This is a genomic window from Flavobacterium limnosediminis JC2902, from assembly GCF_000498535.1.
Classification (GTDB): Bacteria; Bacteroidota; Bacteroidia; order Flavobacteriales; family Flavobacteriaceae; genus Flavobacterium; species Flavobacterium limnosediminis.
The window spans coordinates 1-115,343 of sequence record NZ_AVGG01000011.1; the positions used below are offsets into that span (position 1 = coordinate 1).

Here is a 115,343-nt window from a genome sequence, read left to right on the forward strand (position 1 = left end):
TCTGTGTAATTTGTGGCTTAAGATTTTTAGAAACTGCAGCCGCCAAAGCAGTTCACCAAAAACCTAAATACAAAACAATCCCCTGAGTAAAGCGAAATACAGTAAAGTCTAGTTTTAACTATTTTTGAGACCAAAAAAAACCACAACATATTACAGCTATAGCTTTATTTCAATTACAGTTCAAAATCAGAAGACTTTGCCTTTATCTTCATTTGATAAAAAACACCGGATAACAACTACCCTCCCAGTCACGGCAATAAAAATTCATTTTCGTTAAAAAAATGTAGCTGACTCAAATTCCTTTTTTGTATTTTTGAGATATAACCCAGCCTTAAAAAGGAAGTATGAGGATCGTAAATGCCTTTATAATTGAACACGAACCGGAGACCTCACAAATTCTTACCCGATTTGGAGAAGACAACTCACTAATCATCAACACAATAGGCAATGCGAAAAATATTGATGATGGCTTGGAGCTTATAAAACGACACAAACCGGACTTGATTTTTATGAATGCGGTTCCGGAAAACCTCAACAACCTTAAAAAGTTAAACGACCTGGATTTTAACACTCCCAAGTTAATCCTGATGTCGGATGATATGCAAAAAGCATATGAGGCCTTTAAATGCAATGCCGTCGATTTCATTTTAAAACCGCTGGATTTCAGCAGCATTCTCATTTCCATTTATAAGGTGATTAAAACCATTGAAATGGAAATCAGTTTTCAGAATCAGAAATTACAACAGATCGATTCCATCAACTCACAACATAAAAACAACGAATACATAGCCGTTGCTTCTATTGACAAAATCGAATTGCTTAAAATTGATGACATCATTTTCTGCAAAGCGGAAGGAAAATATACTGAATTCACCTTAGGTAATGGTACCAAAATATTGTCCAGCCGGAATTTGGGAGAATACAGCAGTAACCTGAACGAAAATCATTTCTTCAGAATTCACCACTCTTATATTATCAACATCAAGCATGTGGTAAAAATCTCCAAAAAAGAAGGGTTTTACTGCGAATTCTCAAACGGTATGAGTCTCCCCATTGCAAAAAGAAGACAGGAAGAATTTATTAAATTTATCAAACTCTAATTTTTTCTTACAAAATATCCGGCATTACCCTATTTTTGCAGGAAAAACAAGTAAACATGTATGGCGACACGATTTAATAAAGTAATGGTTATTGACGACAACGAATTCGATTGTTACATAACAGCCCGTTTAGTCAGTAACACGAATTTAGCCTCAGAGGTACTGGAATTTAATTCGGGGGAAGTAGCCTTGCAATATTTAGTGGAAAACCAGAACGACCTCACGATGTTACCGGAGCTTATTTTTCTGGATATCTACATGCCGTTGATGGACGGTTTCGACTTCATAAACATGTTCCGACTGTTACCTGACGAAGTGACCAATCATTGCGAAATATGTATCGTATCCACAACAGTGGACGATTTTCATATCCATAAAGCCAAAATCGACGAAAGCATCCGCTTATTCACAAGCAAACCCATAACGGTGGAGTTCCTGGAAAGCCTCTCCACAAATTAACCCCCGAAGATTCTCCAAGTTATTCGGAAACAAGAGAAATCCCCCTGTCATTCTATACCTGTCGAAGACCTGATAACTTTGCTTAAATTGGCGAAGCAATCTCGCTGTTATCGCAACACAGTAGAACACGGGAACGTTGCTCGAATTGCCAAAGCAATCCCAATATTACTGTCCCCAACTATGCAGATATCTTAAAAATAATACACACTTTCCTTTCCACTTATCCCTTTTCCCTTTTCTATTTTCTATTTTCTATTTTCTATTTTCTATTTTCCCTAACAACTAACAACTAACAACTAACAACTAACAACTAACCACTAACGACTAATTACTAACCCCTAACAACTAATCCCTAAAAAAACGTACATTTGCACCATGTTATCCTTTTTAAAGTCAAAACCCGTATTAAAAGACCTCATCCCCGATGGTTATGTAGATATCCATTCACACCTGCTTTTCGGTATTGATGACGGCGCCAAAACTATTGAAGACTCCGATTTCCTGATGCAGTCCGTGCTGGATATGGGATTTTCAAAATGCATCACCACACCACACACCAATGTCCCCGTTTGGAACAACACTCGGGAGGACATCTTAAAAAAGCACATTGAAGTCAAGACGCTTTCACCATTGTTCACCGAAAAGCTATCTTTAGAAGTAGCTTCGGAATACATGATTAACGATACTTTCGCCAGACTGGTGGAGGAAAAACAGTTACTTATCTTAAAAGACAACTATGTTTTGGTGGAACTGTCCTACCTTAGCCCTCCATTCCAATTGTACGATACTTTGTTTAACTTACAGTTGGCCGGATACACTCCTGTTTTGGCGCATCCCGAAAGGTACGGCTACTACCACTCCAGCTTTTCAGAATACGAAAAACTGAAAAAAGCGGGGTGCCATTTTCAACTCAACTTGTTATCCGTAGTGGGGTATTACGGAAGTGAGGTTGCGGATGCCGCTGAAAAACTGCTTAAAAAAGGTCTGATTGACTTTACGGGATCCGACATACACCACAGAAACCACATTGAATCTTTTTCAGGAAAAATCAAACTGAAAGATTACCTTCCCCTAACGGAAGCAATGAAAAACAACAATCTTTTCAGATAATTCACAGCCGGATATGGAAATAAAAATTACAGTTTGAGTTAAGCTACATTTTTATAACCACTAACATTAATCAAGGGTCGAATCTGTAACTTTCTGATTCTCAACACAGGCCTGACATGAAGAATATCAGCACTTGATTCGCATTACTATTTATCTGTTAAATTCTTCTGTTGCTTTGTAATTAAGAGCACTGTGCCCTTTTTTGTAATACCGAATTTCGATGTATTCAAAGAGATCCGGTACCGTTTGTCCTTTGGCTATGAGTTTAAGTATCGGCCCCCTTGTTGCTCAATTGGGCATTTTTTTGTTATAAAACTGGGTCATATTTTTCTTTCGCGCTCCAGAAGTTAAAAATTAAAATTCCGTTCTTACCTTCTATTGTAAGGCAAAATAGCATTCCCTTACAGTTATACACCAAACAAGCTAACACATAAATGACTAATATTTAACAACCTTACAAAAAAATAACAAATCAAAAACACAATAATTTGCAAATAATTTCAATAAATAGGTAAATTTTTACATTTACGGAATTATAACAAAACACCCTCATAAATAGTAAAAATCCTTATTATCTTTGCTTTTTAAAAATAATTTTGACTTATGCAAAAAATATGGTTGTCATCACCTCATATGGGAGGCACTGAAATCGATTATATTCAGGAAGCTTTTAATTCCAACTGGGTTGCGCCATTAGGTCCGAATGTTAACGGATTTGAATCCGATTTAGAATCTTATCTGGGAGCACCACAGCAGGTAGCTGCTTTAAGTTCCGGCACCGCGGCTTTACATTTGGGATTAATCCTACTGGGTATACAACCGGGGGATTTCGTTATTTGTCAGTCGATGACATTTTCAGCCTCAGCCAACCCTATTGCATATTTAGGAGCTACACCCGTATTTATAGACAGTGAATCAACAACTTGGAATTTATGTCCGGTAGCACTGGAAGCTTCAATTGTGGATTTAACATCAAAAGGAACCAAACCAAAAGCCATTATCGCTGTGCATTTGTACGGTATGCCGTTTCAGGCAGACGAAATTTTAGCCATATCAGAAAAGTATAACATTCCCGTTTTAGAAGATAGTGCCGAAGCACTTGGAAGCATTTATAAAGGTAAAAAATGCGGCACTTTAGGTACCATAGGCATCCTGTCATTTAACGGAAATAAAATAATAACCACCTCAGGAGGAGGCGCTTTAACAACCTCCAACCCAGCTCTTAAAGAAAAAGCGGTATTTTTAGCCACTCAGGCAAGAGATGCGGCACCGCATTATCAACACAGCGAAATAGGATATAATTACAGGATGAGTAATATTTGTGCAGGTATTGGTCGTGGTCAGATGGAAGTCTTGGATGCACATATAGCATTAAGACGAAAGGCTCACCAGTTTTACATGGATTTCTTTAAGGATATGGCTGATGTTGAGATATTACATGAACCAACAGCTGATTTTTATTCCAATCATTGGCTTAGTGCCATAGTCTTGTCGTCCTACGAACAACGCGAGGCATTGCGAATAGCTTTCGAAACCGTTAACATTGAGACTCGTCCGTTGTGGAAGCCTATGCATTTACAACCTGTTTTTGAAAATTGTCCGTATTATGGGGAAAAAGTAGCTGAAGAATTATTTCAGAAAGGATTGTGCTTACCATCAGGTTCTAATTTATCAGATGAGGACTTTGAGCGAATAACTAACGTATTAGTAACTTTTTTTAAGAAATAAATTCGGTTTCAATTTAATTAACATTTGTCAATGCTAAAAATGAAGCGTCTCAGAAAATCTTCGGTTTCAAAATTTATAATACGAAACAAATGGATTCCTATCAGCTATTTGCCAAGATGGTTTGTTTTCTGTATTGATATTATATTGGTTGTACTGGCTAATTTAGTTTACTATTCAATTGTTTCCAATTTAAATGTCAGTTTTTATGAAACACTTTCACTTCCGGAACGTTTTGCTTTAAAAGTTGCCGCTTATGTTCTATTTTTTTTAGTTTTCAAAACGTATTCGGGCATTGTCAGACATTCAACCCTGCACGATGGTTTTAATTTATTCAAAGCCACCTTCTGTACTTTTATAACCCTCGCTGGTTTTAATTATTTTTACTATTTTTTCTTTGGCAAAAAGATATTTTTGATGCCCGGTTTGGCAATTAATTTTTTCATTACGCTTCTTTTTTTAATTGCATTCCGAATTATTGTAAAAGTTTTATATCAGGTATATCTGGAATTAGGAAATCAGAGAAATTTTGAAAAAGTGGTAGTTTACGGTACGGATTACAAGTCCGTTGCCTTAGCTAATGCTTTACTTATGGATCCGAAACAAAAATACAAACTGATTGCTTTTGTTGAACCTCGAAAAAGCAGTGTTTCATTAGATAAAAAAATTCTTAACATACCGGTAATAACTTATAATAAATCATTATTCAAATCAATCGAAAACTTAGGTGTTACCAATATCATTATTACCGAAAATAAGCTTTCAGGCAATTTACGGGATAAGGCAATTGATAAATGTCTGGAACACGGTATCAGATTGTTAACCATTCCTTCTGTAACGGACTGGACCGATTATAAAAACATCACCAAAAGCATCAAGACATTTGAAATTCAGGATTTATTGGAACGTAAACCTATAGAATTGGATTATACGAATATTTCCGAAAAAGTTTCCGAAAAAGTCATTTTGGTCAGTGGAGCTGCGGGATCTATCGGAAGCGAAATGGTACGTCAGTTAATTGCTTTCAAACCTGATACGGTATTGTTACTGGATCAGGCAGAAACACCGTTGCACGAATTATCTATAGACCTTCAAAAATCCATGTCTTGTGAAATAATTCCTTTAATTGCCGATATAAGGGACAAAAAACAGTTGGAACAGATATTTAAAAAATACAGACCGCAATTGGTTTTTCATGCCGCTGCTTATAAACACGTGCCTTTAATGGAAATTAATCCGAAACAGGCTGTTCTTACCAATATTTTAGGCACTAAGAATCTGGCTGATCTGGCTGTGCAGTATGACGTTTCCCGATTTGTTATGGTATCGACAGACAAAGCTGTAAATCCGACTAATATTATGGGAGCCAGTAAGCGTATTGCTGAAAAATACATCCAATCGTATTCGGTTCATTTGAAACAAAACAAAGTAAATCCGACTAAATTTATTACTACCCGATTTGGAAATGTATTGGGTTCAAACGGCTCTGTTGTTCCTCTGTTTACAAAACAAATTAAAGAAGGAGGTCCGGTTACCATTACGCATCCCGACATAATACGTTATTTTATGACTATTCCCGAGGCCTGTCAGCTCGTTTTGGAAGCCGGAGTTATGGGGAATGGTGGTGAAATTTTTATTTTTGATATGGGAAAACCCGTAAAAATTGTTGATTTGGCAAAAAAAATGATTCGATTGGCCGGTTTCACCCCTAACAAAGAAATCCCCATTGAATTCGTGGGATTGCGTCCGGGTGAAAAATTATATGAGGAATTACTTAGCGACACATCCACAACTCTTCCAACCCATCACGATAAAATAATGATAGCCAAAGATATAACAGAGGATTACATCGGTGTTCAAAAAGCTATCGAGGAACTCATATCCGTTTCCAAAGAAGATGATGTATTGGAAACAGTAACCTTAATGAAACAAATCGTGCCTGAATTTAAAAGTCAGAATTCACATTTTGAAAGCCTTGACTCTATTACTGGTTTACAGTAGTAATAATCGTATATTTGCAAAAATTTTTTTACATATGAAATCTGCCAAAAAGTATATTTTTTTTTCCGTAATAATCGGTTTACTTATTACTTCCTGCGCCTCCAAACAAAATATCCTGTACCTTCAGGATACCCCGTCATCGTCTGAAATAACCTCAAGTTACGACACAAAAATTAAATCCGACGATATTCTGTTAATTATTGTTTCATCAGAAAATGCAGAAGTTGCCGCTCCTTATAATTTAAAATTGGTTAGTATTCAAAACCACAAACAGGGTAACATTATAAACGAGCAGATGCAGAGTTACATTGTAGATAAAAAAGGAGAAATAGACTTTCCTCTTATCGGAAATATCAAACTGGGCGGACTCACGAAAACAGAAGCCGTTGCTACCATCAAGGATAAATTAAAGGAACACGTAAGCGATGCTGTTGTAAATTTGCGAATTCTGAATTATAAAATCACCGTTTTGGGTGAAGTGAATAAACCCGGAGCCGTTTCAATCCCCAGCGAACGAATTACGATTCTGGAAGCCCTTGGAATGGCAGGTGATCTTACAATTTATGGTAACAGAAAAAATGTTTTGCTGATCCGGGAAGTAAACGGTGTTAAAACCATGAATCGCATTGATCTGACCAAAACAGACTTTGTTTCCTCACCTTACTATTATTTAGACCAAAACGATGTAATTTATGTTGAACCCAATAAAACAAAAGTTAATTCTTCCGTAATAGGTCCGAACGTATCAGTGGGAATATCGGTAGTTTCATTAATCATTACTGTTATTGTTTTAGTAACACAATAACCAGTTGAGTGTAAATGATAAAAAAAATAAATTCTTAAAAAAGAGAAATAAAATAACTCCATAGAAGCATAGCAAAAAATTGTACAGTCAACGATTTACTGTAATAAGTGAAACGATTAAAAAGTATGCATGAAAACTATGTCACTATGTGGTTAAAAAAATAAAAATGAATACACCCAATGGGTTAACACAGTAGTATGCAAAACAACGAATACAATACGCCACAAAACAATCCTGAGTTTAATCTGCGCGAAGAGATCGGAAGTTATCTGATACATTGGAAATGGTTCCTGATTGTAACTTTAGTGTCATTAATCCTGGCCTATACCTATTTACGTTATGCGGTTTCACAGTACAAAGCATCAACAACCATCGTCGTAAAAGATGACAAAAAAGGAGGTTTGGCTTCTGAATTGGCTGCTTTTTCAGATTTAGGCATGCTGTCCGGCGTAAACAGTAATGTGGATAACGAAATCGAAGTTATCAAATCAAGAACACTTATTGCATCATCGATTAAGGCTTTAAAATTAGACATCACTTATTACAATATAGGCAGGATTAAAGAGGGTGAAATGTATAAAGACAAGCCTGTTACAATGTATTTCTCAAAAATTTCGGAAACTTTTTCAGAAAAAAAACACAGTTTCAGGGTAAAAATACGAACTGCTGAGAACTTCACTTTATACAATTCAACCGAAGACCTGCTGGGTGATTTTACGTATAACAAACCTATTAAAATAGAAGAAGGTACTGAAATAGTTATCCTTAAAGATAAAGAATGGAAGTCGGATAAAAAGTATGATATCGCAATCAGCTACAACCCGATTACAGATCTGACAGAAAATTACAAAAGTCGTCTTACTGTTGCGGCATTGAGCAAAAACTCAAGTGTTATCGAATTGTCTTTTGTTGACCCCATTGCCGAAAAAGCAGAGGATTTTTTAGACATGCTGGTTTCAAATTACAACAGTGATGCGATAGCCGATAAAAAATATATTTCAGAAAATACGGCTCGATTTATTGAAAACCGTATACAATTAATCAATAAGGAATTAAAAGAAGTTGAATCAGATGTTGAATCTTTTAAGAAGGCAAATAAAGTAACCGATTTGGTATCAGAATCCGGACTGTATCTGGAAAATGCGAGTCAGTTTGAAAAAGGCGAAATAGAAACAGAAACCCAACTGAAGGTGGTAGCCACCATGTTGCGTTATGTGAATACCGCTTCAAATACCGATTTGATTCCCGCAAATATTATTCCGACGGAGCAAGGTGCTGCTGCCTTAATCGGGGAATACAATCAATTGGTTCTGGAACGCAACCGGTTGTTAAAAAGTGCCGGGTCCAAAAACACATTGGTTTTAAATTTAGAAAAGAAAACAGACGCCCTAAGAGCGAATATAGTTTCTTCTTTGCGCAGTCTGCAGACTTCATTAGAAATTAAACGAAAAGATTTAGCATACCAAAACAGTGTTTTAGGAGGTAAAATAGCGCAAATTCCAACTCAGGAAAAATTATTCAGGGATATAAGCCGAAAACAAAGCATCAAAGAAGCCTTGTATTTGTATTTGCTTCAAAAACGTGAAGAAACAGCTATTTCCCTGGCAGTAACAGCTCCCAATGCAAAAATTATTGACCCGGCTATCGCTGCTAAAATCCCAGTATCTCCTAAACGGTCTGTAATTTATTTGGCTGCGCTGTTGTTAGGACTTCTCATTCCCTTTGCGGTAATTTATATACTGAAATTAGTGGATACAAAAGTAAAAACGCGATTGGATGTAGAACTGGCGACGTCGATGCCTTTTATAGGAGATGTTCCGAAAGCCGATAATTCCAATCAGATTATAAGTACTGACAGCAATTCAAGCACTGCAGAAGCGTTACGGATTATCAGAACCAATTTAGAGTTTCTTTTAAGTGATGTTCATGAAAGCGGTGCCAAAACCATATTCTTAACTTCCACTTTCCCTAAAGAAGGAAAAACGTTTGTTTCGGCAAATCTAGCTTCAACCATTGCGTTATCAGACAAAAAAGTATTGCTAATGGGGATGGATATCCGAAATCCGAGATTGAGCGATTATTTCAAGGTTACAAATAAGGGCGTAACCAGTTATTTGGCTTCAAAAGATTCGGATTCCTTGGAAGAGTATATTACCAAAGTGGAAGGATTTTCTAATTTTCATGTTATTCCGGGGGGAATTATCCCTCCCAACCCGGCAGAGTTGTTAATGAGTAAGAAAGTCGGATTGCTTTTTGAAAAAATTAAAAAGGAATACGATTATATTATTGTGGACACGGCACCGGCAAGTTTGGTTACAGACACCTTATTAATTTCAAAATATGCCGATGCATTTATATATGTGGTAAGAGCCAACGTCCTTGATAAAAGAATGCTTTCTCTTCCTGAAAAATTGTATCAGGAAAAAAAATTGCCTAATATGTCCATAGTGATAAACGATACCGATTCCAAAAAAGGGTATGGTTACGGCTATGGCTACGGTTACGGAGTTGAAGAAAAAACTATCCCTTTTTGGAAAAAATTCTTTAACCGATAAAACAGGATTGCGATGCCTTACAATAAAAAACACAGACCTCAAGTAAATCGATAAGTCTGTGTTTTTTTTTGCTGCTATACTCAGTTTCGGTTTTTGAAGTCGCTATTCCGTTTCAGTTTGCAGTATTTGTTTTCAGTCGCAGGAGAAACCTCTGTTAACACAACTCGGGAGGACACGAAAGTTCTATTCGAGTGTGAAGCAATCTCTTTCGCTTTCTCGCTAATAAACTACACCCTGATGTGTTCTTATCCCAAAAAGGAACTATTTAAAAGGATTATGCTCCTTTATGATTCTGGCCGGATTTCCTACTGCAGTAACATTATCCGGAAGATCTTTTAAAACGACCGCGCCGGCACCTACCATACACCATTTACCTACCTTTATCCCTTGAAGAACAACGGCACCTGCTCCAATTTGCGTTCCTTCTCCAACGAAAACATTGCCTGCAAGTGTGGCATTGGGAGAAAGATGAACATAGTCTTCCAAAATGCAATCGTGTTCCACTACAGCGCCTGAATTAACTATCACGTGTTTTCCGATTTCAGTATCGGAATTAACCACCGCATTGGGCATCACCACTGATCCCTCCCCAAGAGTAGCTGTAGAATCAATAACAGCCGTTGGATGTATTCCGATTTCATAAATAGCCGATAACCGCTCTGCGATTTTTTTCCGAATGGCATTATTGCCAACAGCTATTAAAAAAGGCAATGCAGTCACCTCCTGCAGTTGTCCCGTACTAAAAACAGGCATCCCCATAAAGGTTATTCCTTTAGGACTATCGTCTACAAAAGCGGTCAATTGCATTTTCATAGCCTCTACAATCGATTTTACAACCTTACCATGTCCACTGGCTCCAAAAATATACATCTTAATTTCCTTTAAAACGTTCCATAGTCACCTGTCCTTCTGCACTGATCCCTTCACTTATAAATACTTTCCTGACAGTCAGAAAAAGTATTTTCACATCCAGTAAAAAACTCAGATGATCCACATACCAAACATCATACTCAAATTTCTGATGCCAGCCGATGGCATTACGTCCATTCACCTGTGCCCATCCCGTAATTCCCGGGCGTGCTTCATGACGGCGCTTTTGAACGTCATTGTACAAAGGTAAATATTCCGGCAATAACGGTCGTGGTCCTATCAGGCTCATATCTCCTTTCAATACATTCAACAGTTGAGGAATCTCATCCAAAGACGTTTTTCTCACAAAACTGCCAATAGATGTCAGTCTTTCAGAATCGGGTAGTAAATTCCCCTGAGTATCTTTTTTATCATTCATGGTCTTGAATTTGATGATTTTGAACAGGCACTCATTTTTTCCGGGACGAACCTGAAAAAAGAAAGGTTTGCCTTGGTTGGCAATATACAGTCCAATTGTCACCAACAGAAAAACAGGTAATAAAATTATAAACCCTGTCAAAGCAGCTGAAAAATCGAATATTCGTTTAATATAATTTTTATACATTTTGTTCTAATCGTCTATATTCTTCCAACAAAGCTTCCCAAACCACTTTTTGCTTATATCGGGAAGTAATCATTGCTCGCGCGTTTAATTTTAGTTGTTGATACAGCGCCGTGTCCTTCATCATTTTTATCATCGCTACCTCAAGTGCCTTATCATCTTTAGCCGGAATAATCATTCCGTTTTGTCCTTCTGCAATTATTTCATTACAGCCGTTTATATCCGTTACTATTGACGGTAACTCCATGGCTCCGGACTGCATCACTACATTAGGGAAACCTTCGCGATAACTCGGAAACACCAAAGCATCACTTATTGCAAAATAAGATCTCACTTCCTTTTGAAAACCTACAGATTTTATTTTAGGATTTTGTTTTATAGCATCAAGTGTAGTGGGCTTTAACGGATCAAGTTCTGATTCTAAAGGCCCTACCAATAACAATTTTACGTTTTCAGACTCAGCGGATAGTCTTTCAAAAGCAGTTACCAATTCGTTGATTCCTTTATCGCCTGCTAAACGTCCGACGAAAATAAATACAAAAGCGCCTTCGTCAATTCCTAATTCCGTTTTCAGACGTTCCTGATCGGTTGTAGAAATCTGTTTTCTTGAAAAATATTGGGTATCAATGCCATTTACGTTGCCATTAGCTAGAACTTTCAAAGGTTTGGAAGTAATTTTATAATGAATCAAATCGTTTTTTACTCCCTGTCCTTCCGGATAAATGTTGGAGGCACAAAAACACAAAAGCCGATCCATTGTTATTAAAATCTTTTGCAAAAAACCTCTTTTACTCGGAAATATCAGTCCGGTAAAAGTATGTATTCTGACAGGTACTCCAGCCATTTTTCCAGCCATCATGGTAAGCAACCCTGCTTTTGGGGTTATCGAATGTACTATCCGCGGTTTTTCTTTTTTAAATAACCTGTAAAGTTGCCACAACGATATAATATCTTTAATTGGACTTATTGGACGCTCCATGGTAACCTCCGCCACTCTGACCTGCTCTCTTTGTGCCACATTGGCTAAATGAGCATCAGTTCCTGAAACGGCTACCACTTCAAAGGCTTGATTCAAATAGTGTAACTGCCCTTTAAGAAGATAATCTAAAGAAAGAGGAACTGTAGCGGTACGGATTACTTTAATTTTTTCAGACACTTTTATATAATGCTATATGTTTTTGAATCATTAACTGAATATCGTATTGCTGGGCCCTCAGTTGGCAGTTTGCCACCGTTTGATTATACAGTTCTTCATTCTCTAAAAGTTCCTGTATCCGGTTGGCCAAATCTTTTGGATTACTACATTCGAATAGTATTCCCGCGCCACTGACAATTTCAGAAAGTCCGGGAACGTCAGATGCTACAAATGCTCTGCCGGAAGCCATTCCTTCAATGCTGGACAAGGACAAACCTTCATAATTGGATGATAATAAAATTAAATCTGCTGTTTTCAATAGTCGGGGAATATCCATTCGTTGTCCGACAAAGAAAACTCTTTTTTCCAATGACATTTCTGCTACCAGATTTTCGCACTCTTGCCTGGTTTCCCCATCTCCTACTAATACCAAAACAACATCATCCGGTAATAAACCCATTGCTTTTATCAATGTTTTTTGATCCTTTTGAGGCCGGAAAGCGGAAACCTGAAGTAATAATTTATCGGAATTTTTAACAGACGGCTGTATATCTGATCTGGAAATAGGATTTGCCTTTGTTATCGTTTCCAGATTCACCCCATTATTAATAATTGTAAATTTATTTTCAAATGCCGGCAGATACTTTTTATAAATATCTGATATTTCATCAGATATACAAACCAATTTTTCGTAATGTGAGTAAATGAACCGTTCAATAAATTGAAAATAACTTTTTTGAATTCTTCTGTTGGTAGTATTGTGTTCGGTAAAAATTAACTTGCATTTACCCCCGATCAGGATATTTGCCAAAACGGTGAAATACTGCGCTGGGAACAGATGTACATGCGCAATATCATAATTTTTCAAATGCTTTCGAAGTTTAAGAATGTGAGATAACGAATAAATATCCTTGTAATTTTCAGACTCCTGTAATACAATTACATTACAAATGTCTAACTCTTTCAATGCGTTTACAAACTGATGGTTATTGTTCCAGAACAACAGAATATCCATCTCTATACCTGCCTTGCGATATAAAGGAATGGTATCCAGCAATAACTTTTCTGCTCCTCCCGTTCCCAGTGAGTTTATGATTTGCAATACTCTCATGGAATATTAAATATTTAACCGAATTGATATATTATCATCGTTATTTATCGACATTGACATAAAAATCGCACTAAATGCCCAAAACATTGTATTCAATGCAATATCACCCGAAAATTGTACAACTATAAAACTGTAAAGCCATAAATAACTAAACAAAAAATTCTTATTCTTTAAAAATTTGTCGAATAATAATACTACCATACCTAGAAAAGGGATTAATCCAATAATTCCGAATTCTGCTGCAATTTCCAAAAAAATATTATGAGCACTTTGATATTCACCAACTATATTTGCTGACCCGGCTATACCGATTCCACAAAAAGGATGATTCAAAAAATAATTCAAATTCTTAATATATATATCAACTCTAGGGTCACTTAGAACTCCTTCAAGTGTCAAATCGGCAATAAATTTTTCGATTACAAAAAAATAAAAAAAGATACCTAAAAATATGGCCATCAATAGATAAGCAGAATTTTTCCTGGAATAAAAAGCAAAAACCGAAAGAAGAATAGCCAGTATGGGTCCAATTTCATTCAAAATCAACATACAAAAAATCAAACTGATTGCTAATGTAATTTTAAGCATTTTATTCTTAAGATAAAAAAAAGACGCAAGAACCCCTAAACCCATTGCTCTCGAAATATAAATAACATCGGTATTTGCTTCGGTTATCATTGACCACTTAAGTTCTTCAATTCCTCCAAATTTTTTTAAATATCCAAACAACACTAATAGGTTAATCACTGCGAAAAAAATAATGGCCTTGGGCAAATATCTGTACAGTTCCGGTTTTATTGAACTGGAAAAAAATGACAATAATAAACCACTTCCAAAAAATAAAAAATATTTCCTTTCAGAAAATTCATCAAAAGAAGTAAATAAATAAGAAAAACTAGCTACTATGAACAACAACATAAATAATCTAGTATAATTATTGAATTTTAATTGTAACTTTTTTGAAAGTAACCCAACCAAAAACAAAATACTCAATATAGCTAAAACTGTATTGTATACACTATTTAGACTTAATTCATACAGGAAATTTAATCCTCCAATACCAGACATCCCTAAAACAAAAAAAAAGAGACTGTACAAATAGGTTAAATTAAAATTTGTTTTCATTTATCTAACTGTTATAAATCAAGTTTTTAATAGACTCAAATCTGGTATTCCAAGAAAATTTATCACCCCATTCCTTTAAATTCATTTTATATATTAATTCGGTGTTTTCTATAAAATCAATTTTTAAACATTTGGAAATTTTGTACGAATACTCAACGGGAACATATTCACTGATTACCTCCCCTATATTGTTAAACTTAATAAAATCACACATTTCATCCATATCTGAAGTCAATATAGGCAACCTTGCATTGATATAATCATAGGTCTTAAGGGCACTTATCGTCTGAGGCCTTCCCCTATTTTGTGAGAATGTGGAAATCCCTAAATGACATTTTTTTAAAATTATATTTAATTCACTTTGGGACATTGGAGGCAAAAATGAAACATTATTTTCAAGATGTAATTCTTCTGCCCTTTGCTTTAAAAATTCTTTCTGACTCCCGTCACCAATAATCAGCAATTTTACAGCGCTGTCAACATTTTTAACATAAAGATTATATCCTTCTAAAAACATATCTAAACCCTGATATTCAACAACATTACCAATAAAAACAATAGTTTTCTCTTCAAATTTATTACTATCATCATAGTTTTGAGGCAAAAAATCAAATCCAAGCGACACTTTATGAATTTTACTATGGGGAACATTGAAATTAACATGAATTAATTCTCCGTAACCCTTAGAAGCAACAAACTTACGAGACAATTTGTATATGTTCCTAAATAAAGGTTTGGATATCTTTTTGGAAATCGGCAAATCGTCTATGGTCACACCATTAATTTCTGTATATAATTTAATCCTAAATAAAAAACTGGCTATGTAAGGGCTAATAACTAATCCTGATTCTCTGAAATAAATTCTATTGACTCCATTGAAAAAGTAATTTTTACAAATGAGGTGAAAAAGAGCAAAGTTCCAATAAATCAAACGAAATAATTTATTCTTAGGAAAGTGTATTGTGGAGTACTTTTTGTTTTCACTTTGGGTAAAAGATATAACAAAAACATCAAAATGAGATTGCATGAAAGTAGTTAGCTTACGAAAATGATTGCTATCACCTTTTATTTCATTCATATCAACTAACCCAATGAATACTATTTTCTCTCTCATTTATTTTAATATTTTTTATAATGCTCTGTTTCAATACCATTAATTTTAATGATAAAGTAGCCTGATTAACTTATAAACTGTTATATATTTTCAAATGTCGCTCAATGACTTTTTCTTCAGAAAAATTATTTAATGCGATTTCTTTAATGCTTTTATTTACTTCTTCATTACTCAATACTTTTTTAACCTTCGACTTTATATCTCCAATAGAATTTGGATTTATATATTCTATTTCATCTTTAAAATACTGTTTAATTGTAAAGGTGTTACTTGTACATATTAAAGGAATATTGCACAAAGCGGCCTCTATTACCGTATTTGGAGATATTTCTTTAAAACTGGCAAGAATAAATAAACTCGAATTCTTATATGCTGAAATCAACTCTTCACTTGAATAGGTTATATCTTCTATAATCTGAACAAAATCATATTGTTCGATTTCCTTTACATATTCTTTATCAATTTTCTCACCGATCAAAATCAATTTAATACCCAAATCTTTAATCGCCTCCGCTATTGAAAGTTGATTTTTATTTTGCTCTATTCTGCCCACGCTCAAAATGTAAGGCTCATTAATATTGTATTTCTCTAAAAAAATAGTTGTTTTTTCTTTAATGAACAAATTCGTGTTGATAGCATTAGGTACAACAAAAATTTTCGCTTCGTCAACATTATATTTTTTAACTAAAAAACTCTTTTCTGAATCAGATAAAGCAATTAAAGCGTCTGAATTTTCAATTATTTTTCTTCTGAAATTACTTATAAAAAAAGGAATTTTACTGGTATACTTAGAAACCAGGTACTGCAAATAATTATTAGGAAGTTCATGAATAACATGAGTGACCGTTTTTAACCTATTTCTTTTTGCCTCCAAAAAAACGTCATAATTACCGTATTGCGGTTTAAAAGTAGTCAGAATATCGAACTTCTTTACTGAAATTGAGGGATTAAAAATTTCTATCTGGTAATTTTTTTCAAGCAATAACCGTTGATGTTCTAAAACTCTTTTTTGAATACCTCCTTTGTTTTGAAAAATATGAGGATATGGATTAATTAATATTTTCATTATAAATAAATACTTTTTTACTAAACACTTTCTTATACGAATCAAAGCTAACTTCCATATGGCTTTGACTTTTATAAACCCCTATCAATTGCTCAAATAATTGCTCATTGAAACTCGAATAAAAATAATTCAACTTCTTATTTAATGTGACTTTTTGTACATTATAATAAAAGATCTGATTTTTATTTTTCAATTTTTCAAATGATTTTGTAGTAAAATAATGATCCGGATGTTGATCATTTTTATCTATAAGAAAAAGATAGTCACAATTATCTATTTCTCTTTGAATTTTAGACATTGTCTCAACCGGTAACTCTGAACTCAAGTAAGAAGGTATCTTCAGATGCAGATATTTGTCAACTTTTAACTTTTCCATCGACTCAATAAATTCTGATTCCCGAATAATTCCTGTCTGATTGCTTGACTCAAAGTATTTTGAATCGATACTATTTTGTCCTAATGTTGTATTTATCCATGAAATATTTTTTGTTACAGTCTGAATTTCTTTTAAAACATGTGCTATACAAAAAACTTCGTCATCAGGATGAGCAGTAACGATTACTATATTTTTACCTTCAAAAATTTCTAACGGGCTTTTTTTTGAATAAAAGCTCATGAATAAATAGGAATACTTATAAAAAAGTATCAGTTTATTTTTTTTGACAAACGAAAAAAAGGTGATCACTATTTCTTTTATATATTTCATTTCCTTAAATAACACATTTTAGATTCCTAATAATAAAAACACTATACTTTTTCTTTACCAAACATTTTTTTATACTTAACTATTTCATCTTTTTCCAGGTACAAGAATACAAATAACGGTATACCATAAACTATTGCTTTAGCTAAATTTAACATTAGTGCAGACAGCTCTAATCTTGATATCAGGAAATCAAAGAAAACGGCAGACAAAGAACATAAAATAATATTCTTAGTGTTGATGAAACAATCGAAAAAAGAAACACCTAATATTTTCTTAGAAAAATAATAGATTATTGGATCCGTTAAATATAACAACAGGACCCTAACCACAACATATACGATTATCCCATATTTTATAGAAATAAATAGCACTGGTATTGAGACAAGACTAAGAACGGTTGTACTGATTGCCGTTATTTTGAAAAACCCTTTTGATCTTAACCCTTCATCAACCGCTCCCGAAAAATACTCAAATCCCATCAAAAGGAAAAGAATTCCAAATACATCAGATATGCCTACCCATTTAGAATTAAAGAAAATTTGCTCAATTAATTCACGAAAAACATAAACCCCGACTCCCATAAAAGAAGAAATAAAAAATATGATTTTCTGAGAAGATAATATTGTTTTCTTTAGTCTTGATTCATCTGTACTGATTTCCGAGTATACACTAAAAATAACAGGCATTATTGCCCCAAGAGAAAGTGAAATTGCCGTAGAAAACAAAGTTCTGCTAGTGCTGTAAATACCCAAATCTCCGGAAGTCATATATCTGGAAATTAAAAAAGTGTCTACTCCTAAGGGCAACCAAACAAAAATCTGATCCAGGGAATTCCATGAACTTTTAGACAATATTTGCTTTAACAAATCGAAGTCTATTTGAAATTTAGGTTTCCATTTACTATTAACCCATAAAGCTAATGTAGATAAAAAAGAGCCTAAAACCTGACCCCAAACTATTGCCCAATAACCTCCTCCTGCAAAAGCAATTGGTATAGATACTAATAATGGGGTTCCAACAGTAATTAGTCTTAAATAAAATAAAAACTTAAAATTCAGACTTTTCTTTTTATTCGAAATTTGAACTGTCGATAATGAATTGAATAATACCTGGGCCGCCATAACCTTTATCACCATGGAAGATTCAGTATTTCCAAAAAAAAGTGCAAGCTCGGTAGAGAAAACAATCATCAATAGGCAAAGCAATACTCCTAAAGCTGAATTTATTAAAAACCCGATATTATTAATTTTCAATAAATATTCATCATCTCCCTTTTCTTGAATTAAAACTTTACCTATTCCTAAATCCGAAATAATGTTAACAAAACCAAGAATAGTGGTGGCAACAGCCACAACTCCGAAATCTTTGGGAGAAAGAATTTTTGTCAGTACAAGAAATCCAATAGGACCTATTACTTTAGCGATAATTTCAGAAAATAAAGACCAAAGTGTTGCCTTAAAAATTTTATTTCTCATATCAGATTAAACATCAATAATTCATTTCAAAACAAGAAAAATCAACCAATATATATTTGATTACAATTTCCCATCTATACTGTTCTTCAAAACTCCCTTCACATCATACAAAACACAATTCCCTTTTTGTAAAGAAGCTAGATCCAAATCCAAAAACTCCCTATGAGCCACTCCCAAAACCACGGCATCAAATTTTTGATTTGGCAAAACAGTTGTTGTCTCTAAACCGTACTCATGCTCCACCTCTTCAGGATTTGCCCAAGGGTCATAAATGGTTATGGTAATTCCATAATCACCCAAAGCGGCAATCACATCCACTATTTTGGTATTGCGTACATCAGGACAATTTTCCTTGAAGGTGATTCCCAACATCAGCAATTCAGCGCCATTAACACTGACACCTTTTTTAATCATCAGTTTTACCACCTGTGAAGCGACGTATTCCCCCATACTGTCGTTCATGCGACGACCAGCCAGAATAATTTCAGGATGGTAGCCAAATTCTTCGGCTCTTTGGGCTAGATAGTAAGGGTCCACACCTATGCAGTGACCTCCCACCAATCCCGGTTTAAAAGGAAGGAAATTCCATTTTGTTCCGGCTGCTTCCAAAACAGCATGCGTATCGATATTCATCAGATTGAATATTTTAGCCAACTCATTTACAAAAGCAATATTAATATCACGCTGGGAATTCTCAATTACCTTAGCTGCTTCAGCCACCTTGATTGTCGGAGCTAAATGCGTCCCGGCCGTAATCACGCTTTTGTACAAATCGTTTACTTTTTCTCCAATTTCCGGAGTGGAACCAGCAGTCACCTTCAATATTTTCTCTACCGTATGTTCCTTATCTCCTGGATTGATACGCTCCGGCGAGTAACCTGCAAAAAAGTCCACATTAAACTTCAATCCGGAAACACGTTCCAAAACGGGCACACATTCTTCTTCAGTCACTCCCGGATATACCGTAGATTCATAAATCACGATATCGCCTTTTTTAAGCACTTTCCCTACAGTTTCACTCGATTTATACAAAGGAGTCAGGTCGGGACGGTTGTGCTTGTCCACAGGAGTCGGTACAGTCACTATATAATAATTGCAATCGGCTATATCTTCAATAGTAGAGGAGCATAAAAGACCTTTCTCTGTCGCTACCAAAACATCAGCTGCACCTTCTTCAGCATTTGAACCACCAAAGCCTGATACTAAAACCTTCTTTAATAATTCATCTGACACCTCTAGGGTACTGTCGGTACCCGCGTTCAGTTCCGCTATCCTCTTGTGGTTAATATCAAATCCTACAACCGGATATTTGGTTGCAAACAACCTTGCCAATGGCAAGCCTACATATCCTAATCCTATTACTGCTATTTTTTTCATTCCTTTTTTGCTTTAGTCCTAAGTTTTATACTTTAAGAAGATTGCTCAACTTTTCGTTTATTTGGTTATTCGACTTTACATCTCACTATTACCTTTTGCCATTTGGCTAATCACTACTTAAGATTCTCCAAATACCAATGCACCGCTTCTTTTAATCCTTCCCTTATAGTGTGACTGGGTTCATACCCCAATAATTTTCTAGCTTTATCCACCGATGCCAAAGAATGAGGGATATCTCCTTTACGGTTAGGACCATAAATTACCTCAACATTCGCAATAGCCGGATCTTTTTCTGCTAAAAATTCTTTTAAATGACCCACCAACTGATTAAGAGTAGTCCTATCACCCACAGCGGTATTATAGACGGTATTGATTGCTTTCGGATTATCAGTAGACATGGCCAATTCATTCATCTGAATTACATTGTCGATATAGGTGAAGTCACGTGAAAAATCACCGGTACCATTGATTATCGGACTCTCGTATTTCATGAATTGTTTTACAAACAACGGAATTACGGCTGCATAAGCTCCGTTTGGATCTTGTTTTCGACCGAAAACATTGAAATAACGCAGACCGATGGCTTCAATTCCGTATGTCTTGCTGAAAATATCGGCATACAATTCATTCACATATTTGGTAATCGCATAAGGTGAAAGCGGTTTCCCGATAACCTCTTCCACTTTCGGCAAGACCTCAGAATCGCCATAGGTTGAAGAACTGGCAGCGTATACAAAACGCTTTACTCCCGCATCTCTGGTCGCAACCAACATATTCAAAAAACCGGATACATTAACATCATTAGAGGTAATTGGGTCATTGATAGAACGGGGAACCGAACCCAAAGCCGCCTGATGCAGCACAACATCTTTACCTGCAGTTGCTTTATGGCAATCCTCCAGATTACGGATATCACCTTCTATCAAAGTAAAATTGGGATACTGAAAAAGGTGCTCAATGTTATGGCGGTGACCCGTAGCAAAATTATCAAGACAAGTCACATCATGCCCTTTGGACAAAAAATACTCACACAGATTTGACCCAATAAATCCAGCTCCTCCTGTGATTACTATTTTCTTCATTATTCTCTTATTTTATACTTGTTTATTTTAGATTACAAGAGTTTCCGTTCCGAATTTGTCCTTCCCACTGTTTATTATCATCTTTAGACTCCTGCTATTTTCAACTCACATACTCACCTTCGCATACACCGTCATTCCAGCCCCTTCAAACTTTCCCTTAACATAAAAAACCACCTTACGTCCTATTTCTTGTTCTATTTTGCCTGCCAGCTGATCGATATAATCCGTATTCAAAGCAGCTCCAACTATTACAACTTCAATGATTCCACTGTCCTTCCCCTTCGCGTAATCACCAATAACCATCACTTTTTGTACATCCCCCATACGATCCAATATCATTTCCACTATGGCATCCAGACCTAAGTGTTGGCGCACCATTTTTTGAAGAATATCAAACAGAGGATGTCGGGAATTGGCCTTGTAGGTAATTTTGTTCTGAATCGCCTCTTTTTCAAGGTAGCCGGCTTCGGTAAGATGATTCAGTTCCTTGCGGATGGCATTGGTCGATTCGTTAAACTCCTCTGCCAAACCTCTCAGATAACCTTCATTGGCAACGTTCATGAAGAACTTCACCAATAAACGAACACGGGTTTTTGAGGTAATCAAAGTATCTAACATAGTAGTAAAAAAACGAGCAACAAAAGTACTCGTTTATTCTTTAATTGCAAGAATCTTTTAAAAAAATCCCTCTAAAAAACAGTATTTCAGTTATTTTTATAACAATCCGATTAAAGTACGATCTCTACAAACCGGGTATACTTTCACTACCCATCCCTTTAAGATAATCCTCATAAATACTGACTATCAATGCATTAAAAAAAAACACTCCCATACTTCCCGTCAAACCTTTACCATAAAGGATTAACTTCTATTTCTTTCACAAATCCCTTGCACATTTTTATAGGGAAAAAACACATAAAAAAAACACTGAAGATTAAAAAAAAGTATAATTTTGCCGCCTTAATCATGGAAAAATGAAAAAAATATTATTTATTACAAGCCTATTTTTTGTCTTACAGGCAAATGCTCAGGAAAACGAACCGAAAAAAGACATTGATACAGTATCAGCTTTCAACCGATGGTCAGTAGATGCTATGTTTGGAAAAAACAGAGGATTACATCCGTTTGAATCCGGCTATTATTCAGAAGACCCCGGAAGCACCTTTGGCAGTCTTAAGATCAACAGTTTTGATTTAGGCATACGTTACATGTTTAATCCGAAGTTTGGTCTGAAATTGGATATGGGGTATAATGAATTTACCGAAAGCGACGAGAACAGTCTGCCTTTCGAAACCAATCAGTTTCACATAGGCCTTCAGGGGGTTGTTAATGCAGCCAGAATTCTGGATATCGACACAGAAAACAGATTTGGGTTACTGCTACACGGTGGAATGCAGATGGCCAGCTTTACTTCAAAAACAGCTGCAAATTACGATGTAAATGAATTAAAGTATGGATTCACTGCCGGTATAACACCGCAGTACAGAATCGCTCCTAAATTGGCTGTCTTAGCAGACGTTAGTATGGCGGCATATTTCAGTCAAGAATTAACATGGAACGGCACCTATGCCAACCCTTCAAATAATTCTTACGCCAAAATGGCTACCTTTTCTTTAGGTCTTTCGTATTCATTGGGTAGCGATAAAAGACATGGCGACTGGAAGCAAAAGCAGGATCCTAACGAATTAAAAGCTAAGGAATTACAAAGAAAAATTGATGATATCGAAGTAATGCTTCAGGACACTGACCGAGACGGAGTTGTTGATTATTTAGATGTAGAACCAAGAACCACTGGTGGTGTAACAGTAGACACCAAAGGAAGAGCCATTGATGTAAACAAAAACGGAATTCCTGACGAATTGGAATCAAACAGAAAAAAAGGAGGTAACAATACAGATGAATCTGAAGAAGAACACTTCGAAAATCTAATCAAAGCAGGCATAGTAAATGTGTTCTTCGACACCAACAAAGAAACACCAACTGCGGCTTCTGCAAATAACATTTATTACATTCTTAATTTCCTTAGAAATAATCCTGAAGCTAAAGTAAAAGTGAAAGGGTTTGCAGATGTAACCGGGGATGAGAACATGAATAAAGAATTGGCGCAAAAAAGGGCTCAGAATATTACCGACTTCTTTATATACTCCGGTATAGACGCAAAAAGAATCGAAGTTCTTGGTGTGGGAGTTGACACAACTATGGGAGGAGCCAAAAATAAAACAGGTCTTCAACTTTCAAGAAGAGTTTCTTTTGAGTTAATCAAATAAAAACACGTACACATAAAAAAGAAACCATCTCTCAAAATGAGGGTACTGAAAAAGTTTCTCTTTAAAAATTAAACATTAGTAAGCGGTTATGCAAAACAAGATTTTTGTGTAACCGCTTTTTTATTTCCAACTACTTCTGATTTCGGAATTTAGTAAATGGGCCAGAATTGATCACCTCATCTTCGGGTACCATATCCGGAAAACACTTAAAGGACATAACATATCGTGAACGTTCGACGACATCCACATCTGAAACAGTGCCGATTGTTTTAACAGCAAATATTGACGCATGCGAATGGAACGTACTGCCATACACCCATTGTTGGAACAATACTTATAACCAATTCGCTATAAATAAAGGTAAAATCTATCCATTCGTTGATTTTGCGATGAAGGATATCTTGGAGGACGAGATAATTAAATCGTACAATCCTCAATACTCGCTAAATTGGATCTTTTGTTATTGAATTAACCCCTAAATCTCTTTCTTTATAAGCCTTAAGACACAAAAAAAGGAGTAGAAACTATTAGTTCTCTACTCCTTTTTTACACTTTAAACGCAAAGGTCTTTTTCAATGGCCTCCTTTTCAGACAGCCTCTTTTACAATACTATAAGTAATATTAGAACTTAACGATAAATTCCAACGAATGCTGTAAATGATTATTCCCTAAAGTCTCTTCTTCAAAGGCAAATTTTCCTAAGGTCTGCAAACGCAATCCTAATGCAGGCTGAAACCAAAAATCAAAAGCCATACCCACATTACCAGACTGATTGTTTTGTCCGTCAACCCAAAACAAACCTGCACCGGCTACAGCGGTTGCATCAAACCATTCTGCATCAAAAAGGTGCTGATCAAAAGTATAACGGGCTGCGGCATCAAAAGCAACATAGGTTACATCGCGGGTAATAACAGTACCATTTTGCATGTTTTCTGCCTCGAATTCATTCAGTGATAGTCGGGCATCTGCGGAAAATCCATTAGAAAAGTCACGCTCAACACCAAAAGTCGACACACATGGCAAAATATTCCATTGGGAAGTATTTAAGTAACCATCTCCTCCGGTTGACGTGTTATCAATAAAGTTAACTCCGGCTCCGAATGTCCATTTTTTTTCTTCTTGTAATTTTTGTTCTTCTTGCGAAAAACCGATCGTGGCAGTTAAAACCAAAACTAAAGCAATAGCTTTTTTCATATTCATAAAATAAAAATTAAATAACAATATAATTAGATTACATAAAAAATTCAAACTCCTAATTCTCCTTTTCTCCATCCCGCTTTACACTATACCCACAAAAACGACAAGTGCTACGGGCATATCCATATACATCTCCTTTCATTACTGCCAAAAACCCGGTTACCGACTCAACTAAAACACCCCTTTCGTTATGCCTGCCAAGCCTCTAAAACACGTCCATAGTAACCCTGTCAAAAAAACGCTTCAAAACCAAACGATTTTTATCACACGAAGCGAGTGACAAGTGTGATTTTTCACAAACGAGCGGCAAAAATAATAAATTTATATTAAAAAAAGCAGATTTTTCAACCAAAAAAGTAAAAAAATACAAAACCAAACTTATTATGATAAATCCATTACCTGATTCCGTAAAAGCAAACATAAATCTCTAACCTGTTAGCAAGGAACGGCTCATTAAGAATTTCAAAAGCATAAGTAGAAGGAAGAAATACAATCAACAAAATCAAAAAGAAGCACTCGTTTATTTTCCTGTCAGAAACTGCCGGATTTCAGTTAAATCCATTTACACAACACCGTCCTGATAATAATAAGAATATCGCCCAAAAAAGAACGATTGTAATAATAGTGCAGGTTTAAAACCACCTTATCCGGAAAAATCACCTCATCGTTATACTGCAAAGGTTGCTCCTTCCTGTTTAAAAGCTGTTCTTCATCGCAATATTTTATGGAAGCCTCACTGGTAAGTCCGGGACGTAATTCAAGTATTTTTCGGTTTTCCCCCTCAAGAGTATCATAATACCCCGGCAAATCAGGTCGCGGCCCCACTATACTCATCTGCCCAATTAAAACATTGATCAATTGTGGAAGTTCATCAATTTTGGAATTCCGTAAAAAAGCACCGGTTTTAGATATCGAAGTCACCCCAACCTTGCTTTTACGAACTGTCCGAAGTTTGATGATGGTAAATAATTTTCCATACCGGCCGACCCTTTTTTGAAGAAAAAAACCGCTGGTTCCAGTATCCGCCACAGCCAAAATCCATCCCAAAAACAGAAGCCAACACAATAGCGGAAGGACAATCAGCGAAAACACGATATCGAAAAGGCGTTTTCCCATCCGATTACAACTTTCCGTCAGCCAATTCCTTTAAAACACCTTTCACATCATACAGCAAACTGTTTTCCTTTTGCAGCGAAGCGAAATCCAAATTCAGAAACTCTTTATGTGCCACACCTAAAATCACCGCATCAAATTTCCCGTCCGGAACCTCCGTAGTGGTTGCCAGTCCGTATTCGTGCATTACTTCCGCAGGATTCGCCCACGGATCATAAATGGTCAGGTCGGCCTCATAATCTTTTAAGGCAGAAACCACATCTACCGCCTTGGTGTTGCGCACATCCGGACAGTTTTCCTTAAACGTAATTCCCAACATAAGGATTTTAGAACCGTTTACCTTGATGTTTTTCTTGATCATCAGCTTTACCACCTGTGCTGCCACATAGTCCCCCATACTGTCATTCAAACGACGTCCGGCAAGAATGATTTCAGGATGATATCCGTGTTCCTGAGCTTTTTGCGCCAGATAATACGGATCCACACCGATGCAGTGCCCACCTACCAATCCGGGTTTGAAAGGCAGAAAATTCCATTTGGTTCCGGCTGCTTCCAATACGGCATGCGTGTCAATATCAAGGATATTAAATATTTTTGCCAGTTCGTTCACAAAAGCAATATTGATATCGCGTTGGGAATTCTCGATGACCTTAGCGGCTTCGGCTACCTTTATGGTGGGTGCCAGATGCGTTCCGGCGATGATAACGCTTTTGTATAACGCGTCCACTTTTTGTCCGATTTCAGGTGTGGAACCCGAAGTGACTTTTAATATTTTTTCTATGGTATGCTCCTTATCTCCAGGATTGATGCGCTCGGGTGAATACCCTGCAAAAAAATCGATGTTGAATTTCAGTCCGGAAATTTTCTCAAGAACCGGGATACATTCTTCTTCCGTAACACCAGGGTATACAGTCGATTCATAAATAACAACATCTCCCTTTTTCAATACTTTACCAACTGTTTCGCTGGCTTTGTACAACGGAGTCAGATCAGGTCGGTTGTTTTTGTCAACAGGTGTTGGAACCGTAACGATAAAATAATTGCAATCGCCGATATCTTCTAAGGTAGCCGAACAATAAAGTCCGTTGGCATCCGATGATTTTTCAACCAAAACAGCTTTCAGAACATCATTTGACACTTCCAAAGTAGCATCAATACCTTTATTAAGTTCTTCAATCCGGGTTTTATTCACATCAAAGCCTACTACGGGATATTTTGTAGCGAACAATCTTGCCAGAGGCAAACCAACATAGCCTAATCCTATGACGGCAATTTTTATACTCATGCTGTTTTTATATTGGTCTCAAAAATAATTTAAAACTACGAATTTAAGCACACTCTCACTTACTCAGGGTAATAGTTTGCATTTAAATTTTTCGTGAACCGTTTTTGACGGCCACAGCTTCAAAAAATTTACCCCGAGTTACATACACGAGCAGAGAAAACTGAAGAAGAAAATTTCCAAAGATTAATTCGTGCTAATCTGTGTAATTTGTGGCAAATAAATTAAGTTCTACACCCTAAATTTTCAGTCTGTTATACCGAAACAATTTGCTAGAAGACCACTGTGTTTATTAGTTTATGATCCGATGGACTGATAAACAAATCCGATTTTCTCAAGTTCCGTTTTATCTAATAAATTTCTACCATCAAATACGAAAGCCGGTTTTAACATACCGTCGTAAATTTGCTGCCAATTGTAATCCCTGAACTCATCCCATTCTGTCAATATTGCTATGGCATGAGCATCTTTACAAGCTGAATAAGGATTTTCGTCTGCAACAATTCCTTTTTTATTCTCGGTATCCGTACGGGTTTCAAGATAATTTAAGTCGGATAAAATCTGGTCCTCTTTCACTTTCGGATCAAAAACAGAAATATGGGCTTGTTCACTCAACAGGTCATCAGCAACATAAATCGCAGCTGATTCACGGGTATCGTTGGTATCCTTTTTAAAAGCCCAGCCCAAAAAGGCAATTTTCTTTCCGGAAACCGTATTGTATAACGTACTGATGATATTTTTGGCGAAACGACGTTTTTGGTGGTCGTTCATGATGATTACCTGCTCCCAATAATCCGCGACTTCGTTCAATCCGTAAGTTTTAGCGATATACACTAGATTCAGGATATCTTTCTGAAAGCACGACCCCCCGAAACCTACGGAGGACTTAAGGAATTTCGATCCGATTCGGCTGTCCATTCCTATGGCACGTGCCACTTCATTAACATCGGCTCCGGTTCTTTCACACAATTCACTCATCGCGTTAATGGAAGAAACACGTTGCGCCAAAAAGGCATTAGCCGTTAGTTTTGATAATTCAGATGACCATACGTTCGTAGTTAAAATACGTTCCTGAGGAACCCAGTTCGCATAAATGTCAACCAGGGACTGTATCGCTTTTTGCCCTTCAGGCGTAGTATCACCACCGATTAACACCCTGTCAGGTGCCAATAAATCGGCTACAGCAGTACCTTCAGCCAAAAACTCCGGATTGGAAAGTATCTGAAACTGAACCCCGTTTCCGGTATGATCCAGGATATCTTTAATAGCACTGGCGGTACGCACCGGCAGCGTCGATTTTTCAACCACTATTTTATCGGTCTTTGCCACACGGGCAATCTGACGGGCACATAATTCGATGTGTTTTAAATCGGCAGCCATACCCTTTCCGACACCATAAGTTTTGGTTGGAGTGTTTACCGAAATAAAAATCATGTCTGCCTCTTCAATGGCTTTATCCACTTCTGTGGAAAAAAACAGGTTTCTGCCACGAGCTTCCGCCACTATGGCACTTAACCCCGGTTCGTAAACAGGAATATTATCGGTATTAGCTTCGTTCCATGCGGCAATTCGCTTCTCATTCAGATCGACAACCGTTACTTTGATATGCGGACATTTCTGAGCGATAACAGCCATGGTTGGCCCTCCTACATATCCGGCTCCGATACAACAAATAGTCTTTATCATATTTTATTTAAGGTTTTCCCAATACCACTTCACAGCTTCTTTCAACCCTTGTGAAATAGAGTATTGCGGATTGTAATTTAATAGTTTTTGTGCCTTTTCGATACTGGCCAGGGAATGCGGAATATCCCCCATTCGGTTGGGCCCGTGAACAACGGTAACTCCGGCAATTTCCGGATCGAATTCCGAAAGAAACTCTTTCAGATAACCTATCAGGTCGTTCAGCGTGGTCCGGTCGCCGAAAGCAGTATTATACACGGTATTGATGGCCTCCGGATTATTCGTCAGCATAGCCAGCTCATTCATCTGAAGCACATTATCGATATAAGTAAAGTCCCTTGAATAATTCCCGTCTCCGTTAATTACAGGACTTTCATGCTGCATTAACTGCATCACAAATTTAGGAATTACCGCAGCATATGAGCCGTTGGGATTCTGCTTCCGTCCGAAAACGTTGAAATACCGCAAACCGACGGTTTCCACGCCATAGGTCTTACTGAAAATATCGGCATACAATTCGTTGACATACTTGGTAATGGCATAAGGCGATAACGGTCTCCCGATGACCTCCTCCTCTTTGGGAAGACTTTCCGAATCCCCGTAAGTCGAAGAACTCGCCGCATACACAAACCGTTTGATTCCGGCTTCCTTAGAAGCGTGCAGCATATTTAAAAATCCGGAAACGTTAACCTCATTGGTAGTAATCGGATCCTGAATCGATCGCGGCACCGACCCTAAAGCCGCCTGATGCAAAACATAATCAATACCGTCCATCGCCTTCATACAGGTAGTATAATCCCTGATATCCCCTTCAATCAACTGAAAACCGGAATTTGAAATCAGATGCTCAATATTATGCCTGAACCCCGTCGAAAAATTATCAAGACAAACCACCCTGTAGCCTTTCTCAAGAAAGTACTCACACAAATTAGACCCGATAAATCCGGCGCCCCCTGTTATAAGAATGGTTAAATTGGTATCAGACATTTTTCATAATCATAAGATGCAAAGGTACTCTTTTTAGGAAGTTTTTACGATAAAGTCATCGTCAAAACATCGCTCAACAGTAAAAATTACTTCCTAATCAAAACAGCTTTTACTTTCTCTATAAAAGTTTTTTGCTGCTCCACTTCCATATAACCATTTCCGTAAGCACCGTACCCGTATCCGTATCCTGAACTGTACCCATATCCGTATCCATACCCGTACTTAACCTTGCTCTCAAAGTCATTAAACAGTATACTGATATTATGCAGTTCACCTCTTTTATGTTTTTCGTTCACAATGGAAAGCATTGCTTTTTTTGTGAAGTTCTGACGTGTCACAAACAATGTGGCATCACAGTATTGTGCAAGTTCCAGCGCATCTGCAACCAAACCTACCGGCGGTGTATCCAGAATAATGTAATCATACATTGTCTTCAATTCTTCAATCAACTCCCGCATTGAATCACCAAGAATCAGTTCGGAAGGGTTTGGAGGGATTGGCCCTGAGGTAATCACATCGAGATACGGAATGTGTGTACTTTGAACAATCTCACTTATTGACTTCTGCCCAATGAGATAATTTACCACCCCTACATTATTTTCGATATTAAAATCACCAAATATTCTGGGTTTACGCAAATCCAAACCAACAATTACCGTTTTCTTTTCTCCTAATGCAAAAACCGTCCCCATATTTATGGAACAGAAGGTTTTCCCCTCACCACCGACCGAGGAAGTCAGCATCAGAGTCTTTGTTCCTTCAGCTTTTTGCTTCTTATACATGTATTGCAATGACGAACGTATGGCCCTGAAAGATTCTGCCAGAGGCGATTTCGGTTTATCAAAAACAGAAAGATTACTCTCTGTATTCTTCTTTCCGATTATACCTATAATTGGAATTTTAGTAAGTCGCTCGATTTCTTCGGTAGTATGAATCGTATTATCCAATAGGGTAATTGCAAAAACGATCAGCAACGGTACCAGAAAGCCCAAAAGCAACGCAAGAATATAATTAACACTCGTTTTAGGGCCTATCAGTCCACCTCCCGTGTCTTTTGCCGAATCAATAAATTCAATATCCGAAACGTTGGCTGCTTTTACAATATCCGCCTCACTTCTTTTCTGTAAAAAAGTGTTGTATATATTATCATTCAGATCGTATTTCCTTTTGATTTTAGATAACTCCTGCTGTTCTTGCGGCAATTTCATTATAACACCTTCCGCTTCACTGATATTTCTGTCGATCAGATCTAAATCATATTGCAACGCCCCTTTAGCAGATCTGATATTTTCCAATAAAACCTGCTTAATGGCTTCCATGTCCTTATCAAATTCCTTAAAGAGCTTTTCACTTTTAAGAGAATATGCCTTTTCGGAGCGCTCGGTGGAAAGCAATATCAGTTTTGAAACATTGCTGACAATATTCGGATCGTCAATTCCGGCCACAGTGGGAGCCGGCAATCTCGAATAATCCGTGCTGCTTCTAAGATAACTGTTTAATGAATTATAGTAGACTATCTTACGTTCAACAGCATCCCGCTCAATATCATAATTCGTAAGTCGTTCCGTTAGTTTTTCACCACCACCTTCAAGTTCAAACACGTTTTTATCCCGTCCGAAATCTTTCAGTTCTTTCTCGGTATTTTTCAATTGCCCTTCCATCGCAAGCAACGTACTGTCAATAAAAGAAATAGTATTTATGGCAAACCTGTTCTTACCGTCTAATTGCTTCTTTTTGAGAATTTCGACGGTTGCATTAAGATATTCCACAAGTCGCGCCTTATTTGTTCCCTGAAGCCCTAAACTGATAACCGATCCGGCTTTATCCCCAACATCCACATTAATTGACTTATACCTCGCAACGGTGCCGTCAAAATTATTAAATCGGATGTAATACTCATTCCCAACGTAATCCCCCGGATTTTCATTGATAAATAACTTAAAATTAAGGAAAGGCAAATCAACCATTTCCCCCACCTTGTATCTTTTAGAAATTTCGGTATCCTGAACCAATGCAGTAGAATTCGAATTTGTGGCATAAATAAAAGTACCCACCTGATTACCTTCGAAATTAACCGTCAGTTTATACTCATTCTGACTGAGGAATTTTATCTGAATGGGAATACCGGCCAATTGCGCTTTTCTTTCGTCAATTGCCACATAAAACGGAACACTCCCATAAGCGTCAATAAGGCTGTATTCTCCCTGAATAAGGTAATCCGTATAGTAATTTAGCTTTTCCACGACCGCTTCGTTATGCGATCTCGATTTCAGTGCCGTAATGATCGTCTGAACTTTATCCGAAACCCCGCCCCAGTTAAAGACTAAACTGGTGTTTGAGGTAAAAAAGGAATTATTTTCATCTTTAACGACAATGGAAGCTTCCATACCGTAAATTTTCTCTTTACGGATATTAACCTGGTAGGCAATTGTGAACGTTATGATTAGTGACACCACAAACCATTTCCAATAGCTTAAAACTTTTAACAGGAATCCTTTAAAATCAAAACTGCTTTGATTTTCTGTAAAAGAAAAATCTTTGATATCCAGCATAACAATTATAGACTTTTAAGTAACACAAGCGTTGTTGTAAATAAGGACAATGCCGTAATGATGGTCGCTACGGATTGCACTCCGGTAGTTCCGGTTCCCCATGACTTCTGTTTTAACGGCTTAACATAGATATAATCATTGGGCTGCAGGAAATAATAAGGAGACTGCATGGCCTTAGCATCCGTAAGATCGATGGAATGCGTTTCCGTACCGTGCGGATACTGACGAATAATCGAAACATCCTTCCTGTTTCCCGTCAGGGTAATATCCCCTGAATTTGCGATAGCCTCCATAATGGTAGCCTTGTCCTGATACAATGTGTTTGTTCCGGGACTTCCGATTTCTCCATTGATTGTATACCTCAGTCCGGCCAATTTAACCGTTACGAAAATATTGGCTTCTTCTTTGAAATATTCCTCTAACAGTTGTTTTTCAACTTTTAACCGTATTTCATCCAGGGTAAATCCTAACACATTCAGTTCTCCGAGGATCGGCATTCTGATATTTCCGTGATCATCAACCGTAAACCCTTCAAAATACATGGCTTGCTCCGACTGACTGGTCCCTTGAGTCCCAGACGGTGAAAAAATATCTACCAGCTTCTGATCCAAAGCCCGAATATTAACACTCAATATATCATTTACCTGAACCCGATACGGCTTATTAACAATAGGATGAACGCTTACCGACAAACTGTCCTGAGTTTTATTCTGAAGATATGTCAGATCTTTTGAAGAGATGCACGAAACCGAAGAAAATCCTATAAGTAACAGTAAAAGAAAAAATTCTTTTTTCATCATTTTTATTTTAAAAAAACAAATATAGTTTTTCAATCGATATATTTATACTTATTCAGTAATATTACACCAAAAAGTAACGGTTACATATTCTTTAACGAATTCTCAAACGGAATCCGGTGCATCAGACTCCGCCCCAGCGTCACTTCATCAGCATATTCCAGCTCATCTCCAATGGCAATTCCGCGGGCGATTGCAGACGTAATCACACCGTATTCTTTAATTTGTTTGTAGATGTAAAAATTGGTGGTATCCCCTTCCATTGTGGAACTCAGTGCAAAAATAATCTCCTTCACGGTTCCTGATTTCACCTTCTCCACTAAGGAGCTGATATTCAACTGACTTGGACCAACCCCGTCAATAGGAGAAATTTTCCCTCCCAAAACATGGTACAGTCCTTTAAACATTCCGGTATTTTCCAGAGCCATCACATCGCGAATGTCTTCCACCACACAGATCAGCGAGGCATCACGCGAAGGGTTCGCACAGATTTCACAAACTTCCACATCCGAAATATTATGGCATTTTTTACAGAACTTAATTTCACCCCGCATGCTAAGCAAGGCCGATGTAAGTTGCTCCGTTTGCTCTTTCGGTTGCTTTAATAAATGCAATACCAAACGTAATGCCGTACGTTTTCCGATTCCGGGCAACTGCGCCATTTCGTTGACTGCTCTTTCTAAAAGTTTTGATGAAAATTCCATGACGCAAAAGTAGTTAATTTGAAAATTATCCGATTTGAGAATTTGAAGATTATTTGTGTAAATTGGCACACTAAAATTTTAGCAATGACATCGGCAACCATACTCACCATTATTATCATTTACTTCGGACTTTTAATCCTGATTTCCAACATCGTAAGCAAAAAAGACCACAGTAACGATACTTTTTTCAAGGCGAATAAAAATTCGAAATGGTACCTGGTGGCTTTCGGAATGATCGGAACGGCGCTTTCCGGAGTTACATTTATCTCGGTTCCGGGTGAAGTGGGAAATCCGGATCTGCAATTTAAGTACTTCCAGTTTATTTTAGGAAACGCCATCGGATTCCTTATCATTGCCAAAGTGCTACTGCCGTTGTATTACCGGATGAACCTTACGTCAATTTACGGTTATATCGAACAACGACTGGGAACCGTCAGTTATAAAACCTCGGCAATTATTTTCCTGATCAGCAGAACCATCGGATCGGCCTTTCGTTTGTATTTGGTGGTAATTGTTCTTCAGCGTTATGTTTTTGACGATTTCAATGTGCCTTTTGCAGCAACCGTTCTTATTTCACTTGGACTGATTTTCGCCTATACCTATCGCGGCGGACTGAAAACCATCATCATAACCGATACACTACAGACTTTTTTCCTGGTTTCCTCCGTTTTCCTAACAATCATTTTTGTTTGCAGAAGTCTGGATTTCGGTGCACTTGAAGCATTTGAAGCCGTTAAAAACAGTAATTATTCCAAAATATTTTTCTACGAAGATTACCTGCAGGGCAACTATGTCATCAAACAAATTCTCGGCGGAATCTTTGTAACGATAGCAATGGTGGGACTGGATCAGGATCTGATGCAGAAAAACCTGAGTTGTAAAAATATCGGCGAAGCACAAAAAAACATGTTCACCTTTACCGGGATTTTTGTGCTGATTAACATTTTCTTCCTAAGCGTTGGAGCTTTACTTTATATGTATGCCGAGAAAAATGGCGTGGCTATCCCAATGGTTGACGGTATTGCCCGAACGGATTATCTTTTCCCTGAAATCGCGTTCAGACATTTGAGCATCATTCCGGCCGTAATCTTCCTGTTAGGATTGACCGCGGCCACATTCGCCACAACCGACAGTGCTTTAACAGCCTTAACAACATCTTTTTGCGTCGATTTTCTTGGAATGGACAAAGCCGAAAACGCCAATAATATGAAAACCGTAAAAACAAGACATTTGGTTCATCTTACGTTTTCATTTTTAATGTTTTTGGTGATCTTGGTTTTCAATTCACTGAACGACAAATCGGTGGTAACCATGATCTTTACGGTTGCGGGCTATACCTACGGACCACTTTTGGGATTATACGGATTCGGACTTTTTATAAAATCGAAAACGGTTACCGACAAACTCGTACCCCTTGTTTGCGTCGTATCACCACTGATTACTTATTTCATCAATTCGAATTCCAAAGAATGGTTTGGCGGTTATGTATTTTCCTTTGAACTCATCATTGTTAACGGAGTGATAACACTACTCGGGTTGTTGTTAATAAGCAAACCGGCAACAGGGCAAACTCATTTTTAATACTGATTGGTACTGAGTAAAACCAAAGTACAGGCTACATCAACCTTAATATTATTGGCTTTCAGCAGTTGGTAAAACTCGGGATTTTCAGTTCCCGGATTGAAGATTACGCGTTTTGGTTTTAATCCGACGATGTAATTGTAGTATTCCCGCTGGCGAACCGGATTTAAATACAACGTAACCGTGTCGATATTTTTAAGTGGAATATGTTTGGTCTGGATTTTCACACCGGCCACTTCGCCCACGGTATGACCGATCCCGACTACGGAATGCCCTTTTTCGACTAAACTGTTTACGGCCATAAACGCATAACGTTCCGGTCTTACTGATGCCCCAAGTACCAAAGTTTTTTTCGATTTCATCGTATTTCTTAATTTCTTTCAAAATTACGCTTTTTAAACGAAATGAACATGATGGGAATTAGATGACAACCCAATAATAATTGACAAATAAAATCAGACAAATAAAAAACAATAACTAACTACATATTAAATCAATTTTGTATTTTAGTTTTTGACAAAGGTTAATTAACCTTTCCTTAATTTTAATTTTACGCTCCCGGGCAACAATCACTTTAATTTTGCAACAAAACCAATGGAATTATTTGTTTACATTTTCGCCGCCGTATTTTCAGTATTAAACCCTTTGGGAGCCGTTCCTGTTTTTGTCGGATTAACACAACACGACAGTCATGCCGAACGTTCCAGAACCTCTCTTTGGACCGCCATTAACGTTTTCATCATATTAATCATCTCTTTTTTTATTGGCGAATATGTTTTAAAGTTCTTCGGAATCAGTATTGATGCCCTGCGTATTGCCGGTGGTATGGTGATTGTAAGTTCGGGTTTTGCTTTATTAAGTGGGAATTTCGGAAAAAAAAGAGGTCTGAATAAAAAAATCACCAGCGATGCCCAAAAAAGAAATGATATCGCTCTTACCCCTTTAGCCATCCCAATGCTTGCCGGACCTGGCTCGATCTCCTTATTGATTGCCTTTTATCAGGATTTCCCTGAAGTAGCCGACAAAGCCATTGTTTGTGGTGCCATTTTAGCCGTAGCCATTTCTATTTTTATCATTTTAAGAAGCGCACATTATCTGTCCCGAATTTTAGGAGCTTCGGGTATCGTAGCCATTTCCAGAATCATCGGATTTATTGTAATTGCCATTGGAGTTCAATACATTAGCGTTTCGGTAATGAACATTTTCAAATCGATTTAACAATTGTTGCACTTCCCTTTTTCGTAACTTTAAAGAAAAAAGGAAGCCATGAAAATCTTACTCACCGGTGCAAACGGCTATGTCGGACGAAGACTGCTGCCTGAGCTATTGGCACAGGGCCATGAGGTAACTTGTGCTGTCCGTGACAAAATGCGCTTGGGACTGGACTCTGAAACACTGTCCAAAATAAGTATTTGGGAAGTTGATTTTTTATCCGAACCTGACTTTACAACCCTTCCAAAAAATATCGATGTAGCCTATTACCTCATTCATTCCATGTCGTCATCAACCGAAAATTTCGACAAAATGGAAACAGTCGCCGCAGATCATTTCAACGCTTATATGAATGAAATCAAGGTAAAACAAGTGGTATACCTGAGTGGCATAGTAAACAATAAAGTACTTTCCAAACACCTGAGTTCGAGAAGAAATGTGGAGAAAATCTTATACGGCGGAAATTTCAACCTTACCGTTTTAAGAGCCGGGATTATTGTGGGGTCCGGAAGCGCCTCTTTTGAAATCATCAGGGATTTATGCGAAAAATTACCGGTGATGATTACACCAAAATGGGTACTAACCAGAACGCAGCCCATTGCCATTCGTGATGTTATCAAATATCTTATCGGCGTACAACTCCGCGAAGACTGTTATAATCAGTCGTTTGACATCGGCGGTCCGGAAGTACTTACCTATAAAGAAATGCTTCAGCTGTATGCTAAAACCCGCGGATTTAAAAACCGGATCATAACGGTACCGGTCATGACACCCAAACTTTCTTCCTACTGGCTGTATTTTGTCACATCGACATCCTACAAGCTTGCGATGAATCTGGTGGACAGCATGAAAATTGAAGTCATCAGCAAAGATAATCGTTTGGAACAAATGCTGAACATGAAACCAATCTCTTATACCGATGCCATAAAATTAGCCTTCAAAAAAATTGAGCAAAATCTGGTAATTTCAAGCTGGAAAGACAGTTTGGTGAGCGGAAGGTTCAAACATAATTTATCCGAATTCGTTCAGGTTCCCACTTTTGGCTGTTTAAGCGATCATCAGAAAATAAAAGTTGGCAATCCGGAAAATGCCTTAAAAAACATCTGGAGCATCGGAGGCAAAAAAGGCTGGTATTACGGCAGTTGGATGTGGCAGATCAGAGGTTTTCTTGACAAACTTTTTGGAGGTGTCGGTCTGCGCAGAGGCAGAACCAATCCAAATCAATTGAATAGTGGTGCTGCTTTGGATTTTTGGCGCGTGCTTTTGGCCGATAAAAACAAAAAACGATTGCTTCTTTTTGCCGAAATGCGACTGCCCGGAGAAGCCTGGCTCGAATTTAAAATAGACGACAACAACATTTTACACCAAACAGCCACCTTTCGACCAAAAGGACTTTGGGGAAGACTGTATTGGTATGCCATGCTCCCTTTCCATTATTTTATTTTTGGAGGGATGCTGAAAAACATTGCCGGAAACAAGGCATAAAAAAAGACCTTAAATTAAGGCCTTTCTTGAATGTATTCCAATCAAAATTAATCTTCGTCTTCCTCTTTCGGTAAAAACACTTCAGCCATCATGCAGCGTGCACTTCCACCACCACAAGCTTCGATAGTTTCCAAACCGGAACTTAAAATTTCACAGTGTTTTTCAAGGGCCGTGATTTGTGCCGTCGTTAAACTTTGGTGTGCCGAAGTACTCATAACCAAATAACGTTTATCATTGGCACCGCGAACCTGAAGCATGTTTCCTGCGAAATTACTCATCTGGTCTTCCGTTATCAGAATAATTTCTTTTCCGTCTGATTTTAAACAATCCAAAACCATTTTACGTTCCTTCTTATCATCGATGGAATCCGCACAGATAACAGCGAAAGTTTCACCCAGACACATCATCACATTAGTATGATAAATATGTTTTCGCTCTCCATTTACGGTTTGGAACGCTTCGAAAATAACGGGATTCATTTCAAAATCTTCGCAAAACTCAATCATCAGTTCCTCGTTTGATCTTGAGGAAAGCGCACAATAGGCTTTTATATTGGCACGATCCAACACCAAACTTCCTGTCCCTTCCAGAAAAAGTCCTTCTTCCTCGGCAGAACTGTAATCTACAATCTGCTCGATATGAAAGCCCTGTTCTTCCAGAAGATCCAGAATATCTTCTCTTCGTTCTAAACGACGGTTTTCTGCAAACATCGGATACAAAGCTACATCGCCGTTCTGATGAAACGAAATCCAGTTGTTTGGAAAAATACTGTCGGGCGTATCCGTGTTTACAGTATCTTCCACAACAATAACATTCACCCCTACACTGCGTAATTTGGAAACCAAAGCATCAAATTCTTCCTGTGCCTTTGCATTAGCGGCTGCCGGCAATAGCGCATTCGCTTCTTTCTGGTAGTAATTATTCTCCGTTGTTTGTTCGTTTCTGCGAAAAGCCACCGGGCGAATCATCAGAACAGTATTTGTTGTTTGTTGCATACTTTTATTTTTTGAGTGTTTCCGTGATGGATTCGACCAGATCCAAAGTTATTTCGGCCATGGTATTTTTCTTTTCATCCAGACAAGGGTTTACTTCGACAATTTCCATACAAACCGTTTTATCCATTTTGGCGAAGTGAGTCAGTATCTCTTTTGCTTCTTCCGGAGTTAAACCATCTTTAACAGGTGTTCCCGTTCCGTGCGATGTTAAATCCGGATCCATGGAATCCACATCAAAAGACACGTAAATACAATCGCAGTCTTTCAGTTGTTCATCAATGGCTTTTAGTATTTCCGACATACCTTTAGTACGTACATCAGCCACTTTATGATTACGAATATTCAATCGACTTAAAACTGTATCTTCTTGTTCTTCCGTATCACGCACTGCTATATAAACCAAATCCTCAGAACTGATTTTGGGTGAAATACCGCCAATATGTTTTAATTGGTTCCAGAATGAAAGTGTATCCTGCGGAACTTCATTAGTTTTACATTCCAGATTATCAATTCCTAAAGCCGTAGCCAAAGGCATTCCGTGCATGTTCCCGGAAGGTGTCGTAAAAGGAGTATGAATATCAGCATGCGCATCAATCCAAACCACCCCCAAACGCTTATTCGGGAAAGCCGATTTTATTCCTGCAATCGTACCACCGGCCGAACCGTGGTCTGCGGCCAAAATCAACGGGAATTTATTATTCATCAACAATGAGGAAACCTTGCTATCCAGCATTTCATAAACATTTACCAAACCATCAATCCGTTTGGCATATTGGTGCGGGCTAGCCTTATCAAGTAAATCATTTACACATTCCAGTTTCTCGGTTGGATGTTCGCCAAAAATAAAACTTCCTTTTTTCCGGGCTGCGGTCATGATGGCATTAGGACCTAAAGATGCTCCCCGGGTACCGGCCGTAATCTCGGATGTGTTTATTACAAAAACAATATTTTTATCCATAGTATACTTCGCTACTATTATTTTTCCTTTATCAATACCCTAAAACAACCAGTTCCAAACAAATACATTGTCTGGTCATCCCGTTGTTTTCGGGCTTCTGACAAAGATAGAAAAAGGGCTTCGATAAAAGAAAAACTTATCTAAAAATAACAATAGGTAATAGTTAACACACAGGCAATCTGATTATTAAAACATCAGACCAGTATCAATTTTAATAAACATAAGTTAATTCTCAGTCTTTTTTTTATTAAATTTGATAAAAACGAAAAATTATGGGATTATCAAATTTTTTCAGTTCGCTATTCGGAAAGACTAAAAAGACTACCGAAGAATTGGGCGAAAGCGCTAGCACAATGGCCAATACAGCAATCAACAAGACAGAATCCTTCACTAAAGAGGTCGTCGAAAAAGTAGCTGATGCTGCAGAACATGCATCACACAAGCTAGAAGAGTTGGACATTCCTGATCGAATGGAAAATTTCATTGATGCAGCAAAAGAAAAAGCCGCACAGGCTGCTGATTGGGCAGAAGATAAGGCTCATGATGCCAAGGACGTTTTATCGGGAGTGGTGGACAAAGTGGAAGATACTATTAGCGGAATAACCGGAACCTCTAAGGAGACAACCGAAACTTTCGAAAATAAAGTGGCAGACGCAACTGAAGCCGTATCGAGCACAGCAACAGGAATGGAAACCAAAGTTGAAAATATTGCTACAGAAACCAAAGAATCTGTTTCTGATACTGCAGAGAATATCGAAAACAACATTGAAGAAGCGGGTGAAAAAACCGCTGATGAAGAGGATAAGCCAGTTTAAATTTTATTTGAGTCAATAAAAAAGCCCCGATTACATTTATCGGGGCTTTTTTTTATAATGAAGTTTTATCTCTGATTCATTTCCGTAAACGGACGTAATGCATATCCGGTATACACCTGACGTGGACGACCGATCGGTTCTTTGTTCACGCGCATTTCTTTCCACTGTGCAATCCATCCCGGAAGACGGCCGATAGCAAACAACACGGTAAACATATCCGTAGGGATTCCTAACGCACGGTAAATGATTCCGGAATAGAAGTCTACGTTTGGATACAGGTTTCTTGATTTGAAATACTCGTCCTGTAACGCCGATTCCTCCAAACGTTTCGCAATGTTCAGGATCGGATCGTTTACACCTAATTCAGCCAATACTTCATCAGCCGCTTTTTTGATGATTTTTGCTCTCGGGTCGAAATTTTTATATACCCTGTGTCCGAAGCCCATCAAACGGAACGGATCGTTTTTATCTTTTGCTTTCGCTAAGAATTTATCAGCATCACCACCGTCTTTCTGGATTTCTTCCAACATTTCCAACACTGCCTGGTTAGCCCCACCGTGAAGTGGCCCCCAAAGTGCAGAAACTCCGGCAGAGATGGACGCAAATAATCCGGCATGAGACGAACCTACCATTCTTACCGTTGAAGTAGAACAGTTTTGCTCGTGATCCGCATGAAGAATAAACAATTTATCCAACGCATTTACAACTACAGGATTGATTTTGTAAGGTCCTGTTGGCAATTCAAACATTAAACGCATGAAGTTCTCAACATATCCTTTAGTATTATCGTAATAATTCAAAGGGAAACCAGAACTTTTTCTGTACGTCCAAGTCGCCAAAACAAGGAATTTACCCATTGTCTTACAAACGGCTTCATACATTTCCTTTTCGTTCTCAACATTAACCACTTTAGGATTGAATGCCGTTAACGCACTTGTCAGTGAAGACAACACGCCCATTGGGTGCGCCGTTTTAGGAAAACCATCAATGATGTTTTTCATTTCTTCATTCACCAACGTATACTTATGAATATCCGTTTCAAACTGCGCTAATTGTTGTTTGGTTGGCAATTCACCAAAAATCACAAGATAAGACACTTCAAGAAAATTAGCTTTATCCGCTAAATCTTCGATAGCATACCCTCTGTAGCGAAGAATACCTTCTTCTCCATCAAGGAATGTGATTTTACTTTGGCAGGAACCTGAATTTTTATACCCCGGATCTAGCGTAATCGCACCGGTTGCAGCACGTAATTTTTCTATATCGATAGCAACCTCGTTCTCACTTCCCACGATAATTGGAAACTCATATTTGTTGCCATCAATCTCTAATATTGCAGTTTTCGACATGTGTGTATTAGGAATTAAATGTAATTGTTTTTTGTTGTAGGCGAATTTAAGAAATTACATTCTAATTAAAAAGAAAATATCAACATGAAATCGCAAATTCTTATAAAAATTAAGCAATGGTTATAAGCGATTACGGATGATTTGGAAATATTGTTCCGAATTAATCATTAAACCAGGAATTTCACCGATTGTCTTACCAATTGTTTACAAACCTTATCAATCGAAAAGCAAAAAACATCTATTTCAAAAACAGACAACTTCAAAAACAAACACAACAAACACATCGCAGTGAAAATTAGAACAATAACAATAATTGTGGTAATTTTGCTATAGACTCTCGCCAATTTTGGAAGCATTTAAATTTTCACTCTTACCGACATACTCCTAAAAAGAAAAACGATCCGAAATGAATCCGCTGAAATCACATCTTTCCCTTTATTTCATTTTCGGATTTTTGTATTTCCTTTCAACAGTCATGGATTGGCTTCTTCTATCCTATATTGCCAAACCTTTATTTATCGGTGCCATTTTTTTTTACTATATCGAAGAAAGGAAAACACCCGTTAACTATTACAATTGCACGGTTTTGTTTTTTTTGTTTTTATCTGGAATAATCAATTTACTGGAAGGCTACGATTACTTTGTATACATCTTATTCTTTAACTTTTTAGCCTACTGCATACTTTTCTTTCAACTGATTAAGCACTTAGCTGAAAGGCGACATCATAAAATTGAAAAAGAACATTCCCTTCAGTTAATTTTAACGCTAATTTTTTTGAGCTGCCTTCTTTACATTTCCTCATTTATTGTTTTTGACCGCTCTTTCGAATTATACAAAGCAATTTTAGTGTACGGAGTTGTTGTAGCATCTTTTGCATTGTGTGCCACTTTTCTCTACCTGTCGGAATCGACTCAAAAAAACATGTTCCTGCTGTTTTATGCCATAGACATTATTATCTGCGAACTCTTTTATATTATTTATCATTATTATTACAGCTTTCCGCTGCTCCGGTTTTCGAGTGTTTTCTGCTACATCCTTTCGTTTTATTTTCTGGCAAACTACTTCTTAAAGGAAAACAATCTCCAAACCAAGGAATGACTGATATACCTTAAACCCTAAAAAAATGTCCTTTTTTTCACTCTATATTAGTCAATTATTCTGATACCTGAGATTTAACCGCAAGGAGCGCAAAGTTTTTTCACAAAGTACGCGACGCTCTCCAAATTCAACGACCATTCCAAATAAGATTTAAAGCCCCCCTTTTAGCCCTGATGGGAGCGGTATCCTTTTGTGAATCTCGTTAGAAAAAACGAGATCCACAAAAGATATAGCGGACAGCAGGAACATGGTTTACTGATAAGCCCATCCCGATAACTATCGGGACATTCGCTCCTAAAAACATCAAAACCCAACCTCTTTAAAACAAAAAAACCAGCAAGAAAACTTACTGGTTTTAATTATATACCACAATAAACAATTATCTGTTTACTTTGAAAGCTCTTTCTTTAGGGAAGTAAGCCACTTCTGCCAATTCCTCTTCGATACGCAATAATTGGTTGTATTTTGCCATACGATCGGAGCGGGAAGCCGAACCGGTTTTGATTTGTCCGCAGTTTAATGCCACCGCCAAATCCGCAATCGTATTGTCCTCAGTTTCTCCCGAACGGTGCGACATTACCGAAGTATAGCCCGCATTGTGCGCCATGTTTACCGCCGCAATCGTTTCGGTCAACGTACCGATCTGATTTACTTTGATTAGGATCGAATTTGCAATGTTTTGCTCGATTCCCTGAGAAAGACGTTGTACGTTGGTTACAAACAAATCGTCACCCACCAATTGTACTTTATCTCCGATTTTTTCTGTTAAGTATTTCCAGCCAGCCCAGTCATCCTCGTACATCCCGTCTTCGATGGAAATGATTGGGTATTTTGCTGCTAATTCAGCCAAATAATCCGCTTGCTCTTCTGACGTTCTGATTTTTCCTGTTTCACCTTCAAATTTCGTGTAATCGTATTTTCCGTTTACATAAAACTCGGAAGCTGCACAATCTAAAGCGATCATTACATCCCCTCCAAAAGTATAACCCGCGTTTTCAACTGCCAATTTGATAGAATCTAAAGCGTCTTCTGTTCCTCCTGCTAAATTTGGAGCAAAACCACCTTCGTCACCTACGGCTGTAGAAAGGTTTCTGTCGTGCAATACTTTTTTAAGGTTGTGGAAAATTTCCGTACCCATTTGCATGGCGTGTGTGAAATTCTGTGCTTTTACCGGCATGATCATGAATTCCTGGAATGCGATAGGCGCATCGGAATGGGAACCACCGTTGATGATATTCATCATCGGAACCGGAAGTGTATTGGCAGAAACTCCGCCCACGTAGCGATATAAAGGCATTCCCAATTCGTTAGCTGCAGCTTTTGCCACCGCTAATGAAACCCCAAGAATTGCATTTGCACCTAAGTTTGATTTGTTCGGCGTACCATCCAAATCGATCATCATTTTATCAATTGCATTTTGTTCAAAAACTGACATTCCTACCAATTCGGCAGCAATGGTCGTATTTACGTTTTGAACTGCTTTTAAAACCCCTTTACCCATGAACGCTTTTCCGCCATCGCGTAATTCCACTGCTTCATGTTCACCGGTTGATGCTCCTGACGGAACCGCAGCTCTTCCTAAAATGCCGTTTTCCGTAACTACATCTACTTCAACCGTTGGATTTCCTCTTGAATCTAATATTTGTCTTGCGTGAACTTTGATAATCATGCTCATATTTATAGTAATTAGTCGTTAGTCGTTAGTCGCTAGTCAATGTTGCTAGTCGACAGCTTTAATGATTAGGCTTTTGATTCCTTAATATTATCAACAAATTGGTCGAATAAATAACGGGCATCGTGTGGTCCTGGGCTTGCTTCCGGGTGATACTGTACGGAGAAAACCGCTTTGTTTTTCATGCGCATACCGGCAACAGTTCCGTCATTCAAATGCAAATGCGTGATTTCGAAATCAGGGTGTTTTTCCAGCTCTTCTCTGTTTACAGCGAAACCATGGTTTTGGGATGTTATTTCTCCGCGATTAGTGATTACATTCATTACCGGGTGATTGATTCCGCGGTGACCGTTGAACATTTTATAGGTAGAAATTCCGTTAGCCAAAGCTAATGTCTGATGCCCTAAACAGATTCCGAATACCGGTTTATCTTCCGCGATGATCTGACGCGCCACTTCCTGTACACCTTTTAAAGGCTCCGGATCGCCGGGACCGTTGGAAAGGAAATAACCGTCGGGATTAAACGCTTTTAAATCTTCGAAAGTTGCGTTGTACGGGAATACTTTTACGTAACAGTCCCTTTCGGCAAGACATCTTAAGATATTGGTTTTGATTCCCAAATCTAATGCCGCTACTTTATAGGTTGCGTTTTCATCGCCGAAGAAATAAGCTTCTTTGGTTGAAACGGTTGATGCCAGTTCCAACCCTTTCATATTTGGCACATCGGCCAATAGTTTTTTTAATTCTTCTACCGGAGTTCCGTCGGTACAGATAACAGCGTTTTGCGCACCGTTGTCACGGATGTAAGCCACCAAAGCTCTTGTATCTACATCGGAAATCGCCACTAAGTTTACTTTTTCGAAGTACTCTAATAAGCTACCTTCTGCATCGGGTCTGGAGTAGTTAAAACTGAAGTTTTTACAAACCAAACCTGCTATTTTGATGCTGTCGGAATCGGTTTCATCGGCGTGAACACCGTAGTTACCAATGTGTGCGTTGGTCGCCACCATGATCTGACCGAAGTAAGACGGGTCGGTGAAGATTTCCTGATATCCTGTCATTCCGGTATTGAAGCATACCTCTCCAAAAGTTTTTCCTTCAATCCCGATGGATTTACCGTAAAAAACAGTTCCGTCGTTCAATAAAAGAATAGCCTGATTTCGATTTGAATATTTCATTTCTGTTGTTGTGTTGTAAAAAGTTGTGCAAATTTAATTCAAATTCTTGCGTTAAAAAAATTTCGTTTAAAAGAAGCCGAAAGTTTTTCTCTAGCCCTGATGGGAGAGGAAATTCCCGGCGTTGTGAGATTGCCCCGCAAGCTCACAATGACGGGGATTGCAACGGACAGCAGGAATATGGTGAAAAGAATGCCTGAAGTGTTGCTCCCAAAAAATCAAAAAAAAAGGACAAACTCTAAAAAGTTTATCCTTAATTTTTATTGAAAAATCAATGTTTCATGATTATTCTGTAGCTTCAGTAGTTTCTGTAGCGTCTGCTGCAGGAGCTTCCGGAGTTGCTTCAGCTTTTTTAGCTTTACCACGACGGGTTGTAGCTTTTTTAACTTCTTTCTTACCTCCGTTGTACAATTCGTTGAAATCTACTAATTCGATCATTGCCATATCAGCGTTATCCCCTAAACGGTTTCCTAACTTGATGATACGAGTATATCCACCTGGACGGTCTCCTACTTTCGCAGCAACTTCTCTGAATAACTCAGTAACACCGTATTTGTTTCTCAAGTAAGAGAAAACGATACGACGGTTGTGAGTTGTATCTTCTTTTGATTTTGTAATTAGCGGCTCTACGAATTGCTTCAACGCTTTCGCTTTAGCAACTGTAGTATTAATACGCTTGTGCTCGATTAACGAACAAGCCATATTAGCAAGCATCGACTTTCTGTGACCAGTTTGTCTACTTAAATGATTTACTTTTTTTCCGTGTCTCATGACCTAGTTTTTTAACCTTCATCTTGCTTCAATCCTTTTGGGAGCGCAAAATATGAAGTAATTTATTCTTTATCTAATTTGTATTTAGCTAAATCCATTCCGAAATTCAAACCTTTAACAGCGACTAATTCGTCTAACTCTGTTAATGATTTTTTACCGAAGTTACGGAACTTCATTAAATCATTTTTGTTGAATGATACTAAATCGCCAAGTGTTTCAACTTCAGCCGCCTTCAAACAATTTAATGCTCTCACTGACAAATCCATATCAACAAGCTTAGTTTTAAGCAATTGTCTCATGTGTAATGACTCTTCGTCATAGGATTCTGTTTGAGCAATTTCATCAGCCTCAAGCGTGATTCTTTCATCAGAGAACAACATAAAGTGATGAATCAAAGTTTTAGCTGCTTCTGTTAATGCATCTTTAGGATGGATTGAACCGTCTGTGATGATTTCGAAAACTAACTTTTCGTAGTCAGTTTTTTGCTCAACACGGAAGTTTTCAATTGAATATTTCACATTCTTTACCGGTGTATAGATAGAGTCTGTAAAAATAGTTCCTATTGCTGCGTTTTGTTTTTTGTTTTCTTCTGCAGGAACATAACCACGACCTTTTTCGATCGTTAATTCCATGTTGATGGTAATTTTACCGTCAAGGTTACAGATTACTAAATCAGGGTTTAACACCTGGAACCCAGAGATGTATTTTTGAAAATCACCTGCAGTTAACTGGTCTTTACCTGAGAAAGAGATAGAAACAGATTCGTTATCGATATCCTCAATCTGACGTTTGAAACGTACTTGTTTAAGGTTAAGGATAATTTCCGTAACATCTTCAACCACTCCAGAAATCGTAGAGAACTCATGTTCCACACCTTCGATTCGAACTGAAGTAATTGCATACCCTTCCAAAGAAGAAAGCAAAACACGTCTTAATGCGTTACCAACAGTCAATCCATAACCCGGTTCTAAAGGTCTAAATTCAAATTTACCTTCAAAATCGGTTGAATCGATCATGATAACTTTATCGGGCTTCTGAAAATTAAATATTGCCATATTTATTTCGACTGATGTCTAATTATTATTTGTTGTACAACTCTACGATTAACTGCTCTTTAATGTTTTCCGGAATCTGAAGTCTTTGAGGTACAGAAACGAAAGTACCTTCTTTAGTATCATTATTCCAAGTAATCCATTCGTAAACAGCGCTAGAATTAGATAACGAACGTTCGATAGCCTCAAGAGATTTTGATTTTTCACGAACTGCTACTTTATCACCCGGTTTAAGGTGGTAAGAAGGGATGTTTACATTTTCTCCGTTTACAGTTACGTGTCTGTGAGCTACGATTTGACGAGCCGCGCGACGAGAAGGAGCGATACCCATTCTGTACACTACGTTGTCTAAACGTGCTTCACAAAGTTGTAAAAGGATTTCACCTGTTACACCTTTTGATGCTGCTGCTTTTTCGAATAAGTTTCTGAATTGTTTTTCTAAAATACCGTAAGTATATTTAGCTTTTTGCTTTTCCATTAACTGAACAGCGTATTCAGATTTTTTACCTCTCTTTTTTGCTAAACCATGTTGCCCAGGAGGGTAATTTCTTTTTTCGAAAGATTTGTCATCTCCGAAGATTGCTTCGCCAAATTTACGAGCAATTTTAGTTTGTGGACCAGTATATCTTGCCATTGCTAAAAATTAAAAAAGGTAGGGATTATGAATTCAGGTCGTATCCTCCGATAATCTTATTTCCTACCTTGGTTATACTATAAATTATTAAACTCTTCTTCTTTTTGGAGGACGACATCCGTTGTGTGGCATTGGAGTTACATCGATAATTTCGGTAACTTCAATTCCTCCGTTGTGAAGTGATCTGATGGCAGATTCTCTACCATTTCCTGGACCTTTAACGTAAACTTTTACTTTTTTAAGACCAGCTTCTAACGCTACTTTGCTACAATCTTCTGCGGCCATCTGAGCTGCATATGGAGTGTTCTTTTTAGAACCTCTGAAGCCCATTTTACCAGCTGAAGACCAAGAAATAACTTCACCTTTCTTGTTTGTTAAAGAAATGATGATGTTGTTAAAAGTCGCATTAATATGTGCTTCGCCCGTTGATTCAACGATAACTTTACGTTTTTTTGTACTTGCCTTAGCCATACTACTACTTATTATTTAGTTGCTTTTTTCTTGTTAGCAACAGTTTTTCTTTTACCTTTTCTTGTTCTAGAATTGTTCTTAGTTCTTTGTCCTCTTAACGGAAGACCAGATCTGTGACGAATTCCTCTGTAACATCCGATATCCATTAAACGTTTGATGTTTAATGAAATTTCAGAACGTAATTCACCTTCAATTTTGAAATAAGAAACTGCTTCACGAATTGCTCCGATCTCGTCATCATTCCAATCTTGAACTTTTTTATCTTCGCTAACGTTAGCTTTTGCTAAGATATCTTGCGCTCTGCTGCTACCAATTCCGAAGATATAGGTTAGAGCAATAACTCCTCTTTTGTTTTTAGGTATGTCTACCCCTGCTATTCTTGCCATAATTATCCTTGTCTTTGTTTAAATCTAGGATTCTTTTTGTTTATAACGTATAATCTTCCTTTTCTACGCACGATAATGCACTCGGCACTTCTTTTTTTAACTGATGCTCTTACTTTCATTTTAATAGCCTTTAGTATCTATAAGTAATTCTTGCTTTTGACAAATCGTAAGGGCTCATTTCCAATTTCACTTTATCACCAGGTAATAATTTGATGTAATGCATTCGCATCTTACCGGAAATATGAGCAATTACTATATGTCCATTTTCTAATTCTACACGGAACATCGCATTTGATAATGCTTCAATGATTGATCCGTCTTGTTCTATTGCTGATTGTTTTGCCATAAAAATTAAGCTACTGCTTTTCTGTTTTTACCGCTTTTCATCAATCCGTCATAATGCTTATTCAATAAATAAGAATTTATTTGCTGAATAGTATCAATTGCAACTCCCACCATAATTAATAATGATGTTCCGCCATAAAACATTGCCCATCCTTGTTGAACACCGATCAAACTTACTGCAATAGCTGGGAACACAGCAATCAAAGCAAGGAATAACGAGCCCGGAAAGGTTAGTAATGACATGATTTTATCAAGATAATCACCTGTTTCCACACCTGGTTTAACACCTGGAATAAAACCGCCACTACGCTTTAAATCGTCGGCCATTTTATTGGTAGGTACCGTAATCGCGGTGTAAAAGTAAGTAAAAATTATGATTAACAAAGCAAAAACTAAATTATACTGCCATCCAAAGATATTCTGGAAGCTGGTAGTAATAGTTTGAGCGGCATCTGATGTAGATAAACCAGCTACTGCAGCAGGAATAAACATGATTGCCTGCGCAAAGATAATCGGCATAACTCCGGAAGCATTCAGCTTTAACGGAATCCATTGTCTGTTACCTCCCATGGCATCCTGTTCGAAATCTCCGGTAGTTGTACGTCTGGCGTACTGAACCGGTATTCTTCTAACCGCCATGGTCAATAAAATACAAGCAATGATGATCAATAACCAAATGATTACCTCAAGAACAATTAACATTGGTCCTCCGTTATTCTCTGTTACACGGGATGAGAACTCCTGAATGAATGCCTGAGGCAAACGAGCCAAGATTCCAACCATAATCAATAACGAAATTCCGTTTCCGATACCTTTATCAGTGATTTTCTCTCCTAACCACATTGCAAATATAGTCCCTGTAGTCAAAATGATAACAGATGAGAATATGAATGAGAACGAGTTAAATCCTAACAAGAAAGCATCGCCCGGCAATTGCTTGTAAAGGTTATAGATATAACCCGGTCCTTGCAATAAAGTAATACCGATAGTTAACCATCTTGTGATTTGGTTAATTTTCTTTCTACCACTTTCTCCGTCTTTTTGAAGTTTTTGCAAGTAAGGTATAGCAATACCCATTAATTGCACTACGATAGACGCAGAAATATACGGCATGATACCCAATGCAAATACAGATGCCTGCGAAAACGCGCCACCTGTAAATACATTGATTAACCATCCTATACCTTGATCAGTTTGAGTCGATAAATTTTGCAATTTAGTAGCATCAATACCTGGCAAAGTTACCTGCGCACCGAAACGGTACACAACCAACATTCCTAAAGTAATTAAAATTTTGTTTTTTAATTCTTCAATTTTCCAAACATTGACAAACGATTCTATAAACTTCTTCATCTTGGTATATTAGTTTATAAAGTTACAGCTTCTCCACCTGCAGCTTCAATAGCCGCTTTAGCAGTCGCAGTAAATTTGTGAGCAGTTACTTTTAATTTTGTTTTAAGCTCTCCTCCTCCTAATATCTTTACAAGCTCATTTTTGGTTGCTAAACGGTTTTCAACAAATACTGAAAAATCTACAGTATCAGTTACAATTCCGTTATCAACAAGCAACTGCAATGCAGAAAGGTTTACACCTTGATACTCTACACGGTTGATGTTTTTGAAACCAAACTTAGGTACACGTCTTTGAAGTGGCATTTGTCCACCTTCAAAACCAATCTTTTTAGAATAACCAGAACGAGATTTTGCTCCTTTGTGACCACGTGCAGCAGTACCACCTTTTCCAGAACCTTCACCTCTACCTAATCTTTTATTTTGATTGTGAGTTGACCCTTCAGCCGGCTGTAAGTTACTTAAATTCATAACTATTAATGTTATTTAGTTTCTTCAACAGAAACCAAGTGTTTAACTTTATTTACCATTCCAAGGATAGCAGAATTTGCATCATGCTCTACAGTTTGTCCTAATCTTTTAAGACCCAAAGCCACCAATGTTCTCTTTTGTGTAAGAGGGCAGTTGATTTGACTTTTAACTTGTTTTACTATTATTTTTGCCATAATTTCCTTGAATTAACCTTTGAATACTTTTTCTAAAGAAATACCTCTTTGTTTTGACACAGTGTAAGCACTTCTCATTTGTAATAAAGCATCGAAAGTAGCTTTAACAACATTGTGAGGGTTGGATGAACCTTGAGATTTCGACAATACGTCGTGAATACCCACTGACTCCAATACGGAACGAACTGCACCACCGGCAATTACTCCAGTACCATGAGAAGCTGGCATCAATAATACTCTTGCTCCACCAAATTTACCTTTTTGTTCGTGAGGTACTGATTGACCGCTCAATGGGATTCTCACAAGATTTTTCTTAGCATCTTCCACTGCTTTCGCAATTGCTTCAGAAACGTCTTTAGATTTTCCTAAACCGTGACCAACTACACCGTTTTCATCACCTACCACTACAATTGCAGAAAAACCGAAAGCTCTACCACCTTTTGTAACTTTAGTAACACGATTAACACTAACCAAACGATCTTTTAATTCAAGACCACTAGGTTTTACCAGTTCTACGTTTTTATAACTATGATACATAATTCTTAGAATTTAAGTCCAGCTTCTCTAGCGCCTTCAGCTAATGATTTAACACGTCCGTGGTATAAGTTTCCACCTCTGTCAAAAGTGATGGTTTCGATACCGGCTTTCAAAGCTTTCTCTGCGATTAGTTTTCCAACTGATGCAGCCGTTTCTATTTTAGTTCCTTTAGTAATACCAGCTTCTCTTGAAGAGGCAGCAGCTAAAGTTACACCGTTTACGTCATCTATGATTTGTGCATAGATTTCTTTGTTACTTCTGAATACAGACAAACGAGGTTTTGCAGCAGTTCCGCTTACAATCTTTCTAATTCTGTACTGTATTCTCTGTCTTCTATCAGATTTTGTTAATGACATACTCTTAGTTTTTAAGCTGATTTACCTGCTTTTCTTCTTAATACTTCACCTACAAACTTAACTCCTTTTCCTTTGTACGGCTCAGGCTTACGGAAACCTCTGATTTTCGCAGCTACCTGACCTAAAAGTTGTTTGTCATGTGAAGCAAGTTTAATGATTGGGTTCTTACCTTTCTCAGAAACTGTTTCCACTTTTACTTCAGAAACCACCTCAAGAACAATATTGTGAGAGAACCCTAAAGCGATATCCAATTTTTGACCTTGGTTTGCCGCTCTATAACCTACTCCCACTAATTCTAATTCTTTAGTGAAACCTTCGGATACACCAACAATCATGTTGTTGATTAAAGATCTGTAAAGACCGTGTTTTGATCTGTGATCTTTGTGATCAGTTGATCTTTCTACGATTACTTGACCTTCTTCAAGTTTAACAGTTACATCTGAAAAATCTTGAGTTAGTTCTCCTAATTTACCTTTTACTGTAATTACAGCGTCTTTCACTTCTACAGTTACTCCTGCTGGAATTGCAATTGGATTTTTACCTATTCTTGACATTACTAAGTCTTTTTATTAGTATACGTAACAAATAACTTCACCACCAACATTCAATTGTTTCGCTTGCTTTCCGGTCATTAAACCTTTAGATGTAGAAACAATAGCAATACCCAAACCATTTAAGATTCTAGGTAAGTTAGCAGCACCAGCGTACTTACGCAAACCTGGTTTACTAATTCTTTGGATATCTTTAATTACCGACTCTTTAGTTTCTTTGTCGTACTTAAGAGCGATCTTGATAGTTCCCTGAACAGAACTGTCATCAAATTTGTAACTTAAGATATATCCTTGATCGAATAAAATCTTTGTGATTTCTTTTTTCAGATTAGAAGCAGGGATCTCAACCACTTTGTGGTTAGCACGCACTGCATTTCTGATTCTTGTCAAAAAATCTGCAATAGGATCTGTATACATATGTATAAAATTGCGATTGTGGTTTTCGATAGGCACCCGTCTATCGAACCTTCAATCAATTAAAATTATTTTTTAGTTTGCAAAAGTACTAACTTATTGCGAGACTACCAAGAAGCTTTTTTAACCCCTGGAATCAATCCATTATTAGCCATTTCACGGAAAGTTACACGTGAAATACCGAATTGACGCATATACCCTCTTGGTCTTCCAGTTAATTTACAACGGTTGTGTAAACGTACCGGAGAAGCATTTTTTGGTAACTTTTGTAGGCCTTCATAATCTCCAGCTTCTAATAAAGCCTTTCTTTTTTCAGCATACTTGTCAACCATCGCTTGTCTTTTTACCTCGCGGGCTTTCATTGATTCTTTAGCCATAACTTAATTCTTTTTAAAAGGTAAACCTAATTGTGCTAATAATGACTTCGCTTCTTTATCGGTGTCAGCAGAAGTTACAAAAGTAATATCGAAACCAGAAATTTTGTTTACTTTATCAATATCAATTTCAGGGAAAATGATTTGTTCAAGCACACCTAAGTTATAGTTTCCTCTTCCGTCAAAACCTGTAGCTTTGATACCACTGAAATCTCTTACACGTGGTAAGGCTGAAGTAATCAAACGGTCTAAGAATTCATACATTCTCTCGCCACGTAAAGTTACTTTCGCTCCGATCGGCATCCCTTTTCTCAATTTGAAAGACGCAACGTCTTTCTTAGAGATAGTAGCTACCGCTTTTTGACCTGTAATTTTTGTTAACTCTTCTACAGCGTGGTCTACTAATTTCTTATCAGAAACAGCTGCACCAACACCACGGCTAATAACGATTTTCTCAAGTTTAGGAACCTGCATCACGTTTTTGTAACCGTACTCTTCTGTAAGAGCAGCGATAACTCTGCTCTTATATTCTTCTTTTAGTCTAGGTATATAAGTCATGACTATAATACTTGATTAGATTTTTTAGAAACTCTCACTTTCTTATCTCCTTCAACTTTAACCCCAACTTTAGTCACCGACTTAGTTTTAGGATCAATCAAAGAAAGGTTAGAGATGTGGATAGGAGCTTCTTTTTTAACGATACCACCTTGAGGGTTTTTTGCACTTGGTTTTGTATGTTTCGAAACCATATTCACACCTTCAACTATCGCTTTATTTTTCTCGCGAAGAACACGTAAAATTTTACCTTCAGCACCTTTATGGTCACCTGCGATAACTTTTACCACGTCTCCAGATTTTACTTTTAGCTTTATCATTGTCTAAACGAATTAAAGCACTTCTGGTGCTAATGATACAATTTTCATGAATTGTTTTTCACGAAGTTCTCTTGCTACAGGACCAAAAACACGAGTTCCTCTCATTTCACCAGCAGCATTTAACAATACGCAAGCGTTATCGTCAAATCTGATGTATGAACCATCGGCTCTTCTCACTTCTTTTTTGGTACGTACAACAACTGCAGTAGAAACGGCACCTTTCTTAACGTTTCCGTTAGGTGTTGCGTCTTTAATAGATACTACAATTTTATCTCCAACAGAGGCATAACGACGTTTCGTTCCTCCTAAAACACGGATAGTTAAAACTTCTTTAGCTCCCGTGTTATCTGCTACTTTTAATCTCGATTCCTGTTGTACCATAATTACTTCGCTCTTTCAATGATTTCAACTAATCTCCAACATTTTGATTTTGATAAAGGTCGTGTTTCCATGATCTTTACTGTATCTCCAATATTGCAATCGTTTGTTTCGTCGTGCGCAACATATTTCTTTGTTTTTAACACGAACTTACCGTATAACGGGTGTTTTACTCTTCTAGTTTCAGAAACAACAATAGATTTCTCCATTTTGTTGCTAGTAACTACACCAATTCTTTCTTTTCTTAAATTTCTTTTTTCCATCTTTCAGAAGAATACAATTATAGTAACTCTCTTTTAGTTATCTCAGTCGCTACTCTGGCAATTGATCTTCTTACAGCTCTTAACTGTAATGGATTCTCAATTGGAGAAATTGCGTGAGCGTTTTTTAGGTCGGCATATGTCTTCTTTAACTGACTAAGTTGTCCTTGTAACTCAGCTGCAGATAGATCTTTAATTTCTGATTGTTTCATAATAAAATTGATTATGCTTCGAAATCTCTAGCAACGATAAACTTAGTTTTAACAGGCATCTTTTGTGCTGCAAGACGTAACGCCTCTTTTGCAACTGACAAAGGCACTCCACCTACTTCAAACATAATTCTACCTGGTTTAACAACTGCAGCCCAGTATTCTACTGCACCTTTACCTTTACCCATACGTACTTCAAGAGGTTTCTTGGTGATAGGTTTGTCCGGGAAAATTTTAATCCATAATTGTCCTTCTCTTTTCATGTAACGAGTTGCCGCGATACGTGCAGCTTCGATTTGACGAGAAGTAATAAAAGATGAATCTAAAGATTTGATACCAAACATTCCATTTGAAAGCTCATGTCCTCTTTGAGAAACGCCTTTCATTTTACCTTTCTGTACCTTACGGTATTTTGTTCTTTTAGGCTGTAACATTTTTCTTTAGTTTAAAATTTACTTTCTTTTACGAGCGTCTGGTTTTCCTCCTTTATTAAAAGGCTTTCTATCTCCTCTCGAAGAATCGCCACCTTTACCTCCAGCTTGTTTTTTGTCCATACCTACAAGTGGAGAAAGATCTCTTTTACCATAAACTTCGCCTTTCATGATCCACACTTTGATTCCCATTCTACCATAAGTAGTATGTGCTTCAGCAAGTGAGTAATCGATGTCAGCTCTGAAAGTTGATAGAGGAATACGTCCTTCTTTGAACATTTCCGAACGTGCCATTTCAGCACCGTTCAAACGACCCGAGATCATAACTTTGATACCTTCTGCATTCATACGCATAGCAGCAGCAATAGCCATTTTAATTGCACGTCTGTAAGAAATACGACTTTCAATCTGACGAGCGATACTTGTACCTACTAAGTAAGCATCAAGTTCAGGTCTTTTGATTTCAAAGATGTTAATTTGAACCTCTTTGTCAGTAATTTTCTTAAGTTCTTCTTTTAACTTGTCTACCTCTTGGCCACCTTTTCCGATAATGATACCAGGTCTAGCAGTAGTGATAGTAACGGTTACAAGTTTCAAAGTTCTCTCGATGATTACTTTAGATACACTAGCTTTTGATAAACGAGCATGAATGTACTTTCTGATTTTGTGGTCTTCGGCAAGTTTATCACCGTAGTCATTTCCACCATACCAGTTAGAATCCCATCCTCTGATGATACCAAGGCGATTTCCGATTGGATTTGTCTTTTGTCCCATCTTATTAATTGCTTTGTGTGTTATTATTATCTCCAATCACGATTGTTACGTGGTTAGAACGTTTTCTGATTCTGTGTGCACGACCTTGTGGAGCCGGACGAAGTCTTTTCAACATCATACCACCATCTACAGTAATCGTTTTTACGAATAAACCTGCTTCTTCCATATTAGAATCTGCGTTTTTAGCTTGCCAGTTAGCAATTGCTGATAACAACAATTTTTCTAATTTGCGAGAAGCTTCTTTAGAACTAAATCTTAAGATATTTAGTGCTTTTTCAACTTTCTGACCTCTAACCAAGTCTGCAACTAAGCGCATTTTTCTAGGTGAAGTAGGGCAGTTATTCAATTTTGCAAAAGCAATAGACTTATTAGCCTCTTTTCTTGCATCAGCTGTTTCTCTTTTACGAACTCCCATAGCTTCTTATTTTTTACCTTTATTTTTTGCACCGGCATGACCTCTAAAAGATCTTGTTGGTGAAAATTCTCCTAATTTATGACCTACCATGTTTTCTGTAACGTAAACAGGTACAAATTGACGACCGTTGTGAACTGCGATAGTTTGCCCAACAAAATCCGGAGTAATCATTGAAGCTCTAGACCAAGTCTTTACCACTCCTTTGTTACCTTTTTCGATATTTTCCTGAACTTTTTTCTCTAACTTAAAGTGAACAAAAGGTCCTTTTTTTAATGAACGTGCCATATCTACTTATTATTTCTTTCTACGTTCTACGATATACTTATTACTCGGGTTAACTTTAGAACGAGTTCTATAGCCTTTAGCAGGTAAACCTTTTCTTGAACGTGGGTGACCTCCAGAAGAACGTCCTTCACCACCACCCATTGGGTGATCCACAGGGTTCATCGCTACCGGTCTAGTTCTTGGTCTTCTGCCTAACCATCTAGATCTACCAGCTTTACCTGATACAACTAATTGGTGATCTGAGTTAGAAACTGCTCCAATTGTTGCTGAACAAGTCAACAAGATTAACCTTGTCTCACCTGAAGGCATTTTGATTGTAGCATACTTTCCGTCTCTTGCCATTAACTGAGCGAAAGTTCCAGCTGAACGAGCGATTACCGCACCTTGACCTGGTCTTAATTCGATACAAGAAATAACAGTACCTAGAGGAATTTTACTTAATGGTAAAGTATTACCGATTTCCGGTGCTGATTCAGGACCAGAAACTACAGTTTGTCCTACTTGTAAACCATTCTGAGCGATGATATACGTTTTAGCACCATCTGCATAGTACAATAACGAAATGAACGCTGAACGGTTTGGATCGTACTCGATAGTTTTAACTACAGCAGGAACTCCTACTTTAGTTCTTTTAAAATCAACTAAACGATACTTTTGTTTGTGACCACCACCCGTATAACGCATGGTCATCTTTCCTTGACTATTTCTACCTCCAGAGTTTTTTTTCGGTGCGATCAATGAACGCTCCGGCTTATCAGTTGTAATAGTGTCAAAGCTATTAACAACTCTAAAACGCTGACCTGGGGTAATAGGTTTTAATTTTCTAACTGACATGTTCTATTAGATATTATTATAAAAATCTATTGTTTCTCCTTCTTGTACTTGAACAATTGCTTTTTTGTAAGCACTGGTCTTTCCACTGATTAAACCACTCTTAGTGTATTTAACCGATCTATCAGCTCTGTAATTCATTGTATTAACAGTAACCACATTCACACCAAAAGCAGCCTCAACAGCATTTTTGATTTGAATTTTGTTTGCTTTTCTGTCAACTACAAAACCAAAGCGGTTGAAAGTTTCTCCCTCTTTGGTAATTTTTTCAGTAATGATAGGTTTAATTATGATACTCATAGCCTATTATTTGCTTAAATTTTCTTCAATTCCTTCTAAAGATCCCTCTAAAAGCACCAAATTATTAGCATTTAAAATAGCGTAAGTACTTAATTCAGAGGTAGTTACAACATTAGACGCTTTCAAATTTCGAGATGACAAATATACATTTTTATTTGAATCACCCAATACAAATAGAGATTTTTTGTTTTCTAACCCTAAAGCTTTCAATACGTTAATGAAATTTTTAGTGTTTGGAGTTTCAAATGTAAAGTCTTCAAGAACTACTAAATTGGACTCTTTTGCTTTAATTGAGAAAGCCGATTTTCTAGCCAATCTCTTTAAAGTTTTGTTCAATTTGAAAGAATAACTTCTTGGTCTTGGACCGAAAACTGTTCCCCCACCTTTAAACAAAGGATTCTTTGCACTACCCGCACGAGCAGTACCAGTTCCTTTTTGTTTTTTAATCTTACGTGTACTTCCCGCAACTTCAGCTCTTTCTTTAGCTTTGTGAGTACCTTGTCTTTGATTTGCTAAATATTGTTTAACATCAAGATAAACCGCATGATTATTTGGTTCAATTGCGAATACTGAATCAGAAAGTTGAACTTTTCTTCCAGTGTCTTTTCCGTTGATATCTAATACTTTTACTTCCATTACTTATGAATGATTACGTAAGAGTTTTTGCATCCAGGAATCGCTCCTTTTACAACAAGTAGATTCTTTTCAGCAACTACTTTTAAAACTCTAAGGTTTTGAACTGTTACATTATCTCCTCCCATTCTTCCAGCCATACGCATTCCTTTGAATACTCTAGACGGATAAGATGAAGCTCCAACAGAACCTGGCGCTCTTAAACGGTTGTGCTGACCATGAGTAGCTTGTCCAACACCACCAAAACCGTGACGTTTAACAACCCCTTGGAAACCTTTACCTTTAGACACACCTTGTACATCTACAAATTCTCCTTCAGCAAAAAGCTCTACAGTGACAACATCACCTAGCTTATGCTCCGTTACAAAATCCTGAAATTCAACGACTTTCTTTTTTGCAGAAGTACCTGCTTTTTTAAAGTGACCTAAGTCAGCTTTAGTAGCATGTTTTTCTGTTTTGTCATCGAAACCAAGTTGCAACGCTTCATACCCGTCAACCTCATTGGTTCTGACTTGGGTAACGACACAAGGACCAGCCTCAATTACAGTACAAGGAATATTTTTCCCGTTCTCATCGAAGATACTAGTCATGCCGATTTTTCTTCCAATTAACCCAGACATATAAAACTAATTATTAATTACTAATTAAAACTTTTTTTGTTTTTAGAGTGCGCAAAAGTAAGCATTAAGTTTTAATAAAAAAAACTTAATGCTTAAATACTTTTAAATGCGGTACTTATACTTTGATCTCTACTTCAACACCACTTGGCAACTCTAACTTCATTAGAGCGTCAATAGTTTTTGAAGAGGAAGAGTAGATATCTAATAATCTCTTGTATGAACTTACCTCAAATTGCTCTCTTGATTTTTTGTTTACGTGCGGAGAACGCAATACAGTGAAAATCTTTTTGTGAGTTGGTAATGGAATTGGTCCTGTTACTACTGCACCTGTACTTTTTACAGTTTTTACAATCTTCTCAGCTGATTTATCAACCAACATATGATCGTAAGATTTTAATTTTATTCTGATTTTTTGACTCATTTTCTTTAGAATTAAGCGTTTCCTTTTGCTTTTTTGATAACTGCTTCAGAGATATTAGAAGGTGTCTCAGCATAGTGTGAAAACTCCATTGTTGAAGTTGCTCTACCTGATGATAATGTTCTTAACGTAGTTACATAACCAAACATTTCAGATAAAGGCACATCAGCCTTGATTGTTTTAGCACCTGCTCTGTCACCCATATCATTAACCTGACCTCTACGACGGTTCAAATCACCTACGATATCACCCATGTTTTCTTCTGGAGTAATAACTTCGATTTTCATGATCGGCTCAAGAATAACAGCTCCTGCAGCTTTTCCAGACTCTTTGTAACCCATTTTTGCAGCCAACTCGAAAGAAAGCGCATCAGAATCCACAGGGTGGAAAGATCCATCCAACAAAGTAACTTTTAAACTATCAACAGCATATCCAGCCAAAGGTCCAGTTTTCATAGCTTCACGGAAACCTTTCTCAACTGCAGGGATATACTCTTTAGGAACGTTACCACCTTTAACCTCATTAACAAACTGTAATCCCATTGCTGGTTTACCGTCCACTAAATCAGCAGGCTCGATTCTAAATACGATATCACCGAATTTACCACGACCTCCAGATTGTTTTTTATAAGTCTCTCTGTGTTGTGCCGCTTTTGTGAAAGCTTCTTTGTACTCAACTTGAGGCTCACCTTGGTTCACTTCAACTTTGAATTCACGTTTCATACGATCTACTAAGATATCTAAGTGAAGCTCACCCATACCTGAGATAATCGTTTGACCTGAAGCCTCATCAGTTCTAACTGTAAACGTAGGATCTTCTTCAGCTAATTTCGCTAAAGCCATACCCATTTTATCTACGTCAGCTTTTGTTTTAGGCTCAATCGCGATACCAATTACCGGATCAGGGAATTTCATCGACTCAAGAATGATTGGGTGTTTTTCATCACACATTGTATCTCCAGTCTTGATATCCTTAAATCCCACAGCAGCTCCAATATCTCCAGCCTCAATATATTCGATTGGATTTTGTTTGTTAGCGTGCATTTGGTAAATACGAGAGATACGCTCTTTGTTTCCTGAACGTGTGTTCAAAACATAAGAACCTGCATCTAAACGACCTGAGTAGGCACGGAAGAATGCTAAACGACCAACATAAGGGTCAGTAGCAATCTTAAACGCTAAAGCCGCGAAAGGCTCTTTTACATCTGGTTTACGTAAGATTTTAGTTTGATCTTCCTCTAATAAATCAGCATCATCAGGGTGAATACCTTGAATACCTTCTTTATCCAAAGGAGATGGTAAATATTTACAAACTGCATCTAACATGAATTGAACTCCTTTGTTTTTGAAAGAAGAACCACAAATCATCGGAATGATTGCCATGTCGATTGTAGCAGCACGTAATGCATTGTTGATCTCTTCTTCAGTAATAGAGTTCTCATCCTCCATATACTTATCAAGAAGATTCTCATCATACTCAGCAACCGCTTCGATTAATGCAGAACGGAATTCTTTAACTTCCGCTACCATATCAGCAGGGATGTCAACAATATCAAAAGTAGCTCCTTGTGTTTCATCATGCCATACAATAGCTTGATTTTTCACTAAATCCACTACTCCTTTAAAATCATTTTCTTCACCGATTGGCAATGTGATCGCAACTGCATTAGACTTTAACATGTCTCTAACTTGCTGACATACGTTCAAGAAGTTAGAACCCTGACGGTCCATTTTGTTTACGAATCCCATACGCGGCACTCTATATTGATCTGCAAGTCTCCAGTTAGTTTCTGATTGAGGCTCAACACCATCAACAGCACTAAACAAGAAAACCAATCCATCCAATACACGTAACGAACGGTTTACCTCTACAGTAAAGTCAACGTGTCCCGGGGTATCAATAATATTAAAGTGGTACGGTTTTGATTCAGGTAATACTTTACCCTGCTCAGTTGGGAAATTCCACTCACAAGTTGTAGCAGCAGAAGTAATGGTAATACCTCTTTCCTGCTCTTGTGCCATCCAGTCCATTGTTGCAGCACCTTCGTGCACTTCACCAATTTTGTGTGATTTTCCAGTATAAAACAAGATACGCTCCGTTGTTGTTGTTTTACCAGCATCAATGTGAGCCGCAATCCCGATATTTCTTGTGTATTTTAAATCTCTAGCCATTTCTTATGAATTAAAATCTAAAGTGAGAGAATGCTTTATTAGCTTCTGCCATTTTGTGAGTATCCATTCTTTTCTTAACAGCAGCACCTTCTTCTTTAGCCGCAGCTAAGATTTCAGACGCTAATTTGCCTGCCATTGATTTTTCATTTCTTCTTCTTGCATAAAGAATCATCCATTTCATCGCCATAGAAATTTTTCTATCCGGACGAATTTGCATTGGAATTTGGAATGTAGCTCCACCCACACGACGTGAACGAACTTCTACGTGAGGCATAACATTTGTTAATGCATCTTTCCAGATTTCTAATGATGATTTTTCTGCATCTTGCTTCTTAGACTCTACGATGTCAATTGCATCATAAAACACCTTGAACGCTGTTGATTTCTTACCATCCCACATTAAGTTGTTCACAAAACGCGTTACCAATTGATCATTAAATCTTGGATCTGGTAAAAGAGGTCTTTTTTTGGCCTGTCTTTTTCTCATGTCTTTTTCTTAAAAGTTTTTAAATTACTTTTTAGCTTCTTTAGGGCGTTTAGCACCGTACTTAGATCTTCTTTGCGTTCTTCCTGCAACCCCTGACGTGTCAAGCGCTCCACGAACGATATGATATCTAACACCTGGTAAATCTTTTACCCTTCCGCCTCGCACTAATACTATCGAGTGCTCTTGTAGATTGTGTCCTTCACCTGGGATGTAAGCATTTACCTCGTTACCATTTGTCAAACGTACACGCGCAACTTTACGCATTGCCGAGTTTGGTTTTTTTGGTGTAGTAGTGTAAACACGCGTACAAACCCCTCTTCTTTGAGGACAAGAATCTAAAGCAACCGATTTACTCTTCTTAGTGATCTGAGTTCTTCCTGTTCTTACTAATTGTTGAATTGTTGGCATAATTAAATACTAAAAATTTCTTATTTTTAAATTTCCCGCTTTTTACGGGGTTGCAAATGTAGAAATTAATTTCGAGAAAACAAACCATAAAACATTAATTTTCAACTACATTAATCAACACATCGATCAAAGATACTTTTTTCTCTTTTTTACGTTATTTTTACCAAAACAAATCCGGCTCTTGAAAAACATTCTTCTACTCACCCTTTTCACCATCACCTGCTTTTCAGTAAAAGCACAAAATCTGCATCTGAAAATCGAAGGGATTTCAACCGAAGAAACCAAAATCATCGACAGTATCGGATACAAAAAACAACACGAAAATACCAAATCGATTCTTAACGAAACCGGAAACCTATCCGCTACCCTGTTCAAAAAAGGGTATCTGGAAAGCCAATTGCTGAATCAGAAAAAAACAAGCGACAGCTCGTTCGTGTTTTATTATTCCGTCGGAAAACAAACTTCACACATACATATATATATAGGTGTACTTTCCGAAGAAGAAAAAAATTTGCTGGAATTCGAATCCGATACCCTAAAGCTAACCACTTCGGAAGTGGAAAACTTCATGAACACCAATCTGGCCAAACTAGAACAAAGCGGCTACTCGTTGAGCGAACTGCGGTTGGTGAACCATAAAAAAATCGGCAATCACCTTTCAGCTACACTACAACTCAAAACGGAGAAGAAACGAAACCTGAACGACATCGTAATTATTGGCTACGACAAATTCCCGGAAGGCATCCGAAAAAATATCGCCAAACAATACCAAAAACAACCTTTCAATCAGGAAACTTTAAAAAAACTCGATAACGATTTCAAGTCGCTGCCCTTTGTCGCCCAAATCAAATATCCAGAAATTCTGTTCACCAAGGACAGCACAAAGGTATATGTGTATTTAGAAAAAACGCGTGCCAACCGATTTGACGGATTTATAGGCTTTGCCAACGAAGAAAACACAGGCATCCGTTTTAACGGCTATCTCGACCTGCTTTTGAACAACGCTTTAAATTCGGGAGAGAAGTTTAATCTATACTGGAAAGGCGACGGTAAAAAACAAACCACATTTAATATCGGCACCGAAGTCCCTTACATTTTTAAAAGTCCTCTTGGCATTAAAGCCAATCTTCGAATCTTTAAACAAGACAGTCTTTTCCAAAATACAACCACCGACATTGATTTAGGTTACTATTTCAATTACAATTCCAGAGTTTTTCTCGGATACCAATCGGCAGAATCGGTGGACATCCAAAAAACGACTTCCGGTACGATTAGCAGTTATTCCAACTCATTCTGGACCACTTCCTACCAGTTCACCAAACCCAATCCGGACGATTTTCTGTTCCGTGAAAAAATCAGCTTAAATGTGAAATTCGGAACCGGAAAGCGCACATCAAAAATAGAAACCAACAGCCAGCAATTCACCCAACTTGGCGCGCATTACAATTTCTATCTGAATAAAAAAAACATCATATTCGTCAAAAACCAAAGCTTCTACCTCCAGAGCGACAACTACATCAGCAACGAATTGTACCGTTTCGGGGGAATCAATTCCATACGGGGATTCAGCGAAAACAGTTTACAAGCGAATTTATTTACCGCCCTTATAACCGAATACCGCTACGTTTTAACACCCGGTATGTACGTACACAGCATCATTGATTACGGCTATTTTCAGGATAAAACCGCCGATACAAAAGAAAACCTGCTCGGTCTCGGATTTGGTTTCGGCCTAATAACCAAAAACGGATTATTCAATTTAATTTACGCCAACGGAAGCACTCGCGACCAAGCCATAAAACTTTCGAACTCCATCGTTCACATCAGTTTTAAAACGAATTTTTAAGAGAGACTTCTTAGACAACTTAGACCGTTTAGATTATTAGACTTCTTAGATAAATTATACCTTTTAGATTTTTACAGACGTCACAGATTATTAGATCTTTAAAAAAGACCCGATCTTTTAAAATCAAATTTTAAATAAACTGAAAAGTCTGAAAATCTAGGTAGTCCGGAAAATCTAATAATCTAAAAAGTCTAATTTGTCTAAAAATCTAAGTCGTCTAAAAATCTAATATACTATCTTTGCCTCATGGAAAAAGAACACCTAATATTCGGAATCAGAGCCATTATCGAGGCCATAAACGCAGGAAAAGAAGTTGACAAAGTTTTTATTCAGAAAGACGCACAAGGCGATCTGATGCAGGATTTGATGAAAACGATGAAAAAAAACAGCATCAATTTCTCTTATGTTCCCGTAGAAAAATTAAACCGATTAACCTCCAATAACCATCAGGGTGCCGTGGCTACCATTGCCCCTATTTCGTTTGTATCACTGGAAACTTTAGTGGAAGGCGTAATCGAAAGTGGTAAAAAACCCCTGTTCTTAATTTTAGACCAATTGTCGGATGCACGTAATTTCGGTGCCATCATCAGAACAGCAGAATGTACCGGTGTAGACGGAATCATTGTTCAGAAACAAGGTTCAGCTCCCGTAAACGGTGACACGGTAAAAACCTCTGCCGGCGCGGTATTCAACGTGCCCATCTGCAAAGTGGATCATATCAAAGATGCCATTTTCTATTTACAAGGTTCGGGAATCAAAACCGTAGCCGCAACCGAAAAAACAGAACAAAACATTTACGATATCGACTTTAGTGAACCCGTAGCGATTATCATGGGAAGCGAAGACCGCGGGGTGAATCCGTCCGTTTTAAAAATCGTGGATGAAAAAGCGAAGTTACCAATGTTCGGCACCATCGGCTCACTGAATGTGTCCGTGGCTTGTGGCGCATTTTTATACGAAACCATTCGTCAGAGAAGTTAATCTCACAGAAATAACAGAATTAGGAAAGTCCGAAGCGAATGTTTCGGGCTTTTTTTGTGGTCGCAATTCCCGCTCTCGCCTTTAGTTCCCACCTAGCGGTGGGAAGCTACCGGCTCCATCGGGGCTAGATGGGTTTCCATTTGTGTATCTGTAACGGCAACACCCTAAAAACAAAGTATCAAAACTTCTGATTTTCAAACACACAGTTCCAATTTATTCGCCCCCAAAATACACGACAAAGCATTTACTAACTCAATTAAAAAAGGATTCTATTTCGCGTGACAATTTATCCAGATTCACTTTCTCAAAAGCGTGCACCGTATTGGGCACAACCCAAAACTGATTATTTGCCTTTGAATTGTACAGCGCCCGCGTTTCGTCTAAACTCACCATAGCATCCTTATCACCAACCGAAAAAAGAACAGGTTGCTCTAAACTGCCTACTTCGGCAAGAGTAAGCGGAGGCTGTTGCCCCATAACAAGCATCATTTTAGCCGTTTCTTTTACCAATTTTGGCGCTTTATCCACTTGATGCAATACCTGCAGGTATTGGGTAAATTTAGGCACCTTCTGCTCCATAATTTCCCAATTTAACATCGCTGCTTCTTTTTTGCTGCTTTCCGGATTCCAGTCAAACTTAGTCGCCAACGTAAATACTTTGCTGACCATGTGCGGGTAATGTTTGGCCAGATACAAGGCAACATAGCCTCCCATACTGTAACCGAAAATCGCTACATTGCTAAGTCCATGCTGATTCAAAAAATCGAGGACCTGTTGGGAAAAAGAAGGAATACTCAACGTTTCACGATCAATCAGCGGAGAATTGCCATGACCAATAAAATCAAGAGTGTAAACTTGGTAACGGGCAGAAAGTTGTTTTTTTAAGGTTTCGAACTGGGCTTGCGAACCCAATGCTCCATGTAAAAGTAATAAAGGCTGCATAGGCATACTGATTAAAAAACCAAAGATACATTTTTGAAAGATTTTTTAGATACTTTGTTTTTACTATTGAAATTGTTCTTTATTGGCGACATCGCGCCCCGAAGACTCATCATTTGACTCATCCGATTCTTTCAAAAAATAAATAACCGGTAAATTCGATATAAAATAGGAATACTGCTCGGCAATCGGTTCCGGTTTGGGGGTTGGTACAAAATTGCCATTTTCGTCAAAATGTTTCATAAACGGGTCTAGAGACGGATCGAAATCCGGTTGTTCCCAATCGTATTTGATTGGCTTCTGATAATCCTGTGTCTTTATGAAATACGACAATAAAAAACCGGTGATGAATCCCGCCAAATGTCCTTCCCAGGAAATATTTTCTTCTGCACTCGGAAAAAGATACCACACCGTTCCTCCGTACAAAACCACTATCGTTAACGATAACGCTACCAAACGATAGTATCCGGACTGGATCCCTTTAAAGAACATGAAACTCACAAGTACATAAATCAGCCCACTCGCACCAATATGCATGCTTTCCCTACCGATCAGCCAGGTTCCGAATCCCGACATCAAGATCCCCAAAACCAAAACCTGTAAACTCTGTTCGCGGTAAAAATAACGCAATGCCATAACCAGCAAAAAAATCGGAATGGAATTATTGTAAATATGCTGCAAATCGCCATGTAAAAACGGACTGAAGACAATCCCTCTCATGCCCGAAAAGCTTCTCGGATAAATTCCGAAATCATACAGACTCATTTTGAAACGGATTTCGAACCAAAATACCACCCATATCGCCAAAAGGAACAATAGCGGCCAGGCAATCACGGAAGCGGAAAATTTAAAATCAGTTTCTTTCATATCTTGAATTTGCAGAAAGGTTATCAAAAACAAATCCAAAAGCAATTTAATGAAGTTTTGTCACTCCTGAACCATTACCACATCGACAAGATAAGAAAAAAGTACCATTTCCTCACCCGATTCCCATAGCCCAGATCGCAACGGCATCCTTTTTATCCGGCTTTTTCAGCCGGATAAAAAGATATAGTGGAGAGCTGGATTAGCTTCAAATAAAAAATATTAATTTTACGCCTATGGAAGCACCTTTAGCCGAACGCATTCGTCCGCAAAACTTATCGGAATACATCAGTCAGTCGCATTTAGTGGGAGAACAAGGTTCGTTAACCCATCAGATTGCACGCGGCATCATACCATCGCTGATTTTATGGGGCCCGCCGGGAACGGGAAAAACCACGCTGGCACAGATTATGGCACAAGAAAGTAAGCGTCCGTTTTACACCCTGAGCGCTATTAACTCGGGCGTGAAAGACATTCGTGATGTGATTGACAAAGCCAAGCAAAGCGGCGGATTGTTCACGGCTAAAAACCCGATTTTGTTCATCGACGAGATTCACCGTTTCAGTAAATCGCAGCAGGATTCGCTACTGGCAGCGGTGGAAAAAGGATGGGTAACTTTAATTGGCGCAACCACAGAAAACCCGAGTTTTGAAGTGATCCCCGCTTTATTGTCAAGATGTCAGGTCTACATCCTGAATGCGTTTTCGAAAGAGGATTTGGAAGCGTTATTACATCGGGCAATGGAAACCGACGAAATCCTGAAATCCAAAAATATTCAACTCAAGGAAACCGAAGCATTATTGCGACTTTCCGGTGGTGACGGACGAAAACTGCTCAATATTTTCGAACTAATCGTGAATGCTTCTGAATCGGAAACCATTGATATCACCAATGAGAAAGTGATGCAGCTGGTACAGAAAAACACGGTGTTGTATGACAAAACCGGGGAGCAGCATTATGATATTGTATCGGCGTTTATAAAATCCATCCGCGGGAGCGACCCGAATGGCGCGGTATATTGGCTGGCAAGAATGATTGAAGGCGGAGAAGACGTGAAATTCATTGCCCGAAGAATGCTCATCTTAGCTTCGGAAGATATTGGCAATGCTAACCCGACTGCCTTAATCATGGCCAATAATACCTTTCAGGCGGTAACCACTATCGGGTATCCTGAAAGCCGCATTATTTTGAGTCAGTGTGCCGTTTATCTGGCAACTTCCGCTAAAAGTAATGCAAGTTATATGGCCATAGGAAAAGCACAACAAATGGTAAAACAAACGGGGGATTTGCCGGTTCCGCTACATCTGCGTAATGCACCTACTAAACTAATGAAGGAATTGGGGTATGGCGACGAATATAAATACTCGCACGATTTCGCCAATAATTTTGCCGAACAGGAATTTTTACCCGAAGACCTTTCCAATACTACCTTTTACGAGCCTGGGAATAATGCCCGCGAACGAGAATTGCGTCAGTTTTTAAAGAATCGCTGGAACGATAAGTACGGTTATTAATGGAAAAGAATGAGTTATGAGTTATGAGTTATAAATTGTAACATTTAAAACTTAATCTCCAATTTCTCAGAAACCAGTTTTTCGTTTTGATAGTACTCAAAAATCCATTGGTTGTTCGCATGAAAAACAACGCCTTGCTGATTTTCTTTTTGTCCAATATAAAAATTAGTCGCAGAAGTTTTGAAAAGTTTCATAACCACTTTCGGAGAGGAATCCACTAGCTGAAATCCGTTTGAAATAGGCTGCGCAAAGAGTTGTGAAGTTGCGACTATCAGTTGTATATTCTCCTCTTTTGTTTTCGCGACCGCTGTAACGGCTGAATCTTTCGGCTTACTGTTTAAAATTTCCAGTGATTTCCCAACTGTACGAAACGCCTGAACATACGCTTTGGCATATTCCTTCTCGCGGCTTACCCCTTCCTCCGAAACATAAACCACCTGATTTTTACAATCTTTAAGTTCAATTTTTATCTTCGTTGAAAACAAGGTGTTATTTTCAACCATATCGGCAAAAAGTGCACGACAACGGTTCTCGGCTAAATCCTGCGGAAAAACGTCGCCATCATAATACACCTCATAACCCTGATTTTCAAAGACCGTTTTGGTCAGCGAATTCATATTATACATGTTGGCTTGCTTCAAAAAACCGAATTTTTTCGGAACAATGATGTATTTATAGTCATTTACGTTTTGGGAAAACATAAAAGACGTAAACAATAAGGTTAGCAGTAATACTGTCTTTTTCATTTTATAATAAGTTTTTCAATTCGGAAAGATGGTAAATCTGCGGAAAATCATGAGGTTCCTCTATTTTTGCTTCGTTAAAAAACAAAGCGTCAAGTCCGATACTTTTGGCACCTTCCATATCTGCTTCCAGACTGTCCCCTACCATCAGACTGTTAGCTTTTTCGGCTTTGGCCAACTCCAGTGCATATTCGAAAATCCTGGGATGCGGCTTTTTTACACCGGCCATTTCAGAATTGGTTACCGTATCAAAATAATGTTCAATATTCGCATTTCTGAGTTTTCCGTTTTGCACTTCCTGAAATCCGTTGGTTATGATATGCAGGTTGTATTTTGGTTTGAGATACTCTAAAACATCAATGGCACCGTCAAACAGATGATTAAACGTAGGCAGGTATTTAATATACTCTTCCGAAATCAAATGAATAACCTCATCTTTCACTTCAAAAGGCACCAAATCGAACACATCTTTAAGTCGTTTGTAACGAAGCGTCATGTGATCGATTTTATCCTCACGGTACAAAGCCCAATATTTCATGTTTACCGGAACATAATGCTTTAGAAATGCTTCCACATCAACCGCAACATTGTGCTCTGCGAAAATCTTCTTAAAAGTCAGTGCCGAATTGCGTTCAAAATCCCAAAGCGTATGATCTAAATCAAAAAAAATGTCTGTTTTATTGGTAAATCGCATAGTTTAATTTCAATAGCATTAGTAATTCATCGTCATGTTTCCTCTGCATCCTGCTGTTTGCTTTCTGCGACTGAAAACTTATTTTCCTTTCACAATCACTGCGTCTTCAATATGGTAAATCCAGTCATCCACATTTGAATCGTTGTATCGGAAAGTCCCTTCCAGTGTAACATATTGATCGGTTCTCAATTTCGGATTCCCGCCTCTGAATTTTATTCCCATGATGGTTTCCGGTCCCGATTTTCCGCAGAAAAAACAAGAGGCAAAAACGTTTTTGCTTAACGCGTAACTTTTGTTATCTATCGGAACAATGAAACCGCTCATCACGATTCGTTTCTTTTGTGTTTGTTTCAGTTTCGTATTGATTACCGGAAACTGCACTTCGCCGTAAACCTTGTCCTGTTTTTTCAGAAATTTGATTTCCCCCAACAATTTCCAGCTTAGGGTATCCGGGCCTGCAATTTTGTATTCTTCATTGAAACCCACTGTGAATCCGGCTTTCTGAACCACTTTTTCGTTGGAATTTTCTGTTTTTATCATTTTCTCTTTTGTAGAATAGAAACACTCCATGGCGAAAACCACAGCTACCAGTACGACAAGTATAATTTGTTTTTTACGCATTTGCCAAAACTTTTGAAATGTTCAACCTATAGGCTTTTACCGCCGGAATCACCGCAGCCAAAACGCCCACGAATATAGTTATAATAAATAAAACGCCTTCTTTTTCCCAAACAAACCCAAACGGATCGAATGCAATTTTAAATGCCTCGTCCGAAGATTGGGAAATGAACAACAGTGCTACCCTACCAAGAACCGTTCCGAAAATGAATCCGATTATGCATAAAACCAGGCTTTCGATAATCACCAACTTGAGCAATTGCAAACGGGAAGCACCGTTAACCCTTAATAGGGCAAATTCATATTTTCGTTCCTTCAATGTATTGAATAACGCGATAAAAATACTAATTCCGGAAATGAGCATGATGCCGTAAGCGAGATACGTCAATGCCTCCAGTCCGATTCCGAACAATGTGAACAGACGGTTGATTTCTATCGCCGGAGAAGCCGCCTGCATTTTGGTGTTCTGCGCAATCAGCCTTGGCCAAAGCACGATTCCCATCTTGTTGCGAAATTTCAGTAATACGGCCGTGATTTCTTTTCCTTCTTCAGAATTTACCGTATCGGCATGATGTTCTTCGTCTTCACCGTGAACGTGACCTTCTTCTCCGTGCACCGGAGCGTGTTCGTGCGTATCGTGCATTGCCCAGACACTCTGAATATTTGACAGAATTAGGTTATCGATCACTTTTCCGGTTTTCGAAGCGATGCCTACCACTTTATAAGCGGCTTCTTCATGTTTCTCTCCTTCTTTGGCATCCCCGTGTGATCCAAAAAAAGTAGCGCCCACTTTTATGTTCAGTTTCGTTGCGATTTCGCTTCCGACAACCACTTCGAAATTATTTTTAAAAACGGTTCCGCTTTCTATTTTGGCTCCGAATTTATCCAGATACTTTGGTGTGGTGCCCACAATTTTGAATCCGAGGTAATTGTCCCCGAAAGCCAACGGAATGGCCGTTTTTACAAACGGATGCTGCATCCAGGTTTTCGCTTCGGTATAATCTATATTTCCCGGTGGCGCATCGATCTGGTACACCGAAGATAAAATCAATTGCAACGGACTTCCCTGTGCACCCAACACCAAATCGATATCATCGGCATTACTGGAAAACTGCTCTTCAAATTGTTTCTGAAGTAAAATCAAAACCGTAATAATGGCTACACTGGCTGTCAACAAAATGATGCTCAAAATCGTACTCAAGGGTTTGAACCAGGTATTTTTCCACGCTAACTTTCCTATCATGACAGTGAGATTTGGTTGGAAAATCGTTGTTTTAAACGCGAATCGTGGGTTACGATTACCAAGGCCGTTTTAAATTCCTGCGCTAATTGCTCTAATAAATCGGCTACTTTGAAGGCGTTTTCGTCGTCCAGACTTGAAGTCGGCTCATCGGCCAACAGTAATTTCGGTTCGTTGATTAACGCTCGCGCAATCGAAACGCGTTGCTGTTGTCCAATACTGAGCTGAGAAGGCAATTTATGCAGGTGGTTTGCTAAATCCAAATGTTCCAAAAGCTGTTTGGCTTTTTCCGTCCTTTGTTTTCCGGTAGCCAGCCATGATGCCAAAGCCACGTTTTCCAAAACGGTAAACGCTTCAATAAAATAGGATTGCTGCAAAACGAGGCCGATATTTTTTCCACGGAAATGATCCAGCTTACGTTCTGAAAAAGAATTGACAACGGTCTTATCTATGGTGATTTCTCCCGATTCGGGGCGAAGCAGCCCTCCCAACAAATGAAGTAACGTGGTTTTTCCAACGCCCGAACTTCCGGTTACCAGTAAAGTTTCCCCCTCCTTGCAAACAATGTCCGGAAAAGCAAACTTCATGGATTTACCATATGAAAATGTGATTTGTTTTGTGCTTATCATTTCTGTTTTCGGTATCTGTACCCGATTATCGCGCAATTTATAAAATTGGAAGCGAAAAAATTCTTAAAAGAATGTTTAATCTACAAAATTCCCTCATCCGCAAAGCTCAAATAACTTTTCTCCGTCACAATGATATGATCCAACACCAGTATATCGAGATGCTTGCCGGCCTCTTTGAGTTTTCGGGTAATCTGTTTATCAGCCTCACTTGCCTGCAATGCGCCCGAAGGATGATTATGACTAAGAATAACCGAAGTCGCATTATGCTCTAAAGCGGTTTTGTAGATAATCCTAGTGTCAACAACCGTTCCCGTGATGCCGCCTTTGCTGATTTGTGTTTTGTAAATCACTTTATTGGAATTGTTCAGATACAACACCCAAAACTCTTCGTGTGGCAATTCACCGATAATCGGCTGCATGATTTCGAAAACCGCTTTGCTTGACGTGATTTTTTTCAGTTCCGGCGATTCTTCGGCTCTTCGTCTTCTGCCCAATTCCATGGCTGCTATGATGGTTACTCCTTTTGCTTCCCCGATTCCTTTGAAAGTCGTTAACTGCTTCAGTGATAATTTCCCGAGTACATTCAGATTGTTATCTGCTCCGGAAAGAATCCGTTTGGACAGTTCCACGGCGCTTTCGTTTCGGCTTCCTGATCCTATCAGAATGGCTATCAGTTCGGCATCACTTAGCACCGATTTGCCTTTCAGCATTAATTTTTCTCTTGGCTTATCGTCTTCCGCCCAGTATTTTATGGCGAATGTGGTTTGTTCCATGGCGTATACAATTAGTGAATTACATTTTGCGTTGTAAATAAAAAACGAAGCTAATGAAATCATTTTATATCTCACTAATTTCTTTATTATTTTTTAGCTTTTATCTTACAGAAAATGATTTTTATCAGAAACTGTCGGATGCTGCCATTTTGCTGACAAAGGACAAAGTCACCTACGACCCGAGTTACATCGCCATAAAATATCCGAATGGTGATGTTCCGAAAGACAAAGGCGTTTGCACCGATGTAATCATACGCGCCTACCGGAAACTGGGCATCGATTTGCAGAAGGAAGTACACGAAGACATGAAAGCCAACTTTTCATTGTATCCAAATTTAAAGAAATGGGGACTGAAAACGACCGACACCAACATCGATCACCGAAGGGTTCCGAATCTGGAAGTTTTCTTCAGTCGGAAAGGAAAAAAACTTAGAATATCCGACAATGCCAATGATTATAAAACCGGAGAATTGGTAACCTGGATGATTAACGACAAACTACCGCACATCGGCATCGTCACAAATAAAAAATCACCGGACGGAAAACGACCGATGATTGTTCATAATGTGGGCGCCGGACAGGTTTTGGAAGACTGTCTGTTCGACTATACTGTTGTGGGGCATTTTAGGTATGGAAATTAGACAATTTGATCAACACATTTTCAATTTTACAAATCTTCAAATTATTCAATCAAATTCTTCACTTCATCAAAATTCAGTCCGCCATAATTTCCGGAACTCATTAATAATAGAGCGGAATTCTCTAAATCAAGGTTGAACAGATAATTTTTGAAATCGGCCGGATTGGTGTAAATAACCAGGTCGTCACGTTTGAAAGACTGTGCGATTTGCTCGTATGTCACTTCTTCCAGTTGTTTGATTTTAACCGCATCGGGTGAATAGAAAACTACCGCTACATCCGCATGATTTAAAGCACCTTCGTATTCTTTTAAAAATTCGGCATTCAGACTGCTGTAAGTATGCAATTCCAGACAGGCAACCACTTTTCGGTTTGGATATTGTTCTTTTACCGCTTTTGTTGTTGCAGCTACTTTACTCGGGGAATGTGCAAAATCTTTGTAAGCCACTTTGGTTTTGCTTTCGGCGATTTTTTCCAGACGTTTGGAAGCACCTTTAAAACTGGCAATCGCTTCGTAGAATTCGGCTTCGTCCACTCCCATGTTTTGGCAGATCCATTTCGCACCGGCTAAATTATTCAGGTTGTGCGCCCCGAAAACTTCTATAGGCATTGGTCCTTCAGGAGTTTCCAACAAAGTCACGCCGTTTTCCACCGTATAAGCAGGCGTATGATAAGCAATTTTACGAATCGGATTGGTTGACGCTTCCGCCACACGTTTTACTTCCTGATCGTCTTCATTGTATACTAAAATTCCGCCGTTAGTAATTTTTTGGATGAAAATCTCAAACTGTTCCACGTAATTTTCATAGGTCGGAAACACGTTGATATGATCCCAGGCAATTCCGCTGATTAACGCAATATTTGGCTGGTATAAATGGAATTTCGGACGTCTGTCCATCGGAGAGGATAAATATTCATCACCTTCCAACACGATAAAATCGTTTTCTTCGGTTAAATGCACCATGGTATCAAAGCCTTCCAATTGGGCGCCGACCATGTAATCGACATTGATTCCGTGGTAATGCATTACATGCAGAATCATGGAGGTAATGGTCGTTTTTCCATGTGAACCACCTATTACAACTCTCGTTTTATTTTTCGACTGTTCGTATAAAAATTCGGGATAGGAATAAATTTTCAGTCCTAATTCCTGGGCTTTCAATAATTCCGGATTATCTGCTTTGGCGTGCATCCCTAAGATAATCGCTTCGATATCGGACGTTATTTTTTCGGGAAACCAGCCCATTTCTACGGGAAGTAAGCCTTTCTTTTCCAATCTTGATTTTGAAGGTTCGAAAATAGCGTCGTCGCTACCGGTTACTTTATATCCTTTACTGTGTAAGGCTAATGCTAAATTGTGCATGGCAGCGCCGCCAATGGCTATAAAATGTGTTCTCATATTTTTAGTCGAAAGTCGAAAGTCGAAAGTCGAAAGTCGGTTACAACTTAAAACATACGCCTCCAACCTATTTTTGATATTCTTTTTTTAAATTATTGGTTTTTTTGTCGAAAGTCAAAAGTCGGTTACAACTTTAATCATATAACCTTCAACCTAATTTTGATATTCTTCTTTTAAATTAATGGCTTTTTGCCTGTCTTTTAATCTGTTCAAATATAAATCATAAAGCTTTTCGAAAGTGGTTTTCGAATTACCGATTTCGTGTGCTTTCTTATAATTCACTTCGGCTTTCTTATAGCGTTTGAAATAGACATCGATATAGCCTTTTGCAAGATAACCGTCCACTTTGGAAAGCTGTTGCAATTCGTGGGCATATTTCTGTGCCTTGGCTTCACTTCCACCGATGATTCCGGGCAATTCGAGGTACAGTACTACCAAGGCCCAGCGGGTATCGATATGTTTTGCATCCAGTTTCGCTGCGGTTTCGAATGCTTTTTTCACATCGTCAATCATGCCGAGCGCCTGAAATTTATTAGCTTCTTTGGCTTTCATCCCCAAAGCGCCACCAAACTTGTAATGGTAATCGGCATTTTTCGGGAACTGATTTTTCAGTTTTTTATAATAACCGATAGCGACATCCCACTGCTTCTGATGCCCTGCAATGTCCCCGAGATACTCCGTTGTTTTCGGATCGGCTCCTTTTTGTTTTGCATGGTTTTCAAACAGCAGTTTTGCCAAAACGTACTTCTTTTGGTCGAAAAGCGTTTTGGCTTTATCGAAATCGGATTGCGACCAAAGCAATGTCGGAAAAAGTAAAAAAATGAAAAAATACTTCATGGTTCAAAAATAAACAAAATGCTTGCAAAAATAATCTAAATTTATGAATTACAATTTGAACTCTAATTCACCGTAATCGACAATGAAACAACGCTTACTTTTCATCTCACTCCTTTTTTTTATTCATCTGATTTCGTTTTCCCAGACCAAAATCTCCGGCATCGTAAGAGACAAAACCACGCAGCAACCATTGACAGGCGCTTCTGTTTTCGCTCCTAATACCACAAACGGAGGCGCCACAGATGATAAAGGGTATTTTTCTTTTACGCTGTTTGAGAACCAAAATGAGGTAATTATCAGCTATGTGGGTTATGAAAGTGTGCTTGTTCCGGCTAGTTCATTTACCGCAACCGACAAAGCAAATGTTGTTTACCTGTCTCCGGTTGTCAATAAACTTAAGGAAATGGTGATTAAGAAAATCACCGCCAAACAAAGGGAAAAATACATGGAAATTTTCAACCGGGAATTTATTGGGCTGGGAAAGATTGCGGAGAAAACAAAAATCCTGAATCCTGAAGTGCTTCAGTTTGACATGAACAAAGAAAACACCCTTCTTATAGTATCTGCGGACGCTCCCATTCAATTAATCAATGAAAAAACCGGATATACCATTTCCTATGAATTGGCGTATTTTGAGAGCAAGGTGCTTACCGAAGAACACAACCAGAAACTCACTACTTTTTTTGGATATCCCTTTTTTAAGGACATCGTTAAGGATAGAAAACTCGACGAGAAAGGAGTAGCAAAAACCCGTTTGAAATGTTATAAAGGATCTACCATGCATTTTATCCGGAGTCTCTACAACGGCACCATGGAAAATGAGGGATACAGTGTAACTAAATTTAAAAGGGAACTCAATCCGGACTACCCTTCACAGGACAGTATCAACAAAATGATCGATGATTTCAGACGAAATGGTAAGATCCCACGTATACCGGTAAAACACAAAATCGTGTATGACAAAGTAAACAGCAAAGTACATCAGTTGGTTTTTGAAAGAGAAGAAAAAAAATATTTTTATTTTTCGGATTATCTGTCAGTCACATTCCGAAGAGCAAAAGAGGAAAACAAATATACCGAATACTACCATCAGGCAGAAACCGACTTTCAGACCTCTCAGTTAAAACTAATGGAAGATACGCCAATTGAGATTTATGCGGACGGGACATACGCTGAAGTGGATAACCTGGGAAGTTTCGGCTATATGGGATGGAAGAAAATGGGTGAAATGCTTCCGTTTGACTATCAGCCGGAGAAGATTGTTGCGGAGTAAATTTGAGATTTGGGGATTTTATTATTTGCAATTTGAGACTTGGAATTTAATAATCAAACACAGATTTCGCAGATTCCCTGATTAAACCGGTGACTGTATTATTATCGCTGGTTTTTGTTCCGACAGATTACTCTTTAGCCCTGATGGTAGCGGCATCCTTTTGTGGAGCCTTGCGGAACAAAAGATAGAGCGGACAGCAGGAACAGGGATTGCAAAAAATACCCGAACCCTTCCGCTCCTGAACAAAATTAAAACCATAAAAAAAACCGGACCCATATTGAGTCCGGTTTTATTTTTAAACTAATCGGTTTTAGAAAACCTTATTGTCTGGAATTATTTCACAATTGTCATTTCGTCTACGATGTGTTTCGCATTTGAGAAGTTCTCAATTACCCACAATACGTAACGGATATCACAGTTGATGGTTCTTTGTAATTTGTTGTCGAAGATTACGTCACCTGCCATAGCTTCGATGTTACCGTCGAAAGCCAAACCGATTAATTCTCCTTTTCCGTTTAATACCGGTGAACCTGAGTTACCACCTGTAATATCGTTATCTGTTAAGAAGTTCACGTGTAATGAACCGTCTTTGTCTGCATAACGACCGAAATCTTTGTTTTTGTTCATTTCAAGAACACGCGTTGGTAAATCAAATTCCTGATCTCCTTTTTTGTATTTCTTAACCTGACCGTCTAATGTAGTGTAGTTGTTCACTTTAGCGTCATTACGCTTGTCAGCAGGTAACGAACGTACTTTTCCGTAAGTTAAACGCAATGTTGAGTTAGCATCCGGATATTTGATAGTTCCGATTTTAGACTCACGTAAACCTTCCACCAATTTACGGAAAGCGGCACCGAAATCGTTTTGTGCTTTTGCAATTTCGTCTGATTTAGCGTTGTAGTGCGTCATTAAATCATTAGACAATTTCACCAATGGATCGTTTGTAATCAAACCTTCGCTTGGAGCATCTAAAAACGCTTTGATTCTGTCTTTAGAAGATAAAATACTTAAATCGAAAGCAGCATTTACATATTTAGAGAAATCGTTGTTGTTTGCTTTTCCTAATTCAGCCACAGCCGGAGCAATTGCATATCCTGTTGATTTCGTAGCATACAATTTCAATTGCGCCGCCATGATATCTTTTTCAGCAGGGATGTAAGCTTCTTTGAACAATTCGTCAGCCATTTCAAGGATAGCCGGAGCCATTTGAGCGCGTTTCGCAGCATCGGCTTTAGCATAATTTTCCAACTGTTTCCCTAAACCTCTTGAAACTGTCGCATAAGCACTTGTTCTGAAAATCGTCATTAAGTAGTTGTCATGACGGGACTTTTCATTTGTCAGCTTGTAATAGTTGTTGATGGTAGCTACTACGTTTCCGTATTTTGCCTTGTTTTCAGCTTTGTTGGCCCATTTGTCGAATTTCGCTTCCTGAGCCGCTTTAGTTTTAGCTGTTCCGAATTTTGTTAACGCGTCAATCATTCCCTGACGGTTTTTCCAGTAGTTAGCTACACCAGCATATTTTGAAGCATATACCAGATTCAAAGCGTCGCTCTGATCCATATATTTTTTCATGTTATCCATACCGGTTTTAGAACCTTCAACCCATGCAGGGTAAGCGAATTTCACGTTCTGATCGATTCCTGAAGCCGGCATCCAACGGTTTGTTCTTCCAGGATATCCTAAAATCATTGCGAAATCGTTTTCTTTAACACCACCGATGTTTACCGGTAAATAGTGTTTAGGTTTTAACGGAACGTTGTTTGCAGAATACTCAGCAGGATTTCCGTTAGCGTCACCGTAAACACGGAACATAGAGAAATCGGCTGTGTGACGAGGCCACTCCCAGTTGTCTGTATCTCCACCGAATTTACCTAAACTTTCAGGAGGCGTACCTACTAAACGTACGTCTTTATAATCCTGGTAAACGAAGTAGTAATACTCATTACCCTGGAAGAACGGACGAACGGAAACAGTGTATTTTCCGCCTTCGTTATTTTCTTTTTCGATTTTAGCGATTTCCTGATTGATTGCTTTTTCACGCTCTGCTTCTGTCATTTTATCGTTTACAACCGATAAAATTCTTTTGCTACAATCATCCATACGAACGAAGAAACGCACGAATAGACTTGACGGTTTTATTTCTTCTGCTCTTGTTTGAGCCCAGAAACCGTTTTTCAGGTGGTTTTTCTCTGCAGTCGACAATTCAGCGATTGCATCGTATCCACAGTGGTGGTTGGTTAGTACCAAACCGTCTTTTGAAATCATTTCGGCAGTACAACCTCCGTTAAACTGAACAATGGCGTCCTTTAAACTGTGGTTGTTGATGCTGTAGATTTCTTCAGCAGTTAACTGCAATCCCATTTTTTGCATATCCCTGTGATTCAAACGCTCAATGAACATTAAAAACCACATTCCTTCATCAGCCTTTACACTTGCCGGAACAAGCATAATCGCAGCGATCAGAGATAAAAGTAATTTTTTCATAATAGATTAATATTTTTAGTGGTGCGAAGATACTTTTTTTTGGTAATTCGCTGAATATTATGGTTTGAAAATATTTTTCGTTAAGAAAATTTTAACAGTTTGTTGTACATATAAAAACAGAAAAGGCGCTCTTTCGAACGCCCCCTCACACAATAAAACCAAAAATTTAATTAACAATAATCTTTTTAGTAGCAACCGAATCATTTGATTTTAGGGTCACAAAATAAATTCCGGTTGCAGCTGAATTTAAATTAACAGCCTGTATTAAATTACTTTGATCAGCAAAATCACCTTCAAATACAGTTCTTCCTGCCTGATCAATTACCTGAACCGAATAATCGTTTACAACTTCCGAAAACTGAATGTTAAAAGTCCCCTTGTTTGGATTCGGATAAACGGCAAAGCTGTTTTTAAGTTCGAAATTTTCATCTGACAACAACGCTGATTGGTTGAATGCCGACTGAATAGTATTCAGATGTGCCTGCATACGAGCAGCCTGACCGGCAGTAAGCATGTACATACAAGCATCATTCGTATAATCCATATAGTTCATGGTTAATTCCCTTGGAGTTCCCGCACAGGTAGACATGTGACTAATGGCAGGGCAGCCACCATTTGCCGTATTATGCAGAGGAGTATCCGCAACACCATCACTCCCACAAGTTGCATCTCCCCAGATGTGCTCCAGATTCAGATAATGACCCAACTCATGCGTTAATGTTCTTCCTAAGTTATAAGGAGCTCCCGGCACATAATCTGTACAACCAGCACCCGAACCAAAAGCGGCACTGTTAATATAAACCGCAGCTCCATCCGCCGGAGAAGAAGCCAAATAAGCATATCCCAGAACACCGCCTGACAAATCCTCAACAACCAAATTCAAATAGCCAGCCCAATCAGGATCCCAATCACCATCAGGTCCGCCACCGAAAGCCTGTCCAAAAGTGATAGCTTTTGTACCATCAACCAAACCAGTACTTGCCGGATGATTGCCTTCAGCAATTTCAAAACTAACGTTTATACTTCCATAATTAACTCCGGGAAAATAGGAACTTCTTGTATTTGTCCATATCGATAAGTCAGCGTTTGTAGCATTAAAATCGGCGTTTAAAATATTCACCTGATTTTGAGCCAGATTTCTCAAACATTGTTTTTCGGCTTCAGACAAACCATTGGCAGCTGGGTAATGCACTGCCACAGGGATTCGCAATGTGGTACGCATCGCTGAACGGGCTGAATTCTGATCGGATAGTTTTTCTAATTCCGCTTCAAATTGTTTTTTATTCTTTTCATACACCTCTCTCATTTTTTCATTACGGGAGAGCTCCTGCATTTTCTCCGGCGAACCACAAGTTCTCTCCTGTGAAAACACAAATTGGGTCACCAATAAGGCAAAAAGTAATTTAATTTTCATAGTATGGGGTTTTAGTTAAGAGTGCGAATATACTTTTTTTTAACATAATATTAAAAAAATATAACAAATTTATATTCAATTGTTATCAAAGCGTAAACCAACCAATCCCTGTCAGATAAAATCAGATTCAATTCCAATAAAAAAGGTGTCCTTTCGAACACCTTTAGTTTTTTATTCTGCTTCCACATTGAGCATCTGCCACAGCTTATCTTTCAGTTCCGTAAGTCCTTGTTGCGCTACGGATGAAATGAACATATACGGAATTCCTTTAAAATCCTTGTCCAGTTGTTTTTTCATTTCAGATTTCAATTCGTCATCCAGCATGTCTGATTTTGAAATAACGACCAATCGATCTTTATCCAACATCTCCGGATTGTAACGACGAAGTTCATCCAACAGAATCTCGTATTCTTTTTTAATGTCCGGCGCATCGGCAGGCACCAAAAATAATAACGTTGAATTTCTTTCGATATGTCTTAAGAAATAATGCCCTAATCCTTTTCCTTCAGCAGCACCTTCAATAATTCCAGGAATATCGGCAATTACAAATGACTGAAAATCACGGTACGCCACAATTCCCAAATTCGGTTTTAAAGTGGTGAACGGATAATCGGCGATTTTTGGTTTTGCGGAAGTCAGCACCGATAGTAAGGTAGATTTACCCGCATTCGGGAATCCAACCAAACCTACGTCGGCCAACACTTTAAGTTCCAGCGTTACATCAATCTCTTCCGATGGCATACCCGGCTGGGAATATCGTGGCGTCTGATTGGTGGAACTTCTGAAATGCCAGTTTCCTAATCCCCCTTTTCCTCCTTTTGCAAGAATTCTTTTTTCGCCGTGTTGTGTTATTTCAAACAAAACCTCATCCGTTTCCTTATCGCGAACTACAGTTCCCAACGGCACTTCGATGAATTTGTCTTCACCGTCGGCACCGGTACTGCGCGCGCTACCACCGTCTCCGCCGTGACCGGCTTTTACGTGGCGTGCGAATTTGAGGTGGAATAATGTCCATAATCCTTTATTACCTACAAGATATACGTGTCCTCCTCGACCTCCGTCACCTCCATCTGGCCCGCCTTTTTCAATAAATTTCTCTCTGTGTAAATGCGTAGAACCTTTACCTCCTTTTCCGGAAGCAACATATATTTTTACGTAATCTACAAAATTCCCCTCTGTCATTATTTCAGTTTTCAGTGGTCAGTGGTCAGTGGTCAGGAAATACTATCCTGCTATTGACAACCTTCAACTATTTATTTTAATTTATATCTTTTAATTGTCGGACTAAAACTTTGTCAATTTTAACACCGTCCATATCGACAACTTCCAATTCCATTTTGTTCCAGATTAACACTTCGCCTACCTTTGGAATATATGACAACTCGGTCATTATCAATCCGCTTACCGTGGTTACGTCATAATCGTTGATCAGATCGTCCATGTCGAAATATGTTAAGAAATCGTGTAGCGAATAATGTCCGTCCACCAACCAGGTTCCGTCTTCACGGGCAATCAGCTGGAATTCTTCTTCGTAGAAATCGGCAGCATCACCAACCAAAGCCTCCAGAATATCGTTTAGGGTGATAATACCCTGACAGATACCGTATTCATCGGTTACCAATGCATAATGCACTTTGGTTTTTTTAAAATGCTCTAAAGCTCTGTATGCCGACGTATGTTCAATGAAATACACAGGCTCTCTGGTAATTGCTTTTAAATCGAAATCGCCTTTTTCGAAATTGGCGAACAGGTCTTTCAGCAAAACCACACCTACAACATCATCCAGATTTTCAACACAAACGGGATATACCGAATGTAATTCTTCCAACACTTTCTCTTTTAATTCCTGCATAGTTTCGTCAAGAGAAAGATACATCAATGACTTTCTGTGTGTCATTAGGGAATTCACTTTTCGGTCACCGATATGAAACACACGTTCCACGATATCCTGTTCAATCTCCTGAACTTCACCGCCTTCGGTTCCTTCTTTAATGATAGCCTTAATTTCTTCTTCGGTTACTTTTCCGTCGGCCGTAGGTTTAATTTTGAAAACATTCAGCACGAAATCCGTGGAAACAGTTAACAACCAGATAAAAGGCATGGTTGCAATGGAAACCGCTTTCATGGGAACCGCCACCGCTTTCGCAATCGATTCTGGGTAATTCAATCCGATTCTTTTTGGCAACAATTCACCAAGAACCAACGAGAAATACGTTAAAACCACAACCACAATCCCAACCGAAAGACTTTGTGAATAAGGTCGAAGCGTCTCAAAACCTTCTATAAAAAACTTAACATTATCGGTAATTTTCTCACCACTGTAAATACCGGTAAGAATTCCGATTAAGGTAATTCCGATTTGTACGGTGGACAAAAATTTATTTGGCGAATTGGCTAAATCCAAAGCCGCTTTCGCACTGGCATTCCCTTTTTTTGCTGCTGACTCCAAGCGGTTTTTACGGGCCGAAATCAAGGCGATTTCCGACATTGAAAAAACACCGTTAAGTAGTATTAAAAAGAAAATTATGAGTATTTCCATGTTTGCTTTTTACGTTACAACTTGTCTATTACAGCGCTCAATCGCTCTGTTATTTCTGCAATAGACCCAATACCGTTAACGGCATGAAACTTATTTTGCCCTTTATAATATTCCATTAAAGGGGCAGTTTTTTCATTATATTCCTCGTAACGGTTGCGGATTTTCTCAGCATCCTGATCGTCAACCCTTCCGGATGTTTTTCCTCTTTCTAAAATACGTTCGACCAAAATGTTATCATCCGCTTCAAGCGCAATGGTGGCCGTTACTTCCCAGTTTTTGGTTTTTAAAAACGCGTCCAATGCGTCGGCTTGCGGAATCGTTCTTGGAAAACCGTCGAAAAGAAACCCTTTGGAATCCATGTTTTTTTCCACTTCATCCTGTAACATTTTGATGGTTACACTATCCGGAACCAACTCTCCGTTATCGATATACCCTTTTGCTTCTTTCCCTAAAGCGGTATCATTTTTCATATTGAAACGAAAAATATCTCCTGTGGAAAGATGGGTTAAATTGTATTTTTCTTTTAAAAACTCTGCTTGTGTTCCTTTTCCTGCGCCCGGTTTCCCGAACAAAACAATGTTAATCATTTTAAAAAATTGTTGTTTGTAGTTATGTTGTTTTATTTTATACTCTTCGTTTCTGTTTTCTGCTTTCCGCCAACTATTTCAACTGATATACCAGCGGTAGATTTCGTCCTAAACCATCGTAATCCAATCCGAAACCAACGATGAATTTATTTTCAATTTCAATACCAATATAATCAATTTTGATGTCTTTTTTATATGCTTCCGGCTTAAAAAACAAAGTAGCGAACTTTAATTGTTTAAGATTCTTACCTGAAAATAAAGCATGTAATTCCTCTACGGTATTTCCGGTATCGACAATATCTTCGATAACCACCACCGTTCTGCCCGACAAATCCTGATTCAGCCCGATAAGTTGTTTCACTTCATGGGTAGTTTCTGTTCCTTCATAAGAGGCCATTTTAACAAAACTGACTTCGCATGGTCTTTTATAGTGCTTCATAAAATCTGAAACCACCATAAACGAACCGTTTAAAACACCTATAAATACAGGGATTTCATCTCCTAAGTCGGTTGCCACCTGCGATGCCATTCTTCCGATTGCCCAATCCAGCTCTTCAGCAGAAATAAAGGGAACGAATCGCTTATCGTGAAGTTGAATTTCCATTTTTATAATACAGAATAATTGGCAAAGATAATTATTTTTAGGTATGAGTTGTGAATTATAAGTTATGAATTATAAATTAATAGGTTATATATTACGAATTAACAAAGCACTGCACAATTCCCATTCAGATTAATTTTACTTACTTTAGCACGACAGTTAGTATTCTTTACAAAATGAAGGAGATTTTATTCAACCAATTAGAAAAAAGCAACGCCAGCACCAATTGCCGTAACGGTCTTCGGGATTTTATTTTTAACCATCCCGACGCTCTGAAAGACCTGATTGCATTTGGGACTGACCTGAACAACAAAAACCATCACAAAGCGGTTTGGATAATTGAAATGATTGCCGAATTAAAAACCGAAATGCTTGCTCCTCACATAGGCATTATTTGCGAAACCATTTCGAAGTACAAAAACGAATCGGCTATCAGGGGAATGTCACGAACAGCCTACTTTTTAGGAACCTCGGAAAAAATCGTCTTAACGGAATATCAGCAGGAAAAACTCATCGAAATCTGTCTGGACTGGCTTATCCGGGAAGAACGCGTGGCCTGCAAGGTGTATGCAATGCGGACTCTTGTCCATTTCGGCAAAAAAGAACCCTGGATTAATAACGAATTGAAAGAGATTCTCGGCCGGGATTATCAGAATCAATCATCAGGATATAAAGTGGCGGCAAGGGAAGTATTGGGAAAGATAAAATAGATTTTTACTACACCAATCATTACAATAAAAAAACCGCTCTTTACAGAACGGCTTCTCTTTATTATTTTGTATTCAAACTTATTGTTTTGTATAAACCGCCTGAATATCAGCAGCAACATACACCGGATTACCTTCAACCATCCCTACAGCTTCACCATCAGGAACAGTCATCGTGATTGTTGAACCCGAAACAGTATACATATCCACAACTTCTTCGCCTTCAAAAGTGTACGTCAGTGTTAATACATTTCCTGTAACACTCCACGAACCGGTAACATCCCCATCATCATAACATGCGATAGTTTCATTCTCTCCATCAAAACTGATATCGATTCCTTTGTCATCATAGGTAAAAGTATGATCTGCATTGAGCGTCATGAATGATTCGTTCATACAATCCATCTCACTCATCTGATTAACCGATGCCGTACCGTCCCCATTCAAATCCTGAGCTTCGGAAATAGTAAAGGCCGTCATTCTGTATGTCCCTACAGGGCTAGAAGAAGAATCACTATTGTTATTATCATCATTATTACACGAAACCAACAATCCTAACGCAGAAACCAATAATAAAATCTTGTTTTTCATAAATTTTTATAGTTTTAAATGTTAAAACACAAAACTAAAAATAATCGTCAGACAAAAAAATCGTATTCCAAAAAAACGTCTGATTGTATGAAAATTCAACAATTTTAAAAAACGAACATCAAATCACAACATTTTGTTATTATACTCATTCATAAACAACATAAGTTTCACGAACAGTAGTCACTAATCACGCTCTACCCAAACAATATCAAAGTCGCGCCAAAAAATATGCAAATTTTCATTTACTCAAATTGTTACCTATCTTTGCACACTCATGGCATTAAGCCGAACAGACGCAGTAAACAACAACACAATGAATTATTTCTCTTCCGATTTTAAAATAGGTATCCTCGGTGGCGGACAATTAGGAAAAATGCTTCTTGCCGAAACCCGAAAATTCGACATTCAAACCTACGTTTTAGACCCAAGCGACGAAGCGCCGTGCCAATTTGGTGCGACTAAGTTTTTCCGCGGAAGCCTGATGGATTATGACACCGTTTACAATTTCGGTAAAATGGTGGATGTATTAACTATCGAAATTGAAAACGTAAATCTTGATGCTTTGGATACTTTGGAAAAAGAAGGCATGAAAGTGTATCCTTCACCCAAAACCCTGCGGATGATTCAGAACAAAGGACGTCAAAAGGACTTTTATGCTGAAAATAATATTCCGACATCATTCCACATTCGTTTTGCTGACCTTACCGAATTGAAAAACGCACTGGAAAAAGAAGAAGTAACATTCCCGTTTGTATGGAAATGCGCGCAGTTTGGTTATGACGGAAACGGAGTGAAAATTGTTCGTTCAGCTCAGGATTTAACCGATTTACCGGAAGTGGAATGCATCGCAGAGCAAATGGTACCGTTTAAAAACGAATTGGCAGTAATCGTTTCCCGAAGTGTTTCCGGTGAAATCAAAACCTACCCGGTGGTGGAAATGGAATTTCATCCCGAAGCAAATCAGGTGGAATACGTAATCTGTCCGGCGCGAATTGATGAAAAAGTAGCCGATAAAGCCCGAAACGTGGCATTACAGGTTTCTGAAAAATTTAACCATGTCGGTTTATTGGCAGTTGAAATGTTCCAAACCAAAGACGATGAGATTCTGGTAAATGAAGTAGCTCCACGCCCGCACAATTCAGGACATTACAGCATTGAAGGCAGTTATACTTCGCAATTCGAGCAACATATCCGTTCTATTTTAAATTTGCCTTTAGGAAACACCGACAGTAAAGTGGCCGGAATCATGGTAAATTTAGTAGGCGCCGAAGGTTTTTCAGGACCTGTAGTTTATGAAAACATTGAAAAAATTATGGCAATCGACGGCGTGACACCACACATTTACGGAAAACGTGAAACCCGTCCGTTCAGAAAAATGGGACACGTAACCATCGTAAACGAGAACATGACCGAAGCCAGAAGAATTGCCGAAGAAGTGAAGAACAGTATCAGAGTGATCAGTGTTCAGTGATCAATATACAGACGGCAGATTGCAGATTGCAGAATTCAGGTAACAGAAAGCAGGTTGCAGAAACCAAATAACCAAATAAACGAATAACCAAACATACAACAATGAGCAAAGTAGCTATTATAATGGGCAGCATTTCCGATATGCCGGTAATGCAGGAAGCCATCGATATACTAAAAGGATTTGATATTGAAACTGAAGTCGACATTGTTTCGGCACACAGAACACCTGAAAAATTATTTGATTTCAGCAAAAATGCGCATACAAGAGGGATTTCAGTAATTATCGCAGGAGCAGGAGGTGCAGCGCATCTTCCGGGGATGGTTGCTTCCATGAGTCCGCTTCCCGTAATCGGTGTTCCGGTAAAATCAAGCAATTCGATTGATGGTTGGGACAGCGTTTTATCTATTTTACAAATGCCGGGCGGAGTTCCGGTAGCTACGGTTGCCTTAAACGGCGCAAAAAACGCAGGTATACTGGCCGCTCAAATTATCGGAAGTTCCGACAAATGTGTCTTAGACAAAATGATGGCTTACAAAGAAGGATTAAAACAGGCCGTATTGAACGCCTCGGAAAACCTTAACAAATAAAGGTGAAAAAAGCCCCTGTGGTTGGGACTTTTTTCGGGGTCCACAGACTAATGGGTTAAAATTAGCCAGTGTTTATTTTTCTTTTTTTTGGAACAAAAAAGGTTTAATAAATTCGAAATCAAATTCTTACTCGTCAAAAATATACTTTTTATCGATAAATTACAAATAAATGTCGCAGATATTAACAAATAAATTCCTTACCAAACACAATACCGCACCGTTTTCTGAAATCAAAACCGAAGATTACGTACCGGCAATCACTGAAGGCATTCAACTTACACGTACTGAAATAGACAGTATTGTAAGTAATCCTGAAAAGCCAACTTTTGAAAACACGATTGAAGCTTTGGAATTTTCGGGACAGATTTTGGATCGGATTACCAGCATTTTTTTCAATCTGAATTCGGCGGAAACCAGCGACGAGATGCAGAAAATCGCGCAGGAAGTTTCCCCGATGCTGACCGAATTGAGCAACGACATTACCCTGAACACTGCGTTATTTGAAAAAATAAAATCGGTTTACAATCAAAAGGACAACCTGAACCTGACTACGGAACAGGCCATGCTTTTGGATAAAAAATACAAAAACTTCTCGAGAAACGGAGCGCTTTTGGCAGATGAAAAGAAAGCGCGTCTGCGCGAAATCGACACTGAGCTTGCCAAATTAAAACTGACGTTCGGTGAAAACGTTTTGGCAGAAACCAATGCTTACGAATTACACGTTACCAACGAAGAAGATTTAAAAGGTTTACCGGAAGGCACTATTGAAGCTGCTCGTTCCCTGGCAAAAAGCAATGAAAAAGAAGGTTGGATTTTCACATTGGACATTCCGAGTTACCTTCCGTTTGTTACCTATGCCGAAAATCGTGAACTGCGAAAAGAACTTTCCATCGCTTACGGAAAAAAAGCGTTTCAGAATAATGAATTCGACAATCAGCAAAATGTTTTAAAAATCGCTAACCTGCGTCATGAACGTGCGAATTTGTTAGGATATGCAACCCATGCGAATTTCGTATTGGAAGAACGTATGGCACAAAATCCGGAGAAAGTAACCGCTTTTTTAAATGATTTGCTTACCAAAGCAAAACCCGCAGCCGAAAGGGAATTTCAGCAACTGACGAATTTCGCCAAAAAACTGGACAACATTGATCACTTGGAAAAATGGGACAGCTCGTATTATTCGGAGAAACTGAAACAAGAATTATTTAATCTGGACGACGAAAAACTGAAACCGTATTTCAAACTGGAAAACGTTCAGAACGGAGCCTTCGACATTGCCAACAAACTTTTCGGATTGACATTTACGGAAGTTTTCGATATCGACAAATACCACGAAGACGTACATACTTTTGAGGTTTCGGATGCCGAAGGAAATTTAGTGGCTATCTTCTACTCCGATTTCTTTCCGAGAAAAGGAAAACGAAACGGCGCCTGGATGACATCGTTCAAACCTCAATATATCAAGGAAGGCATCAACGAAAGACCGCATGTTTCCATCGTTTGCAACTTCACAAAACCTACCGAGACTAAACCTTCGTTACTGACTTTTAATGAGGTAACTACGCTTTTCCATGAATTCGGACATGCTTTACACGGCATGTTGGCCAATACGACTTATCCGAGTTTGTCGGGAACATCGGTGTATTGGGATTTTGTGGAATTACCGAGTCAGGTGATGGAAAACTGGTGCTACGAACCGGAAGCATTGGCTTTGTTCGCACATCATTATGAAACCGGTGAAGTTATCCCTCAGGAATTTGTAAATAAAATCAAGGAAAGCGCGAGTTTTCTGGAAGGGATTGCAACGCTTCGTCAATTGAGTTTCGGATTGTTGGACATGGCATTCCACGGAAAAAATCCTAGCGACATTAAAGATGTAAAAACCTTTGAAAAAGCTACCATGGAAGACACGGCTTTGTATCCGGATGTGGCTGAAAACTGCATGAGTGTTTCGTTCTCGCATATTTTTCAGGGCGGGTATTCATCTGGGTATTACAGTTACAAATGGGCTGAAGTTTTGGATGCCGATGCTTTTGCTTATTTTCAGGAAAAAGGAATCTTCAATAAGGAAGTTGCCGATAAATTCAAAGACAACGTACTCTCGCAAGGTGGCACCGATCATCCGATGACTTTGTATAAAAAATTCAGGGGACAGGAACCGAAACCGGAAGCGTTGCTGAAACGTGCAGGGTTGATTTAGAGAGCAGAAAATAGAATTTGAAACCGGAGTTTGTGCTTCGGTTTTTTTTTGCACTTAAATACCGAATGTCCAAACAAACATTGATGAACAAAAAAAGGATTATTACCATTTTTTTTAAGATGTTCCGTTTCACCTCCCCTCCTTTGATTTTTTCTTGTTCCATAGTCTGACAACTGTTGCTTACTTTTTTGTTAATCTATTTCGGGATTTTACGTATTTACAATTGTACAATAGTAAAGATTACTAAAAAACTTGATAGACCATCAAACAATCCTTAACTTTATAGTACTCTAACCTTTTATAATCCAGTTACTTAAAAACAAGAAGAGACAAAAAATCATTTAATATGAGAACCTCCCTCCTTACTCATTAACCTCCCCTTATCTGCTTTAAATTTTTTGAACATCATAGCTCCCAAGCTATTATATGTTAATAAAACACATATACTTTGGAATTTAAAATTCAAAATCATGAAAAAAATAATACCAGCTGTGTTTTACTTATTTTGTTTAGCAGCAATCGCACAAGTGCCGCCTGTTCAATGGCAGAAAACTTTTGGCGGAAGTTCGATAGACCATGCTTCATCTGTACAGCTAACCCAGGATGGAGGTTATATCATAGCCGGAGGTTGGTCTTTTGACTATTGTGGTCAGGGGAGCGGATCTTTCAATGGAGCAGCCCTTAAAATCGATGGTTTGGGTAATTTGAAATGGCATACTTGTCTTGAATTGCCAGGTATGGACTATTCGGTTTCAATTCAAGCAGTTCCCAGCGGAGGATTTATCATGTTATCAGTAACTGATTATAATGCATTTGATTTTATACTTGATCCGCATGTGATGAAAATCAGCGATTCGGGTGACATAGAGTGGAATGCTCTTTATACGGATTTTAACTCATTTGGTGTTATGAATGTAGATTTTTGGGATACTTGGCCGAAAGGATCCATACAAAACACTCCCGATGGAGGCTACATCGTGGCAGGAAGTAAGGATAGCGATTTTTTTAACTTTCCCTACATTCCAGATTGCGCAATAATGAAACTGAACAGTACTGGTGCCGTTCAGTGGGAGAATTACATTGGCAGTAGCAATGAAGAGTTTGCTTCCTCAATTCAAAATACTCCTGATGGCAATTACATATTTGCCGGGGGAACAAAGTCTTTTTCGGATAATCACGGGCTGATAGATTTTTATGTTGTTAAAATAAATAATGAAGGTACCGTAATTTGGCAAAAACGCTTGGGTGGCGCTGGTAACGAAATTGCAACTTCTGTTCAGGTTACTTCGGATGGTGGTTATATTGTCGCAGGTTACACCACATCAAACAATGGAAATGTATCGGGAAATCATGGTGGTTCTGATGTCTGGGTGGTCAAGTTGGATTCAAATGGTACTATCCTGTGGCAAAAATGTTTGGGAGGTACTGGTAACGAAAGAGCAAGTTCTATTCAGACCGCTTCAGATGGGGGTTATATCGTTGCGGGACATACCAATTCGAATGATGGAAATGTGTCCGGAAATCACGGAGATTTTGATGCATGGGTGGTCAAGCTCGATTCAAATGGCACTATTCGTTGGCAGAAATGCTTTGGTGGCAGCGCCGCAGATTATGCAAGTTCCATTCAGGTCACCACTGATGGCGGTTATATTTTTGCAGGTGAGACCTATTCTAATGATGGTGATGTCGCCTCTATTAATGGGGGTAGTGATATTTGGGTTGTGAAATTAGGGCCTGAAAATCTGAGTGCTGCAAGTTTTGACAGTTCAAACATCCGTTTACATCCCAACCCTGTAAATGATTTTCTACATTTTTCCGAAGAACTTCAAACAATTGCAATCTTTACTATAAACAGTCAAAAAATAATTCAGGCCACTAACGTGGAAAAAATTGATCTTAGTGCACTTCCTGCCGGAATGTATTTTATTAAAATTGAAAATAATGCCGGAAACATTTCTGTATCTAAAATTTTGAAGAATTAACTAAAACTAAATTCCACATTACAGTTCATATCAGCAAAAGAGCTGCTTAGGAATAAGAGTTTAGAATTTAGAAACCGGAGTTTAGGCTTCGGTTTTTTACTTTCATAACAGTCAGGGCGCTTTAATCGTCTCTCCTATTTCTATTGGTTTTTCAAAATGAGTTTACACAATCTAAGACTATAGGATGCGCCAAAGTTAAATGACGATCCATTAAAGTCAATTTACAAAACGCTAAAGTTCTTTGACAATGCTTTAAAGTTAATTCACGGTGCGCAAAAGTTAATTTATAATACACCAAAGTTATTTGACAATGCTTTAAAGTCAATTCACGATACGAAAAAGTTAATTTATAATACACCAAAGTTATTTGACAATGCTTTAAAGTCAATTCACGATACGAAAAAGTTAATTGCCGATGCATCAAAGTCAATTGCCGATGCCTTAAAGTTGATTGGTTACAAAAAAAGCCTGCATCATTTTATACTTGTTGCAGGCTTAGGAATAGTTTTTTAATTGTTGTCTCGGAATTTTAATCTTACCGCTGCCTTGTAGTAGGGTACAGCCGATTCTCCAAGGGATTTAAGGTAAGACTTAATATCTTTAGCCAATTGGATTACGTTAACATCACCATTATAGAGAATAATATTTCTTTGATTTCTTGCCGTAATCAGTGAATTTCCTGCCACGTTAACATCCTGACTCAACGTGGAAAGGTCCAGATGGTATTGGTTTAGGGTTGTGGTTTGAATTCTGCTTTCGTTTGGAGCGTATTCGGGGTGTGAACTGACAAGGCTTACCAGAATATTCAGGTTGGCGATGCGGCTGTCGTAGCTCATTTGGGATGTTGAAATTGTGGCTCCTTCAGTGATTTCCGGGTTGATGGTTTTGCCTTTTTTATCGCCTCGGATTTTTTTGGCGATGCTTTCCACATTTTCTTTATCGGCCTCTGACACGTTTAGGGATTTGAAGAAATTCATCACGCTTGATGTGGTCTTTCCCAAGGACGCAATGGCGGTTTCGCGACGGGAAACGGCATTTTTATAGATGGGTTTTGTGCTGTCCAGATTTTGAATTGCAGCGGTAAGGCTTGCTCTTATAGGTTGGAGATTGAGCAATTGGATACTTGGGTTTGATGGATTGTAGAGTGCACCCATTTCTTCGATAAGCTGACAGAGTGCGTTGTAATTTGCTACGTTTTTTACATGTCCTACTTCTGAGGTTGAAGCCATAAGTTATAGTATTTTTAGATTAGGCCCTAAAACTAATAATTTATTCGTAAGATAACGATTATGAATTATAAAATTTGTAATCTATAGCTGACATTTTTAGGTAAGTGATTCAGAAACATGAAGATATGGTTCGGATTGAGAAACTTCTCCAGACCTAATAGAAAAAGGCTGTCTTTTCAGACAGCCTCTTTCAAACTTAACCTAAAAACTACTACTTTTTGATAACTTTTATTGTTTTAATAGCATTGTCCGCAGAAACTTTCACAAAGTAAGCTCCTGCCGCAAATCCCGACATAGGGATTGTCACTGTCATTGCATTAGCCGTTTTTGACATCATTTTTTGTCCTGCAATATTAAACACCTCAATATTGGTAATAGATTGTGGGTTTTCAATTTGTAAAACATCACTAACCGGATTAGGATATACTTTCAGATTCGCCAAAGCAAAATCATTACCCCCCATTGTAATAGGGATACCAGCAAATTCGTCAGCCCCGATATCCGGCACACTTGCATTTCTGGTATTCCCGTCAAAATCTTCGTTAACCGAAGTAATGAACACTCCTCCGCTTTCAATTAGTGTTGGCACAGCGGTATCAATATGCAAATAAGTCGCATCAGAACCTGTCGTACTTATAAAATCAGGGTTCTCATTAACCGAAAGTGCGTCACGATTAACCAATCTTGTCCTAAAATCGTTCAATGTGATATCTGTATTCGTTCCATCTGTATAAACGGTAGTCCCGTAAAACAAATTATTATTGGACGATGCATCGTAAGAGGTTAATGTTGGTTTTCTCAACACAACCGACAATCCCGTACCATTAGCTGCCGAAGTATTCACTAAAATATTATTGCGCATTATTAAAGCCGGATTAGTATCAACACTAACTGCGCTGCTTCCAAAATTAGCACCTGTACTTAAAGCGTCTATTTTAATTGTATTATGATACAAATTAACAGTAGCAGCACCATTAACCGCATTTATACCCACTACTTGATTAGGCGTACCAGAAGCATTGTCTCCGGCAGAAGCGCTCAGACTCCCTACAATATTATTAAAAATATTATGAGTCGTTCCACCTGTTAAATTCATTCCGTAAACAACAGCCGCTGCTGAAGAAGAACTTAACCCGTATATTTTGTTTTTAGACGCGTCAATGGTCGTTCCCGCAGTTACGGCTATTCCATTGATGATATTACCTCCGGAAAGTGTGTGAATTGTATTTCTTAAGATACTATTCTGAGTTCCTCCCCCATTTAATTTAATACCATAAATCTTACCCGTCCCTGAAGCAGGCAGAGAAAGGTTATAAATGGTGTTACCCACGAAAATTTTGTTCCCCGTAGCCCCTGTTCCGTTGCTGATACCGAAAATATTTATTCCACTGGTAGTTGAAGCCGAAGTCAAACCTGTAATCGTATTAGTAAAGAACGATTCTGTTTGAGCTGTAGTGGCAGAATAAATTCCGGCAAAAGTATTTCCAGCGTTATCAGCAGCTGTAGAGTTTAAATTAGTGATGGAATTTGAATCAAACGTAACACTTGCAGGACTTGTATAACTAATTCCGTAAAAAGGTCCGGCTCCATTTCGGGTAAGATCTCTGACGGTATTATTACTACAATCCAATGATGTTGCAGCTCCGGCATATATACCAACAAAACCTCCCGTTGTTGTTGCAGTTAAATTCCTAACCGTATTACCATTAACATTAATAGAATTGGTACTTGCGGCTGTTGTGTTGTAAATACCATATAAACTTCCTGATGTAGAGGTAAATGATATATTGGTAATCGTATTGTTATTTATATTACATGCATCAGGGGCAGTACTTGAAGCGAAAAAATAAATTCCCGTAAAAGCTGCATTAACCGTTGATGTAACAGTAAACGTTCCAGAACCCGAATCATTTGCATATCCTATAGTATTTCCGGTAATCTGCATATTGTTGCTGTTGGTCGGATTTGCGAAATAAATACCATACATACTTCCTGCAGTAGTAAAATTACGGGTTACCGTCTGGTAAATTTTATTGTTAGTCAAGGTCCAATCGGTGTTTCCTGTAGTTATATAAACAGCTGCACATCCCGTCTGTAAAAAATAATCATACAAACTACATCCGGTGATTGTTATTCCACTATTATAAAGAGGCACACTTGAATTCGATCCGCTTGAGAAAATTAATTTAGAAGGAGGAGTAGTTCCTGCCGGGCCAATTTTACAGTTTGAAATCGTATTATTGTCATTTCCGGTTGTTGTTCCAGTCGAAAAGAGAACTACACCCCCGGGAGTCGACGAAGACACTGTAGCCGAACCCAACAAGGTACAATTCGTAATTGTATTGTTAGTTGCATCTGTCTGAAATTTAATGGTGGAAGTTCCTGACATATTGGAAGTGCTTGCATTTGAAATCGTCAGTCCGTTGCCACCTGAATTCAAACCATTTACAGTAACGTTATCAGCACCGTTGAATCGGATCAAATCGGCAGCTAAAGATCCTGAAACAGTCCATTCACCTCCACTCGGACTGATCATAACAGAATTCCAGTCTCCCGCACCCAGTATTGCCGTAGCAGTTTCTGTTGTATTAGCTGTTACAGTAATAGTAATATCTGCCCCGGCCTGTGAAGTCCCGATAGCAGTAAAAGCCGCGCCCAAGGTAGTATAACTTCCGTTGCCGTTTACTGCACCGGAAACCGTAACCTGACCCTGAACATTTAAAACACTGAAAAACAAAAAGAAAAGCAGAATTACCAGCTTTTGCAATTTAACCTGAAGTTCGACGTATTTAGCCGACTCCATAATGTATTTTTTCTTCATAAGAAACATTTTTTAATATCGGCGACGAAACTACTGAGAATTACCATTGTAAAAAATTTTATTTCCCTAAAAAACAATATTTCATCCCTTATATAACAATGTTTTAAAAAAACTATATTTTTCATTAAAGCAAAAAAGCAGGTCAATTAAAACAAACAAGAAAAAACCCGAATCACCACATCACAAAATTCCCCCCTACTAACAGGCAGGCATTTACACAAACTTGCACCTAAAAAATATTCATTAAAAAAAGAACCGCCTGAATCATCAGACGGTTCTTAAAATAATCATTGATTAACGTAAAAACATTACTTTTTAATCACTTTCACTATTTTAACAGCTTCATCGGTAGCAACTTTCACAAAGTAAGTTCCTGCCGCAAATCCAGACATTGGAATAGACATTGTCATAGCATTAACCGATTTTGACATCATCCTTTGTCCTGCAATATTATACATTTCAATATTGACAATAGATTGAGCATTTTCAATTTGTAAAACATCACTAACCGGATTAGGATATACTTTCAGATTTGACAAAGAGAAATCATTCACTCCCAACGTAACGGTAACAGTAACCGCTAAATAAGAAGCACTTCTACATCCACCAACTGTCTGCATTGCATAATAAACAGCTCCGCTTACCAATTGTGTCCCTGCAGGAATCGCATTGGTTCCTGCTAAGGCATCAGCCGCTGTCGGATACCAAACAATCGTACCAGTTCCCGCAGCTGTTAAATCTTCAATAGTAGCATCTGAAACAGTTGCCACTGGAATAACCTGAGTTGAAGAACCTGTTGGTGCACCTACCACATTTACAGTAACAGGAACCGCTAATCTCGGACTCTCACATCCTGAAATTGTCTGCGTAACATAATACGTATTTGTAGATAATGCATCTGTTGATAACATTGCCGAGCCGCCTGTTGATCCGGCATACCATTGCACTCCCGTACCTGCTGCCGTTAAATTCGCAACTGTAGCACCGTTACAGAATGTTTGCGCTGAAGCCGTTGGCTGAGCCGTAGCATTCACAGTTACCGAAACCGGTAATCTCGGACTCTCACATCCTGAAACCGTTTGAGTTACATAATAAGTATTCGTAGACAAAGCATCTGTCGACAACATTGCCGAGCCGCCTGTTGATCCGGCATACCATTGCACTCCCGTACCTGCTGCCGTTAAATTCGCAACTGTAGCACTGTTACAAAATGTTTGCGCTGAAGCCGTTGGCTCGGCCGCGGTAACTACAGTTACCGAAACCGCTAATCTCGGACTCTCACATCCTGAAACAGTTTGAGTAACATAATAGGTATTTGTAGACAAAACTTCCGTCAGCAACAAGGCCAATCCACCTGCTGATCCGGCATACCATTGCACTCCCGTACCTGTTGCCGTTAAATTTGCAACTGTAGCAGTACTACAAAAAGTATGTGAAGAAGCCACTGGCTGAGGAGTACCACCAACTGTTACAGTTATTGGAGCCGTGGTTACTGTACATCCTCCTGCTGAAGTTAAAGTAGCTGTATAGGTTGTAGTTGCTGTTGGCGATACAGAAAGATTGTTTCCTGTTCCCACTACTGCAGTTCCGTCTGACCATGAATAATCAGTTATAGCTGTTGGTATTCCTGAAACAATTTTCACATCATCAATCAACCAGCCATAATAATTATTACTGGCGTTTGTTGTGTATCGGAAACGAATTCTGAATTGCGGTGTTAAAGCCGCCGTTGGAATCATAAGGGTTTCATTCTGCCACAACGAATTGTTTGGCACTGATCCTATTGCAGTAATCGCAGAAGTCCAGTTCGCATAACTTTTTGTTGAAAAACATACCGCAGAGTTATATAGCGTTGCTGTACCTGTATAACTCGATGTAGGGAATGTAGACCATGTAGTCCCTCCATCCGATGAATACTGTACATAACCAAAATCACTGGCTGTTGATGGCCCTTCTAATGCCGCAATATGAGAGAATGTCAAATAAGCCTGAGGCAATGCACTTAAATCAATATTAGCAACAGAACTTGCATTTACATCAGCACTATTCGATACCGTTCTAAAACGCAATGAAGCTGCCCCTGCACCCGAAGAATAAGCCACCTGAGTCAATTCAGCAACTCCGGTAACAGCACCTCCTGTAAAATCCGCTATTCCTGCTTCGAAAGAATTAGTATATAGTGTTTGAGCAACTATATCAGCAGATAAAACCGATGTTCCCAAAGGACAGATAACACTTGAAGAAGCAGCTGCAGAACCTGTCAAACCTAACAACGGCGCATCTTTATAAGCCGTCCCTTGTGTCGTTTTTACAGTAGCAGGATCAGTAGCGGTAACGCTCCAGGTAACGTTTCCGTTAGCAGGAACTACTGTCGGAATAGTAACCGTAAAAGTGGATGTTGTTCCGGCTGTTACAGTACCGCCTGTCATAACAATTGGCGTTTGTACAAAACCATTAACCGAATATTTCAAAACCACTGAAGTAATATCATTTGCCCCTGCAGTGACATTTGCCGTAACTGTTCTGGCAGCATTTGCACATAAATTTCCTATTGGAGTAATAGCTATACTGTTAATTGTCACAACCGGAAGATATATACCCGCAAATTCATCCGCCCCGATATCCGGAGTAGTCGCATTTCTTGCATCTCCGTCATAATCGTTTGCAACCAAAGCAATGCTTGCCCCAGTACCTTCTATCTGCGTAGGTATAGCAGCATTGATATGCAGATAACCAGTATCTGAGCCTACCAAACTTACAAAATTAGGATTCTCACTCACCGAAAGAATATCGCGGTTGACAACTCTGTTTCTGAAATCATCCAGAGTAAGATCTGTAAGTCCGGCAGCGTCTGTATAAATGGCCGTACCATAAAACAGGTTATTGTTCGAGGAGTTATCATAAGTATTTAATCCAGGTTTTCTCAATGCTACAGATAATCCCGTACCGGTAGGTATAGAAGTATTTACTAAAATATTATTGCGCATTATTAAAGCCACAGTAGACCCAACACTAACCGCACTACTTCCAAAATTAGCACCTGTGCTTGAAGCGGCTAATTTAATCGTATTATTATACAAATTAAGTGTAGTAATGCTATTGCTACCATTAATACCAACCACTTGGTTAGGAGTACCCGCAAGAGTCGCTGCAGTTGCCGTTAAATCTCCGATAATATTATTATAAAGATTATTAGTAGTTCCTCCTGAAAGACCCATACCATATACCGCAGTGGATGCTGTAGAAGTACCTAATCCGTAGATTTTGTTTCGGAACACGTTGTTAGTTGTACCCCCTCCGATATTAACACCATTGATCGTACTTCCTCCTGTAAACGAATGAATCGTATTACCGGAAATCTCATTTAAAGGACCACCCAATGTCATTCTGATTCCATACATTGTACCTGTTCCTGTTGGCGACACGGTAAAATTCCTAATAATGTTATTTTGATATGTTCTGTTCCCTAAACTTGCCACAGTACAATAAATTCCGTTAAGCGAAGTAGCGGCTGTAGAAGAAGACGACAAATTACTGATTGTATTATTTGTAAATGTTTCAGTTGTAGAAGCAACACTGGTAAAAATACCCGCTAAGTTACTTGTTGATGTGGCCGCAATCGAACTTAAATTTGTAATAACATTCGAATCAAACGTTGCATTTGTACATGCTGTATAATTAATACCATAGAAAACCCCTGCACCCGTTCTGGACAAATTCTCAATCCTGTTGTTATTACAATTTAACGTTGTTGAACTTCCTGCCAAAATACCATAAAAATTACCTGTATTCCCAACAGTAGAAAAATTACGAATTGTATTTCCTTCAATATTAATTGTATTGGCATTCGCCGTTGTAAGACTGTAAATTCCGTAATTAGCACCAGATGAAGTAGATGTTAAAGTTATATTAGAAATCGTATTATTACTAACATTAGTTGGACTAGACGCAGTTGGTGACGTAATAAAATAAATACCACAAAAACCTGCTGCCACGTTCCCTGCAATGTTCAAAGTTCCACCGCCTGTACTATCTGCATAGCCAATGGTATTGCCAGAGATACGCAAATTATTACCATGCGTAGCATTTGAAAAATAAACACCATACATTAAATAACCACTAGTAAACGTACGGGTTGCTGTCTGGTAAATTTTATTGTTCGTTATTGTCCAGGCAGAATTTCCAGTTCCGGCATAAACCGCCGCACTAGTGTTGTTTGCTATAAAAAAGTCATATAAATTACAATCTCTGATTGTTATCTCACTATTACACGTGCTTTCATTGGTAGTCAAACCTGATGAATAAATTAGTTTAACAGGAAAACTTGTTCCCACCGGACCAACATTACAGTATGAAATAGTATTTCCGTCATTACCGGTTGTTGTTCCAGTGCCAAAATAAATTACCCCCCCTGCAGTTGCAGTATTGGTCGTACTCGAACCTAATACGGTACAATTGGTTATCGTATTGTTCGTGGCGTCTGCCGCGAACCTAAGGGTAGAGGTATTCGCAGTATTGGCTGTACTTGCATTGGAAATTGTCAGTGAGCTTCCACCTGTATTCAATCCATCCATAATAACATAGTCCGCACCATTGAATTGAATCAACTCAGAAGCCAAACTACCTGAAATTGCTGCCGCAACACCTGAAGCAGGTTTAATTGTAAGCGTATTAACCACGCTCGCACTAGCATTCTGCTGAATGATAATCGGGAACGTTTCGGTCGGATACGTTATATCAAGCAATGAAAAAGTAACCGGCCCACCCAAACATCTTGTGTTATAAGCTGCTACTGCCGCAGTTAAGGTTGTGTAATTTCCACCTGTCCCTACTGTATAAACACCATTCATTGGCGTAACAATCGCATAAGGTGATGTTGGCGGTGTTGCAACCGTTGGAGGATTAGCTGTTTGTCCTATTGCTCCAACTGAAGGATATACCGATACATTTGGAGTTGCAGCATTGTCCTGTGCAACAAAATAATACGCAATAACGTCTTCTGCTACACTTCCGGCCCCTATGGTAAAATCATAAACACCATTTCCCATAGACGTTCCCACCGCAGCGGTATATGCCCCTGAATTTATTCTCCAATAAGCCACCGGTAAACCGGCACCTGCAGTAGGCACACCCGTTGCATCTGTAAAAGTTGCCGAAATGGTTCTGCTTCCCGGTGGAGCGCATGTCGTGTTTGGAGCAACAATTGCAGGCCCTACCAAATCATTCGCAACTCCTGTAAACTCATCCGCTCCAATATCCGGAGTACTTGCATTTCTCGCATTTCCGTCAAAATCAGTAGTCACTGAAGCAATCGGAGCACCGCCACTTTCAATTTGCGTAGGCGCTGTAGTGTCAATATGCAAATAATTCGCATTGGAACCTAATGTACTTGCAAAAGTAGGATTTTCAGTCACCGACAAAACATCACGACCAGCAACTCTGGCTTTAAATGCAGCTAATGTTGCATCTATGTCGGTTGAACTGTTTTTTGCATGAATAGCAGTACCTCTGAACAAATTATTGTCAGATGTCGCTCCATAAGTTGACACTCCACCAGGAAGTCTCAATGCCACAGATACTCCTAAACCGCTAGCCGGTAAATTATTTACTAAAATATTATTTCGCAATGTTACCGAATTAGCAGAATATATTGCACTCGATCCGAAACTAGCTCCAGTATTTGAACCGTTTAGTACAATGGTATTATTGTAAGCATTCAAAGTTGCTCCCGATGCATTAATACCCACTACCAAATGAGGCTCAGCCCCACCGTTTGTCGCAATTGGTGCTGTTAAATCACCAATTATGTTATTGTAAACATTATAAGTTCCACTAGTTGAAATAGTAAAACCGTATACAGCTGCTGCTGCTTCGGCCCCATTTAACCCATACACCTTATTGTTGTAAACATTGGTAGTTGTACCTGTTGCCATAGTAATACCATTCGTCCCGGTCGCAGAATTCGGTCCGGAAAATGAACTGATCGTATTTCCTGAAACAGTATTAAGAGCACCAGCATTAGCCATTCTGATTCCCCAAATAGTACCAGTTGCCAAAGGCGGAACAGCAATATTACTCAAAGTATTATTCTGAATGGTTTTGCTTGCCACTCCCGTTCCGGTATTGATACCATATATTGGCTGATTAGCTGTTGATGTAGAAGTTAAACCTGTAATTGTATTACCGTTAACTGTCTCCGTCATAGAACCAACCGATGAATAAATCCCGGCTATAATACCTGTACTTGTAGTATTTGTTGAACTCAAATTGGTAATTGTATTACCATTAACCGTTATATTCGTTGCCGCACCATAATTAATCCCCATTAAAATTCCAGTCCCTCCTCCTGTTCTGGAAATATTATCAATTGTATTATTATTACAATTTAAAGTAGTTGCTGCTCCCGCATAGATAGGGTTAACTTCTTTGTTAGTTGTCGTTGTCGCAATATTTCTAACAATGTTACCATTTATATTAATTGTATTGGAAGTCACCCCTGCGCCATTATAAATAGCATAAAACCTTCCTGAACTGGACGCCATTGAAATATTTGCAAATGTATTATTGTTTATATTACATGTAGTGGCAGTTGCAGGTTTGCTGTTCAAGTAAATACCCTGAAATTCTCCTACAACAGTTGGTCCATCCAGCACCAGAGTTCCGGTTCCTGTACTGTTGGCATACCCAAAAGTGTTTCCGGTAATATGTGTATTTTCACCAACTGCAGGACTATTAAAAGCAAAACCATACATAATCAAGTAACCTGTAGTACCCGTAAACAAACGAGGTGCCGTTTGATATATCTTGTTGTTTGTTATAGTCCAATCGGTATTACCGTCCGCCGCATAAACGGCAGCGGAACATCCGACAGGAGTAAAAAAATCATACAATTCACAATTGGTGATTGTGTTCCCGCTGTTTGCAATTGTCGCATTTGTGGTCGAACCGATACTACCAATTAATTTAGAAGGCAGATTTATCCCCGCAGCAGTTACTTTACAATTCGAAATCGTGTTGTTGTCATTTCCGGTTGTAGTACCTGTCCCAAAGAAAATCACACCTCCTACAGTAGAAGGGGGATTTACAAGAACAGTTGTTGAACCCAACACAGAACAGTTCGTGATAGTGTTGTTGCTTGCATCGGCCTGAAATTTAATCGTACCAGCAGTTGCAGTCGCATTGGTGTTGGAAATGGTTAATCCGTTTCCTCCGGTATTCAAACCGTTGATGGTAACGTTATCCGCTCCGTTGAATTGAATTAACTCCGTAGCCAAGTTACCTGAAATAGTCCACGACCCACCGCTCGGAGTGATTGTTAGTGACGTCCAGTCGCCTGCTCCAAGTGAAGCAATGGCACCTTCAGACGTGTCACCGGTAATAGCAATAGTGATAGTAGCTCCGGTTTGTGAAGTTCCAATAGCCGTGAACGCGGCACCCAAAGTAGTATAGGTTCCGTTCCCGGTTACTGCACCAGAAACCGTAACCTGTCCCTGGACATTTGAAACTCCAAAAAAAACGAACAAAAGCAGCACGAGCAGCTTTTGCATCCTCATCAGTAGCCCCGACGATTGTTCATCCGGCCCCTTAATGTATTTTTTCTTCATAAAATAAAATTTTTGTTAATAGTTGGACACGAATCTACACAGAATTAACGTTGTAAAAAATTTTATTTCCCTCAAAACAATCATTACGTCCCTGTAATAACATTATTTTAAAAAACCCATTATTTTTTAACATATAAAAAAAAACAATGAAACCAAAAAAACATCCGTTTTATATCAAAAAACCAAACATCGACCAACATCACTAATAATATCACGAAGAACAACTAATTTTCAAACAACACAAACAAAAAAAGGCCGCCTTTTCAGACGACCCTTTTCAAAACTTAAAACTTAAAAAAACTATCTTTTAACAACCTTCACTGTTTTAACAGCATTATCGGAAGTGATTACCACAAAATAAGCTCCAACTGCAAATTCCGACATTGGAATTGACGCAGTCATTGAATTTACCGATTTAGAAATCACTTTGCGCCCTTCAATGTTATACATTTCAATAGCAGTCATGAACTGAGAATTTTCAATCTGCAAAACATCGTTAACCGGGTTTGGATAAACTTTCAGGCTTGACAAAGCAAAATCACTAACCCCCAACACTGTAGTAAACTCATCTGCACCTATATCCGGAGTTGTTGCATTTCTCACATCACCATCATAATCATTCGTACAACCTACAATCGGAGTACCTCCTCCTTCGATGGGCGTAGCAACTGTAGTATCAATATGAAGAAACTGTGGATTGGAACCTGTAGTACTCGTAAAAGCAGGAAGTACAGAAACAGAAGCAACATCTCTTGTACTCACTCTTGCTTGATATACTGCAAGAGTTGCATCTGTATTTGTTCCGTCTGTAAAAATTGTACTTCCGTAGAATAAGTTATTATTAGAAGCGGAAGCATATGATGTAAGTGTCGTTGAAGACCTTCTGTAAGCAGCAGCCAAACCAGCTCCTGCAGCCGTTGATTCATTAGTAAAAATATTATTTCTGAAGTCAACAGTAGTACCAGTCACAGCATAAACCGCACTTGAACCGAATAAGGCTCCAACACTGTTAGCATTTAAACGGACAGTATTATAGTAAACATTAGCAGTAGAGCCTCCCGAAATATAAATACCGTTTAACGGATTCGCCGCATTGGCGGACGGCGCAGTTAAATCTCCAATAATATTATTATAAATATTATTGGTAGTTCCTCCTGAAATACTGATACCGCTCACAGAAGGCGATGCTACTGAAGAACTTAATCCGTACACTTTATTTTTGTAAACATTGTTGGTCGTTCCTGCCGCTACACTAATACCATAGATGTTGGTTCCTCCTGAAAACGAACTTACAGTATTACCGGAAACTTCATTAAGAGTACCGCCAGCAGCCATTCTGATCCCATAAATTGATCCTGCACCCGTATTTGGAAGAGAAAAATTAGTAAAACTATTATTTTGAAACGTTTTATTCCCAAGATTAGCTGTCTGATTATAAATACCATAAATCGATTGAGCAGCAGTTGACAAAGAGCTGAAATTACTAAGCACATTATTGGTGAATATCTCGTTTTGAGGAGAATTCGCCGAATAAATTCCAGAGACAGAAGCGGTACTGGATGCACTCGTTGAACTTAAATTTGAAATCGTATTAGCATTAAATGTCACTGTTGTTGATGAAGCATAACTAATACCATATAAAATTCCGGCTCCGGTTCTGGAGATATTATTAATTGTATTATTACTGCAATTTAATGTTGTCGCTGAGCCCGCAAAAATAGGATGCATTATACCCGAAGTAGTATTCGTTACTATATTTCTGACTGTATTCCCATTAACATTAATTGTATTGGAAGTTGCCGTTGTAAGATTATTAATGCCGTAAAATACATTTACAGATCCCCCTGCGGAAGATGTCAATGAAATATCAGAAATCGTATTGTTATTTATATTGCATGTATTGACAGCACTTGGCGATGCATTCAAATAAATACCCTGAAAAACCCCTGGAGCACCGCTTCCTGCTAATGTTAAAGTTCCGGTCCCCGCACTGTTTGCATACCCAATAATATTGCCGGTAATCTGCATATTATTACCATAAGCTACATTTGAGCAAAGGATACCATACATGGTCATTGTTGATGCTCCCGTAAAAGTACGAGTCCCTGTCTGGTAAATTTTATTGTTCGATATCGTCCAATCCGAATTCCCTGTTGTCGCATAAATAGCAGCACAACCTAAACTACTCGGGGTTAAGAAAAAATCATATAAATTACAATTAGTGATAGTTATACCACTATTCCCAATTGCAGCATTTGTAGTCATACCTCTTCCATAAATTAATTTAGAAGGAAGGGTTGATCCGGCAGGACCAATGTTACAATTTGAAATGGTATTATCGTCATTTCCGGTTGTTGTTCCGTCACTAAACCATACCACACCTCCAAGATTGGTATGAACCATTGAACATGAACCCAACACAGTACAATTTGTTATGATATTGTTAGTTGCATCCGCCAAAAATTTAATAGTAGAAGTCCCATCAGTATTAGATGTACTTGTATTCGTAATTGTCAATCCGTTCCCTCCCGTATTTAAACCGTTTATGGTAACATTATCTGCACCGTTAAATCGAATTAACTCGGAGGCCAAGGAGCCTGAAACAGTCCATGAACCTCCACTCGGACTGATTGTCACTGATGTCCAGTTTCCCGCACCAATATTTACGATAGCACTTTCTGTAGTATTACCAGATACGGCAATATTAATATTGGCTCCTGTTTGTGATGTTCCTATTGCTGTAAAAGCAGCCCCCAGAGTAGCATAAGACCCATTTCCGGTTACCGCGCCGGTCACCGCAACCTGACCTTGTACATTAAAAACAACAAAATACGTAAACAAAAGTAAAGCCACCTTCATTTGTAATTCCGTCTTAAGACCGGAAAGCAATTCCGGACAAAATGCAATGTAATTTTTCTTCATAAACTATTTATTTTTAAATCCTAAATAGCGAATCTACAGAGAATTAACATTGTGCGGAAATTTATTTCCCAAAAAATGAATTTTACATCCCCAATATAACAATGTTTTCAAAAAAATACATTTTAAGCCAAAAAAAATAGTTTTTTGATAAGAAAATAACGAACAGAAACGAAATCCAATTAAAAAAACAACAGTACGTTAAGAATTAAACATTAAAAAACAAACCCTATCTATTACTATCCATTTAACTGGTAATTTCCAAAAAAAAAAAAATACAATCTATTAACAGAAAGCCAAAATCCCTTTCAGTAAATTAATCTGATTCACCGTTCGGTATAAATTCTGATTTTCATAGGAGATGTAAAAATAAGTATCGCCGTTTAGGTAGTCGGTCAAAAACCGGACGGCCTGAATGTACACCACCACTTTGGCAGCATAATCCAGATTTTCCTTTTCAACAGGTTCCAAAACTGTTTCCAGAGAGAATAAAAAACCTTTCTTGGTTGCCATAAAGAGTTCCGGATCGAAAGTTTCATTGGTTGAAATTTCATCTTCGTTGGCCGTATTGGTGTACGACCGAATCATATCGCCAAAATCATAAAGCAACGTCCCTTCCATAACCGTATCCAAATCGATAACCGCAATGGCTTCGTTTGTATCCTGGTGAAAGAGCACATTACTGATTTTCGGATCGGCGTGAATGATGCGTTTGGGAAGCTGATTGTTTGTCTGCAGTTCAATCCACTTATCTGGCAATCCGATATGTTCGTTTATAAATTGTATAGCTGATTCTGCATTTAATTTTCGTTCTTCGGTGGCAGTTTCCAATGCGCTTTTATAATCGGTAATTCGTTTTTCAAAATTGATGAAATCCGGAAGTACTACCTGAAGTTGAATCACATAACCATTACTGTTCATCGTCTTATAAAACTTACTGAAAGCTTTCGCAGCTTCAAAAGCGATTATCGGACTTGTGGCTTTGGATAAGGTAATACTGTTTTCTATATAGGTGAACATTCTCCAGGGATTTCCGTCCTCATCATAAAAAATCGGAGCACCCTCTTTTGTTGCAATAACCGAGCTCACCTCCAGTGGATAATCCGATTGCTGCAAAACAGCAACCGCACTACTTGTATTATGAACCAAGGCACTCACATCCTTAAAAACCGTCGTATTTATTTTTTGAAGAATGCAGTTTTGGCTGGTATTCCTATTTGTAATCAGATAAGTCGCATTGATTAATCCGACTTCAATTACGGCAACATCAATATCCGCTACAGGTATCGAAAGAAATTGGGCTGCTATTTGCTGAAACTTTTCCATACTACCAAAGCTGGCTGGGATATTTTCCGTTTTGAATTTCATCTGAAAGAAACACCTTCAAGACTTCTTTATCATCCGGATAGGTCAACCCCATCCACTGTGATTCCGATTGATGCACTTTGACTTTTATCAGATTTGAACCTATCAGCTGCTGAACGACAGCCGGGATATAGAATTCCGATTTGGAGACATTGTACTGTTGCAGAAACCGTAAAAATTCCTCTTGCAGAAAATCGAAAACCGAAGGATGAAAACACCAGAAATTCATAGAAACCAAAATATTTTCCTTTAAAACGACGTTGCCTGTTTCTGTTTCCGATATGATTTGCGAACCTTGTCTTTTTATCCGCGTATGCTCGACGACCTCAATTAAATTTTGCTGATCATCCAAAGTACAAACACCTCTGGAAACCGGTCCGTTTTCGCTTAACGTCGTATTCACAGGAAAGGCAATCATTTCATATCGGTTATTTTTTATGACATCGCCAGAAATCGATTCCTGAATTTTCATGTAAGATGATCGTCCGTAAAAATCATCGGCATTGATAACGACGAAAGGTTCGTTCACCACCAATTTGGCTGTCAGAACCGCATGCCCTGTCCCCCAAGGTTTGCTTCTTTCTTTTCCAATATCGATATATTCATCGGGTAAAAAACCATCCATTTCCTGAGGAACAAAATGCATTTCAACCTTTTTTTTGATGCCAATTCGCCCCAGTCTTTCGATATATTCCTGAGCAATATTCGGATTCACGATTAAAACAAATTTGTCAAATCCAGCCTGAATGGCATCGAAAATCGAAAATTCAAGAAGCGTTTCACCGGTAGGCAACAAGGCATCGGTTTGCTTCAGTCCGTTGTATCTCGAACCTAAGCCACCGGCTAAAATTACGACTGTTTTTGGAGATTTAGAACGCACCGTCAAAGCCAAAAACAGGTTTACGGGTTTTCCAGGCGCCATTGGTAAAATCGGGGATTTCCTGAACGGCTCCGTTGCTCTCAATCGACAGTTCACTCAATGGTGTTATGGCGTACCATGTGGCCAGATCATACACATCTAACGGAAACTCGATATTGCGCTTGATGCATTCGATAAAAGTATTGTCTACGAAGAAATCCATGCCGCCATGCCCTGAATTTTCAGCCTCTTTCGAATACCGTTGCCACAACGGATGGTCGTGTTCGGTCAGCCATTTTTCGGTATTGTCCCACTGGTGGGATTTTTTCATGGCTTTTTCAAAATAGATAAAGCCTTCGTTCTTTTCTCCGCTGCCGAAATCCTGCCACAAACCTTCTGTTCCCTGCACACGGAATCCTAAATTATAGGGACGTTGCAGACTGGTGTCGTGGGTTAATAAAATAGTTTCACCGTTGGCGCATTGTATCTGGGTGGTGACGATATCACCTTGCTTAAAGTTCACTTTGGCATTCGGATGGTCTATCCCTCCTTTTGGATGTTCCACTATATATTTATTCAAACCTCTCGCCTTGCTTGAAAACGAAGACAAACGCAGCAATCGGTTTCCTCTGTTGATGTCGAACATTACTGCCACAGGCCCTAAACCATGCGTCGGATAAAGTTCCCCGTTACGATTCACATAATGATTGGTTCTCCATTTGGCTTCGCTGAATCCTTTTTCTCCAAACTCCACTCCCGAATTGTACGCGCTTTGGCCGTCATTGAACAGTACGCCTCTCAAATCGTGTTCGTATCCTCCCTGACCGTGAATCAACTCACCAAACATTCCTTTTCTCGCCATATTCAAAACCGCCATCACATCGCGACGGTAGCACACATTTTCGAGCATCATTATAGGCACTTTGGTTTCTTCGTAGGCTTTTACATAGTCCCAACATTCGGAAAGTTTCATGGCGCCACAGACTTCCATTCCCACAATTTTTCCGGCTCGCATCGCATCAATTCCCTGCTCTTTATGCCATTCCCAGGGCGATGAAATTATCACGGCGTCGATATTTTTTTCCTTTAACAGATTTCTGTAATCATAATCCCCATTGGAAAACTCTTTGGGTGCCGGTTTCTTGTATTTTGCCACCAGTTTTTGCGCCATTGCAAGCATTCGTTTATCCGGATCGGCAATAGCGACAATTTCTACGTCCTCTCTTTTTAGCATTTCCTGCATATGTGCCTGCCCTCTGAATCCGGTGGCGATAAAACCCAAACGGACTTTTTTGGAGATTTTTTCATCAGATGCAAATAACGAATTGGGTAAGATTAAAGCACCGAAACCCGCAATTGCGGTTGTTTTTATAAAATTACGTCGATTGGAATTATAAGTCATGGCTGTTTTTTTTCAATTACTAAAGTAGTATTTTTAAAGGAATTATCTCAATTTCTAACCGATTAATTATAAGAAACCACTTGGGTATTCACATCTCAAAACATAATCTTTTCATCAAAAAACCTCAACAAAATAAAAAGGGACTGTCCGAAAAGACAGCCCCTTAGTATCACACAAAAAAAAACAATTCTTATTTCTTGATCACATTAACAGTTTTGACAGCGTCATCAGAGGTAACTTTAATTAAATAAGTACCACCTGCCAAACCTGACATATCAACGGTAGTTGAAAGTTCATTTACTGTTTTAACCATAACTTTTTGCCCGGTAATACTATAAATTTCAACATCTGAAATAGCTTGTCCATTTTCAATAGTCAAAACATCCGTAACAGGGTTTGGATATAATTTCAAGTTATTTAACGCGAAATCTTTCACCCCTAATGTCACGGTAACCGTAACCGCTAAAGAAGAAGCACTAGTACAACCTCCCACGGTTTGTGTTGCATAATAAACAGAACCACTTGTCAATTGCGTACCTGCCACAAGTGCATTGGTTCCCGCCAAAGCATCAGCCGCTGAAGGATACCAGATAATATTTGAACCTGTCACAACAATATCCTCAATCGTAGCATCCGTAGGAACTGGCACTGAAATTACCTGAGTTGCAGCACCTGCTGGAGCTCCTACCACATTTACCGTTACCGAAACCGACAATCTCGGACTCTCACATCCTGAAATCGTTTGGGTAACGTAATAGCTTCCGGTTACCAAGGCATCTGTAGATAATAAAGCCGAACCTCCCGTTGGTCCTGCATACCATTGAAGAGCCGTACCTGTAGCCGCTAAATTCGCTACCGTTGCACTATTACAGAATACTTGTGAAGAAGCAGTTGGCACCGCTGTTTGATTCACAACAATCGAACCGGAAGCTGTTGCTGTTCCGCAACCCACAGGAGTAACGGTATAGTTGAATGTCCCGGCAGCCGTTGGCGTCCCGCTGATAGTTAAAATCCCTGCCGCATAAGAACCCGTAACACCGGTAGGCAATCCCGATACAGTTGCATTTGATGCATTTCCTACCGCATAAGTAATTGCTGTGATCGCATTGTCAGCACATACTGTCTGAGCATCCGTACCAACAGCTGAACTTAAAGCAACAGTGCGATTTGCACTAACCGTAACCCCAACCACAGCCGAACTTGTACAAGTACTGGCAGTAGAAGAAGTTGCCGTATAACTATGCGCACCTACAGTATTCGATTTAAAATAAACCGTGGAAGCATTTGTTCCAGTATAGGCCACCGTTCCGGCAGCATCAGTATATAAATCCGTCAGCGGAGACCAAGTCATAACAGTAGGAACACTGCTTGACCAATCAAATGTTGTATTCAATCGATTTACACTTGTAGTAGCACTCGGATTTGAAGCTGCAAATGCATCAGAACTGGCAAATGTAGTCGAAGTTACCGCATAAACCGTTTTGTTATCCGCAGTGGCAGTATAATAGGTTTGGGCATTATTGGTCAAATCCAAACCGGTTTGTCTGACATCTACAATTACGTTAGACGTTCCATCCCAAACAAACGGAGTATTGAATACAATCGTATTAACACCTACACTATGGTTGTAAGTAGCTGTACTATACACCTGTACCAGACCTGTAGTAGTGAAACCTGTCAAAGTTGTCGCTGCCGTGTTTGCCATATAAATTTTAAAACTACTCACATTAGCACCATCTCCAAGTGTTGAAATATTAAATTTGACGGAGTTGATATTACCTGCCTGCACCCCGGCAGCGGTTAACTCGGCAGCTGTGAATACCATTTGAGACCAATAATGCTCGAATCGGTTACAGAATGCTGTTGGCTGAGATGTTGCACCTGTTAACGTAGTAGCCGTACCGATTGCTGAACTTCCTGAAGACCCGATTGTACCTCCTGAAGCAACCAATGCTTGCACGACACCTTCACAAACTGTTACCGGTGAAGGCAAAACCGTCACTGCTGATGGCACCGGATTTACGGTAACATTTACCGCTGCAGTGTTAACACATAAACTACCTGAACTTTGTGAAGCGGTTAAAGTATACGTTGTCGTGGCAGTCGGACTGAAAATCCATCCCGAACCGGCATTACCCGTAACTCCTGTAGCAGGAGACCATACATAAGTATCATAATCGGCAGCTCCGGAAGAAATTGTAATTGCCGATGATGAAGAACCATTACAAACAGCTGTTGCATTAGTACTCAGTGCAAATGTTGGAGCAGTATTTACCGTTGCCTGAACCGCAACTCTAGGTGATGAACAAGGCACCTGACCTCCAAACATTACATTAATCCTGTTTAAAGAAGTTGAGCCTGCAGTAGTTGATCCTGTATAACTGTTAACCCAAAGCACCTTATTATCAGACGTTGTTGTATAATAGGTTTGAGAATTATTTACGGCATCTGCGCCATCATGGGTAACGTTAATAACAATATTGGAAACCCCGTCCCATACAAAAGGAGTTGAAAAATTGATTACCTGCCAGCCTGATGCTGTGTGTGTGTAGGTAGAAGGTCCGTACACCGTTGTATAAGAAGCTGTAGACAAGAATGCTGTACTTGCGAAAGACGATCCGGCAGTTGTCCCTATCTTAACAGTAAAGTTGGCGTTAGTTGGAGCATCACCCTGTGTTGAAATGTTATAGGCCATTGAAGTAATATCACCAGCCCTTAAACCCGCTGCAGTTAACTCCGCTGCAGTATAAATAGTCTGACTCCAGTAATTCGGCCATCTGTTACAGAATGCTGTTGGCTGAGATGTTGCCCCTGTTAATGAGGTCCCCAGTCCAATTGTTACATTTCCTGCCACAGGAGTTTCAGCTGCAACATAATACGTTGCATTTGACGCAATGGAAGGAGTCGTAAAAGACGGACCTGTTCCAACCAAATTCCCTCCGGTCGCCGCATCATACCACGTAGCCGTTCCCGAAGAAGCCGCTGCTGCCAGATTCACCGTACCCGCGCCACATCTCGTTCCTGGAGTTGTTCCTGTAATATTGTTTGTAAATGTGATGTGAACAGGTGTAGATGTCCCGGAAACCGGTCCGGTCGAACACGTTACCACACATTGATAATATGTAGCCGATGCAGGTGAAGCAACATAAGTTGTATTGGTTGCTGTTGCGATGTCAGTGTATGATATTCCATCCGGGGAACTTTGCCACTGATACGTTACTCCTGAACCTGAAGGAACCGTTGTGATACCTA

General features: G+C 38.6%; 106 protein-coding genes and 1 pseudogene (1 of these 107 running past the window's edge). 23 read left to right on the forward strand and 84 right to left on the reverse strand.

Features of this window, described 5'->3' with window-relative positions; all coding sequences use genetic code 11:
• Nucleotides 1-344: 344 nt before the first annotated feature.
• The 7 genes from FLJC2902T_RS09365 (at nt 345) to FLJC2902T_RS09395 (ending at nt 9,755) form a co-directional block, all read left to right on the forward strand.
• On the forward strand, nt 345-1,100 hold the full coding sequence (locus tag FLJC2902T_RS09365) for a LytR/AlgR family response regulator transcription factor (RefSeq protein ID WP_023579553.1): 756 nt from the start codon (nt 345-347) through the stop codon (nt 1,098-1,100).
• A gap of 60 nt (nt 1,101-1,160) precedes the next feature.
• A complete protein-coding gene (locus FLJC2902T_RS09370; RefSeq protein WP_035678163.1) occupies nt 1,161-1,559 on the forward strand; it encodes a response regulator in 399 nt (132 codons plus the stop codon).
• A gap of 375 nt (nt 1,560-1,934) precedes the next feature.
• Entirely contained in the window at nt 1,935-2,669 is a 735-nt protein-coding gene (locus FLJC2902T_RS09375; protein ID WP_023579556.1) for a tyrosine-protein phosphatase, read from the forward strand.
• 603 nt (nt 2,670-3,272) lie between these two features.
• Entirely contained in the window at nt 3,273-4,397 is a 1,125-nt protein-coding gene (locus FLJC2902T_RS09380) for a DegT/DnrJ/EryC1/StrS family aminotransferase (protein ID WP_023579557.1), read from the forward strand.
• A gap of 39 nt (nt 4,398-4,436) precedes the next feature.
• Entirely contained in the window at nt 4,437-6,395 is a 1,959-nt protein-coding gene (locus FLJC2902T_RS09385; protein ID WP_035678169.1) for a polysaccharide biosynthesis protein, read from the forward strand.
• A 34-nt stretch (nt 6,396-6,429) separates the two neighbouring features.
• Nucleotides 6,430-7,200, forward strand: coding sequence for a polysaccharide biosynthesis/export family protein (locus FLJC2902T_RS09390; protein ID WP_023579559.1), 771 nt, complete (start codon nt 6,430-6,432; stop codon nt 7,198-7,200).
• Nucleotides 7,201-7,397: 197 nt separating this feature from the next.
• Entirely contained in the window at nt 7,398-9,755 is a 2,358-nt protein-coding gene (locus FLJC2902T_RS09395) for a GumC family protein (RefSeq protein WP_023579560.1), read from the forward strand.
• Between the two features lie 261 nt (nt 9,756-10,016).
• On the opposite strand, the gene FLJC2902T_RS09400 is transcribed toward FLJC2902T_RS09395, so the two are convergent.
• From FLJC2902T_RS09400 to FLJC2902T_RS09455, 12 genes are all read right to left on the reverse strand, one after another.
• Nucleotides 10,017-10,625: an acetyltransferase gene (locus FLJC2902T_RS09400; protein WP_023579561.1), complete on the reverse strand. Its 609-nt coding sequence runs from the start codon at nt 10,623-10,625 to the stop codon at nt 10,017-10,019.
• A gap of 1 nt (nt 10,626) precedes the next feature.
• Nucleotides 10,627-11,229: a sugar transferase gene (locus FLJC2902T_RS09405; RefSeq protein WP_035678172.1), complete on the reverse strand. Its 603-nt coding sequence runs from the start codon at nt 11,227-11,229 to the stop codon at nt 10,627-10,629.
• Nucleotides 11,222-12,382, reverse strand: coding sequence for a glycosyltransferase family 4 protein (locus FLJC2902T_RS09410; protein WP_035678175.1), 1,161 nt, complete (start codon nt 12,380-12,382; stop codon nt 11,222-11,224). The genes FLJC2902T_RS09405 and FLJC2902T_RS09410 overlap by 8 nt, the downstream gene beginning before the upstream one ends.
• Nucleotides 12,375-13,472 carry a glycosyltransferase gene (locus FLJC2902T_RS09415; RefSeq protein ID WP_023579564.1) on the reverse strand — a complete coding sequence of 366 codons (1,098 nt, stop codon included), beginning with the start codon at nt 13,470-13,472 and terminating at the stop codon, nt 12,375-12,377. The genes FLJC2902T_RS09410 and FLJC2902T_RS09415 overlap by 8 nt, the downstream gene beginning before the upstream one ends.
• A 6-nt stretch (nt 13,473-13,478) precedes the next feature.
• Complete coding sequence (locus FLJC2902T_RS09420) at nt 13,479-14,597, reverse strand: O-antigen ligase family protein (protein WP_035678179.1); 1,119 nt, start codon at nt 14,595-14,597, stop codon at nt 13,479-13,481.
• A 4-nt stretch (nt 14,598-14,601) separates the two neighbouring features.
• A complete protein-coding gene (locus FLJC2902T_RS09425; RefSeq protein ID WP_023579567.1) occupies nt 14,602-15,711 on the reverse strand; it encodes a glycosyltransferase in 1,110 nt (369 codons plus the stop codon).
• 70 nt (nt 15,712-15,781) lie between these two features.
• Nucleotides 15,782-16,777 carry a glycosyltransferase family 4 protein gene (locus FLJC2902T_RS09430; protein ID WP_035678183.1) on the reverse strand — a complete coding sequence of 332 codons (996 nt, stop codon included), beginning with the start codon at nt 16,775-16,777 and terminating at the stop codon, nt 15,782-15,784.
• Nucleotides 16,761-17,393 (reverse strand): PIG-L family deacetylase, encoded by a 633-nt coding sequence (locus FLJC2902T_RS09435; RefSeq protein WP_162147683.1) that lies wholly within the window; start codon nt 17,391-17,393, stop codon nt 16,761-16,763. The genes FLJC2902T_RS09430 and FLJC2902T_RS09435 overlap by 17 nt, the downstream gene beginning before the upstream one ends.
• 131 nt (nt 17,394-17,524) lie before the next feature.
• Nucleotides 17,525-18,958 (reverse strand): oligosaccharide flippase family protein, encoded by a 1,434-nt coding sequence (locus FLJC2902T_RS09440; RefSeq protein ID WP_023579570.1) that lies wholly within the window; start codon nt 18,956-18,958, stop codon nt 17,525-17,527.
• Nucleotides 18,959-19,018: 60 nt separating this feature from the next.
• Nucleotides 19,019-20,335 (reverse strand): nucleotide sugar dehydrogenase, encoded by a 1,317-nt coding sequence (locus FLJC2902T_RS09445; protein WP_023579571.1) that lies wholly within the window; start codon nt 20,333-20,335, stop codon nt 19,019-19,021.
• Between the two features lie 113 nt (nt 20,336-20,448).
• A complete protein-coding gene (locus FLJC2902T_RS09450; RefSeq protein WP_023579572.1) occupies nt 20,449-21,417 on the reverse strand; it encodes an SDR family oxidoreductase in 969 nt (322 codons plus the stop codon).
• A gap of 105 nt (nt 21,418-21,522) precedes the next feature.
• Nucleotides 21,523-22,035: a helix-turn-helix domain-containing protein gene (locus tag FLJC2902T_RS09455; RefSeq protein WP_023579573.1), complete on the reverse strand. Its 513-nt coding sequence runs from the start codon at nt 22,033-22,035 to the stop codon at nt 21,523-21,525.
• Nucleotides 22,036-22,391: 356 nt separating this feature from the next.
• Here FLJC2902T_RS09455 and FLJC2902T_RS09460 point away from each other — a divergent pair, with 356 nt between their 5' ends.
• Nucleotides 22,392-23,684, forward strand: coding sequence for an OmpA family protein (locus FLJC2902T_RS09460; RefSeq protein WP_023579575.1), 1,293 nt, complete (start codon nt 22,392-22,394; stop codon nt 23,682-23,684).
• 142 nt (nt 23,685-23,826) lie between these two features.
• On the opposite strand, the pseudogene FLJC2902T_RS16505 reads toward FLJC2902T_RS09460, so the two are convergent.
• The 9 genes and pseudogenes from FLJC2902T_RS16505 to recR form a co-directional block, all read right to left on the reverse strand.
• A pseudogene (locus FLJC2902T_RS16505) lies at nt 23,827-24,076 on the reverse strand (IS5/IS1182 family transposase); the annotation flags it as partial.
• Nucleotides 24,077-24,305: 229 nt separating this feature from the next.
• Nucleotides 24,306-24,884, reverse strand: coding sequence for a porin family protein (locus FLJC2902T_RS09465; RefSeq protein ID WP_023579576.1), 579 nt, complete (start codon nt 24,882-24,884; stop codon nt 24,306-24,308).
• Between the two features lie 549 nt (nt 24,885-25,433).
• Nucleotides 25,434-25,997: a sugar transferase gene (locus FLJC2902T_RS09475; protein WP_023579577.1), complete on the reverse strand. Its 564-nt coding sequence runs from the start codon at nt 25,995-25,997 to the stop codon at nt 25,434-25,436.
• Between the two features lie 4 nt (nt 25,998-26,001).
• On the reverse strand, nt 26,002-27,279 hold the full coding sequence (locus FLJC2902T_RS09480) for a nucleotide sugar dehydrogenase (RefSeq protein ID WP_023579578.1): 1,278 nt from the start codon (nt 27,277-27,279) through the stop codon (nt 26,002-26,004).
• Nucleotides 27,280-27,573: 294 nt separating this feature from the next.
• On the reverse strand, nt 27,574-28,962 hold the full coding sequence (locus FLJC2902T_RS09485) for a UDP-glucose 6-dehydrogenase (protein WP_023579579.1): 1,389 nt from the start codon (nt 28,960-28,962) through the stop codon (nt 27,574-27,576).
• Nucleotides 28,963-28,965: 3 nt separating this feature from the next.
• Nucleotides 28,966-29,946 carry an SDR family oxidoreductase gene (locus tag FLJC2902T_RS09490; RefSeq protein WP_023579580.1) on the reverse strand — a complete coding sequence of 327 codons (981 nt, stop codon included), beginning with the start codon at nt 29,944-29,946 and terminating at the stop codon, nt 28,966-28,968.
• An 86-nt stretch (nt 29,947-30,032) separates the two neighbouring features.
• Entirely contained in the window at nt 30,033-32,498 is a 2,466-nt protein-coding gene (locus FLJC2902T_RS09495; protein WP_023579581.1) for an exopolysaccharide transport family protein, read from the reverse strand.
• A gap of 5 nt (nt 32,499-32,503) precedes the next feature.
• Nucleotides 32,504-33,295, reverse strand: a complete 792-nt coding sequence (locus FLJC2902T_RS09500) for a polysaccharide biosynthesis/export family protein (RefSeq protein ID WP_035678190.1) — start codon at nt 33,293-33,295, stop codon at nt 32,504-32,506.
• Nucleotides 33,296-33,378: 83 nt separating this feature from the next.
• Nucleotides 33,379-33,999 carry a recombination mediator RecR gene (gene recR / locus FLJC2902T_RS09505; protein WP_023579583.1) on the reverse strand — a complete coding sequence of 207 codons (621 nt, stop codon included), beginning with the start codon at nt 33,997-33,999 and terminating at the stop codon, nt 33,379-33,381.
• An 84-nt stretch (nt 34,000-34,083) separates the two neighbouring features.
• Here recR and FLJC2902T_RS09510 point away from each other — a divergent pair, with 84 nt between their 5' ends.
• The gene (locus FLJC2902T_RS09510) at nt 34,084-35,580 is read left to right on the forward strand and encodes a sodium:solute symporter (protein ID WP_035678193.1); all 1,497 of its coding nucleotides are present in this window, start codon (nt 34,084-34,086) and stop codon (nt 35,578-35,580) included.
• Here FLJC2902T_RS09510 and FLJC2902T_RS09515 read toward each other — a convergent pair.
• The gene (locus tag FLJC2902T_RS09515) at nt 35,577-35,942 is read right to left on the reverse strand and encodes a CoA-binding protein (protein WP_023579585.1); all 366 of its coding nucleotides are present in this window, start codon (nt 35,940-35,942) and stop codon (nt 35,577-35,579) included. The genes FLJC2902T_RS09510 and FLJC2902T_RS09515 overlap by 4 nt on opposite strands.
• Nucleotides 35,943-36,174: 232 nt before the next feature.
• Here FLJC2902T_RS09515 and FLJC2902T_RS09520 point away from each other — a divergent pair, with 232 nt between their 5' ends.
• Together FLJC2902T_RS09520 and FLJC2902T_RS09525 are read left to right on the forward strand one after the other, a co-directional pair.
• Nucleotides 36,175-36,798 carry a MarC family protein gene (locus FLJC2902T_RS09520; protein ID WP_023579586.1) on the forward strand — a complete coding sequence of 208 codons (624 nt, stop codon included), beginning with the start codon at nt 36,175-36,177 and terminating at the stop codon, nt 36,796-36,798.
• A 48-nt stretch (nt 36,799-36,846) separates the two neighbouring features.
• The gene (locus FLJC2902T_RS09525; RefSeq protein WP_023579587.1) at nt 36,847-38,277 is read left to right on the forward strand and encodes an SDR family oxidoreductase; all 1,431 of its coding nucleotides are present in this window, start codon (nt 36,847-36,849) and stop codon (nt 38,275-38,277) included.
• Nucleotides 38,278-38,324: 47 nt separating this feature from the next.
• On the opposite strand, the gene ctlX is transcribed toward FLJC2902T_RS09525, so the two are convergent.
• Nucleotides 38,325-39,272 carry a citrulline utilization hydrolase CtlX gene (gene ctlX, locus FLJC2902T_RS09530; RefSeq protein ID WP_023579588.1) on the reverse strand — a complete coding sequence of 316 codons (948 nt, stop codon included), beginning with the start codon at nt 39,270-39,272 and terminating at the stop codon, nt 38,325-38,327.
• A 4-nt stretch (nt 39,273-39,276) separates the two neighbouring features.
• A complete protein-coding gene (locus FLJC2902T_RS09535; RefSeq protein ID WP_023579589.1) occupies nt 39,277-40,230 on the reverse strand; it encodes an arginase in 954 nt (317 codons plus the stop codon).
• Between the two features lie 272 nt (nt 40,231-40,502).
• Between FLJC2902T_RS09535 and FLJC2902T_RS09540 the strand changes: the two genes are divergently transcribed.
• Entirely contained in the window at nt 40,503-41,045 is a 543-nt protein-coding gene (locus FLJC2902T_RS09540) for a hypothetical protein (protein ID WP_023579590.1), read from the forward strand.
• Nucleotides 41,046-41,110: 65 nt separating this feature from the next.
• On the opposite strand, the gene FLJC2902T_RS09545 is transcribed toward FLJC2902T_RS09540, so the two are convergent.
• A complete protein-coding gene (locus FLJC2902T_RS09545; RefSeq protein ID WP_023579591.1) occupies nt 41,111-42,394 on the reverse strand; it encodes a citrate synthase in 1,284 nt (427 codons plus the stop codon).
• A 406-nt stretch (nt 42,395-42,800) separates the two neighbouring features.
• On the opposite strand from FLJC2902T_RS09545, the gene FLJC2902T_RS09550 reads away from it, so the two are divergent.
• Nucleotides 42,801-43,493: a hypothetical protein gene (locus FLJC2902T_RS09550; RefSeq protein WP_023579593.1), complete on the forward strand. Its 693-nt coding sequence runs from the start codon at nt 42,801-42,803 to the stop codon at nt 43,491-43,493.
• A gap of 379 nt (nt 43,494-43,872) precedes the next feature.
• Here FLJC2902T_RS09550 and eno read toward each other — a convergent pair whose 3' ends face one another.
• The 34 genes from eno to rpsL form a co-directional block, all read right to left on the reverse strand.
• Nucleotides 43,873-45,168 carry a phosphopyruvate hydratase gene (gene eno / locus FLJC2902T_RS09555; RefSeq protein WP_035678201.1) on the reverse strand — a complete coding sequence of 432 codons (1,296 nt, stop codon included), beginning with the start codon at nt 45,166-45,168 and terminating at the stop codon, nt 43,873-43,875.
• A gap of 65 nt (nt 45,169-45,233) precedes the next feature.
• Nucleotides 45,234-46,343 (reverse strand): glutamine-hydrolyzing carbamoyl-phosphate synthase small subunit, encoded by a 1,110-nt coding sequence (gene carA, locus FLJC2902T_RS09560; protein WP_023579595.1) that lies wholly within the window; start codon nt 46,341-46,343, stop codon nt 45,234-45,236.
• A 282-nt stretch (nt 46,344-46,625) separates the two neighbouring features.
• Nucleotides 46,626-47,111 carry a 50S ribosomal protein L17 gene (gene rplQ, locus FLJC2902T_RS09565; protein ID WP_023570321.1) on the reverse strand — a complete coding sequence of 162 codons (486 nt, stop codon included), beginning with the start codon at nt 47,109-47,111 and terminating at the stop codon, nt 46,626-46,628.
• A gap of 62 nt (nt 47,112-47,173) precedes the next feature.
• Nucleotides 47,174-48,166: a DNA-directed RNA polymerase subunit alpha gene (locus FLJC2902T_RS09570; protein ID WP_035117417.1), complete on the reverse strand. Its 993-nt coding sequence runs from the start codon at nt 48,164-48,166 to the stop codon at nt 47,174-47,176.
• A gap of 25 nt (nt 48,167-48,191) precedes the next feature.
• Nucleotides 48,192-48,797, reverse strand: a complete 606-nt coding sequence (rpsD, locus tag FLJC2902T_RS09575) for a 30S ribosomal protein S4 (protein WP_023577291.1) — start codon at nt 48,795-48,797, stop codon at nt 48,192-48,194.
• Between the two features lie 87 nt (nt 48,798-48,884).
• The gene (gene rpsK, locus FLJC2902T_RS09580) at nt 48,885-49,268 is read right to left on the reverse strand and encodes a 30S ribosomal protein S11 (protein WP_023570324.1); all 384 of its coding nucleotides are present in this window, start codon (nt 49,266-49,268) and stop codon (nt 48,885-48,887) included.
• Between the two features lie 11 nt (nt 49,269-49,279).
• The gene (gene rpsM / locus FLJC2902T_RS09585; protein WP_023579597.1) at nt 49,280-49,654 is read right to left on the reverse strand and encodes a 30S ribosomal protein S13; all 375 of its coding nucleotides are present in this window, start codon (nt 49,652-49,654) and stop codon (nt 49,280-49,282) included.
• A gap of 2 nt (nt 49,655-49,656) precedes the next feature.
• Nucleotides 49,657-49,773, reverse strand: coding sequence for a type B 50S ribosomal protein L36 (ykgO, locus tag FLJC2902T_RS16050; protein WP_002987490.1), 117 nt, complete (start codon nt 49,771-49,773; stop codon nt 49,657-49,659).
• Nucleotides 49,774-49,784: 11 nt separating this feature from the next.
• Nucleotides 49,785-50,000 (reverse strand): translation initiation factor IF-1, encoded by a 216-nt coding sequence (infA, locus tag FLJC2902T_RS09590; protein ID WP_007136545.1) that lies wholly within the window; start codon nt 49,998-50,000, stop codon nt 49,785-49,787.
• Nucleotides 50,001-50,005: 5 nt separating this feature from the next.
• Nucleotides 50,006-51,352 (reverse strand): preprotein translocase subunit SecY, encoded by a 1,347-nt coding sequence (gene secY / locus FLJC2902T_RS09595; protein WP_023579598.1) that lies wholly within the window; start codon nt 51,350-51,352, stop codon nt 50,006-50,008.
• A gap of 14 nt (nt 51,353-51,366) precedes the next feature.
• Nucleotides 51,367-51,819, reverse strand: coding sequence for a 50S ribosomal protein L15 (gene rplO / locus FLJC2902T_RS09600; RefSeq protein WP_023577295.1), 453 nt, complete (start codon nt 51,817-51,819; stop codon nt 51,367-51,369).
• An 11-nt stretch (nt 51,820-51,830) separates the two neighbouring features.
• Nucleotides 51,831-52,013: a 50S ribosomal protein L30 gene (gene rpmD, locus FLJC2902T_RS09605; protein WP_035117419.1), complete on the reverse strand. Its 183-nt coding sequence runs from the start codon at nt 52,011-52,013 to the stop codon at nt 51,831-51,833.
• A 12-nt stretch (nt 52,014-52,025) separates the two neighbouring features.
• Complete coding sequence (rpsE, locus tag FLJC2902T_RS09610) at nt 52,026-52,550, reverse strand: 30S ribosomal protein S5 (RefSeq protein WP_023579599.1); 525 nt, start codon at nt 52,548-52,550, stop codon at nt 52,026-52,028.
• A 5-nt stretch (nt 52,551-52,555) separates the two neighbouring features.
• Nucleotides 52,556-52,906: a 50S ribosomal protein L18 gene (rplR, locus tag FLJC2902T_RS09615; protein ID WP_023579600.1), complete on the reverse strand. Its 351-nt coding sequence runs from the start codon at nt 52,904-52,906 to the stop codon at nt 52,556-52,558.
• Between the two features lie 11 nt (nt 52,907-52,917).
• Nucleotides 52,918-53,460 (reverse strand): 50S ribosomal protein L6, encoded by a 543-nt coding sequence (gene rplF, locus FLJC2902T_RS09620; protein ID WP_023579601.1) that lies wholly within the window; start codon nt 53,458-53,460, stop codon nt 52,918-52,920.
• A 15-nt stretch (nt 53,461-53,475) separates the two neighbouring features.
• Nucleotides 53,476-53,874: a 30S ribosomal protein S8 gene (gene rpsH, locus FLJC2902T_RS09625; RefSeq protein ID WP_023579602.1), complete on the reverse strand. Its 399-nt coding sequence runs from the start codon at nt 53,872-53,874 to the stop codon at nt 53,476-53,478.
• Between the two features lie 104 nt (nt 53,875-53,978).
• On the reverse strand, nt 53,979-54,248 hold the full coding sequence (gene rpsN, locus FLJC2902T_RS09630; protein ID WP_023570333.1) for a 30S ribosomal protein S14: 270 nt from the start codon (nt 54,246-54,248) through the stop codon (nt 53,979-53,981).
• 3 nt (nt 54,249-54,251) lie between these two features.
• Nucleotides 54,252-54,803, reverse strand: coding sequence for a 50S ribosomal protein L5 (gene rplE, locus FLJC2902T_RS09635; RefSeq protein ID WP_035117421.1), 552 nt, complete (start codon nt 54,801-54,803; stop codon nt 54,252-54,254).
• A 2-nt stretch (nt 54,804-54,805) separates the two neighbouring features.
• Nucleotides 54,806-55,120, reverse strand: a complete 315-nt coding sequence (gene rplX / locus FLJC2902T_RS09640) for a 50S ribosomal protein L24 (RefSeq protein WP_035678206.1) — start codon at nt 55,118-55,120, stop codon at nt 54,806-54,808.
• Nucleotides 55,121-55,132: 12 nt separating this feature from the next.
• On the reverse strand, nt 55,133-55,501 hold the full coding sequence (gene rplN, locus FLJC2902T_RS09645; RefSeq protein ID WP_007803649.1) for a 50S ribosomal protein L14: 369 nt from the start codon (nt 55,499-55,501) through the stop codon (nt 55,133-55,135).
• 2 nt (nt 55,502-55,503) lie between these two features.
• Complete coding sequence (gene rpsQ, locus FLJC2902T_RS09650) at nt 55,504-55,761, reverse strand: 30S ribosomal protein S17 (protein ID WP_023570336.1); 258 nt, start codon at nt 55,759-55,761, stop codon at nt 55,504-55,506.
• Nucleotides 55,762-55,778: 17 nt separating this feature from the next.
• Nucleotides 55,779-55,970: a 50S ribosomal protein L29 gene (gene rpmC, locus FLJC2902T_RS09655; protein WP_035117425.1), complete on the reverse strand. Its 192-nt coding sequence runs from the start codon at nt 55,968-55,970 to the stop codon at nt 55,779-55,781.
• An 11-nt stretch (nt 55,971-55,981) separates the two neighbouring features.
• Nucleotides 55,982-56,401, reverse strand: a complete 420-nt coding sequence (rplP, locus tag FLJC2902T_RS09660; RefSeq protein ID WP_023579604.1) for a 50S ribosomal protein L16 — start codon at nt 56,399-56,401, stop codon at nt 55,982-55,984.
• Nucleotides 56,402-56,419: 18 nt separating this feature from the next.
• Nucleotides 56,420-57,172, reverse strand: a complete 753-nt coding sequence (rpsC, locus tag FLJC2902T_RS09665) for a 30S ribosomal protein S3 (RefSeq protein ID WP_023570338.1) — start codon at nt 57,170-57,172, stop codon at nt 56,420-56,422.
• 4 nt (nt 57,173-57,176) lie between these two features.
• Nucleotides 57,177-57,587 carry a 50S ribosomal protein L22 gene (rplV, locus tag FLJC2902T_RS09670; protein ID WP_023570339.1) on the reverse strand — a complete coding sequence of 137 codons (411 nt, stop codon included), beginning with the start codon at nt 57,585-57,587 and terminating at the stop codon, nt 57,177-57,179.
• Nucleotides 57,588-57,593: 6 nt separating this feature from the next.
• A complete protein-coding gene (gene rpsS / locus FLJC2902T_RS09675; protein ID WP_023570340.1) occupies nt 57,594-57,872 on the reverse strand; it encodes a 30S ribosomal protein S19 in 279 nt (92 codons plus the stop codon).
• Between the two features lie 9 nt (nt 57,873-57,881).
• Nucleotides 57,882-58,706: a 50S ribosomal protein L2 gene (rplB, locus tag FLJC2902T_RS09680; RefSeq protein WP_023579606.1), complete on the reverse strand. Its 825-nt coding sequence runs from the start codon at nt 58,704-58,706 to the stop codon at nt 57,882-57,884.
• Between the two features lie 6 nt (nt 58,707-58,712).
• The gene (gene rplW, locus FLJC2902T_RS09685) at nt 58,713-59,003 is read right to left on the reverse strand and encodes a 50S ribosomal protein L23 (protein WP_023579607.1); all 291 of its coding nucleotides are present in this window, start codon (nt 59,001-59,003) and stop codon (nt 58,713-58,715) included.
• A 6-nt stretch (nt 59,004-59,009) separates the two neighbouring features.
• Complete coding sequence (gene rplD, locus FLJC2902T_RS09690; RefSeq protein ID WP_035678208.1) at nt 59,010-59,639, reverse strand: 50S ribosomal protein L4; 630 nt, start codon at nt 59,637-59,639, stop codon at nt 59,010-59,012.
• Nucleotides 59,639-60,256, reverse strand: coding sequence for a 50S ribosomal protein L3 (gene rplC, locus FLJC2902T_RS09695; RefSeq protein ID WP_035678210.1), 618 nt, complete (start codon nt 60,254-60,256; stop codon nt 59,639-59,641). The genes rplD and rplC overlap by 1 nt, the downstream gene beginning before the upstream one ends.
• Before the next feature lie 115 nt (nt 60,257-60,371).
• On the reverse strand, nt 60,372-60,677 hold the full coding sequence (gene rpsJ, locus FLJC2902T_RS09700) for a 30S ribosomal protein S10 (protein ID WP_023579610.1): 306 nt from the start codon (nt 60,675-60,677) through the stop codon (nt 60,372-60,374).
• A gap of 11 nt (nt 60,678-60,688) precedes the next feature.
• A complete protein-coding gene (fusA, locus tag FLJC2902T_RS09705; protein WP_023579611.1) occupies nt 60,689-62,845 on the reverse strand; it encodes an elongation factor G in 2,157 nt (718 codons plus the stop codon).
• A 10-nt stretch (nt 62,846-62,855) separates the two neighbouring features.
• Nucleotides 62,856-63,332, reverse strand: a complete 477-nt coding sequence (rpsG, locus tag FLJC2902T_RS09710; protein WP_023574055.1) for a 30S ribosomal protein S7 — start codon at nt 63,330-63,332, stop codon at nt 62,856-62,858.
• Nucleotides 63,333-63,356: 24 nt separating this feature from the next.
• The gene (rpsL, locus tag FLJC2902T_RS09715) at nt 63,357-63,740 is read right to left on the reverse strand and encodes a 30S ribosomal protein S12 (protein ID WP_007136570.1); all 384 of its coding nucleotides are present in this window, start codon (nt 63,738-63,740) and stop codon (nt 63,357-63,359) included.
• 181 nt (nt 63,741-63,921) lie between these two features.
• Between rpsL and FLJC2902T_RS09720 the strand changes: the two genes are divergently transcribed.
• Nucleotides 63,922-65,586, forward strand: a complete 1,665-nt coding sequence (locus tag FLJC2902T_RS09720; RefSeq protein WP_023579612.1) for a BamA/TamA family outer membrane protein — start codon at nt 63,922-63,924, stop codon at nt 65,584-65,586.
• A gap of 246 nt (nt 65,587-65,832) precedes the next feature.
• Nucleotides 65,833-66,567: a 23S rRNA (guanosine(2251)-2'-O)-methyltransferase RlmB gene (gene rlmB / locus FLJC2902T_RS09725; protein WP_023579613.1), complete on the forward strand. Its 735-nt coding sequence runs from the start codon at nt 65,833-65,835 to the stop codon at nt 66,565-66,567.
• A 252-nt stretch (nt 66,568-66,819) separates the two neighbouring features.
• Here rlmB and FLJC2902T_RS09730 read toward each other — a convergent pair whose 3' ends face one another.
• Nucleotides 66,820-67,509, reverse strand: a complete 690-nt coding sequence (locus FLJC2902T_RS09730; protein WP_023579614.1) for an alpha/beta fold hydrolase — start codon at nt 67,507-67,509, stop codon at nt 66,820-66,822.
• A 63-nt stretch (nt 67,510-67,572) separates the two neighbouring features.
• Nucleotides 67,573-68,373, reverse strand: coding sequence for a rhomboid family intramembrane serine protease (locus FLJC2902T_RS09735; RefSeq protein ID WP_035678213.1), 801 nt, complete (start codon nt 68,371-68,373; stop codon nt 67,573-67,575).
• Nucleotides 68,374-68,606: 233 nt separating this feature from the next.
• Between FLJC2902T_RS09735 and FLJC2902T_RS09740 the strand changes: the two genes are divergently transcribed.
• A complete protein-coding gene (locus FLJC2902T_RS09740; RefSeq protein ID WP_023579616.1) occupies nt 68,607-69,884 on the forward strand; it encodes a replication-associated recombination protein A in 1,278 nt (425 codons plus the stop codon).
• Nucleotides 69,885-69,928: 44 nt separating this feature from the next.
• Here the strand turns inward: FLJC2902T_RS09740 and FLJC2902T_RS09745 are convergent, their stop codons facing one another.
• From FLJC2902T_RS09745 to radC, 6 genes are all read right to left on the reverse strand, one after another.
• Nucleotides 69,929-70,630, reverse strand: coding sequence for a hypothetical protein (locus FLJC2902T_RS09745; RefSeq protein WP_023579617.1), 702 nt, complete (start codon nt 70,628-70,630; stop codon nt 69,929-69,931).
• Nucleotide 70,631: 1 nt separating this feature from the next.
• Nucleotides 70,632-71,321 (reverse strand): YjjG family noncanonical pyrimidine nucleotidase, encoded by a 690-nt coding sequence (locus FLJC2902T_RS09750; protein WP_023579618.1) that lies wholly within the window; start codon nt 71,319-71,321, stop codon nt 70,632-70,634.
• Nucleotides 71,322-71,399: 78 nt separating this feature from the next.
• Nucleotides 71,400-71,942, reverse strand: a complete 543-nt coding sequence (locus FLJC2902T_RS09755) for a hypothetical protein (RefSeq protein WP_245594749.1) — start codon at nt 71,940-71,942, stop codon at nt 71,400-71,402.
• A complete protein-coding gene (locus FLJC2902T_RS09760; RefSeq protein ID WP_035678216.1) occupies nt 71,935-73,182 on the reverse strand; it encodes an ABC transporter permease in 1,248 nt (415 codons plus the stop codon). The genes FLJC2902T_RS09755 and FLJC2902T_RS09760 overlap by 8 nt, the downstream gene beginning before the upstream one ends.
• Entirely contained in the window at nt 73,179-73,766 is a 588-nt protein-coding gene (locus tag FLJC2902T_RS09765) for an ABC transporter ATP-binding protein (protein WP_023579620.1), read from the reverse strand. The genes FLJC2902T_RS09760 and FLJC2902T_RS09765 overlap by 4 nt, the downstream gene beginning before the upstream one ends.
• 122 nt (nt 73,767-73,888) lie before the next feature.
• Nucleotides 73,889-74,581: a RadC family protein gene (radC, locus tag FLJC2902T_RS09770; RefSeq protein WP_035678260.1), complete on the reverse strand. Its 693-nt coding sequence runs from the start codon at nt 74,579-74,581 to the stop codon at nt 73,889-73,891.
• Nucleotides 74,582-74,634: 53 nt separating this feature from the next.
• Here radC and FLJC2902T_RS09775 point away from each other — a divergent pair, with 53 nt between their 5' ends.
• Nucleotides 74,635-75,222 carry a DUF1287 domain-containing protein gene (locus FLJC2902T_RS09775; RefSeq protein ID WP_023579621.1) on the forward strand — a complete coding sequence of 196 codons (588 nt, stop codon included), beginning with the start codon at nt 74,635-74,637 and terminating at the stop codon, nt 75,220-75,222.
• A 41-nt stretch (nt 75,223-75,263) separates the two neighbouring features.
• Here the strand turns inward: FLJC2902T_RS09775 and FLJC2902T_RS09780 are convergent, their stop codons facing one another.
• The gene (locus FLJC2902T_RS09780; RefSeq protein WP_035678220.1) at nt 75,264-76,619 is read right to left on the reverse strand and encodes a UDP-N-acetylmuramate--L-alanine ligase; all 1,356 of its coding nucleotides are present in this window, start codon (nt 76,617-76,619) and stop codon (nt 75,264-75,266) included.
• 153 nt (nt 76,620-76,772) lie between these two features.
• A complete protein-coding gene (locus tag FLJC2902T_RS09785; protein ID WP_023579624.1) occupies nt 76,773-77,456 on the reverse strand; it encodes a tetratricopeptide repeat protein in 684 nt (227 codons plus the stop codon).
• Between the two features lie 82 nt (nt 77,457-77,538).
• Here FLJC2902T_RS09785 and FLJC2902T_RS09790 point away from each other — a divergent pair, with 82 nt between their 5' ends.
• Nucleotides 77,539-78,729 (forward strand): carboxypeptidase-like regulatory domain-containing protein, encoded by a 1,191-nt coding sequence (locus tag FLJC2902T_RS09790; protein WP_023579625.1) that lies wholly within the window; start codon nt 77,539-77,541, stop codon nt 78,727-78,729.
• Between the two features lie 333 nt (nt 78,730-79,062).
• Here FLJC2902T_RS09790 and FLJC2902T_RS09795 read toward each other — a convergent pair whose 3' ends face one another.
• The 6 genes from FLJC2902T_RS09795 to FLJC2902T_RS09820 form a co-directional block, all read right to left on the reverse strand.
• A complete protein-coding gene (locus FLJC2902T_RS09795; protein ID WP_023579627.1) occupies nt 79,063-81,213 on the reverse strand; it encodes a S46 family peptidase in 2,151 nt (716 codons plus the stop codon).
• A 166-nt stretch (nt 81,214-81,379) separates the two neighbouring features.
• Complete coding sequence (locus FLJC2902T_RS15845) at nt 81,380-82,627, reverse strand: zinc-dependent metalloprotease (RefSeq protein ID WP_023579629.1); 1,248 nt, start codon at nt 82,625-82,627, stop codon at nt 81,380-81,382.
• A gap of 171 nt (nt 82,628-82,798) precedes the next feature.
• Nucleotides 82,799-83,809, reverse strand: a complete 1,011-nt coding sequence (gene obgE / locus FLJC2902T_RS09805) for a GTPase ObgE (protein WP_023579630.1) — start codon at nt 83,807-83,809, stop codon at nt 82,799-82,801.
• Nucleotides 83,810-83,885: 76 nt separating this feature from the next.
• Nucleotides 83,886-85,115 carry a hemolysin family protein gene (locus FLJC2902T_RS09810; RefSeq protein WP_035678223.1) on the reverse strand — a complete coding sequence of 410 codons (1,230 nt, stop codon included), beginning with the start codon at nt 85,113-85,115 and terminating at the stop codon, nt 83,886-83,888.
• A 65-nt stretch (nt 85,116-85,180) separates the two neighbouring features.
• Complete coding sequence (locus tag FLJC2902T_RS09815) at nt 85,181-85,753, reverse strand: adenylate kinase (RefSeq protein WP_023579632.1); 573 nt, start codon at nt 85,751-85,753, stop codon at nt 85,181-85,183.
• A gap of 73 nt (nt 85,754-85,826) precedes the next feature.
• Complete coding sequence (locus tag FLJC2902T_RS09820; RefSeq protein WP_023579633.1) at nt 85,827-86,357, reverse strand: phosphoribosyltransferase; 531 nt, start codon at nt 86,355-86,357, stop codon at nt 85,827-85,829.
• Between the two features lie 173 nt (nt 86,358-86,530).
• Here FLJC2902T_RS09820 and FLJC2902T_RS09825 point away from each other — a divergent pair, with 173 nt between their 5' ends.
• On the forward strand, nt 86,531-87,064 hold the full coding sequence (locus FLJC2902T_RS09825) for a hypothetical protein (protein WP_023579634.1): 534 nt from the start codon (nt 86,531-86,533) through the stop codon (nt 87,062-87,064).
• A 78-nt stretch (nt 87,065-87,142) separates the two neighbouring features.
• Here the strand turns inward: FLJC2902T_RS09825 and FLJC2902T_RS09830 are convergent, their stop codons facing one another.
• On the reverse strand, nt 87,143-87,652 hold the full coding sequence (locus FLJC2902T_RS09830; protein WP_023579635.1) for a lipocalin-like domain-containing protein: 510 nt from the start codon (nt 87,650-87,652) through the stop codon (nt 87,143-87,145).
• Between the two features lie 313 nt (nt 87,653-87,965).
• Here FLJC2902T_RS09830 and FLJC2902T_RS09835 point away from each other — a divergent pair, with 313 nt between their 5' ends.
• The 4 genes from FLJC2902T_RS09835 (at nt 87,966) to FLJC2902T_RS09850 (ending at nt 93,892) form a co-directional block, all read left to right on the forward strand.
• Complete coding sequence (locus FLJC2902T_RS09835) at nt 87,966-89,123, forward strand: 5-(carboxyamino)imidazole ribonucleotide synthase (RefSeq protein WP_035678264.1); 1,158 nt, start codon at nt 87,966-87,968, stop codon at nt 89,121-89,123.
• A 101-nt stretch (nt 89,124-89,224) separates the two neighbouring features.
• On the forward strand, nt 89,225-89,710 hold the full coding sequence (gene purE / locus FLJC2902T_RS09840) for a 5-(carboxyamino)imidazole ribonucleotide mutase (RefSeq protein ID WP_035678226.1): 486 nt from the start codon (nt 89,225-89,227) through the stop codon (nt 89,708-89,710).
• 169 nt (nt 89,711-89,879) lie between these two features.
• Nucleotides 89,880-91,910 (forward strand): M3 family metallopeptidase, encoded by a 2,031-nt coding sequence (locus FLJC2902T_RS09845; RefSeq protein ID WP_023579638.1) that lies wholly within the window; start codon nt 89,880-89,882, stop codon nt 91,908-91,910.
• A 470-nt stretch (nt 91,911-92,380) separates the two neighbouring features.
• Nucleotides 92,381-93,892 (forward strand): T9SS type A sorting domain-containing protein, encoded by a 1,512-nt coding sequence (locus tag FLJC2902T_RS09850; protein ID WP_051364359.1) that lies wholly within the window; start codon nt 92,381-92,383, stop codon nt 93,890-93,892.
• A 509-nt stretch (nt 93,893-94,401) separates the two neighbouring features.
• On the opposite strand, the gene FLJC2902T_RS09855 is transcribed toward FLJC2902T_RS09850, so the two are convergent.
• The 8 genes from FLJC2902T_RS09855 to FLJC2902T_RS09890 all read right to left on the reverse strand — a co-directional run.
• Nucleotides 94,402-95,121, reverse strand: coding sequence for a hypothetical protein (locus tag FLJC2902T_RS09855; RefSeq protein ID WP_023579640.1), 720 nt, complete (start codon nt 95,119-95,121; stop codon nt 94,402-94,404).
• A gap of 211 nt (nt 95,122-95,332) precedes the next feature.
• Nucleotides 95,333-97,942, reverse strand: a complete 2,610-nt coding sequence (locus FLJC2902T_RS09860) for a T9SS type A sorting domain-containing protein (RefSeq protein ID WP_023579641.1) — start codon at nt 97,940-97,942, stop codon at nt 95,333-95,335.
• Nucleotides 97,943-98,250: 308 nt separating this feature from the next.
• The gene (locus FLJC2902T_RS09865) at nt 98,251-105,546 is read right to left on the reverse strand and encodes an Ig-like domain-containing protein (protein ID WP_023579642.1); all 7,296 of its coding nucleotides are present in this window, start codon (nt 105,544-105,546) and stop codon (nt 98,251-98,253) included.
• Between the two features lie 300 nt (nt 105,547-105,846).
• The gene (locus FLJC2902T_RS09870) at nt 105,847-108,468 is read right to left on the reverse strand and encodes a T9SS type A sorting domain-containing protein (protein WP_023579643.1); all 2,622 of its coding nucleotides are present in this window, start codon (nt 108,466-108,468) and stop codon (nt 105,847-105,849) included.
• Between the two features lie 282 nt (nt 108,469-108,750).
• Nucleotides 108,751-109,791, reverse strand: coding sequence for a phosphotransferase enzyme family protein (locus tag FLJC2902T_RS09875; protein WP_023579644.1), 1,041 nt, complete (start codon nt 109,789-109,791; stop codon nt 108,751-108,753).
• A gap of 1 nt (nt 109,792) precedes the next feature.
• Nucleotides 109,793-110,752 carry a nucleotidyltransferase family protein gene (locus FLJC2902T_RS09880; protein ID WP_051364360.1) on the reverse strand — a complete coding sequence of 320 codons (960 nt, stop codon included), beginning with the start codon at nt 110,750-110,752 and terminating at the stop codon, nt 109,793-109,795.
• A complete protein-coding gene (locus FLJC2902T_RS09885; RefSeq protein WP_023579646.1) occupies nt 110,700-112,091 on the reverse strand; it encodes a Gfo/Idh/MocA family protein in 1,392 nt (463 codons plus the stop codon). The genes FLJC2902T_RS09880 and FLJC2902T_RS09885 overlap by 53 nt, the downstream gene beginning before the upstream one ends.
• Nucleotides 112,092-112,281: 190 nt before the next feature.
• Nucleotides 112,282-115,343, reverse strand: partial view of an Ig-like domain-containing protein gene (locus FLJC2902T_RS09890; protein WP_023579647.1) — the 3' end only. It continues 3,436 nt past the right edge of the window; only the last 3,062 of its 6,498 coding nucleotides appear in the window; its start codon lies beyond the right edge, outside the window; its stop codon occupies nt 112,282-112,284.

Coding starts and splice junctions, on each gene's coding strand:
- FLJC2902T_RS09885 (WP_023579646.1), bottom strand. CDS start 112,091: ATGACTTATAATTCCAATCGACGTAATTTTATAAAAACAACCGCAATT.
- FLJC2902T_RS09765 (WP_023579620.1), bottom strand. CDS start 73,766: ATGAAGTTTGCTTTTCCGGACATTGTTTGCAAGGAGGGGGAAACTTTA.
- FLJC2902T_RS09850 (WP_051364359.1), top strand. CDS start 92,381: ATGAAAAAAATAATACCAGCTGTGTTTTACTTATTTTGTTTAGCAGCA.
- FLJC2902T_RS09870 (WP_023579643.1), bottom strand. CDS start 108,468: ATGAAGAAAAATTACATTGCATTTTGTCCGGAATTGCTTTCCGGTCTT.
- FLJC2902T_RS09755 (WP_245594749.1), bottom strand. CDS start 71,942: ATGCGTAAAAAACAAATTATACTTGTCGTACTGGTAGCTGTGGTTTTC.
- rpmC (WP_035117425.1), bottom strand. CDS start 55,970: ATGAAACAATCAGAAATTAAAGATCTATCTGCAGCTGAGTTACAAGGA.
- rpmD (WP_035117419.1), bottom strand. CDS start 52,013: ATGGCAAAAATAATAGTAAAACAAGTTAAAAGTCAAATCAACTGCCCT.
- FLJC2902T_RS09395 (WP_023579560.1), top strand. CDS start 7,398: ATGCAAAACAACGAATACAATACGCCACAAAACAATCCTGAGTTTAAT.
- FLJC2902T_RS09475 (WP_023579577.1), bottom strand. CDS start 25,997: ATGGGAAAACGCCTTTTCGATATCGTGTTTTCGCTGATTGTCCTTCCG.
- FLJC2902T_RS09440 (WP_023579570.1), bottom strand. CDS start 18,958: ATGAGAAATAAAATTTTTAAGGCAACACTTTGGTCTTTATTTTCTGAA.
- FLJC2902T_RS09865 (WP_023579642.1), bottom strand. CDS start 105,546: ATGAAGAAAAAATACATTAAGGGGCCGGATGAACAATCGTCGGGGCTA.
- rplN (WP_007803649.1), bottom strand. CDS start 55,501: ATGGTACAACAGGAATCGAGATTAAAAGTAGCAGATAACACGGGAGCT.
- FLJC2902T_RS09835 (WP_035678264.1), top strand. CDS start 87,966: ATGAATTATTTCTCTTCCGATTTTAAAATAGGTATCCTCGGTGGCGGA.
- FLJC2902T_RS09535 (WP_023579589.1), bottom strand. CDS start 40,230: ATGGATAAAAATATTGTTTTTGTAATAAACACATCCGAGATTACGGCC.
- fusA (WP_023579611.1), bottom strand. CDS start 62,845: ATGGCTAGAGATTTAAAATACACAAGAAATATCGGGATTGCGGCTCAC.
- FLJC2902T_RS09400 (WP_023579561.1), bottom strand. CDS start 10,625: ATGTATATTTTTGGAGCCAGTGGACATGGTAAGGTTGTAAAATCGATT.
- rplE (WP_035117421.1), bottom strand. CDS start 54,803: ATGACTTATATACCTAGACTAAAAGAAGAATATAAGAGCAGAGTTATC.
- FLJC2902T_RS09845 (WP_023579638.1), top strand. CDS start 89,880: ATGTCGCAGATATTAACAAATAAATTCCTTACCAAACACAATACCGCA.
- secY (WP_023579598.1), bottom strand. CDS start 51,352: ATGAAGAAGTTTATAGAATCGTTTGTCAATGTTTGGAAAATTGAAGAA.
- rlmB (WP_023579613.1), top strand. CDS start 65,833: ATGGAAAAAGAACACCTAATATTCGGAATCAGAGCCATTATCGAGGCC.
- FLJC2902T_RS09750 (WP_023579618.1), bottom strand. CDS start 71,321: ATGCGATTTACCAATAAAACAGACATTTTTTTTGATTTAGATCATACG.
- rpsL (WP_007136570.1), bottom strand. CDS start 63,740: ATGCCAACAATTCAACAATTAGTAAGAACAGGAAGAACTCAGATCACT.
- FLJC2902T_RS09740 (WP_023579616.1), top strand. CDS start 68,607: ATGGAAGCACCTTTAGCCGAACGCATTCGTCCGCAAAACTTATCGGAA.
- rplP (WP_023579604.1), bottom strand. CDS start 56,401: ATGTTACAGCCTAAAAGAACAAAATACCGTAAGGTACAGAAAGGTAAA.
- recR (WP_023579583.1), bottom strand. CDS start 33,999: ATGGAATTTTCATCAAAACTTTTAGAAAGAGCAGTCAACGAAATGGCG.
- FLJC2902T_RS09425 (WP_023579567.1), bottom strand. CDS start 15,711: ATGAGAGAGAAAATAGTATTCATTGGGTTAGTTGATATGAATGAAATA.
- rpsJ (WP_023579610.1), bottom strand. CDS start 60,677: ATGAGTCAAAAAATCAGAATAAAATTAAAATCTTACGATCATATGTTG.
- FLJC2902T_RS09520 (WP_023579586.1), top strand. CDS start 36,175: ATGGAATTATTTGTTTACATTTTCGCCGCCGTATTTTCAGTATTAAAC.
- rpsQ (WP_023570336.1), bottom strand. CDS start 55,761: ATGGAAAAAAGAAATTTAAGAAAAGAAAGAATTGGTGTAGTTACTAGC.
- FLJC2902T_RS09855 (WP_023579640.1), bottom strand. CDS start 95,121: ATGGCTTCAACCTCAGAAGTAGGACATGTAAAAAACGTAGCAAATTAC.
- ctlX (WP_023579588.1), bottom strand. CDS start 39,272: ATGCAACAAACAACAAATACTGTTCTGATGATTCGCCCGGTGGCTTTT.
- rplQ (WP_023570321.1), bottom strand. CDS start 47,111: ATGAGACACGGAAAAAAAGTAAATCATTTAAGTAGACAAACTGGTCAC.
- FLJC2902T_RS09825 (WP_023579634.1), top strand. CDS start 86,531: ATGAAGGAGATTTTATTCAACCAATTAGAAAAAAGCAACGCCAGCACC.
- rpsD (WP_023577291.1), bottom strand. CDS start 48,797: ATGGCAAGATATACTGGTCCACAAACTAAAATTGCTCGTAAATTTGGC.
- FLJC2902T_RS09480 (WP_023579578.1), bottom strand. CDS start 27,279: ATGAGTATAAAAATTGCCGTCATAGGATTAGGCTATGTTGGTTTGCCT.
- FLJC2902T_RS09495 (WP_023579581.1), bottom strand. CDS start 32,498: ATGCTGGATATCAAAGATTTTTCTTTTACAGAAAATCAAAGCAGTTTT.
- FLJC2902T_RS09570 (WP_035117417.1), bottom strand. CDS start 48,166: ATGGCAATATTTAATTTTCAGAAGCCCGATAAAGTTATCATGATCGAT.
- FLJC2902T_RS09860 (WP_023579641.1), bottom strand. CDS start 97,942: ATGAAGAAAAAATACATTATGGAGTCGGCTAAATACGTCGAACTTCAG.
- FLJC2902T_RS09370 (WP_035678163.1), top strand. CDS start 1,161: ATGGCGACACGATTTAATAAAGTAATGGTTATTGACGACAACGAATTC.
- FLJC2902T_RS09540 (WP_023579590.1), top strand. CDS start 40,503: ATGGGATTATCAAATTTTTTCAGTTCGCTATTCGGAAAGACTAAAAAG.
- FLJC2902T_RS09790 (WP_023579625.1), top strand. CDS start 77,539: ATGAAACAACGCTTACTTTTCATCTCACTCCTTTTTTTTATTCATCTG.
- FLJC2902T_RS09795 (WP_023579627.1), bottom strand. CDS start 81,213: ATGAAAAAATTACTTTTATCTCTGATCGCTGCGATTATGCTTGTTCCG.
- FLJC2902T_RS09880 (WP_051364360.1), bottom strand. CDS start 110,752: ATGGCGCCTGGAAAACCCGTAAACCTGTTTTTGGCTTTGACGGTGCGT.
- FLJC2902T_RS09390 (WP_023579559.1), top strand. CDS start 6,430: ATGAAATCTGCCAAAAAGTATATTTTTTTTTCCGTAATAATCGGTTTA.
- FLJC2902T_RS09820 (WP_023579633.1), bottom strand. CDS start 86,357: ATGGAAATTCAACTTCACGATAAGCGATTCGTTCCCTTTATTTCTGCT.
- FLJC2902T_RS09490 (WP_023579580.1), bottom strand. CDS start 29,946: ATGTCTGATACCAATTTAACCATTCTTATAACAGGGGGCGCCGGATTT.
- FLJC2902T_RS09435 (WP_162147683.1), bottom strand. CDS start 17,393: ATGAGCTTTTATTCAAAAAAAAGCCCGTTAGAAATTTTTGAAGGTAAA.
- rpsC (WP_023570338.1), bottom strand. CDS start 57,172: ATGGGACAAAAGACAAATCCAATCGGAAATCGCCTTGGTATCATCAGA.
- rplD (WP_035678208.1), bottom strand. CDS start 59,639: ATGGAAGTAAAAGTATTAGATATCAACGGAAAAGACACTGGAAGAAAA.
- FLJC2902T_RS09465 (WP_023579576.1), bottom strand. CDS start 24,884: ATGAATATGAAAAAAGCTATTGCTTTAGTTTTGGTTTTAACTGCCACG.
- FLJC2902T_RS09510 (WP_035678193.1), top strand. CDS start 34,084: ATGACATCGGCAACCATACTCACCATTATTATCATTTACTTCGGACTT.
- rpsS (WP_023570340.1), bottom strand. CDS start 57,872: ATGGCACGTTCATTAAAAAAAGGACCTTTTGTTCACTTTAAGTTAGAG.
- FLJC2902T_RS09730 (WP_023579614.1), bottom strand. CDS start 67,509: ATGCAGCCTTTATTACTTTTACATGGAGCATTGGGTTCGCAAGCCCAG.
- FLJC2902T_RS09445 (WP_023579571.1), bottom strand. CDS start 20,335: ATGAAAAAAATAGCAGTAATAGGATTAGGATATGTAGGCTTGCCATTG.
- FLJC2902T_RS09760 (WP_035678216.1), bottom strand. CDS start 73,182: ATGATAGGAAAGTTAGCGTGGAAAAATACCTGGTTCAAACCCTTGAGT.
- rpsN (WP_023570333.1), bottom strand. CDS start 54,248: ATGGCTAAAGAATCAATGAAAGCCCGCGAGGTAAAAAGACAAGCGATG.
- radC (WP_035678260.1), bottom strand. CDS start 74,581: ATGGAACAAACCACATTCGCCATAAAATACTGGGCGGAAGACGATAAG.
- FLJC2902T_RS09745 (WP_023579617.1), bottom strand. CDS start 70,630: ATGAAAAAGACAGTATTACTGCTAACCTTATTGTTTACGTCTTTTATG.
- FLJC2902T_RS09525 (WP_023579587.1), top strand. CDS start 36,847: ATGAAAATCTTACTCACCGGTGCAAACGGCTATGTCGGACGAAGACTG.
- rplF (WP_023579601.1), bottom strand. CDS start 53,460: ATGTCAAGAATAGGTAAAAATCCAATTGCAATTCCAGCAGGAGTAACT.
- FLJC2902T_RS09500 (WP_035678190.1), bottom strand. CDS start 33,295: ATGAAAAAAGAATTTTTTCTTTTACTGTTACTTATAGGATTTTCTTCG.
- rplC (WP_035678210.1), bottom strand. CDS start 60,256: ATGTCTGGGTTAATTGGAAGAAAAATCGGCATGACTAGTATCTTCGAT.
- rpsK (WP_023570324.1), bottom strand. CDS start 49,268: ATGGCTAAGGCAAGTACAAAAAAACGTAAAGTTATCGTTGAATCAACG.
- FLJC2902T_RS09420 (WP_035678179.1), bottom strand. CDS start 14,597: ATGAAAACAAATTTTAATTTAACCTATTTGTACAGTCTCTTTTTTTTT.
- rplV (WP_023570339.1), bottom strand. CDS start 57,587: ATGGGAGTTCGTAAAAGAGAAACAGCTGATGCAAGAAAAGAGGCTAAT.
- FLJC2902T_RS09365 (WP_023579553.1), top strand. CDS start 345: ATGAGGATCGTAAATGCCTTTATAATTGAACACGAACCGGAGACCTCA.
- purE (WP_035678226.1), top strand. CDS start 89,225: ATGAGCAAAGTAGCTATTATAATGGGCAGCATTTCCGATATGCCGGTA.
- FLJC2902T_RS09460 (WP_023579575.1), top strand. CDS start 22,392: ATGAAAAAAATATTATTTATTACAAGCCTATTTTTTGTCTTACAGGCA.
- FLJC2902T_RS09455 (WP_023579573.1), bottom strand. CDS start 22,035: ATGTTAGATACTTTGATTACCTCAAAAACCCGTGTTCGTTTATTGGTG.
- eno (WP_035678201.1), bottom strand. CDS start 45,168: ATGAGCATGATTATCAAAGTTCACGCAAGACAAATATTAGATTCAAGA.
- rpsE (WP_023579599.1), bottom strand. CDS start 52,550: ATGTATCATAGTTATAAAAACGTAGAACTGGTAAAACCTAGTGGTCTT.
- rplO (WP_023577295.1), bottom strand. CDS start 51,819: ATGAATTTAAGTAACTTACAGCCGGCTGAAGGGTCAACTCACAATCAA.
- FLJC2902T_RS15845 (WP_023579629.1), bottom strand. CDS start 82,627: ATGAAAATTAAATTACTTTTTGCCTTATTGGTGACCCAATTTGTGTTT.
- FLJC2902T_RS09815 (WP_023579632.1), bottom strand. CDS start 85,753: ATGATTAACATTGTTTTGTTCGGGAAACCGGGCGCAGGAAAAGGAACA.
- carA (WP_023579595.1), bottom strand. CDS start 46,343: ATGAAATATTCAAATCGAAATCAGGCTATTCTTTTATTGAACGACGGA.
- FLJC2902T_RS09550 (WP_023579593.1), top strand. CDS start 42,801: ATGAATCCGCTGAAATCACATCTTTCCCTTTATTTCATTTTCGGATTT.
- FLJC2902T_RS09810 (WP_035678223.1), bottom strand. CDS start 85,115: ATGTCGGAAATCGCCTTGATTTCGGCCCGTAAAAACCGCTTGGAGTCA.
- rplW (WP_023579607.1), bottom strand. CDS start 59,003: ATGAGTATCATAATTAAACCTATCATTACTGAAAAAATTACCAAAGAG.
- FLJC2902T_RS09405 (WP_035678172.1), bottom strand. CDS start 11,229: ATGTATAAAAATTATATTAAACGAATATTCGATTTTTCAGCTGCTTTG.
- rpsH (WP_023579602.1), bottom strand. CDS start 53,874: ATGTATACAGATCCTATTGCAGATTTTTTGACAAGAATCAGAAATGCA.
- FLJC2902T_RS09785 (WP_023579624.1), bottom strand. CDS start 77,456: ATGAAGTATTTTTTCATTTTTTTACTTTTTCCGACATTGCTTTGGTCG.
- FLJC2902T_RS09380 (WP_023579557.1), top strand. CDS start 3,273: ATGCAAAAAATATGGTTGTCATCACCTCATATGGGAGGCACTGAAATC.
- FLJC2902T_RS09545 (WP_023579591.1), bottom strand. CDS start 42,394: ATGTCGAAAACTGCAATATTAGAGATTGATGGCAACAAATATGAGTTT.
- FLJC2902T_RS09485 (WP_023579579.1), bottom strand. CDS start 28,962: ATGATAAAGACTATTTGTTGTATCGGAGCCGGATATGTAGGAGGGCCA.
- ykgO (WP_002987490.1), bottom strand. CDS start 49,773: ATGAAAGTAAGAGCATCAGTTAAAAAAAGAAGTGCCGAGTGCATTATC.
- FLJC2902T_RS09415 (WP_023579564.1), bottom strand. CDS start 13,472: ATGAGAGTATTGCAAATCATAAACTCACTGGGAACGGGAGGAGCAGAA.
- obgE (WP_023579630.1), bottom strand. CDS start 83,809: ATGACAGAGGGGAATTTTGTAGATTACGTAAAAATATATGTTGCTTCC.
- FLJC2902T_RS09875 (WP_023579644.1), bottom strand. CDS start 109,791: ATGGAAAAGTTTCAGCAAATAGCAGCCCAATTTCTTTCGATACCTGTA.
- FLJC2902T_RS09830 (WP_023579635.1), bottom strand. CDS start 87,652: ATGAAAAACAAGATTTTATTATTGGTTTCTGCGTTAGGATTGTTGGTT.
- FLJC2902T_RS09375 (WP_023579556.1), top strand. CDS start 1,935: ATGTTATCCTTTTTAAAGTCAAAACCCGTATTAAAAGACCTCATCCCC.
- rplR (WP_023579600.1), bottom strand. CDS start 52,906: ATGTCATTAACAAAATCTGATAGAAGACAGAGAATACAGTACAGAATT.
- FLJC2902T_RS09735 (WP_035678213.1), bottom strand. CDS start 68,373: ATGAAAGAAACTGATTTTAAATTTTCCGCTTCCGTGATTGCCTGGCCG.
- rpsM (WP_023579597.1), bottom strand. CDS start 49,654: ATGGCAAGAATAGCAGGGGTAGACATACCTAAAAACAAAAGAGGAGTT.
- rpsG (WP_023574055.1), bottom strand. CDS start 63,332: ATGAGAAAAAGACAGGCCAAAAAAAGACCTCTTTTACCAGATCCAAGA.
- FLJC2902T_RS09780 (WP_035678220.1), bottom strand. CDS start 76,619: ATGAGAACACATTTTATAGCCATTGGCGGCGCTGCCATGCACAATTTA.
- FLJC2902T_RS09775 (WP_023579621.1), top strand. CDS start 74,635: ATGAAATCATTTTATATCTCACTAATTTCTTTATTATTTTTTAGCTTT.
- FLJC2902T_RS09430 (WP_035678183.1), bottom strand. CDS start 16,777: ATGAAAATATTAATTAATCCATATCCTCATATTTTTCAAAACAAAGGA.
- rplX (WP_035678206.1), bottom strand. CDS start 55,120: ATGATAAAGCTAAAAGTAAAATCTGGAGACGTGGTAAAAGTTATCGCA.
- FLJC2902T_RS09385 (WP_035678169.1), top strand. CDS start 4,437: ATGAAGCGTCTCAGAAAATCTTCGGTTTCAAAATTTATAATACGAAAC.
- FLJC2902T_RS09515 (WP_023579585.1), bottom strand. CDS start 35,942: ATGAAATCGAAAAAAACTTTGGTACTTGGGGCATCAGTAAGACCGGAA.
- infA (WP_007136545.1), bottom strand. CDS start 50,000: ATGGCAAAACAATCAGCAATAGAACAAGACGGATCAATCATTGAAGCA.
- rplB (WP_023579606.1), bottom strand. CDS start 58,706: ATGTCAGTTAGAAAATTAAAACCTATTACCCCAGGTCAGCGTTTTAGA.
- FLJC2902T_RS09450 (WP_023579572.1), bottom strand. CDS start 21,417: ATGAAGAAAATAGTAATCACAGGAGGAGCTGGATTTATTGGGTCAAAT.